At 57.3% G+C, this 112,861-nt stretch carries 112 protein-coding genes and 1 tRNA gene (2 of these 113 only partly in view); 55 read left to right on the top strand and 58 right to left on the bottom strand.

From position 1 onward, the window contains the following. The 3 genes from AC2FJW_RS07130 to rsmA form a co-directional block, all read left to right on the top strand. Positions 1-1,243, top strand: partial view of a peptidylprolyl isomerase gene (locus AC2FJW_RS07130; protein WP_496749626.1) — the 3' portion only. It extends 11 nt beyond the left edge of the window; 1,243 of the gene's 1,254 nt are visible here — the last part of the coding sequence; its start codon lies off the left edge, out of view; it ends in the stop codon at positions 1,241-1,243. Then, positions 1,240-2,202 (top strand): 4-hydroxythreonine-4-phosphate dehydrogenase PdxA, encoded by a 963-nt coding sequence (pdxA, locus tag AC2FJW_RS07125; protein ID WP_496749625.1) that lies wholly within the window; start codon positions 1,240-1,242, stop codon positions 2,200-2,202. The genes AC2FJW_RS07130 and pdxA overlap by 4 nt, the downstream gene beginning before the upstream one ends. A gap of 84 nt (positions 2,203-2,286) precedes the next feature. Further along, the gene (gene rsmA / locus AC2FJW_RS07120; RefSeq protein ID WP_496749624.1) at positions 2,287-3,129 is read left to right on the top strand and encodes a 16S rRNA (adenine(1518)-N(6)/adenine(1519)-N(6))-dimethyltransferase RsmA; all 843 of its coding nucleotides are present in this window, start codon (positions 2,287-2,289) and stop codon (positions 3,127-3,129) included. A 58-nt stretch (positions 3,130-3,187) separates the two neighbouring features. Here the strand turns inward: rsmA and AC2FJW_RS07115 are convergent, their stop codons facing one another. The 3 genes from AC2FJW_RS07115 to prfA all read right to left on the bottom strand — a co-directional run bounded on the left by AC2FJW_RS07115 (position 3,188) and on the right by prfA (position 5,898). Continuing rightward, positions 3,188-3,763: a DUF4167 domain-containing protein gene (locus AC2FJW_RS07115; RefSeq protein WP_496691122.1), complete on the bottom strand. Its 576-nt coding sequence runs from the start codon at positions 3,761-3,763 to the stop codon at positions 3,188-3,190. 237 nt (positions 3,764-4,000) lie between these two features. Next, positions 4,001-4,846 carry a peptide chain release factor N(5)-glutamine methyltransferase gene (gene prmC / locus AC2FJW_RS07110; protein ID WP_496695680.1) on the bottom strand — a complete coding sequence of 282 codons (846 nt, stop codon included), beginning with the start codon at positions 4,844-4,846 and terminating at the stop codon, positions 4,001-4,003. Beyond that, positions 4,843-5,898, bottom strand: a complete 1,056-nt coding sequence (gene prfA / locus AC2FJW_RS07105; RefSeq protein ID WP_496749623.1) for a peptide chain release factor 1 — start codon at positions 5,896-5,898, stop codon at positions 4,843-4,845. Before prfA ends, prmC begins: the two co-directional genes overlap by 4 nt. A 63-nt stretch (positions 5,899-5,961) precedes the next feature. Here prfA and AC2FJW_RS07100 point away from each other — a divergent pair, with 63 nt between their 5' ends. Beyond that, positions 5,962-6,249, top strand: coding sequence for a hypothetical protein (locus AC2FJW_RS07100; protein ID WP_496749622.1), 288 nt, complete (start codon positions 5,962-5,964; stop codon positions 6,247-6,249). Here the strand turns inward: AC2FJW_RS07100 and AC2FJW_RS07095 are convergent. The 4 genes from AC2FJW_RS07095 to AC2FJW_RS07080 all read right to left on the bottom strand — a co-directional run bounded on the left by AC2FJW_RS07095 (position 6,190) and on the right by AC2FJW_RS07080 (position 9,814). Beyond that, the gene (locus tag AC2FJW_RS07095) at positions 6,190-6,594 is read right to left on the bottom strand and encodes a DUF1499 domain-containing protein (protein ID WP_496749621.1); all 405 of its coding nucleotides are present in this window, start codon (positions 6,592-6,594) and stop codon (positions 6,190-6,192) included. The genes AC2FJW_RS07100 and AC2FJW_RS07095 overlap by 60 nt on opposite strands. A gap of 68 nt (positions 6,595-6,662) precedes the next feature. Then, positions 6,663-7,610: an agmatinase gene (gene speB, locus AC2FJW_RS07090; protein ID WP_281971979.1), complete on the bottom strand. Its 948-nt coding sequence runs from the start codon at positions 7,608-7,610 to the stop codon at positions 6,663-6,665. Positions 7,611-7,672: 62 nt separating this feature from the next. Beyond that, on the bottom strand, positions 7,673-8,638 hold the full coding sequence (speB, locus tag AC2FJW_RS07085) for an agmatinase (protein WP_142633391.1): 966 nt from the start codon (positions 8,636-8,638) through the stop codon (positions 7,673-7,675). Between the two features lie 12 nt (positions 8,639-8,650). After that, complete coding sequence (locus AC2FJW_RS07080; RefSeq protein ID WP_142633389.1) at positions 8,651-9,814, bottom strand: M20 aminoacylase family protein; 1,164 nt, start codon at positions 9,812-9,814, stop codon at positions 8,651-8,653. Between the two features lie 66 nt (positions 9,815-9,880). Between AC2FJW_RS07080 and mazG the strand changes: the two genes are divergently transcribed. The 3 genes from mazG (at position 9,881) to AC2FJW_RS07065 (ending at position 12,189) form a co-directional block, all read left to right on the top strand. Continuing rightward, on the top strand, positions 9,881-10,738 hold the full coding sequence (gene mazG / locus AC2FJW_RS07075) for a nucleoside triphosphate pyrophosphohydrolase (RefSeq protein WP_496749620.1): 858 nt from the start codon (positions 9,881-9,883) through the stop codon (positions 10,736-10,738). A 63-nt stretch (positions 10,739-10,801) separates the two neighbouring features. Next, positions 10,802-11,743, top strand: coding sequence for a nucleoside hydrolase (locus tag AC2FJW_RS07070; RefSeq protein WP_496749619.1), 942 nt, complete (start codon positions 10,802-10,804; stop codon positions 11,741-11,743). Next, complete coding sequence (locus tag AC2FJW_RS07065; protein ID WP_142633385.1) at positions 11,740-12,189, top strand: GNAT family N-acetyltransferase; 450 nt, start codon at positions 11,740-11,742, stop codon at positions 12,187-12,189. The genes AC2FJW_RS07070 and AC2FJW_RS07065 overlap by 4 nt, the downstream gene beginning before the upstream one ends. Positions 12,190-12,241: 52 nt before the next feature. On the opposite strand, the gene AC2FJW_RS07060 is transcribed toward AC2FJW_RS07065, so the two are convergent. The 6 genes from AC2FJW_RS07060 to AC2FJW_RS07035 form a co-directional block, all read right to left on the bottom strand. Beyond that, on the bottom strand, positions 12,242-12,409 hold the full coding sequence (locus AC2FJW_RS07060) for a hypothetical protein (protein WP_185956604.1): 168 nt from the start codon (positions 12,407-12,409) through the stop codon (positions 12,242-12,244). A gap of 273 nt (positions 12,410-12,682) precedes the next feature. Then, a complete protein-coding gene (gene eno, locus AC2FJW_RS07055; RefSeq protein WP_496749618.1) occupies positions 12,683-13,960 on the bottom strand; it encodes a phosphopyruvate hydratase in 1,278 nt (425 codons plus the stop codon). 124 nt (positions 13,961-14,084) lie between these two features. Further along, positions 14,085-14,966, bottom strand: a complete 882-nt coding sequence (locus AC2FJW_RS07050; RefSeq protein WP_496749616.1) for a DMT family transporter — start codon at positions 14,964-14,966, stop codon at positions 14,085-14,087. A gap of 136 nt (positions 14,967-15,102) precedes the next feature. Next, positions 15,103-15,516 carry a Fur family transcriptional regulator gene (locus AC2FJW_RS07045; protein WP_142633379.1) on the bottom strand — a complete coding sequence of 138 codons (414 nt, stop codon included), beginning with the start codon at positions 15,514-15,516 and terminating at the stop codon, positions 15,103-15,105. A gap of 73 nt (positions 15,517-15,589) precedes the next feature. Further along, a complete protein-coding gene (locus AC2FJW_RS07040; protein WP_142635102.1) occupies positions 15,590-16,294 on the bottom strand; it encodes an endonuclease/exonuclease/phosphatase family protein in 705 nt (234 codons plus the stop codon). Between the two features lie 127 nt (positions 16,295-16,421). Continuing rightward, the gene (locus AC2FJW_RS07035; RefSeq protein ID WP_496749695.1) at positions 16,422-17,840 is read right to left on the bottom strand and encodes a protein adenylyltransferase SelO; all 1,419 of its coding nucleotides are present in this window, start codon (positions 17,838-17,840) and stop codon (positions 16,422-16,424) included. Positions 17,841-17,925: 85 nt separating this feature from the next. On the opposite strand from AC2FJW_RS07035, the gene AC2FJW_RS07030 reads away from it, so the two are divergent. Both AC2FJW_RS07030 and AC2FJW_RS07025 read left to right on the top strand, forming a co-directional pair. Further along, a complete protein-coding gene (locus AC2FJW_RS07030) occupies positions 17,926-18,348 on the top strand; it encodes a cupin domain-containing protein (RefSeq protein WP_496749614.1) in 423 nt (140 codons plus the stop codon). Positions 18,349-18,351: 3 nt separating this feature from the next. Then, positions 18,352-19,242: a fatty acid desaturase gene (locus tag AC2FJW_RS07025; protein ID WP_496749612.1), complete on the top strand. Its 891-nt coding sequence runs from the start codon at positions 18,352-18,354 to the stop codon at positions 19,240-19,242. On the opposite strand, the gene AC2FJW_RS07020 is transcribed toward AC2FJW_RS07025, so the two are convergent. After that, positions 19,208-20,332 carry an anhydro-N-acetylmuramic acid kinase gene (locus AC2FJW_RS07020; RefSeq protein ID WP_496749611.1) on the bottom strand — a complete coding sequence of 375 codons (1,125 nt, stop codon included), beginning with the start codon at positions 20,330-20,332 and terminating at the stop codon, positions 19,208-19,210. The genes AC2FJW_RS07025 and AC2FJW_RS07020 overlap by 35 nt on opposite strands. A gap of 183 nt (positions 20,333-20,515) precedes the next feature. On the opposite strand from AC2FJW_RS07020, the gene tyrS reads away from it, so the two are divergent. Further along, positions 20,516-21,766, top strand: a complete 1,251-nt coding sequence (gene tyrS, locus AC2FJW_RS07015) for a tyrosine--tRNA ligase (protein WP_496749609.1) — start codon at positions 20,516-20,518, stop codon at positions 21,764-21,766. 77 nt (positions 21,767-21,843) lie between these two features. On the opposite strand, the gene AC2FJW_RS07010 is transcribed toward tyrS, so the two are convergent. Then, positions 21,844-22,656 carry a hypothetical protein gene (locus tag AC2FJW_RS07010; protein WP_496749607.1) on the bottom strand — a complete coding sequence of 271 codons (813 nt, stop codon included), beginning with the start codon at positions 22,654-22,656 and terminating at the stop codon, positions 21,844-21,846. 197 nt (positions 22,657-22,853) lie between these two features. Here AC2FJW_RS07010 and AC2FJW_RS07005 point away from each other — a divergent pair, with 197 nt between their 5' ends. Then, complete coding sequence (locus tag AC2FJW_RS07005) at positions 22,854-23,609, top strand: 3-hydroxyacyl-CoA dehydrogenase (RefSeq protein ID WP_271947465.1); 756 nt, start codon at positions 22,854-22,856, stop codon at positions 23,607-23,609. A gap of 81 nt (positions 23,610-23,690) precedes the next feature. On the opposite strand, the gene AC2FJW_RS07000 is transcribed toward AC2FJW_RS07005, so the two are convergent. The 3 genes from AC2FJW_RS07000 to AC2FJW_RS06990 form a co-directional block, all read right to left on the bottom strand. Then, on the bottom strand, positions 23,691-25,499 hold the full coding sequence (locus tag AC2FJW_RS07000) for an ABC-F family ATP-binding cassette domain-containing protein (protein WP_496749606.1): 1,809 nt from the start codon (positions 25,497-25,499) through the stop codon (positions 23,691-23,693). Between the two features lie 41 nt (positions 25,500-25,540). Further along, complete coding sequence (locus AC2FJW_RS06995; RefSeq protein WP_496749604.1) at positions 25,541-26,275, bottom strand: GNAT family N-acetyltransferase; 735 nt, start codon at positions 26,273-26,275, stop codon at positions 25,541-25,543. A 98-nt stretch (positions 26,276-26,373) separates the two neighbouring features. After that, the gene (locus AC2FJW_RS06990) at positions 26,374-26,850 is read right to left on the bottom strand and encodes an outer membrane protein assembly factor BamE (RefSeq protein ID WP_142633360.1); all 477 of its coding nucleotides are present in this window, start codon (positions 26,848-26,850) and stop codon (positions 26,374-26,376) included. An 85-nt stretch (positions 26,851-26,935) separates the two neighbouring features. Between AC2FJW_RS06990 and AC2FJW_RS06985 the strand changes: the two genes are divergently transcribed. The 8 genes from AC2FJW_RS06985 (at position 26,936) to AC2FJW_RS06950 (ending at position 32,285) form a co-directional block, all read left to right on the top strand. Further along, positions 26,936-27,472, top strand: coding sequence for a YceD family protein (locus AC2FJW_RS06985; protein ID WP_271947473.1), 537 nt, complete (start codon positions 26,936-26,938; stop codon positions 27,470-27,472). Between the two features lie 206 nt (positions 27,473-27,678). Beyond that, positions 27,679-27,885, top strand: a complete 207-nt coding sequence (rpmF, locus tag AC2FJW_RS06980) for a 50S ribosomal protein L32 (RefSeq protein ID WP_037316137.1) — start codon at positions 27,679-27,681, stop codon at positions 27,883-27,885. A 22-nt stretch (positions 27,886-27,907) separates the two neighbouring features. Continuing rightward, complete coding sequence (plsX, locus tag AC2FJW_RS06975) at positions 27,908-28,996, top strand: phosphate acyltransferase PlsX (RefSeq protein WP_142633356.1); 1,089 nt, start codon at positions 27,908-27,910, stop codon at positions 28,994-28,996. A 21-nt stretch (positions 28,997-29,017) separates the two neighbouring features. Continuing rightward, positions 29,018-29,989, top strand: coding sequence for a beta-ketoacyl-ACP synthase III (locus AC2FJW_RS06970; RefSeq protein WP_496695712.1), 972 nt, complete (start codon positions 29,018-29,020; stop codon positions 29,987-29,989). 96 nt (positions 29,990-30,085) lie between these two features. Continuing rightward, complete coding sequence (gene ihfA / locus AC2FJW_RS06965; protein ID WP_037316145.1) at positions 30,086-30,388, top strand: integration host factor subunit alpha; 303 nt, start codon at positions 30,086-30,088, stop codon at positions 30,386-30,388. An 18-nt stretch (positions 30,389-30,406) separates the two neighbouring features. Further along, positions 30,407-31,006, top strand: coding sequence for a MerR family transcriptional regulator (locus AC2FJW_RS06960; protein WP_496749603.1), 600 nt, complete (start codon positions 30,407-30,409; stop codon positions 31,004-31,006). 61 nt (positions 31,007-31,067) lie between these two features. Further along, positions 31,068-31,144, top strand: a tRNA-Pro gene (locus AC2FJW_RS06955). 61 nt (positions 31,145-31,205) lie between these two features. Further along, positions 31,206-32,285, top strand: coding sequence for a 2'-deoxycytidine 5'-triphosphate deaminase (locus AC2FJW_RS06950; protein ID WP_496749602.1), 1,080 nt, complete (start codon positions 31,206-31,208; stop codon positions 32,283-32,285). Here the strand turns inward: AC2FJW_RS06950 and AC2FJW_RS06945 are convergent, their stop codons facing one another. The 6 genes from AC2FJW_RS06945 to argS form a co-directional block, all read right to left on the bottom strand. Further along, positions 32,286-32,528, bottom strand: coding sequence for a hypothetical protein (locus AC2FJW_RS06945; RefSeq protein ID WP_496749600.1), 243 nt, complete (start codon positions 32,526-32,528; stop codon positions 32,286-32,288). A gap of 64 nt (positions 32,529-32,592) precedes the next feature. Further along, a complete protein-coding gene (gene scpB, locus AC2FJW_RS06940; RefSeq protein ID WP_496749598.1) occupies positions 32,593-33,240 on the bottom strand; it encodes an SMC-Scp complex subunit ScpB in 648 nt (215 codons plus the stop codon). Next, on the bottom strand, positions 33,233-34,027 hold the full coding sequence (locus tag AC2FJW_RS06935; RefSeq protein ID WP_142633343.1) for a segregation and condensation protein A: 795 nt from the start codon (positions 34,025-34,027) through the stop codon (positions 33,233-33,235). The genes scpB and AC2FJW_RS06935 overlap by 8 nt, the downstream gene beginning before the upstream one ends. After that, complete coding sequence (nagZ, locus tag AC2FJW_RS06930) at positions 34,017-35,024, bottom strand: beta-N-acetylhexosaminidase (protein WP_496749597.1); 1,008 nt, start codon at positions 35,022-35,024, stop codon at positions 34,017-34,019. The genes AC2FJW_RS06935 and nagZ overlap by 11 nt, the downstream gene beginning before the upstream one ends. After that, the gene (locus AC2FJW_RS06925) at positions 35,021-36,085 is read right to left on the bottom strand and encodes an SPOR domain-containing protein (protein WP_496749595.1); all 1,065 of its coding nucleotides are present in this window, start codon (positions 36,083-36,085) and stop codon (positions 35,021-35,023) included. Before AC2FJW_RS06925 ends, nagZ begins: the two co-directional genes overlap by 4 nt. Positions 36,086-36,172: 87 nt before the next feature. Continuing rightward, complete coding sequence (argS, locus tag AC2FJW_RS06920) at positions 36,173-37,918, bottom strand: arginine--tRNA ligase (protein WP_496700500.1); 1,746 nt, start codon at positions 37,916-37,918, stop codon at positions 36,173-36,175. Positions 37,919-38,049: 131 nt separating this feature from the next. On the opposite strand from argS, the gene AC2FJW_RS06915 reads away from it, so the two are divergent. Then, on the top strand, positions 38,050-38,601 hold the full coding sequence (locus AC2FJW_RS06915) for a putative pterin-binding protein (RefSeq protein WP_496749594.1): 552 nt from the start codon (positions 38,050-38,052) through the stop codon (positions 38,599-38,601). On the opposite strand, the gene AC2FJW_RS06910 is transcribed toward AC2FJW_RS06915, so the two are convergent. Continuing rightward, positions 38,583-39,755: a deoxyguanosinetriphosphate triphosphohydrolase gene (locus AC2FJW_RS06910; RefSeq protein ID WP_496749592.1), complete on the bottom strand. Its 1,173-nt coding sequence runs from the start codon at positions 39,753-39,755 to the stop codon at positions 38,583-38,585. The genes AC2FJW_RS06915 and AC2FJW_RS06910 overlap by 19 nt on opposite strands. 76 nt (positions 39,756-39,831) lie before the next feature. Here AC2FJW_RS06910 and AC2FJW_RS06905 point away from each other — a divergent pair, with 76 nt between their 5' ends. Both AC2FJW_RS06905 and xth read left to right on the top strand, forming a co-directional pair. Then, positions 39,832-40,155, top strand: a complete 324-nt coding sequence (locus AC2FJW_RS06905) for a HesB/IscA family protein (protein WP_142633331.1) — start codon at positions 39,832-39,834, stop codon at positions 40,153-40,155. A 282-nt stretch (positions 40,156-40,437) separates the two neighbouring features. Then, complete coding sequence (xth, locus tag AC2FJW_RS06900) at positions 40,438-41,217, top strand: exodeoxyribonuclease III (protein ID WP_496749591.1); 780 nt, start codon at positions 40,438-40,440, stop codon at positions 41,215-41,217. A 4-nt stretch (positions 41,218-41,221) separates the two neighbouring features. Here the strand turns inward: xth and AC2FJW_RS06895 are convergent, their stop codons facing one another. Continuing rightward, positions 41,222-42,373 (bottom strand): FAD-dependent monooxygenase, encoded by a 1,152-nt coding sequence (locus tag AC2FJW_RS06895; protein ID WP_496749590.1) that lies wholly within the window; start codon positions 42,371-42,373, stop codon positions 41,222-41,224. A 70-nt stretch (positions 42,374-42,443) separates the two neighbouring features. Next, on the bottom strand, positions 42,444-42,866 hold the full coding sequence (gene dksA, locus AC2FJW_RS06890; RefSeq protein WP_142633326.1) for an RNA polymerase-binding protein DksA: 423 nt from the start codon (positions 42,864-42,866) through the stop codon (positions 42,444-42,446). Positions 42,867-43,239: 373 nt separating this feature from the next. Here dksA and AC2FJW_RS06885 point away from each other — a divergent pair, with 373 nt between their 5' ends. From AC2FJW_RS06885 to AC2FJW_RS06865, 5 genes are all read left to right on the top strand, one after another. Continuing rightward, on the top strand, positions 43,240-44,085 hold the full coding sequence (locus tag AC2FJW_RS06885) for an AAA family ATPase (protein ID WP_142633324.1): 846 nt from the start codon (positions 43,240-43,242) through the stop codon (positions 44,083-44,085). A gap of 115 nt (positions 44,086-44,200) precedes the next feature. Beyond that, positions 44,201-44,650, top strand: coding sequence for a GNAT family N-acetyltransferase (locus AC2FJW_RS06880; protein ID WP_496691100.1), 450 nt, complete (start codon positions 44,201-44,203; stop codon positions 44,648-44,650). After that, positions 44,647-45,999, top strand: a complete 1,353-nt coding sequence (locus tag AC2FJW_RS06875) for a DUF2927 domain-containing protein (RefSeq protein WP_496749588.1) — start codon at positions 44,647-44,649, stop codon at positions 45,997-45,999. Before AC2FJW_RS06880 ends, AC2FJW_RS06875 begins: the two co-directional genes overlap by 4 nt. Before the next feature lie 16 nt (positions 46,000-46,015). Further along, positions 46,016-46,186: a hypothetical protein gene (locus tag AC2FJW_RS06870; RefSeq protein ID WP_185956603.1), complete on the top strand. Its 171-nt coding sequence runs from the start codon at positions 46,016-46,018 to the stop codon at positions 46,184-46,186. Between the two features lie 3 nt (positions 46,187-46,189). After that, positions 46,190-47,374, top strand: a complete 1,185-nt coding sequence (locus AC2FJW_RS06865; protein ID WP_496749587.1) for a vWA domain-containing protein — start codon at positions 46,190-46,192, stop codon at positions 47,372-47,374. 36 nt (positions 47,375-47,410) lie between these two features. Here AC2FJW_RS06865 and AC2FJW_RS06860 read toward each other — a convergent pair whose 3' ends face one another. Continuing rightward, a complete protein-coding gene (locus tag AC2FJW_RS06860) occupies positions 47,411-48,895 on the bottom strand; it encodes an inorganic phosphate transporter (RefSeq protein ID WP_496749585.1) in 1,485 nt (494 codons plus the stop codon). Positions 48,896-49,066: 171 nt separating this feature from the next. On the opposite strand from AC2FJW_RS06860, the gene AC2FJW_RS06855 reads away from it, so the two are divergent. Continuing rightward, positions 49,067-49,753, top strand: coding sequence for a M48 family metallopeptidase (locus AC2FJW_RS06855; RefSeq protein ID WP_142633315.1), 687 nt, complete (start codon positions 49,067-49,069; stop codon positions 49,751-49,753). Positions 49,754-49,824: 71 nt separating this feature from the next. Here the strand turns inward: AC2FJW_RS06855 and AC2FJW_RS06850 are convergent, their stop codons facing one another. The 4 genes from AC2FJW_RS06850 to AC2FJW_RS06835 are packed head-to-tail and all read right to left on the bottom strand — an operon-like array spanning position 49,825 to position 54,653. Continuing rightward, the gene (locus AC2FJW_RS06850; protein ID WP_496695740.1) at positions 49,825-50,367 is read right to left on the bottom strand and encodes an RSP_2648 family PIN domain-containing protein; all 543 of its coding nucleotides are present in this window, start codon (positions 50,365-50,367) and stop codon (positions 49,825-49,827) included. Then, the gene (locus AC2FJW_RS06845; RefSeq protein ID WP_496749584.1) at positions 50,364-51,566 is read right to left on the bottom strand and encodes an RSP_2647 family RNA methyltransferase; all 1,203 of its coding nucleotides are present in this window, start codon (positions 51,564-51,566) and stop codon (positions 50,364-50,366) included. Before AC2FJW_RS06845 ends, AC2FJW_RS06850 begins: the two co-directional genes overlap by 4 nt. Before the next feature lie 38 nt (positions 51,567-51,604). Beyond that, positions 51,605-51,877, bottom strand: coding sequence for a hypothetical protein (locus tag AC2FJW_RS06840; protein WP_496749582.1), 273 nt, complete (start codon positions 51,875-51,877; stop codon positions 51,605-51,607). After that, positions 51,864-54,653, bottom strand: coding sequence for a [protein-PII] uridylyltransferase family protein (locus AC2FJW_RS06835; protein ID WP_496749581.1), 2,790 nt, complete (start codon positions 54,651-54,653; stop codon positions 51,864-51,866). Before AC2FJW_RS06835 ends, AC2FJW_RS06840 begins: the two co-directional genes overlap by 14 nt. A 282-nt stretch (positions 54,654-54,935) precedes the next feature. Between AC2FJW_RS06835 and AC2FJW_RS06830 the strand changes: the two genes are divergently transcribed. The 4 genes from AC2FJW_RS06830 to AC2FJW_RS06815 all read left to right on the top strand — a co-directional run bounded on the left by AC2FJW_RS06830 (position 54,936) and on the right by AC2FJW_RS06815 (position 57,149). After that, complete coding sequence (locus AC2FJW_RS06830) at positions 54,936-55,358, top strand: DUF2852 domain-containing protein (RefSeq protein ID WP_496749580.1); 423 nt, start codon at positions 54,936-54,938, stop codon at positions 55,356-55,358. 63 nt (positions 55,359-55,421) lie between these two features. Continuing rightward, positions 55,422-55,853: an RDD family protein gene (locus AC2FJW_RS06825; RefSeq protein WP_142635100.1), complete on the top strand. Its 432-nt coding sequence runs from the start codon at positions 55,422-55,424 to the stop codon at positions 55,851-55,853. A 75-nt stretch (positions 55,854-55,928) separates the two neighbouring features. Beyond that, entirely contained in the window at positions 55,929-56,753 is an 825-nt protein-coding gene (locus AC2FJW_RS06820) for an arginyltransferase (RefSeq protein ID WP_496749578.1), read from the top strand. Positions 56,754-56,759: 6 nt separating this feature from the next. Next, positions 56,760-57,149: a VOC family protein gene (locus tag AC2FJW_RS06815; RefSeq protein WP_496749576.1), complete on the top strand. Its 390-nt coding sequence runs from the start codon at positions 56,760-56,762 to the stop codon at positions 57,147-57,149. A 135-nt stretch (positions 57,150-57,284) separates the two neighbouring features. Here AC2FJW_RS06815 and AC2FJW_RS06810 read toward each other — a convergent pair whose 3' ends face one another. The 3 genes from AC2FJW_RS06810 to AC2FJW_RS06800 all read right to left on the bottom strand — a co-directional run bounded on the left by AC2FJW_RS06810 (position 57,285) and on the right by AC2FJW_RS06800 (position 61,785). Then, positions 57,285-59,639, bottom strand: coding sequence for a TRAP transporter large permease (locus AC2FJW_RS06810; protein ID WP_271947524.1), 2,355 nt, complete (start codon positions 59,637-59,639; stop codon positions 57,285-57,287). Positions 59,640-59,656: 17 nt separating this feature from the next. Further along, complete coding sequence (locus tag AC2FJW_RS06805; RefSeq protein ID WP_496691092.1) at positions 59,657-60,583, bottom strand: TRAP transporter small permease subunit; 927 nt, start codon at positions 60,581-60,583, stop codon at positions 59,657-59,659. Between the two features lie 119 nt (positions 60,584-60,702). Next, positions 60,703-61,785 carry a TRAP transporter substrate-binding protein gene (locus AC2FJW_RS06800; protein WP_142633295.1) on the bottom strand — a complete coding sequence of 361 codons (1,083 nt, stop codon included), beginning with the start codon at positions 61,783-61,785 and terminating at the stop codon, positions 60,703-60,705. Between the two features lie 245 nt (positions 61,786-62,030). Here AC2FJW_RS06800 and AC2FJW_RS06795 point away from each other — a divergent pair, with 245 nt between their 5' ends. After that, positions 62,031-63,464, top strand: coding sequence for a cache domain-containing protein (locus AC2FJW_RS06795; protein ID WP_142633292.1), 1,434 nt, complete (start codon positions 62,031-62,033; stop codon positions 63,462-63,464). Then, positions 63,461-64,108: a response regulator transcription factor gene (locus AC2FJW_RS06790; RefSeq protein WP_142633290.1), complete on the top strand. Its 648-nt coding sequence runs from the start codon at positions 63,461-63,463 to the stop codon at positions 64,106-64,108. Before AC2FJW_RS06795 ends, AC2FJW_RS06790 begins: the two co-directional genes overlap by 4 nt. Before the next feature lie 76 nt (positions 64,109-64,184). Here AC2FJW_RS06790 and AC2FJW_RS06785 read toward each other — a convergent pair whose 3' ends face one another. Further along, positions 64,185-65,030: a HalD/BesD family halogenase gene (locus AC2FJW_RS06785; protein WP_496688365.1), complete on the bottom strand. Its 846-nt coding sequence runs from the start codon at positions 65,028-65,030 to the stop codon at positions 64,185-64,187. Between the two features lie 422 nt (positions 65,031-65,452). Between AC2FJW_RS06785 and AC2FJW_RS06780 the strand changes: the two genes are divergently transcribed. The 4 genes from AC2FJW_RS06780 (at position 65,453) to AC2FJW_RS06765 (ending at position 69,201) form a co-directional block, all read left to right on the top strand. Continuing rightward, positions 65,453-67,204: an acetolactate synthase 3 large subunit gene (locus AC2FJW_RS06780; protein ID WP_496749575.1), complete on the top strand. Its 1,752-nt coding sequence runs from the start codon at positions 65,453-65,455 to the stop codon at positions 67,202-67,204. A gap of 8 nt (positions 67,205-67,212) precedes the next feature. After that, positions 67,213-67,605: a hypothetical protein gene (locus AC2FJW_RS06775; RefSeq protein ID WP_496691088.1), complete on the top strand. Its 393-nt coding sequence runs from the start codon at positions 67,213-67,215 to the stop codon at positions 67,603-67,605. Positions 67,606-67,611: 6 nt separating this feature from the next. Next, positions 67,612-68,172, top strand: a complete 561-nt coding sequence (gene ilvN / locus AC2FJW_RS06770; RefSeq protein WP_142633282.1) for an acetolactate synthase small subunit — start codon at positions 67,612-67,614, stop codon at positions 68,170-68,172. Positions 68,173-68,358: 186 nt separating this feature from the next. Further along, the gene (locus AC2FJW_RS06765; RefSeq protein ID WP_496749574.1) at positions 68,359-69,201 is read left to right on the top strand and encodes a helix-turn-helix domain-containing protein; all 843 of its coding nucleotides are present in this window, start codon (positions 68,359-68,361) and stop codon (positions 69,199-69,201) included. Positions 69,202-69,217: 16 nt separating this feature from the next. Here AC2FJW_RS06765 and AC2FJW_RS06760 read toward each other — a convergent pair whose 3' ends face one another. From AC2FJW_RS06760 to prfB, 4 genes are all read right to left on the bottom strand, one after another. Then, entirely contained in the window at positions 69,218-69,997 is a 780-nt protein-coding gene (locus AC2FJW_RS06760; RefSeq protein ID WP_496695758.1) for a DUF2189 domain-containing protein, read from the bottom strand. A 29-nt stretch (positions 69,998-70,026) separates the two neighbouring features. Continuing rightward, on the bottom strand, positions 70,027-71,421 hold the full coding sequence (locus AC2FJW_RS06755) for an amidase (protein WP_496749573.1): 1,395 nt from the start codon (positions 71,419-71,421) through the stop codon (positions 70,027-70,029). A gap of 94 nt (positions 71,422-71,515) precedes the next feature. Next, positions 71,516-72,208: a M50 family metallopeptidase gene (locus AC2FJW_RS06750; RefSeq protein WP_496749572.1), complete on the bottom strand. Its 693-nt coding sequence runs from the start codon at positions 72,206-72,208 to the stop codon at positions 71,516-71,518. A 14-nt stretch (positions 72,209-72,222) separates the two neighbouring features. Beyond that, complete coding sequence (gene prfB / locus AC2FJW_RS06745) at positions 72,223-73,350, bottom strand: peptide chain release factor 2 (protein ID WP_142633271.1); 1,128 nt, start codon at positions 73,348-73,350, stop codon at positions 72,223-72,225. A gap of 77 nt (positions 73,351-73,427) precedes the next feature. On the opposite strand from prfB, the gene AC2FJW_RS06740 reads away from it, so the two are divergent. Continuing rightward, complete coding sequence (locus tag AC2FJW_RS06740; protein WP_496749571.1) at positions 73,428-74,261, top strand: aminoglycoside phosphotransferase family protein; 834 nt, start codon at positions 73,428-73,430, stop codon at positions 74,259-74,261. On the opposite strand, the gene AC2FJW_RS06735 is transcribed toward AC2FJW_RS06740, so the two are convergent. The 3 genes from AC2FJW_RS06735 to AC2FJW_RS06725 all read right to left on the bottom strand — a co-directional run bounded on the left by AC2FJW_RS06735 (position 74,255) and on the right by AC2FJW_RS06725 (position 79,290). Continuing rightward, entirely contained in the window at positions 74,255-76,744 is a 2,490-nt protein-coding gene (locus tag AC2FJW_RS06735) for a penicillin-binding protein 1A (RefSeq protein WP_496701263.1), read from the bottom strand. The two genes, AC2FJW_RS06740 and AC2FJW_RS06735, sit on opposite strands and share 7 nt — an antisense overlap. A gap of 95 nt (positions 76,745-76,839) precedes the next feature. Then, positions 76,840-78,060 carry an N-acetylmuramoyl-L-alanine amidase gene (locus AC2FJW_RS06730; protein WP_496749570.1) on the bottom strand — a complete coding sequence of 407 codons (1,221 nt, stop codon included), beginning with the start codon at positions 78,058-78,060 and terminating at the stop codon, positions 76,840-76,842. A 66-nt stretch (positions 78,061-78,126) separates the two neighbouring features. After that, positions 78,127-79,290: a pyridoxal phosphate-dependent aminotransferase gene (locus AC2FJW_RS06725; protein WP_496749569.1), complete on the bottom strand. Its 1,164-nt coding sequence runs from the start codon at positions 79,288-79,290 to the stop codon at positions 78,127-78,129. On the opposite strand from AC2FJW_RS06725, the gene AC2FJW_RS06720 reads away from it, so the two are divergent. Further along, positions 79,289-80,671 (top strand): M48 family metalloprotease, encoded by a 1,383-nt coding sequence (locus AC2FJW_RS06720; RefSeq protein WP_496749568.1) that lies wholly within the window; start codon positions 79,289-79,291, stop codon positions 80,669-80,671. The two genes, AC2FJW_RS06725 and AC2FJW_RS06720, sit on opposite strands and share 2 nt — an antisense overlap. Then, positions 80,668-81,426, top strand: a complete 759-nt coding sequence (locus tag AC2FJW_RS06715; RefSeq protein ID WP_142633258.1) for a DsbA family protein — start codon at positions 80,668-80,670, stop codon at positions 81,424-81,426. The genes AC2FJW_RS06720 and AC2FJW_RS06715 overlap by 4 nt, the downstream gene beginning before the upstream one ends. Positions 81,427-81,465: 39 nt before the next feature. On the opposite strand, the gene AC2FJW_RS06710 is transcribed toward AC2FJW_RS06715, so the two are convergent. From AC2FJW_RS06710 to hemA, 4 genes are all read right to left on the bottom strand, one after another. Continuing rightward, a complete protein-coding gene (locus AC2FJW_RS06710; protein WP_496749567.1) occupies positions 81,466-82,887 on the bottom strand; it encodes a pectate lyase family protein in 1,422 nt (473 codons plus the stop codon). A 305-nt stretch (positions 82,888-83,192) separates the two neighbouring features. Beyond that, positions 83,193-84,314 (bottom strand): flavodoxin-dependent (E)-4-hydroxy-3-methylbut-2-enyl-diphosphate synthase, encoded by a 1,122-nt coding sequence (gene ispG, locus AC2FJW_RS06705; protein WP_496749565.1) that lies wholly within the window; start codon positions 84,312-84,314, stop codon positions 83,193-83,195. Between the two features lie 70 nt (positions 84,315-84,384). Continuing rightward, a complete protein-coding gene (locus AC2FJW_RS06700) occupies positions 84,385-85,596 on the bottom strand; it encodes a helix-turn-helix domain-containing protein (RefSeq protein WP_142633252.1) in 1,212 nt (403 codons plus the stop codon). Positions 85,597-85,724: 128 nt separating this feature from the next. After that, positions 85,725-86,948 carry a 5-aminolevulinate synthase gene (gene hemA / locus AC2FJW_RS06695; RefSeq protein ID WP_496749564.1) on the bottom strand — a complete coding sequence of 408 codons (1,224 nt, stop codon included), beginning with the start codon at positions 86,946-86,948 and terminating at the stop codon, positions 85,725-85,727. 324 nt (positions 86,949-87,272) lie between these two features. On the opposite strand from hemA, the gene AC2FJW_RS06690 reads away from it, so the two are divergent. Further along, complete coding sequence (locus tag AC2FJW_RS06690) at positions 87,273-88,658, top strand: M20/M25/M40 family metallo-hydrolase (protein WP_496691075.1); 1,386 nt, start codon at positions 87,273-87,275, stop codon at positions 88,656-88,658. Between the two features lie 109 nt (positions 88,659-88,767). Here the strand turns inward: AC2FJW_RS06690 and lpdA are convergent, their stop codons facing one another. Continuing rightward, positions 88,768-90,162, bottom strand: a complete 1,395-nt coding sequence (gene lpdA / locus AC2FJW_RS06685; protein ID WP_271947557.1) for a dihydrolipoyl dehydrogenase — start codon at positions 90,160-90,162, stop codon at positions 88,768-88,770. 214 nt (positions 90,163-90,376) lie between these two features. Between lpdA and AC2FJW_RS06680 the strand changes: the two genes are divergently transcribed. After that, positions 90,377-90,811 (top strand): hypothetical protein, encoded by a 435-nt coding sequence (locus tag AC2FJW_RS06680; RefSeq protein ID WP_496708551.1) that lies wholly within the window; start codon positions 90,377-90,379, stop codon positions 90,809-90,811. On the opposite strand, the gene AC2FJW_RS06675 is transcribed toward AC2FJW_RS06680, so the two are convergent. The 4 genes from AC2FJW_RS06675 to AC2FJW_RS06660 form a co-directional block, all read right to left on the bottom strand. Further along, positions 90,808-91,386: a DUF924 family protein gene (locus AC2FJW_RS06675; RefSeq protein ID WP_142633241.1), complete on the bottom strand. Its 579-nt coding sequence runs from the start codon at positions 91,384-91,386 to the stop codon at positions 90,808-90,810. The two genes, AC2FJW_RS06680 and AC2FJW_RS06675, sit on opposite strands and share 4 nt — an antisense overlap. 108 nt (positions 91,387-91,494) lie before the next feature. After that, positions 91,495-92,769 (bottom strand): MFS transporter, encoded by a 1,275-nt coding sequence (locus AC2FJW_RS06670; protein WP_496749562.1) that lies wholly within the window; start codon positions 92,767-92,769, stop codon positions 91,495-91,497. Between the two features lie 111 nt (positions 92,770-92,880). After that, positions 92,881-93,927, bottom strand: coding sequence for a tRNA preQ1(34) S-adenosylmethionine ribosyltransferase-isomerase QueA (gene queA / locus AC2FJW_RS06665; RefSeq protein WP_496749560.1), 1,047 nt, complete (start codon positions 93,925-93,927; stop codon positions 92,881-92,883). Positions 93,928-93,971: 44 nt separating this feature from the next. Beyond that, positions 93,972-97,355 carry a YhdP family protein gene (locus AC2FJW_RS06660; protein WP_496749559.1) on the bottom strand — a complete coding sequence of 1,128 codons (3,384 nt, stop codon included), beginning with the start codon at positions 97,353-97,355 and terminating at the stop codon, positions 93,972-93,974. Between the two features lie 68 nt (positions 97,356-97,423). Between AC2FJW_RS06660 and AC2FJW_RS06655 the strand changes: the two genes are divergently transcribed. The 4 genes from AC2FJW_RS06655 (at position 97,424) to AC2FJW_RS06640 (ending at position 100,813) form a co-directional block, all read left to right on the top strand. Next, positions 97,424-97,885, top strand: a complete 462-nt coding sequence (locus AC2FJW_RS06655; RefSeq protein ID WP_496705946.1) for a peroxiredoxin — start codon at positions 97,424-97,426, stop codon at positions 97,883-97,885. A 29-nt stretch (positions 97,886-97,914) separates the two neighbouring features. Further along, positions 97,915-98,787 (top strand): ferritin-like domain-containing protein, encoded by an 873-nt coding sequence (locus AC2FJW_RS06650; protein ID WP_496749557.1) that lies wholly within the window; start codon positions 97,915-97,917, stop codon positions 98,785-98,787. Positions 98,788-98,997: 210 nt separating this feature from the next. Then, positions 98,998-100,323 carry a DUF5930 domain-containing protein gene (locus tag AC2FJW_RS06645; protein WP_496749555.1) on the top strand — a complete coding sequence of 442 codons (1,326 nt, stop codon included), beginning with the start codon at positions 98,998-99,000 and terminating at the stop codon, positions 100,321-100,323. Beyond that, entirely contained in the window at positions 100,313-100,813 is a 501-nt protein-coding gene (locus AC2FJW_RS06640; protein ID WP_271947570.1) for a bactofilin family protein, read from the top strand. The genes AC2FJW_RS06645 and AC2FJW_RS06640 overlap by 11 nt, the downstream gene beginning before the upstream one ends. Positions 100,814-100,890: 77 nt before the next feature. Here the strand turns inward: AC2FJW_RS06640 and AC2FJW_RS06635 are convergent, their stop codons facing one another. Next, the gene (locus tag AC2FJW_RS06635; RefSeq protein ID WP_496749554.1) at positions 100,891-101,664 is read right to left on the bottom strand and encodes a hypothetical protein; all 774 of its coding nucleotides are present in this window, start codon (positions 101,662-101,664) and stop codon (positions 100,891-100,893) included. A gap of 177 nt (positions 101,665-101,841) precedes the next feature. On the opposite strand from AC2FJW_RS06635, the gene aqpZ reads away from it, so the two are divergent. Then, positions 101,842-102,528, top strand: coding sequence for an aquaporin Z (gene aqpZ, locus AC2FJW_RS06630; protein WP_271947574.1), 687 nt, complete (start codon positions 101,842-101,844; stop codon positions 102,526-102,528). Positions 102,529-102,587: 59 nt separating this feature from the next. Here the strand turns inward: aqpZ and AC2FJW_RS06625 are convergent, their stop codons facing one another. Together AC2FJW_RS06625 and AC2FJW_RS06620 are read right to left on the bottom strand one after the other, a co-directional pair. Next, positions 102,588-103,136: a peptidylprolyl isomerase gene (locus AC2FJW_RS06625; protein ID WP_142633219.1), complete on the bottom strand. Its 549-nt coding sequence runs from the start codon at positions 103,134-103,136 to the stop codon at positions 102,588-102,590. Next, a complete protein-coding gene (locus AC2FJW_RS06620; RefSeq protein ID WP_271947577.1) occupies positions 103,129-103,635 on the bottom strand; it encodes a peptidylprolyl isomerase in 507 nt (168 codons plus the stop codon). Before AC2FJW_RS06620 ends, AC2FJW_RS06625 begins: the two co-directional genes overlap by 8 nt. 133 nt (positions 103,636-103,768) lie before the next feature. On the opposite strand from AC2FJW_RS06620, the gene AC2FJW_RS06615 reads away from it, so the two are divergent. The 5 genes from AC2FJW_RS06615 (at position 103,769) to AC2FJW_RS06595 (ending at position 109,256) form a co-directional block, all read left to right on the top strand. Then, positions 103,769-104,959: a phosphoglycerate kinase gene (locus tag AC2FJW_RS06615; protein WP_496695793.1), complete on the top strand. Its 1,191-nt coding sequence runs from the start codon at positions 103,769-103,771 to the stop codon at positions 104,957-104,959. Positions 104,960-105,085: 126 nt separating this feature from the next. After that, positions 105,086-105,385: an FtsB family cell division protein gene (locus tag AC2FJW_RS06610; protein ID WP_185956602.1), complete on the top strand. Its 300-nt coding sequence runs from the start codon at positions 105,086-105,088 to the stop codon at positions 105,383-105,385. 175 nt (positions 105,386-105,560) lie between these two features. Beyond that, positions 105,561-106,550, top strand: coding sequence for a pyruvate dehydrogenase (acetyl-transferring) E1 component subunit alpha (pdhA, locus tag AC2FJW_RS06605; protein WP_142633213.1), 990 nt, complete (start codon positions 105,561-105,563; stop codon positions 106,548-106,550). A 15-nt stretch (positions 106,551-106,565) separates the two neighbouring features. Next, on the top strand, positions 106,566-107,936 hold the full coding sequence (locus AC2FJW_RS06600) for a pyruvate dehydrogenase complex E1 component subunit beta (protein ID WP_496688402.1): 1,371 nt from the start codon (positions 106,566-106,568) through the stop codon (positions 107,934-107,936). Positions 107,937-107,951: 15 nt separating this feature from the next. Then, complete coding sequence (locus AC2FJW_RS06595; RefSeq protein ID WP_496695795.1) at positions 107,952-109,256, top strand: pyruvate dehydrogenase complex dihydrolipoamide acetyltransferase; 1,305 nt, start codon at positions 107,952-107,954, stop codon at positions 109,254-109,256. 61 nt (positions 109,257-109,317) lie between these two features. Here the strand turns inward: AC2FJW_RS06595 and cysE are convergent, their stop codons facing one another. After that, a complete protein-coding gene (gene cysE, locus AC2FJW_RS06590; protein WP_142633207.1) occupies positions 109,318-110,127 on the bottom strand; it encodes a serine O-acetyltransferase in 810 nt (269 codons plus the stop codon). 63 nt (positions 110,128-110,190) lie between these two features. On the opposite strand from cysE, the gene AC2FJW_RS06585 reads away from it, so the two are divergent. Continuing rightward, complete coding sequence (locus AC2FJW_RS06585; protein ID WP_496749552.1) at positions 110,191-110,370, top strand: hypothetical protein; 180 nt, start codon at positions 110,191-110,193, stop codon at positions 110,368-110,370. Between the two features lie 3 nt (positions 110,371-110,373). Further along, positions 110,374-110,550 carry a TraR/DksA family transcriptional regulator gene (locus tag AC2FJW_RS06580; protein WP_496749551.1) on the top strand — a complete coding sequence of 59 codons (177 nt, stop codon included), beginning with the start codon at positions 110,374-110,376 and terminating at the stop codon, positions 110,548-110,550. Here the strand turns inward: AC2FJW_RS06580 and AC2FJW_RS06575 are convergent. Then, positions 110,531-110,827, bottom strand: a complete 297-nt coding sequence (locus AC2FJW_RS06575; RefSeq protein WP_142633204.1) for a DUF7742 family protein — start codon at positions 110,825-110,827, stop codon at positions 110,531-110,533. The genes AC2FJW_RS06580 and AC2FJW_RS06575 overlap by 20 nt on opposite strands. A gap of 5 nt (positions 110,828-110,832) precedes the next feature. Beyond that, a protein-coding gene (locus AC2FJW_RS06570) for a baseplate multidomain protein megatron (RefSeq protein WP_496749550.1) crosses the window boundary here: on the bottom strand, positions 110,833-112,861 show its 3' portion. Its footprint extends 1,934 nt past the window's final position; the window shows 2,029 of its 3,963 coding nt (coding positions 1,935-3,963); the start codon falls outside the window, past its right edge; it ends in the stop codon at positions 110,833-110,835.

Genomic DNA, 112,861 nt, shown 5'->3' with positions numbered 1-112,861 from the left:
AACAGGTTTTTCACGTTTCTTTCGTTCCAGCCATATCGGGCTGGTTGCTCCGGCACTGGTTGCAGTTTCGATTGCCATAGCACCTGTAAAGGCAGTGGCGCAGAACCTGTTCTCGCCTGCCATAAAGGTTAATCAAGACATCGTGACCTGGTATGAGCTGGAACAGCGCCTGCAATTCCTCTCGATTCTGGGTGTTCCCGGCGCAACCGAGGAAGACGTGCGCAAAGCTCTGATAGACGACCGCCTGCGCAAACAGGCGATGCGCGACGCTGGAATCGTGGTCGCCCCCGAAGACGTTCAGGTTGGAATAGACCAATTTGCAGCCCGCGGTCAGCTTTCGAGCGACGAATTCCTGCAGCTTCTGGCGGATGCCGGTGTTGACCGTGAGACGGTTCGGGATTTCATCAAGGATCAGATTTCCTGGCGTGAATTCGTCAGCGCGCGTTTTCTGTCGCAGGCGAGACCATCGGAAGACGAGATCAATCGCGCACTTGGACAATCTGGAAGTGGTGGCCTGCAAGTCCTTCTTTCGGAAATCATTATTCCTGTGAACCAACAAAACCTGTCACAGGTTCAACTGCTGGCCGAAGAGATCGCCTTGATCGAGGGCTATGATTCCTTTTCAACCGCCGCAACACAGTACTCGGCGGCCGGAACTCGCACCAATGGGGGGCGCCTTGACTGGTTGAACTTGACCGATCTGCCCCCGGCGCTGCAGCCGGTCATCATCGGGCTCAAAAATGGTGACGTCACCCAGCCCATTCCGCTGCCCAATGCCGTGGCACTGTTTCAGATGCGCGGTTTGCGTGAGACCGCTGCGAGTACGCCCACCTATTCCGAGATCGACTATGCTGTCTATTACATGCCCGGTGGTCGTAGTGCGGAAACACTGGCCGCAGCCGAAAAGCTGAAAGAAGAAATAGACACTTGCGATGATCTGTACGGTATCGTGCAAAACAAGCCAGCAGAAGTCTTAGAGCGGAATGTCAGCAAACCGTCGGAAATCCCGCGCGATATCGCATTGGAACTGGCCAAACTGGACCTGAACGAAGTTTCAACCACGTTGACCCGTAACAACGGCCAAACACTGGCTTTTGTGATGTTGTGCACACGTACCCGCAACCTTGGCGAAGAGACAACGCGTGCAGATGTCGCCAATGCTCTGACCCAGCAAAGGCTGCAAACACTTGCAGAAAGCCTGTTGGGGCAAATGCGTGCCGACGCAACTATTGTTGAACAATGAAGCCAATCGCGCTCAGCTGCGGCGATCCGGCCGGAATTGGGCCCGAGATCGCCGCAAAAGCCTGGGCCAGCCTTAGAACCACCTGCCCTTTCTTCTATATTGGCGATGCCGCGCATTTGCCGCCCGAGACACCGTCGGTACAGATCAGCGACGCCTCTCAGGCGGTCGAGATCTGTGGCTCTGCCCTGCCCGTACTGCAACTGGACTTTCCAGCCCCCAACCGGTCTGGGCACCCTAATCCAGCCAACGCCAGATCAGTTGTCACTGCCATTGAAACCGGCGTGGCGCTGGTTCAGTCCGGTTCTGCATCGGCGCTATGTACCGCACCGATCCACAAGAAAGCACTTATCGACGGGGCAGGTTTCTCATTCCCCGGCCATACTGAATTTCTGGGCGCCTTGGCTGGGTCCCAACGTGTTGTGATGATGCTGGCGAGCGACCAACTGCGCGTTGTACCAGCAACCATCCACATCCCGCTCTCACGCGTTCCTTGCGAGCTTACGCCCGAGCTTTTGCGGGAAACCATCGAAATCACCGCCCAGGGACTACAATCACAGTTCGGTATTGCCACCCCGCGGATAGCCGTCGCGGGCCTCAACCCGCATGCCGGTGAAGGCGGCAAGATGGGACAAGAAGAACTGGACTGGATTGCGCCGCTGATTGCGGAGCTGTCCGGCAAAGAGTATACCGTCACCGGCCCGCACCCCGCGGATACATTGTTCCACGCCGCAGCGCGCGCACGCTATGACGCCGCCATCGCTATGTATCACGATCAGGCTCTGATTCCGATCAAGACGCTGGATTTCGATCGCGGTGTGAACGTTACCCTAGGCCTTCCATTTATCCGAACCTCACCCGATCACGGGACTGCACTGGACATTGCGGGGCAAGGCCTTGCAAACCCCACCAGCCTGATCGAAGCGCTGAAACTTGCCCAGCAGATGGCACAAAGCTCTTGATCCTTCAGCGGGCTGTAAATATCCCGGCCAGAGGTAAAAATTCTCTGGCGCTCTCCTATCAAACCGCGCCACGGTGATCGGATCATGAGCACTATCGACAACCTTCCCCCTCTGCGCGAGGTTATCGCCTCGCATCAACTCTCGGCTCGCAAGTCGCTAGGCCAGAACTTTTTGCTGGATCTGAACCTGACCGCCAAGATCGCGCGGCAGGCCGGAGATCTTGCGGAATGCGATGTTCTGGAAATCGGCCCCGGCCCCGGCGGGCTGACCCGTGGGCTACTTTCAGAAGGTGCGCGCAAGGTTGTCGCGGTTGAAAAAGACACACGCTGTATCGCTGCCCTAAACGACATCGCCGCCGCCTATCCTGGCAGGCTTGAGATCATCAACGGTGACGCGCTTGAGATTGATCCGCTTACGCATCTGACCCCTCCGATCCGTGTGGCTGCGAACCTGCCCTATAACGTCGGCACCGAATTGCTGGTCCGCTGGCTGACCCCGCCGCAATGGCCTCCGTTCTGGCAAAGCCTGACCCTGATGTTTCAGCGCGAAGTGGCGGAACGGATCGTCGCCCAACCCGGCGGCAAAGCCTATGGTCGCTTAGCCATCCTTGCCCAATGGCGGGCCCACGCGCGCATCGCCATGTCACTGCCACCCGGAGCGTTCACCCCGCCCCCCAAGGTCTCAAGCGCCGTGGTCCACCTGATCGCCCTGTCGCAACCGCGCTATCCGGCTGATCCTGCCACACTGTCCCGCGTGGTCGCCGCCGCTTTTAATCAGCGCCGCAAAATGCTGCGAGCCTCGCTAAAGGGCGTGGCCCCGGATATCGAAGACCGCCTGATCGCCGCCGGAATCAAACCCACCGAACGTGCGGAACAAGTGCCTTTAGAAGCGTTCTGCGCATTGGCCCGCGAAGTCAAAAGATCCTGAAACAAAAAACCCTGCGGCCTAACAGACCGCAGGGTTTTTCTTTTCTATACTGGCTGATTTACTCTGCCGCTTCAGGCGTATCACCGTTGCCGGAGGGCGCGTCCTCAGTCGCAGCAGGTGCGGCTTTGGGCTTGCGCGCCCGAGGCCGACGGGCCGGTTTTTCTTTTTTCTCGGCCTCTTCAGGGCTTTTGCTTTCAGGCGTTTCTACTAGCCCGGATTCCGGGGCAGCTGCGTCAGCGGCAAACCCCATCACATCAGGTTGAGGTGCCTCAGCGGGATCCGACTGGCGGACGGTTTCGCGTTCCTGACGCTCGGCACGCTCACGATCTCGTTCAGCCTGGCGTTCGCGATTCTGACGCTCTTGCTCCTCACGGCGTGCATCCATTTCACGCTGAGCTTCGCTAAGCAAACGCAGGTAATGTTCGGCGTGCTGCTGAAAGTTTTCGGCAGCTACACGGTCGTTAGACAACTGAGCATCGCGTGCAAGCTGATTATATTTATCAATAATCTGTTGCGGCGTGCCACGCACTTTGCCCTCTGGGCCCGAACTGTCGAAAACTCGGTTTACGACGTTGCCGCCAGAAGGACGATTGCGGTTATTCTTTGCCCGAGAGCGGGATTTGGAAGATCTCATCTACTTTAGTCAGCCTTGTCGTTCGCTGCCGATCAGTTCGCGTCTTGCACTGCTCAAGGGCTTAGCTATGACACGATGTCGGCTTTTTTGGGCTTGGCGTCAGGGGCCCGCTGTAACAGCGTCAACCTCTCTGACTACACCTGAGTAAACACGTCCAGAGCGTGCAGACAAGAGGTTTGTCCCAATTTTTGTACCTTTTTTATATCAATCGGCGCATTTCGGCCTCAGAATGTTCCGTCATGAAGGCATTCTGGCGAAAACGACGCGGTCGCGACCATCCAGATCGGGAATGATCCGTACGTCTGTCAATCCTGCTGCGTCAAACAAAGATGCGACGCTCTGCCCTTGCTCGGGTCCGATTTCGACAAGTAACCGACCATGGAGCAATAGAAAATCCGGGGCGGCGGCAGCAATCCTACGGTAGGCCCCCAAGCCGTCACCTTCGTCTGTCAATGCCATCCGCGGCTCATGGTCCCGCACTTCAGGTGCCAGGGTGTCCATTTCCGGAAGGGAAATATAGGGCGGGTTTGAAACAATCAGGTCAAATTTTGCTTCAATGTTTCCAAACCAATCGGATTGCTTAATTTCGATCCGGTTCTGAACATCGTGTTGCACGGCATTTGCACTGGCCTGTAGGCAGGCCGCCTCGCTCAGATCCACACCAATACCCGATGCACTGGTGCGTTCGGCCAGCAATGTGATCAGGATGCACCCCGATCCAACCCCCAGATCGAGGACATAGTCAAAGGGTTCGCTCAGCGCGGCCTCGATCAGAACCTCTGTTTCCGGGCGTGGATCCAGCACGTCCCGGCTAACTTTGAACCGACGGCCGTAAAACTCACGTTCCCCCAACAGATGAGAAACGGGCACACGAATGGCCCGAAGCGAGATCAGTTGCTCGTATCGCTCAGCAATATCCGGTAAAAGCTCTTCGGGTGTAATCAGTGTCACGCGACTTGCTTCGATCCGGGCGGCGTGGGCGAGTAGAACCCGCGCATCCCGCGCCGGATCAGCCACACCAGCCGCACGCAATCTTGCCGTAGCGGCCACCATGGCCTGAGCCGCTGTCTGGCCGCCGGTCATTGCGCCATCTCGGCCAGGAGACGCGCCTGATCATCCGCGGTCAATGCGTCGATTACCTCATCCAGATCGCCCTGCATCACCTGATCCAACTTGTACAGCGTCAGATTGATCCTGTGGTCCGTCATGCGGCCTTGCGGGAAATTATAGGTCCTGATCCGTTCCGACCGGTCGCCAGACCCGACCTGGTTCGCCCGATCTGCCGAGCGTTCGCTGTCAATCCGCTGACGCTCCTGATCATAGAGTCGGGTCTTCAGAACCTGCATCGCGATCTCGCGATTGCGGTGTTGGGATTTCTCGGAGCTGGTCACCACAAGCCCGGTGGGCAAGTGTGTAATCCGCACGGCCGAATCGGTGGTGTTCACGTGCTGCCCACCCGCACCCGAGCTGCGCATCGTGTCGATACGGATATCATTGGCGTCGATCTGAATATCGACATCCTCGGCCTCGGGCAGAACCGCCACGGTCGCCGCCGAGGTATGAATGCGCCCGCCACTTTCGGTCTCCGGCACCCGCTGCACCCGGTGAACGCCAGATTCGTATTTCAAACGGGCAAAGACGTTGTCGCCTTTGATATGGGCAACCACCTCTTTGATGCCGCCTAGATCAGACGCCTGCTCTTCGAGGATCTCGAATTTCCAGCCGCGCGCTTCGGAATACCGCTGATACATGCGCAGCAGGTCGCCTGCAAAAAGCGCGGCCTCATCACCGCCGGTTCCAGGGCGGATTTCCAACATGGCCGGGCGCGCATCGGCTGCATCCCTAGGCAACAAGGCCAGTTGCAGGGCGTGTTCGGCACCGGGAATTTGGGCCTGCAGGTCGGGGATTTCCTCTTCGGCCAGCTCCCTCATATCGGGATCGGCCAGCATCGCCTCGGCCTCGGCAAGGTCAGTGACCAGCTGGCGCCATGCCATGATCTGATCGACCACCGGCTTGAGGTCCGAATATTCCTTGGCCAGCACAGCAATATCGCCGCCCAAAGCACCATCTGCCATGGCTGCTTCGAGGTATTGGAATCGCTGAGTTATCTGTTCAAGGCGTTCTTCAGGGATCATCCGGGCGGTGTCTCTTAATCCGGGGCTATGGTCAAGGGCTGTCCGTATGCTAAGCTGCCCCGCATGAGACGGTTGGTTCTGGTTCTATCGCTTTTTGCGACGCCCGTGATGGCCGATGTCGTCGGTCCCGGCGGCAAGGTACAGGACTGCTATTGCACTGACAAATCCGGGTCACGCGTTGAATTGGGCGAGATGATCTGCCTGCAGGTCGACGGTCGCATTTTCACTGCACAATGTCAGATGTCACTGAACGTTCCGATGTGGCGCGAGGTACAGGAAGGATGCCTGTCCTCAGCGCTGCATCCGCGCGAGCCAGCCATCAACGCGGTTTCGGTTTACCCCAAAATCTGAGCGACCAAAGCGCAACCTGCCATAGATGCGCAGTGTATCGCCGTTCTGCTGGGCGGTTGTGTAATCTGGAAAACCTATCACTTTGGTACGGGTGATATAGGTGACCATCCCGTCATCAACTGACCCGGCCAGAACCTTTGTACGTGGTGAGGCCATTGCGATTTCGTTCAACTGCGCCAACCCGTCCGGCCCCGTTTCAAGTACTCGCACGACGCCACCACGGAGGTCCCTGTTCGCGTCGCCGACGGGGGTATTGTGCCAGATGGCGGGATCAGACGGCGCAAGCCGTATATACGCCCCCACAAGGACAATCAGACCCGCAATCAGCCACAGCGTCATTTTCATCTTTTCACTCTGTTAGATTGCGGAACCATATGCAGTTCCGCATAGCAAACAAGAGACTGCCGTGATCCCTACCGTGACGTCACGCCTGGCAATATGCACAGCAGTTCAAACAGCAGATTGGCAGCGGTCAGCGCCGTATTGCCAGAGGGATCATACGGCGGAGAAACCTCGACCAGATCACACCCAACCACATTTGTCCCGCCCAGGGCATGGATCAGTTGCAGCGCCTGCGGTGTGGTTAACCCGGCGATCTCGGGCGTGCCGGTTCCGGGGGCGAAAGACGGGTCCAGACTGTCAATGTCATAGGTGATATAGACCGGATGATCCCCGATCTCATTGCGTATCTGCGCGCCCATGACCGTCAGGTTCTGCTGCCAAAGCTCCCATGCGGGGTATTGGCGAAAGCCCCACCCTTTGGCCTCGGTAAAGTCCGATGCCGCATAGCCAGAGCCTCGGATGCCGATCTGAAAGGTTTTGTCCGGCACGATCAGCCCTTCTTCATAGGCGCGCCGGAAAACGGTGCCGTGGGTTTCCTTTTCGCCAAACATCTCATCATTTACATCCGCATGGGCATCCACATGGACCAGCGCCACAGGCCCGTGTTTCGCAGCTATAGCCCGCAGGATCGGCAAGGTGATCGAGTGATCGCCCCCCATCGCCACAGGTGTCACACCCTGCGCCAGAATCGCGTCATAGCTCTCCTTGATGATCCTCAGACTGTCGGACAGCGAAAAGGTGTTGATCGCCAGATCTCCGATATCCGCGATTTGCAAGCTGTCGAAGGGGGCCGCAAAGGTGGCCATATTGTAAGGCCGCAGCATCGCACTTTCGCTGCGGATCTGTTTCGGTCCGAACCGTGTCCCCGACCGCCAAGAGGTGCCGATATCCATCGGTATGCCTATTACGGCCACATCCAATCCGGCCAATGTATCCGCCTGCGGCAGGCGCATGAACGTGTTTGGGCCGGAAAAACGCGCCAGATCGTTACCGCTGATTGGTTGGTTGAATTGTGTCATGCCGTTATGTCTTCCGTCCTGCCTGCTGCTAACCTGATACCGGAAAGATGGCTAACCAAAGGTTAAGGCTTCAGCTTGTTCCATCCCAGCAGGCAAATGATTTGGGTCGCCACATGTGCGCCTGCAATCGCTGTCGCACCTGAGGTGTCATAGGGCGGCGAAACCTCGACCACGTCCCCGCCTTTGATGTTAATCCCAGCAATGTCGCGCAGGATGATCTGGGCCTGAATCGAACTCAGTCCACCCCAGACCGGCGTTCCCGTGCCAGGCGCAAAGGCCGGGTCCAGACCGTCGATATCGAAGCTCAGGTAAACCGGGTTGTCACCAAGAATGCCTTTGATCTTTTGCGCCACGGCGGCGGGACCGGACTCGTACACCTCCCGAGCGTCAATGATGTTGACCCCCAAAGTATCTTCGTTCGTCGTACGAATACCCACCTGAACGGAACGCTTAGGGTCCACTATCCCTGATTTGACCGCCTTGTAGAACATGGTGCCATGATCCACGCGGGACATGTCGTCGTCAGCCCATGTATCCGTATGCGCATCAAATTGCAGCAAGGACATCGGCCCGTATTTCTCGGCATAGGCCTTCAGGATCGGGAAGCTGATATAGTGGTCCCCACCAAGCGTCACCGAGGCCACGTCAGCGTTGAGAATTGTGCGAATGTGGTCCGTCAATGTGTCCGGAAAGGCAGGTATATTGGCGTAGTCATAAGCCATGTCCCCGTAATCCACGATTGCCAATTCGCTTAGCGCATCAAACGGCCAGCCATAAGGCTCATCCGGGGATTGCAACGTGCTGGCCTCGCGGATGGCGCGTGGCCCAAGACGCGTACCGGGGCGGTTCGTCACCGCCTGATCAAATGGCACGCCGGTTACGGCGATATCAATCCCGGTCAGATCCTTGGTATACAAGCGGCGCAAAAATGACATCGCCCCCCCGAAAGTATTCTCGTACGAGACGCCTTTCAGTTCAGGATTGGTAAACGCCTCGTCGACGAAATTCTTTGAATCTTCCAGTGCCATGTCTTTCTCCTGTCAGCCCAAAGGCTGGGCCTTTTCGACGATCCGCGCAAAGAAAGACGCCCCAACCGGCGCGATGTCGTCGTTGAAGTTGTATTTCGGATGATGCAGTCCGGCCCCCTCGCCTTGCCCCAGAAACAGGTAAGCGCCGGGGCGCGACTGCAGCATGTATGAAAAATCCTCGGCCCCCATCATCGCGTCGACATTGGTCATCACGCGATCTGCACCGGCAACATCACGCGCGATTTCTGCGGCAAAACCAGTCTTGTCGGCGTCATTGATTGTTGCAGGATAGTTGACCTCATAGTCCAGCCGCGCTTCGACACCATAGGATTGGGCTTGTCCTTGTACGATCTGTTCCATCCGCTCCATCACCATTTTCTGCACAGTCGGATCAAAAGTGCGCACAGTGCCGTTGATAAAGGCGGTATCGGGGATCACGTTGTTCACGGTGCCGGTATGGATTTGCGTGACCGAGATCACCAGACTGTCCAAAGCATAGTTGTTACGACTGACGATGGTCTGAATCGCCTGGGCGATACCGCAGGCCGCCATCACCGGATCCCGGGTTTCATGCGGCATGGCACCATGGCCACCAAGGCCCTGAATGTGAACTTCGAACGTATCAACAGCAGCCATGATCGGCCCGGGGGTTGTCTGAAAGGATCCTTCGGGAATTCCAGGCGCATTGTGCAATGCATAGATTTGGGAAATGTCGAACCGGTCCATAATCCCCTCTTCGACCATGACGCCCGCGCCACCACCCTCTTCTTCGGCCGGTTGAAAGATCAGCGCCACGCGTCCACGGAAATTTCGGGTTTCCGCCAGATAGCGCGCTGCGCCCAACAACATCGTGGTGTGCCCGTCATGACCGCAGGCATGCATGTTTCCGGGCTTGGTTGATTGGTACGCGACCCCTGTTTCCTCGGGGATAGGCAGAGCGTCCATATCAGCGCGCAGACCGATCGTCGGCCCCTCACCCTGGCCATTGATGATCGCAACGATCCCAGTGGTGGCGATCCCTTGGTGCACCTCATCCACATCGAACTCACGGAGTCGATCAGCGACAAAGGCCGCGGTTTCGTGGCATTCGAATGCAAGCTCGGGGATCGTATGCAGATGCTGGCGCCATGCGGCCATATCGGCAGAGAAATCGGCAATTCGGTTGACGACGGGCATCTGGGGTGGACTCCTGATCGTGACTGCGGAATGGATGCATCTGACACCGGAACGAAAGGGTTCGCAATGGCCGAAAATCCTCTGATCCATGACAGCGATGCTGGCATCGAACGCTTGTTAGAGATCATGCGCCGACTGCGCGACCCTCAAACCGGCTGCCCATGGGATATCGAGCAGGATTTCGGCACGGTCGCTCCTTATACGATCGAAGAGGCTTATGAGGTCGCTGATGCCATCGAACGTGAGGCTTATGATGAGCTGAAGGGCGAACTCGGGGATCTGCTGTTCCAGTCTGTCTTTCATGCACAAATGGCCGAAGAAGCCGGGCATTTCACCTTTCAGGACGTGGTGCGCACCATGTCGGACAAGATGGTCGCCCGGCACCCGCATGTCTTTGGCAACGAATCCCGCGACAAATCGGCAGAGCAGCAAACACTGGACTGGGAAGCCATCAAAGCAGCCGAACGTGCTGGTAAAGAACAACAAGGCGCGTTGGACGGTGTCGCCGCCAACCTGCCCGCGCTGCTGCGTGCTCTCAAATTGCAGAAACGTGCCGCCCGTGTTGGATTCGACTGGCCCGATGCCAGCCATGTGCTGGCCAAGATAACCGAAGAGGCTGCCGAGCTGGAAGAGGCACGCGACCGCATGGATGCGGATGCGTTAGAGGATGAGTTCGGCGATCTGCTATTCGTTATGGTCAATCTGGGCCGCCATCTTGGGGTCGAGCCCGAGACCGCCCTGCGTCGGACCAACGCCAAGTTCACCCGCCGGTTCGAGCAGGTCGAGTCGCGCCTGGCTGCACGGGGAAAAACCCCAACAGAAAGCACGCTGGAAGAGATGGACGCGCTTTGGGACGAGGTGAAGATCGAGGAACATCGGGCCAATGGCAAACTCCCGCCGGCAAAGGCCGAGGCCGGAACGTAAAACCGCTAGACAAGCTCTCGGACACTTGCGAGTGTCCCACCTTCACGACCTCCGGAGACGATCATGCCCGCTCGCAAAATTATTATAGACACCGATCCGGGACAGGACGATGCCGTCGCCATTCTGCTGGCGCTTGCCAGCCCCGACGAAATTGAGGTTTTGGGCATTACCGCAGTCGCTGGCAACGTACCCTTAGAGCTAACCGCCAAAAACGCGCGTATTGTCTGTGAACTGGCTGGCCATACCCAGACCCCCGTCTATGCCGGATGCGACCGCCCGTTAGAGCGCCCCCTGATCACAGCAGAGCATGTGCATGGCAAAACTGGCTTGGATGGGCCGATTCTGCCGGATCCGCAGATGCCGCTGTCAGAAGGGCATGCCGTCGATTTCATCATCGACACGTTGCGCGCGCATGAACCAGGCTCCGTTACGCTCTGTCCCCTTGGGCCATTGACCAACATCGCCACAGCGTTCCGCAAAGCGCCTGACATCGTGGACCGGGTTCAAGAGATCGTTTTGATGGGAGGGGCATATTTCGAAGTTGGAAACATCACCCCAACCGCCGAATTTAACATTTACGTCGATCCAGAAGCCGCTGATATTGTGTTCAAATCTGGACGTCCCATTGTGGTGATGTCGCTTGATGTCACGCATAAAGCTCTGGTGACCAAGACGCGCAACGATGCCTTCCGTAGAATTGGAAACAAGGCCGGTGTCGCGGTGGCCGAGATGACCGATTTCTTTGAAAGGTTCGACAAGAACAAATACGGCTCGGAAGGTGCTCCGCTACACGACCCTTGCGTGACAGCCTATCTTATCAAACCCGAACTGTTTACCGGGCGGCTGGTGAATGTCGAAGTCGAGACCCAATCAGAGCTGACCCTGGGCATGACCGTTGCCGATTGGTGGGGTGTTACCGACAGAAAACCCAACGCCCTGTTCATCGGAGAAATTGACGCTGGCGGGTTCTTTGATCTGCTCACGGATCGGCTGGCCCGACTATGAGCGCCGCACTTCGCCTTGCCCGCCCCGAGGATCTGGAACGTCTGGTTGGTCTGGTCGCCGCCTTTCACGCCGAAGAAGGCATTACCCAGGATGCCGATCAGACGCGCAATGCGCTTGCCCCTCTTCTCGAGGGAATACCTTTTGGGTGCATCTACCTGATTGGGCCCGGTCGCGCACCCTTGGGCTATGTCATCCTGACCTTTGGGTGGTCTGTTGAATTCGGCGGCATGGATGGATTCGTGGATGAGATCTATATTCGTCCTGCCGTGCGAGGGCGCGGAATTGCGTCTGAAGTCTTGCTGGATTTGCCCAAGGCGTTGGCGAGCGCGGGGCTCACAGCCTTGCATCTTGAAGTCGATCGTACAAACGAGACGGCACAGAAACTGTATCTACGCACAGGTTTCAAGCCTCGTGACCGCTATATGCTGATGAGCAAAACCCTTTGATCCATTTCTGTTTGGCTGAACAACAAGGCCACCCGCGAAAGATTGACAGACCCTACCGGGCCTCACCGCGACGGATGTAAACCGGTGCTTCAAGGTTTGCCACCGGATCGTCAGGGGACACTGCCGTACCGGTGATCGGATATGTTCCAGGCTCTGAGCAAGCAACCAGAAATACAGTGCTGAGTGCAGACGCTACCAGAAGAAGTTTCGAACCATTCATAGTGTTCCCCTTATCTGTTATTTCAATATGATACGAATGCGCACTACAGAACAAAAAGGAAAAAGTTCACACATAAGGATCGCCAGCGCAGGACCCCTATATAAGTCATTAATATATCTAGATAATACTATTCATAACCTCCCAAGTTTCTTCTGACCCAATCATGCTAAAGTGCCGGTTTGAGATTTAGACATGGGCAAAACCTACAATCCAACACAAAAAAGCCCGGCCCATTTCCACAGGCCAGGCAATCAAGATTCAGGCTTACAGGTTTCAGCGCTTGAGGATTGAGGCCCCTGCGTATTCGGCAATCTCACCCAGAGATTCTTCGATACGGATCAGTTGATTATACTTGGCTAACCGATCTGACCGCGCCAGTGATCCGGTTTTGATCTGACCGCAATTCGTGGCCACTGCCAGATCGGCAATCGTGGCATCTTCGGTCTCGCCCGAGCGGTGCGACATCACATTGGTATAGCGTGCGCGATGGGCCATATCGACGGCGCGCAGCGTCTCGGTCAGTGTTCCGATCTGGTTCACCTTGACCAGCATCGAGTTGGCACAACCGCGTTCAATCCCTTCCGCCAGTCGCGTGGGGTTGGTGACGAACAGATCGTCGCCCACCAGTTGCACCTTGTCGCCGATGGCGTCGGTCAGGGCCTTCCAGCCGTTCCAATCATCTTCAGACATACCATCTTCGATTGAGATGATCGGATAGTCGTTGACCAGCGCCGCCAGATAGTCGGCATTTTCTTCCGAGGTCAGGCTCTTGCCCTCACCCGACAGGACGTATTTGCCGTCTTTGTAATACTCGGTCGCGGCGCAATCCAAAGCTAGATGGATTTCCTCACCCGGCTTGTAGCCCGCCTTTTCGATGGATTTCAGAATGAAATCCAGTGCCTCGCGCGTGCTGGCGATGTTGGGGGCAAAGCCGCCCTCGTCGCCGACACCTGTGGCAAGACCTGCCGACGACAGCTCTTTCTTCAGAGTGTGGAACACCTCGGACCCCATGCGCACCGCGTCGCGGATATTCGCGGCCGAAGTCGGCATGATCATAAATTCCTGAATGTCGATCGGGTTGTCGGCATGTTCGCCACCGTTGATGATGTTCATCATCGGCACGGGCAGGATACGGGCCGAGGTGCCGCCGACATAGCGGAACAGCGGCTGCGTGGTGAAATCCGCTGCCGCCTTGGCCGTTGCCAGCGAAACGCCCAAGATGGCGTTTGCGCCGAGACGGCCTTTGTTTTCGGTGCCGTCCAGTTCGATCATAGTCTGGTCGATCGCCACCTGCTCGGTCGCGTCGAACCCAACCAGTTCTTCGGCGATCTCACCATTTACGGCGGCAACCGCTTCGAGCACGCCCTTGCCCATATAGCGCGATTTGTCGCCATCACGCTTTTCGACCGCCTCATAGGCGCCGGTCGAGGCACCCGACGGGACGGCGGCACGGCCCATGGTGCCGTCTTCCAGGATCACGTCCACTTCGACGGTCGGGTTGCCCCGGCTGTCCAGAATTTCGCGTGCATGGATGTCGATGATGGTGCTCATGAGGCCCGTCCCTGTGGCTGCAATCAGTTGCCAGCCTCATATCAGTATAGGGCAAAAAGTAAACCACTCATGTTATCGCTAACACAGGTCTGAGAGCCTGTTTGCGCAAACCTGCGACGATCCGTCAGGCCGCGACAGCCAGTGACCGCGCGAGACGCCGTTCGCGCAGGAAGGTATAGAGCCCCGACCCCAGGATCAGCGAGGCACCGGCAACCGTCATCATATCCGGGCGCTCCCCGAACATCAGCATTCCGGCCGCGATAGAAAACACCAGCCGGGTGTATCGGAACGGGGTCAGGGCCGAGGCATCGCCAATCCGCATTGCACTGACAATCCCGTAATACCCCAGAACACCAAATCCAATCGCGCCCAGGAACGGCCCGAATTGCGCCTGGTTCAGCGCAACGACCGGCTGGCCGGCCATTGAGATCAGCACAAGACCGGCAATGGTAACCGCTCCATAGGCCTGCATCGCAACTACTGCCGAGGCCACACGCACATCCAGCCTGCGTGTGATCAGATCGCGGGCGGCAATAGCCACAACGCTGGCCACGACGAAAAGGGTTTCTGGCTGGAACCCGTCCAACCCCGGTCGGATGATCAAGAGAACACCGATGAAACCAACGCCGATTGCGCTCCATCGCCGCCATCCAACCTGCTCGCCCAGGAACAACGCCGCCCCCATTGTAACGACCAAAGGCATTGCCTGAAACACCGCGGCAACCGTTGACAAATCGACCAGAGACAGCGCGGTCACAAACGCCACGGCTCCCAGCCCTTCGCAGAGCGCGCGGATCAGGGGCAAGGTCTGCCACGCGGCGACATCAAAGATGTGCTTGCGTGTGAACAGGGCCATCGCTGCGAAAACCAAACCACAGGCAAGGCCCAGAATGACCATGATCTGTCCTGTTGGCACTGTGACCGACAGGTGTTTGATGAACATATCTTCAAGTGCAAAGGCCGCCATTGCGCCGACGACCAGCAAAATGCCGTTCACGTTGTTCATAGTTTTGTCCGTAGAATATTGCGGCGCGTTCAGCCGGTCATATCCAAGCAAAAGCCGATGCCGGGCGGTCAGGCAAGCAATATCCGCCTGGGAATCATGAATTCCCGTGCGCAGGCCGTTCGTTTTTTGTGATGGATCAGTCGTGGTCCAGCGGAACGCCATACAGTTCCAGCCGGTGCCCTTTCAGCTTGTAGCCCAGCTTAGCTGCAATCTTTTCCTGTAGCGCTTCGATCTCAGGATCTACAAATTCGATGACTTCACCTGACTGCATGTCGATCAAGTGATCATGATGGTCCCGTTCGGCATCCTCGTACCGCGCGCGACCATCACCGAATTCCAGACGCTCCAAAATCCCGGCCTCTTCGAACAGTTTGACGGTCCGATAGACGGTGGCGATGGAAATACCAGAATCAACCTGCGAGGCGCGCGAATAGAGCTCTTCGACATCGGGATGATCATCGCTTTGTTGCAGCACCTGTGCAATCGTGCGGCGCTGTCCTGTCATACGCAGGCCTTTGGCTTCGCAACGGGCGATGATCGTGTCGGACATAGGAACCCTCGGCATATATTCGGTTCTCTGTATTAAACCGTATGCGTGATCGGCGCTACAGGGGATTTACCGGCTAAGCTACAAGGCGTAGATCGGCCCAGATTGGCAAGTGATCCGAGGCGATATGCGCGGGTCGCACCGAATGCACGCCATGCAAAACAGCCTCAAGCCCCGCGCCGAGCGCGATCCGATCCAGCGCGCCCAGCGGCTGTGCCGCTGGAAAGCTGGGGAATGGTGGAAGAAAGTGCATATCCGGGGCCAGGTGATCCAGAACCGGCTGTCGGGACCATTCATTGAAATCCCCCGCCCAGACAGTTGGCAAATCCTCAAGATTCGCATCGCACCGTCTGAGGTGGGTGATTTGCTGACGGCGTGAGGCGGGCAAGAGCCCCAGATGCATGCCCATCACCCGAAGCGGACCGATTGGTGTGTCAAACTCGACCCTGACAGCTCCACGCGGTTCCAGCCCCGGTAATTCGTGATGCCCGGTCTGCCGGACACGGATCGCATCACCCCGCCAGATCACTGCATTCCCATGCCACCCCAAGCTGCCAGCCCCACCCAAATCAACGATCTGCCATCCCGCTTCGTCCAGCATGAAATGCGGCAGGGCCGCAGGGCGCGGAGGCAATCGTTTGTCGGCCTCTTGCAAGACGACAATATCGGCCTGCAGGCTTTCGATGACCTGAAGAATCCTCTGGGGCTGTCGACGCAGATCCAGTCCGACACATTTCTGAATATTATAGCTGGCGATGCGCAGGATTGCGGTCTGAGACATGGGTTCCTGAAAGTCCGTTTGAGATCGCAGGATTGCGCTGCTCATCGTTGATTGCAAGCCGGCTTCACCAAAGCAAGCGCATGGCGAAACACCGACGTAGCTGACTGCGAAAACAGGTGTGAGGAACTCATGTACCGCAGAAGGTCGCCTGAACAACCTCATCCTGTGCCGGTGGCCGTGTCAGATCCAAAGCGCCGGGTTGATCCTCATAGGGCCGGGACAGCACATTGTTCAGCCGGTGGAATGGGTCAAAATCCCCCTGCACCGCCGCCTGGATCATCTGTTCGACCCGGTGGTTGCGCGGGATATAGGCCGGATTGGCCTTGTTAATCACCTCAGCAGGTTTTTTTTCACGAGACAGCCGCGACCGCCAACCGTCTGCCCATTGATCAAAGGCCTGCGGATCGGTGAATTGATCCCGCGCCTGATCGCCGCCCAGCGCCCGGAAGGTGTTTGTGAAATCCGCCTGGTTCTGCGCCATGCAATTCAGCAAGTCCGAGATCATCTTAAGATCGCCGTCTTCCTGCGTCACAAGACCGATCTTGGCCCGGAACTTTGTAAGCCATTGCTGCTGTATCAGGTCGGGCATCGCATGGACGATCTCGGTAGCCTCAGCAACGGCGGCCTCTTTATCCTCGAACTGCTGGATCAGCGCGGTCGCCAGCTGCGCTGCATTCCAAACGGCGATTTCGGGCTGGTTGGAATAGGCATAGCGACCCATGCGGTCGATCGAGCTGTAGACGGTATTGGGATGATAGTTATCCATGAAGGCGCAAGGGCCGTAATCAATGGTTTCGCCTGAGATCGAGCAGTTGTCAGTATTCATCACCCCATGGATGAATCCCACACTCATCCATGCGGCAATCAACTGCGATTGTGCGTCGACAACAGCGCGCAAAAGACCCATCGGGCCGTCGGCCTGCGGGTAATGTCGCTGGATGGCATAATCTGTCAGTCGACGCAGACTGTCCAACTGTCCACGCGCGGCGAAGATCTGAAAGCTACCTACGCGCAGGTGGCTTTGTGCGACACGGGTCAGGATCGCACCAGGCATTGGACCTTCTCGAAAAATGGCCTCGCCAGTCTCAACGGCGGCCAGCGCCCTTGTGGTCGGGATGCCCAGTGCGTGCATCGCCTCGGACACCACATACTCGCGCAGCACCGGACCCAGCCATGCACGTCCGTCACCCTGTCGGGAAAACGGCGTCGGGCCTGATCCCTTCAACTGGATATCCCGTCGAACGCCATCCGTCCCAACTGTCTCGCCCAGCAAAACCGCGCGCCCGTCCCCAAGCTGGGGGTTATAATTTCCGAACTGATGCCCTGAATAGAGCTGTGCAATCGGTTCTGCCCCCTCTGGCAGGGCGTTGCCGGAAAAGGCCTCGGCCATTTCATGCACCTCGCCGGGCGTGATTCTCAGAATCTGCGCAAGATCGGAGTTGAAAGCAATCAAGCGAGGCGCACGAACCGGCACCGGCGCTTGCCGCGCATAAAAGCTGTTTGGCAAACGGGCGTAACTGTTGTCGAAGGGGATCATCAGAGTCATGTTCCAAACATATTCCTGATCGGGACGAATACCATAGCGGATCGTCCAATCCCGTGCATAATCGCCCTGAAACGACCGAGGCCCCATGACCGCACAAGAGATCATTCAACATCTGAATCTGCAACGCCACCCCGAAGGCGGCTGGTTCCGAGAAACCTGGCGCGCCGATAACCAGGAGAGCCGCGCCACCGGGACCTGCATCTATTTCCTGCTGCCCGAGGGTGAGGCCAGCCATTGGCACCGCGTCGATGCGACCGAGATCTGGCTGTATCACGCGGGGGCGCCCTTGGTGCTGTCGCTCAGCGCAACCGAAACTGGCCCGGCGACCGACCACATGCTGACCCCGGACCTGTCGCAAGGCGCGCCACAACTGATCGTGCCCAAGGATCACTGGCAGGCCGCGCGCAGCACCGGGGCCTACACGCTGGTCTCTTGCACCGTGTCCCCGGGGTTTGAGTTTGACGGGTTCGAGCTCGCCGCTCCAGGGTTCGACATCCCCCGAGGCTGACCGATGGATCACCGCGCCCTCATCGCATCACTCCCGGCCGAGGCCAAAGACCGGCTGCAGATGCGGTCTGACGCGGCGGGTCTGAGGCACTTGGTGCTGTATCTATTGGTGTTGTTCACAACCAGCACAGGCATCGCCGTGCAAATCCCGCTCTGGCCGCTGCTGATCCTGCCGCAAGGCGTGCTGCTGGTGTTTCTGTTCACCCTCAGCCATGAATGCACCCACAAAACGCCGTTTAGGACCGGCTGGATGAATGACGCGGTTGGGCATCTTGTCTCAATCCCAATCGCCCTGCCCTTTACCTGGTTTCGATACTATCACCTTGCGCATCACAAATGGACCAGCCACCCGGACAAAGATCCAGAGCTGGGTGGCAAACCGCGCCCCGACAGCTGGCCCGGCCTGATGATCTATCTGAGTGGTTGGCCTTATTGGTCTGGGATGACGAGCGTTCTGATCAGTAACGCAATGGGCCGGATCGAGGCGCCCTATTTGCCGCATCGCCAACATAAGGCCATGCGGATTGAGGCCCGTGTCCTGCTGGCCATTTACGCGCTTGCAGGGGCAAGCCTGCTGGTGTCTCCTTTGGTGGTCAGCTTATGGCTGTTGCCGGTCTTGGTGGCACAGCCCGTTCTTCGGCTGTACCTGCTTGCGGAACACGGCCTCTGCCCGCCGGTGGCGAATATGCTTGAAAACTCGCGCACTACGTTCACCAACCGATTGGTCCGATTTCTGGCCTGGAACATGCCCTATCACGCAGAACACCACGCCTTTCCAAACGTGCCGTTTCACCAGCTGCCAACGCTGCATGACTGGACCAAAGCACATCTGAAATCGACTTCTGAGGGGTATTCAGAATTTACGTCAGACTACGTTCGCTCGATGGAACGCTGACCATCCCGCCCCCGACCAGTGCCTTGACCCCGGTGGTGCCGGGGCAAGAGGTCGGCAGCCCGCGCGCGACACGGACAGCAAGATAGGCAAAGGCCTGTGCTTCCAGCATATCTCCATCCAGACCAACCGCTTCGACCGGCTCCACCGGACAATCCAGCGAAACGCGCAGCATCTCCATCAGGACCGGGTTATGCCGTCCCCCTCCTGTCACCAACACACGCGACGGTGGTTCCGGGCAATGCTCGATCCCTTGCGCAACTCCGGCGGCGCACATGCCGGTAAGCGTGGCAACTGCATCAGCATCTGATAATTCCTGGACTAGGCGGATCATCTCGGCAAAGTCGTTCCGGTCCAGTGATTTTGGCGGCATCCTGTTAAAGAAGGGCTCTGCAAGAAACAACTCAAGTGCTCCGGCCTCGACCCTGCCGCCGCGCGCAATCGCGCCGTCGCGATCCATGGGCAAACCCAGACGTTCCTGCATCAGATCATCAACCGGTGCGTTGGCCGGACCGGTGTCAAAAGCCAAGAGCGCACCTGGTATTTCAGGGCCATCAAACCTGGGATCTACATAGGTCAGGTTCCCGACCCCGCCCAGGTTCAGAAAACAAAGCGGTTGGTTGGCCTCAATCCACTTGGCACAGGCAAAGTGGAAAAAGGGCGCAAGCGGAGCGCCCTCGCCCCCCATCGCCACATCATCGCTGCGGAAATCCCAAACGACGGGGACACCCAAGGCCTGCGTCAGGCCATCGCCGTCACCCACCTGCAACGTACCGCGCCCGCTTGGTTCATGTGCTAGGGTCTGACCGTGAAACCCTATCAGGTCAATCTTGTCGAAGTCGGCCAGTATTTCGGCATGGGCAAGCGTGACCAATTCCGCCGCGGCATCCACCTCGGGGCCGTGCCACTGCCCCAGTGCTGCGCGAAGCGTTTTCCGCTCTGCATCTGAATAGGCGCGGTATCCGGTGGGCCCAAAGCCAAGAATTCTGTAACCGTCCGTTTTGATCACCGCCGCGTCCACGCCATCCAGCGAGGTCCCCGACATTGCACCCAATGCAGTCAATACGCCTGATTTGCTAATTGCCCGACCCACGCCAGCCCTCTTTCGCCTGTTCGCGCCCGTTATGTCGTCGCGTTGCCCACAACCTGCACGTTAACGCAAACCCAAGGCAAGCCAGATCACATAAGCCGCGTGTTTTTCTTGGACAAGGTGCCTTTTCCTTGTCATCCCCACCGCCTATACACTGCCCCGCAACATTAACCCAAAGGGCACGATATGACCTACCACCCCAAATCGGATTTCATCGCCACGATGATCGAGCGCGGCTTTCTGGCTGACTGCACCGATTATCAGGGCCTTGACGAGGCGCTGATCAGCGGGTGTCAGTCGGCGTATATCGGGTTTGATGCAACGGCAAAGTCCCTACATGTGGGCAGCCTGATCCAGATCATGATGCTTCGCTGGTTCCAGAAAACAGGTCATAAGCCGATCACCCTGATGGGCGGCGGCACCACTAAGGTGGGCGATCCGTCCTTCCGGTCAGATGAGCGCCCCCTGCTGGGCCCGGACCAGATCAACGCCAATATCGCAGGCATCAGAAAGGTGTTTGCCGCCTATATCGACTATGATAGCGGCGCAGAAAACGCAGCACTGATGCTGAACAACGAAGAGTGGCTGGACGACCTAAATTACCTCGACTTCCTGCGCGACATCGGCCGGCATTTCTCGGTCAACCGGATGTTGGCCTTTGAATCGGTGAAATCCCGGCTGGACCGCGAGCAATCGCTATCCTTCCTCGAATTCAATTACATGATCCTGCAGGCCTATGACTTCCTTGAACTGAACCGTCGCTATGGCTGTGTCCTACAGCTTGGCGGTAGCGATCAGTGGGGCAATATCGTCAACGGTATCGACCTGACCCGTCGCGTGTTGGATAACGAGATCTATGGCCTGACCTCACCACTGCTGACCACCAGCGATGGCAAGAAGATGGGCAAATCGCAAGACGGTGCGGTCTGGCTGAATGCCGAGATGCGCTCACCCTATGAGTTCTGGCAGTTTTGGCGCAACACCACCGACGCGGATGTTGGGCGGTTCCTTAAGCTGTACACCGAACTGCCTGTGGATGAGTGTGACCGCCTTGGCGCATTGCAGGGGTCCGAGATCAACGAGGCCAAGATCCGCCTGGCAAACGAGGTCACCTCCTTGCTGCACGGGGCCGAGGCTGCGGCAAACGCCGAGGCCACCGCTCGCGAAGTGTTCGAAAAAGGTGGCGTCGGGGACGATCTGCCGACCCTAACGGTCGGCGAAGCAGACTTGCCGATATCCATCGTGCAACTGATCGTACAGTCTGGCCTGGCGAAATCTGGCAAAGAGGCCAAGCGCCTGATTGCAGAAAACGGCGCCAAACTGGACGACGCTTCATTAACAGACGCGGGACTGATGATCGACGCAGGCGCCTTGTCCTCGCCCATCAAACTGAGTGCGGGCAAGAAGAGGCACGCGCTAGTTCAGTTGGATAACTAAGACCTCTGAAAGAAAAACGGCCACCTAATTGGGTGGCCGTTTCTGTTTCGGTACGGACATATCTGCCAAGTGTGGGCTTATCCCTTGCCCCCTTTGCCGCCACCATTACCGTGGCCGCCACCATTACCGTGGCCGCCGCCATTCCCGTGGCCGCCGCCGCCGTTACCGTGGCCTCCGCCGTGGCCGTTGTTACCTCCACCGTTTCCGGTGCCGGGGCCAGAGCCGCCGTTATTGCCCCCGCCATTGCCGGGGTTTCCAGCGTTTCCATTGCCGTTGCCAGGGCCGTTACCGCCCTTACCGGGGCCGTTCCCGCCTTTACCTGGACCATTGCCCCCTTTGCCGGGGCCATTGCCATTTCCAGGTTTGCCGGGGCCATCGCCACCACCATTGCCGGGATCATCACCTGGGTTGTCGTCACCGGGATCATCCCCGCCACCGTTGCCGGGATCATCGCCAGGGTTGTCGCCACCCGGATCATCGCCGCCGCCGTTGCCGGGACCGTTACCGCCCGACCCGCCGGACCCAGTTCCACCGCCGCCAACCGGCGTGACCGGACGGCTTGGGTCTGAACTGCGGTCTTCGCCCGCATTTGCCGCGCTTACGATTGATGCTGTCGGAAAGTCGGTCAACAAGGCGGCCAACCCCGGGCATTGCGCGGATGTGTTTCGCAATGTGGTTTCGAAATCCGCACGTTTCTGCAAGCGCTCCAGAAAGCTGGGGGTTACCTGCGTGCACTCACACATGGTCGCATAATCGCCGCTGTTTGCAGCATCCCGCGCCGTTTTCCAGTTGCAGACCTCTGGTGCAGCGGCCGCACTTCCAGCCGCCATAATCCCCAGAAACGGAGCGGCTACCAAAGCGGAAAGCCCTGATTTGGTTCCAATTCGCATAGTTTGTCCTCCTCAAATGCGCCACCCAGACGCTCGATTGCGTTCAGTGTCGATTTGAGATTCCAACATTAAGAACGCCTGAAGCTGACCTGAGAAAGCCTTGAGGAAGGGCCGCCTGCCCGACGCCCCCCTATGGACACTGTCCCTTTGCTGATATTAAATGAACGTATGTTCATATCTTTTGGAAGGAAATCCAGATGCACCTGTCGACCACCGCAGCCATTGTCACCGGAGGCGCCTCGGGGCTGGGTGAGGCAACGGCCCGCTTTTTTGCAGAAAACAATGCACAGGTAACCATTCTGGACCGGGATGCAGACCGAGGCAGCCAGGTCGCAACAGAAATTGGCGGGCATTTCGCCCAGACGGATGTAACCGATGAAACATCCGTGGCCGCGGCCATCGCCCATGCCCGCAAGAAGATGGGAGCAATCAACGCGGCAGTGAATTGCGCCGGGATCGCGGTTGGCATGAAAACCGTAGGCAGGGATGGCCCGCACCCGCTTGATGCATTTCAGCGCACGATCGACATCAACCTTGTGGGTACATTCAACGTTTCACGCCTTGCAGCCGCGGAAATGGCAAAGAACGACCCAGAACCGGATGGCGCGCGCGGTGTCATCATCAATACAGCCTCAATCGCGGCCTTTGATGGGCAAAAGGGTCAGGCTGCCTATGCGGCTTCGAAAGGTGGTGTGGTAGGTATGACCCTGCCCATGGCACGGGATCTGGCCTCGTCCGGAATCCGCGTGATGACCATCGCACCCGGAATCTTTATGACTCCGATGCTGGCCGGTCTGCCCGAAGAGGTGCAGCAACAACTGGCCTCTGACGTTCCCAACCCTGTGCGCCTTGGCGACCCCCGCGAATACGGGCGACTGGCCGGGTTCATCGTCGAAATGGGTTATCTGAACGGCGAGGTCATCCGTATCGACGGCGCGCTGCGAATGCGCTGAGCGTGGCTGATCACCTACCGATGAAAACGGCTCACTCAAATGAACTGTGGTCGGATAGCCGGCCACAGCGCGAAAGCTGATCTAGGCGCCCTCGGCCTTTTCCTCGAGGATCAGCCACTCTTCCTCGGCTGCGGCCAGCTTTTCTTGCCGCTCGACCAAAGCCTCGGTCGCTTTCTGAAACTTAACAGGTTCACGGCTGAAAAGCTCAGGATCGGACATCAGCTCTTCAAGCTTTCCGATTTCCGCCTCAAGCCGCTCAATCTCGGCAGGCAATTTCTCAAGACGGTGTTTCTCTGAGAATGATAGCCCCAGTTTCGGTTGCGCCTCATGCTTTACCTTTGGCTTGTAAGATTTTGTTTTTACTTCTTTCTTATCAGACACCTCGCCGCGCTGAGCGAGGTAGTCCGACCACCCCCCGGCATAGACGGTTGCACGGCCGTTACCCTCCATCGCGATGGTCGTTGCGGCCACACGGTCCAAGAAATCCCGGTCGTGACTGACCAGCAAAACGGTGCCGTCATAATCGTCCAGCAGTTCCTGCAACAGATCCAGTGTTTCCACATCCAGATCGTTGGTCGGCTCGTCCAATACCAGCAGGTTCGACTGTTTGGCCATCAGCTTTGCCAGCAGCAAACGGGCTTTTTCCCCACCTGACAGTGACTTAACGGCTGCTCTGGCCTGCCCCTCGTCAAACAGAAACTCCTTGAGGTAGCCGACCACATGCTTGGGTTGGCCACCGACCATCACCTGATCCGCCTTGCCGGAAACACGCATCTCGGGGTCGCCGGTCAGGCTGTCCCAAAGGCTCATTTCAGGGTCGAGCTGCGCGCGGGTCTGGTCGAAAACCGCAATCTCAAGATTGGTGCCCAGCGTGACCGACCCCTCATCCGGGTTCTCTTGTCCCAACAACATTTTCAGTAATGTTGTCTTGCCGACGCCGTTTGGGCCAACAAAGGCCACGCGGTCGCCCCGCTGTACCAACAGGTCAAAGTCGCGCACGATCTGATGATCACCAAAAGACTTGGATAGGCCTTTGGCTTCAAACACTTTTCGCCCTGATTTTGGTCCAGCCTCAAGGGTCATCGCGGCCGAACCCTGACGTTTTATCTGTGCGGCTTTTTCAGATCGAAGGTCCTGCAAGGCGCGGACCCGACCCTGGTTGCGCTTGCGACGGGCGCTGATGCCTTCGACGGCCCATCGCGCCTCGGACTTGATCAGACGGTTCAGCTTATGGCGTTGCTGGTCCTCTTCCTCCCAGATCTTGTCGCGCCAAGCCTCGAATGCCGTAAACCCTTGCTCCTGCCGTCGGACCGCCCCACGATCGATCCATAGCGTCGCGCGGGTCAAAGCGCGCAGAAAGGCACGGTCGTGTGAGATCAGCACATAGGCCGTCCGTGTCGATCCTAGCTCACGCTCGAGCCAGGCGATGGCTTCGATATCAAGATGGTTGGTCGGCTCGTCCAGCAGCATCAAATCCGGGGCTTCGGCCATCAGCTTGGCCAGCGCGGCACGGCGGCGTTCACCGCCCGAGGCCGTCTCAACAGCGCGCGCCGGGTCGAATTTCAGCCCTTCGCCTGCGCGTTCGACTTTGTAAAGCTCACCCGGCTCTAACCCGCTGGAGGCATAGTCGCCGAGCGTAGAAAACCCTTCCATTCCGGGGTCTTGCTCCATGTAACCGACTGACTTACCCGGGGGAATTACAATCTCGCCCTTGTCCGCTTCCACCAAACCGGCCATCACCTTCATCAAGGTTGACTTGCCGGATCCGTTCCGCCCAACCAGAGCGACGCGGTCGCCTGGTTGAACCACCAGATCAAGGTCTGAAAAAACCGGATCGCCCCCGAAAGTCAGGGAAATGCCGGACATCTGCAATAAAGGAATTCTTGCCATGCCCGCCAGCTACCCCCGCAGCGTCGAGCCGTCAACGGCGATTACCCGGCAACGGCCCGCAGCAAACGTTTACGTGCGGGCGGAATCGCGCAGATTTCGAGGCCGGTAAAGACATGCAAAGTGTTCATGTGACGGTCAACGACTGCGTGGTCACTGACCCAGCCGCCCATCATCAGGTAAGTACGCAGCAAAGGGGGCATGCGCATCATGGCTTTTTTGGCATCCGGGCGCCGACGCAATCTCGCGGCGAACCGGAAAACATCTGGGGCCTTGACCCGTGGCAACCAGCTTTTCGGGGCCAGATGGCGATGTTTCAACATCGCAAAAGCATCAAGATATTCCGCCGTGTCTGTACCCGTAAACGATGAGCAGCCAAACAGCATCTCAACATTATTCTGATCGACAAATGCAGTCATCGCCCCCCAGGCAACACGCAGAATGTCTGGGTCGTTTCGACCAGGATGCACGCAAAAGCGCCCCATCTCGACCATACGCCCCTTAAACCCTTCAAGTGCCGAGAGGTCATAGAACTGGGCGGAATAGCTTTGGCCAATCTCGGCCCCGCGCTCCGTCATCAACATGCGAAAGCAGCACACGAGTTTACCGTTGGCACGCATATCCTCGACCAGAATATGCGCACAACGGCTGTCGAACTCATCCTGATCCACCTGATCAGTCCCGAAAGCCAGTGTTCGAAGACACTGTGCCGCCGCGACATCCTGCGGTGTTTGCGCCTGTCGCGCACGGTACCGGCCCTTGCCGAGCAATAGTGCCATGGTCGCATCCTCCTGGGTTGCTGACCTGTTTCGTCTTGCAGGGTCAATAACACAGGATTTGTGACCGCCCTGTGAAGTTGACAAGACGTGACTATGAATTAGTTGGTCGCGCCAGGAATGTTTGCCGGGTTGAAGTTGCCGATATTGCCAAGCAGCTGCCGCAAGAACCCACGGTTCTGAACTGAGGATTCGGTAATACGACGATCCAGCGTCACAACGTTTCCATCCTCAAGGCCAAAGCGTTCAATATTGCGCACAACACCCCGGTCATCGAAGCTGATCGCCACAAGCTCGCGCGAGACGATTTTTGGTCGTTTCGGACCATAATGACGAACGCGTGATGTCACATAATAAAAGCCGGAATCGCGAACAACGCCTGAAGTACTGGGCGCGCCAACGGATTCGAGTACGCTTTCACGTGTATCGACACCCACCTGAATTTCGGCCAGGTCCTCGGCTGTGGGGACATAACCGTGTTTCTTGAAGACCGGAGCACACGCACCAGCAGCGGTCAGACAGGCCGCAAATACGAGCGTTCTGGACGCTGGTTTCAACCTGCTCATAACTTTCAACATTCACACCCTCTTGCCTTGGGACCGTGCGGCCCCTATCCGATTACATCAAACCGCCACCCCGGTTCAACACACGAAAGGGCCACGTATGAGCAACCAGACATCTTTACGGGTCGCCGACCTGCCTCAGAACGCACCGACGCCCTTTGAAATTCGCCCTGACGCGCAGGAGTTGGATGTCTTAAAGAACGAGTTGAGCCTGCTTGGGCTGCGTAAGCTGAGTTTTGTCGGCGAGGTGCGTGCGCATGGAAAGCGTGATTGGGCGCTTTCAGGAAAACTGGGGGCAACCGTGATTCAACCCTGTGTCGTGACGCTGACACCGGTTACCACGCGGATCGACATTCCGGTGACCCGGATGTTTCTGTCAGATTGGACAAACCCTGACGAGGAAGAGTTCGAAATCCCGGAGGGTGACGAATCTGAACCGCTAGGGACCGAAATCGCTCTGACCGAGGTCATGTCCGAAGCGCTGGCGCTTGCCCTGCCCCAGTATCCCCGGAAAGAAGGTGCGGAATTGGAACAGGCGGGCTTTACCGAACCCGGCAAACAGGCAATAACGGATGAAGATGTCAAACCCTTTGCGGGCTTGGCCGGGCTGCGCGATGCACTGAAAAAAGACGAGTGACACGGGCCTGAAATCCTGTCATAGCAGGCGCTCAGAAAAATCGCTTGAACATGCTGAGAATCGCAGTATTTTCGCGCGCTCATCGGAATTTGGGTTGGACATCGCGGGGCCCGTCCCCTAAACGCGCGTCAAACCACGAGAAAAACGAAGAATGAAACCTGGCCCGCAGCGAATCTGCCGGCCCTTAGTAGACAAAGGTTGAGACCATGGCTGTCCAACAGAACAAAGTTTCCAAGTCGCGTCGCAACAACCGCCGCGCGCACGACGCTCTGGTTGCTGCAAACCCGAACGAATGCGCCAACTGTGGTGAGCTGAAGCGCCCGCACCACGTCTGCGCGTCCTGCGGCCACTATGATGACCGCGAAGTCGTCGCTCAGGCCGACGAAATCGACCTGGACGAAGACGCGGCCTAAGCCCTAAAAGCGCAGGCCAAGCATGACAGAACAGCCCACGCACGCCGGACGGATTACCATCTCGGTTGACGCAATGGGCGGAGATTCGGGGCCCGCTGCTGTTGTGGCGGGGATCGCCAAATCGGCGGATAAGAACCCCGATATCGCGTTCATCTTGCACGGGCCTGAGGCCATGTTGCGCAAACTTGTCGCAAAACGGCGTGTCCTGAACGGGCGCGTCGTTTTTCGTGATTGTCCCGATGTGGTCACGATGGAGGACAAGCCCAGCCAGGTCGTCCGACACGGCAAGCAAACCTCGATGTGGTCCACACTGGAGTCGGTACGTCAGGGTGAAGCCCATGGCGCGGTCTCTTGTGGCAATACCGGCGCATTGATGGCCCTGTCGATGATGCGTCTACGTAAGCTGCCGGGGGTAAACCGCCCGGCAATCGCTATTTTGTGGCCCTCGCGCAATCCACAGGGTTTCAATGTGATGCTGGACGTAGGCGCCGATGTGCGCGCGGACGCCAAGGACCTGCTGCAATATGCTTTGATGGGTGCCTCTTATGCCCGAAACGGCATGGCGTTGGAACGTCCCCGGATCGGCCTTTTGAATGTGGGCACCGAGGAACATAAAGGGCGCGCCGAGCTAAAAGAAGCGCATGGCATGATCTCGGATTTTGCGGATCAGGCCAGCTTTGACTTTGTGGGTTTTGTCGAAGGCAGCGACATCCCGGGAGACAAAGCCGATGTCATTATAACAGACGGGTTTACAGGCAACGTCGCCATCAAGACCGGAGAAGGCACAGCCAGCCTGATCGGAGATCTTCTGCGCGAGGCGTTCAAATATTCTCCGCTCTCACGACTGGCCTCGATCCTTGCAATCACATCTTTGCAGCGGTTGAAGAAACGAATTGATCCTCGGCGCGTGAATGGTGGGGTCTTCCTTGGCCTGAACGGAACCGTCGTCAAATCACACGGTGGTGCAGACTCGACCGGCGTGTCAGCCGCTGTAAAGCTGGCCTTTACCTTGGCCGAGTCCGGCTTCGCCGAAAAATTGGCAGCACGGGTTGCATCGACAGCCGAGCTTGCACAAGATGCCGCAGACACGCCGTCGAAGGCCGGTGAATAACAAAAAAGGCAGTACCCCAGCATGGCAGGCCGTTCAATTATAGTTGGTGTCGGGCACTATTTGCCAGAGCGCATCGTCCCGAATTCCGAGTTCGAAGAAACGCTCGATACGTCTGATGAGTGGATACGGACACGTTCCGGGATCGAACGCCGGCATTTTGCAGCGGAAGACGAAACCACTTCGATTATGGCCACAAAGGCTGCCATTGCCGCACTGGCCGATGCGGGTCTGGAGGCAGATGATATTGATGCGATTATTCTTGCAACATCGACCGCTGACCTGACGTTTCCCTCTGCCGCAACAATGGTTCAATCGCAGCTTGGCATGACCAAAGGCTTCGCCTTTGACGTACAGGCGGTTTGCGCCGGATTTGTCTATGCCATGACCAATGCCAATGCGCTGATCGTGTCAGGCCAGGCCAAACGCGTGCTGGTCATCGGCGCCGAGACGTTCTCTCGTATCATGGACTGGACCGACCGGTCGACCTGCGTGCTTTTCGGCGACGGCGCCGGGGCAATAATCCTTGAACAGCATGAGGGCGCAGGAACCTCGGACGATCGGGGCATTCTGGCAACCGACCTGAACTCGGACGGGCGCTATAAGGACCTGCTCTATGTGGATGGAGGCGTCTCGACCCAGTCCACAGGCTATCTGCGGATGAAAGGAAACCAGCTGTTTCGGCAGGCAGTTGAACGACTGACCTCTACCGCAGAAACCTGCCTAGAGAAGGCTGGGCTAAGTCATAAAGATGTGGATTGGATCGTACCGCATCAGGCAAACATTAGAATCATCCAGGGCACAGCCAAGAAATTGGGCGTTCCTATGGAACACGTTGTCGTTACCCTGCAGGACCACGGAAATACCTCGGCCGCATCGATTCCCCTGGCAATGTCTGTTGCGAAACAGCGTGGGCAGTTCAAACAGGGTGATCTGCTGGTCACAGAGGCAATCGGAGGTGGTTTGGCCTGGGGCTCAGTCCTCTTGCGGTGGTAACAAGCGCAATTCAGCTTACACACTCGCCCGCAATTCATTGATATTGACAGCGAATTTGCCCTGACCCTATGCTCTGATAGCAACAGGGGAATTGGCATGAGCGACAAAACACTGACCCGAATGGATCTGAGCGAGGCCGTATTTCGTGAAGTTGGCCTTTCACGCAATGAAAGCGCGCAACTGGTCGAGAGCGTTCTGAACCATATGTCCGACGCATTGGTGCGCGGTGAACAGGTAAAGATCTCGTCTTTTGGAACGTTCAGTGTTCGGGACAAGACAGCTCGTATCGGCCGCAATCCCAAGACAGGCGAAGAGGTTCCAATTCAGCCTCGCCGTGTTCTCACCTTCCGCCCGTCGCATCTGATGAAAGATCGCGTCGCCGCAGGGAACCGCAAATAAGATCAGGACGGCACGAATATGAGCAAGTCCCCAGACGCCTTTCGCACCATCAGTGAAGTTGCGGACTGGTTGGGTGTGCAGCCGCATGTTCTGCGATTCTGGGAAAGCCGCTTCAATCAGGTGAAACCGGTAAAACGGGCCGGCGGGCGCAGATATTATCGCCCCAACGACATGCGCCTGCTGGGCGGCATCAAGAAGCTTTTGCATGAGGATGGGATCACCATCAAAGGCGTACAGCGCATCTTGCGTGAACAGGGCGTGGCGCATGTTTCTTCAGTGTCCCAGGGCCTGGATGAAATGGCGAATCTTGAACCCGCACCCGATGCAAATGTCGTTGTGCCATTCACGGCCAAGCCAGCCCCCCCGCAAGAGCAGATACATCTGGATCTTGGCGACGCGCAAAAACCCGAACCGACCCCTGCCCCCGCTCCGCCAAAAGCTGAGCCTGCGGCCCAAGCCCAGCCGTCTTATCCCGACGCCTCACCCTTGTTGGGTGGGATCGCGACATTGGCCTGGACCCGAGACGCATTCGATGACCATTTGCTCAGCCAGATAGCGCCCATCGCGCAAGAGCTGCGCAGCGTGTTGAACCGAATAGAAAACCGATCGGCGGGATAAGAAAAAAGGCGATGATTTCCTCTTGCCCCCGCCGGGAAAGTCTTTATGAACACCTCAACGTCGGGCTATGGCGCAGCCTGGTAGCGCGTCCGTCTGGGGGACGGAAGGTCGCAGGTTCGAGTCCTGCTAGCCCGACCAAATCACACCGACGTTTATGGCACACAGGCCAGATCCCGCTCTGGCATCAGGGGGGATCGGAATGACCGGCGTATGCCCGAACCAGCAGATAGAGGCGATGATCGCGCGCGGTGAGATTACCGCAAGTCCAGAGGCCATCCCCGCCCAGATTCAACCCGCCAGCCTTGATTTGCGTTTAGGTACAGTTGCTTACCGGGTACGTGCCTCGTTTCTGGCAGGCGAAGGTCGCACCGTAGCCGAACGTTTGTCGGAATTTGAGATGCACCGCATCGATATCTCTGAAGGTGCTGTGCTGGAAAAGGGCTGTGTCTATCTAGTGCCGTTGATGGAATCGCTGGCCCTGCCCCAGGGGCTGAGCGCGGCCGCCAATGCAAAAAGCTCGACCGGGCGGCTGGATCTTCTGACGCGCACGATCACCGATGGCGGGACCGAGTTTGACCGGGTGCCTGCAGGCTATACCGGCCCTTTGTATGCCGAGATCTGCCCCCGCTCATTCTCGGTTCTGGTGCGTCCGGGAATGCGGCTGAACCAAATCAGGTTCCGGCAGGGACAGGCCGTGCTGAGCGATACCGATCTAAGCGCCCTGCACGCCGAATCCCCGCTGGTCGATGGCCCCGCTGTCATTCAAGACGGGCTCGGGTTCTCGGTGGACCTGCGGCTGCCCGACACCGATTTGGTGGGCTACCGCGCCAAACCTCATACCGGTGTCATTGATCTGGACCGGATTGGCGAATACGACCCGCAGGAATATTGGGAAGAGGTGCGTACCACCGATGGGCGCATCATCCTCGACCCCGGTGCGTTTTACATTCTGGTCAGCCGCGAGGCGGTGCATATCCCGCCGATGTATGCGGCTGAAATGGCCCCCTATCTGGCGATGGTCGGGGAATTCCGGGTGCACTATGCCGGTTTCTTCGATCCCGGTTTTGGCCATGCCGCCGCAGGTGGCGAAGGATCACGCGGAGTGTTGGAAGTCCGCTGTCACGAGGCCCCATTTGTGTTGGAGCACGGCCAAGTCGTCGGACGGCTGGTGTACGAGCGGATGTCAGAAATGCCCACGCAGCTTTATGGTGCGGGCATCGCCTCGAACTATCAGGGACAAGGATTGAAACTGTCCAAGCATTTCAAAACGGTAACCTGATCAGAACCGGATAAACCGGCGCATCTGATTGGCCACTCGCTGGGCTTGACGCATGTTCTGACGATGGCGGTTTCCGTCAGCCTGCAACTGATCAGAGGCACCTGAGCTCTCGTGCGGCGGCTGCTCTTGCCCCGACTTCTGGCCCACGCGGCTGGCCATGTCGAACCCCTTGTCCACCCCTTTGGTGACAAGCCGCCGCATGACCTGTCGCACAATCATGTCAATGATACGATTGGCATTCATTGCTCAACTCCGATTTCCAGGCTTCTAAATAGTCGATTTGTGCGGCAACAAAAGGGCCACGTGATCACTCGTCCTCGAACAGTTCGGTTTGATCTTCGTCTTCCTGCCCCTCTCCCAGTGGGATCGTTCCCGGAGGCGGTCTGTTCTCCAGCAAACCGGCAGCGCGCAATTCTTTCAACCCCGGCAAATCCCGGGCGTTCTCCAGCCCAAAGTGATCCAGAAACTGTGGAGTCACCACGAAAGTCACCGGACGGCCCGGCGTCATGCGACGACGACCCAGTCTGATCCACTCCATCTCCAACAGTTGGTCAATGGTCCCGCGCGAGACCGATACGCCGCGAATTTCTTCGATCTCGGCACGTGTACAGGGTTGGTGATATGCCACGATCGCCAGCGTTTCGATCGCGGCCCGGCTGAGCTTGCGGGTTTCAACCGTTTCTTTTTGCATCAGAAAACCCAAGTCTGGGGCAGTGCGAATGGCCCAGGATTCACCAACCTGAACCACACGAACACCACGCCCTTCATAGCGTTTCTTAAGCATATCCACCGCCTGTGACGCGTCGCTGCCATGGGGCATCCGCACTTCAAGATCGGCGATCGTCACCGGCTCGGCGCTGGCGAATAACACGGCCTCAACCATGCGTTCCTGCTCGGCCATAGGCGGAGCTTCGAACAGGGTGCCGGTACCTTCTTCCTGAGGCGCGTCAGTCACGGGATTGGGTCCTCTTGCGTAGCTGTATCGGAGCAAAAGTTTCGCTCTGCTGTATTTCCATATGTCCTTCTTTCACCAACTCAAGTGAGGCCGCAAAAGTAGCCGCCGTCGCGGACCGCCTGCGCACCGGGTCGGCATCCCAGCCCTCGGGCAGATAGGTCTCCATATCCGTCCAGGCCCCGGCAAAGCCGATCAGCGGGCGCATACGTTCCAGCGCCTGTTCCATCGTGAATACGGCGTCACGGTCCATGACAAAGGGGCGGAATTCATCACGGGTGCGAATGCGGGCATAGCCCTGCATCAGGTCCAGCAGAGTGGCGGAATAGGTCACGGTGCGGATGCGCGTGACATCCTCGCCCTGCCCGCGTTTGAAGAAATCGCGCCCCAGCTGATCGCGCCCCATCAAACGGGCGGCGGCATCACGCATGGCCTGAAGCCGCTCGAGCTGAAATGCCAGATGCGCGGCCAGTTCTTCGCCAGAGGGGCCTTCGTCATTCGGATCCGGAGGCAGCAGCAAGCGCGATTTCAGAAAGGCCAGCCATGCCGCCATCACCAGATAGTCGGCGGCCAGTTCGATCCGCAGCGCCCGTGCCTTTTCAACAAAGGACAAGTATTGCTGCGCCAGCGCCAGAACCGATATTTTGCGCAGATCAACCTTTTGCGTGCGGGACAGCATCAGCAGCACATCGAGCGGACCTTCAAACCCGTCGACGTCTACGATCAATGCCTCTGCCGCAAGGCGATCCGCGACCGAGACGGGGTCTTCGCTAAAAAGATTATCCGACATACACCTGCCCGCCCATTAGGCGAGAAAGTTCGGCTTCGGCGGCTTGGATGTCAAGTTCCTGCGGGGCTTTGCGCATCGCCAACGCCCGTTCAGCGCGTTTCTGTGCCTGTTCGGACATCTTTTCGGCGGTGCTCAGCACCTTAGCACGGGCATCAAAAGAGCCGTTGCAGTACAATACCACATCGCACCCGGCAGCTAGCGCCTGATTGGCAATCTCTTCTGGATTTCCGCTGAGGGCCTTCATCGAGATATCATCCGTCATAATCAGCCCGCCAAACCCGATCGTTTTGCGGATCAGGCTGATCATGGTCCGAGAAATCGTAGCAGGTTGAGGGTCAATCCGGTCATAGACCAGATGCGCCGTCATCCCCATTGGCAGATCGTTCAACTCCCGAAACGGGCCGAAATCTGCTTCGGTCAGCTCCTCTTGCGCAAGATCGACATGGGGCAGGTCATGATGGCTGTCCAGCGTGGATAAACCATGACCCGGCATGTGTTTGAGCACCGGCAATACACCGCCATCCAGATGCCCCTCGGCAACCGCACGACCGATCCGGGAAACCATTTTGGGATCAGACCCATAGCAGCGGTTTTTAAGGAACGGATGCGTCTCGTTCCGGGCCAGATCCACCATGGGGGCGCAGTTGCTGTCGATCCCAAGCTCGAACAGTTCATTCGCAATCAAGCGATAGCGCAGATACATAGCACGTTCGGCCAGCTCTCCGCTCTGGGCCACGTGATCCAACGGCGGCATCCATTCCCGTGCCAGCGGTGTGCGCAGTCGTTGCACGCGTCCACCCTCTTGATCAACAGTGATCGGGCAGTTTCGCCCCACAGCCTCGCGGAAATCGTCGCATAGGGCGCGCACCTGATCCGCAGACTCGATATTACGGGCAAACAGAATGAACCCGAATGGGTTCATCTCTCGGAACAGTTTTTTCTCGTCAGACGTCAGACGCAGACCTTCAGCGTCCGTAATGACTGCGCCGAAATTCACCGCGCGGCAACCGGAATGCAATCAGCGCCTTCGGCCTGCAAAGCGGCACAGAATTGGCGCGAGTCGCTCAGATCGTCAAACCCCAGAACCCGAAGACGATAGAAGGTTCGCCCACCGCTTGAGGTTTTCTGTATAACACGCTGTTTTCCATCCATATAATCCCCGAATCGTCCATTCATGCGATCCCATTCCGAGCGCGCGACGTCCGAATTTTCATAGGCGCCAAGCTGGGCCATACGGGTGCCCTTGGTCAGAGTTTCAGGATCCACATCCAAGCCGACCGCAGCTTTGACCGCCGCGTTGATCGCGTCTTCGGTAGTGCTGTTTGACGTAATCGCGCTGCGCACACCACCAGCTGGACGCAGGACCGGGCGCAGCGACCGGCGCACACCTGGCAAAGCTGCCAGTTCTGGGTCCGGTTGCGATGCAGCCAGATCGGCCGGATCAATAGCAGGCTCTTCCTCGGGGATGGTCAAAGAGGCCAACTGAAAACTTTGCTCGCCAACCTGATCGGAATTTTCCGCCTCTCCCGCCAGTTCAGCAACCAGTGTATCAACCGCGCCCTGGCGCATCTGTGTGGCCGTCCGGTCAGAGACGTTTTCCTGGATCACATGTACGGCAGGTATCGGTTGCAACGGTGCCACCGGAGTATCTTCATCTGTCAGGGAAACCGGGCGCGGTGCAAGGATCAGCCGATCAGCAGGCGGCGCTGCTGTGCCCACTGCCGCAACCGTGTTCACGGCCAAACCCTGATGATCCGCAGGGGTGCCACCCGGGCTATCCGGCTGAATACGCATTGGTCCATCTAAGGACCGAACAACCGGTACGCCACTGACATCGCGCATTACCAAATTGTAACCCCAAACACCGATGCCAGCGACCAGCGCCAAAGATGCAACAGCACCCAGAGCACTAACAATACGACCCAAACCCGCGGAATGGGGCGTTTCGTCATATCCGTGCAAGTCGTTAGGGAATTCATACCCATCCTGAGGATGAGCTTGATTCGTATAATGCATCTGCTCGGGGCGCATTTGCCCCGGGTAATCGTAACTTGCCATGTCCGCCTCACCGCCCGTTTAGCGCCGAAAATAAGGCGCGCGGGTCATTTCTTGCCTACCTCGTACCGGCGGTTCGGACGGTGTTGTTCACCGCATCTCCTGCGCCGGGGTAACGCCAAGAATACCCAAGCCTGCTGAAATCACAACAGAAACGGACCGGGCCAGTGCGATTTTTGACTGGCTTGTGGCAACATCGCCATCCTGAATAAACCGCAGCTGGGTTTCATCGTTGCCCTTGTTCCAAAGCGCGTGGAAATCCCCTGCAAGTTCATACAGATAGAAGGCAACGCGGTGGGGTTCATTGGTACGTGCGGCGATCTCAACCAGACGCGGCCATTCGGCCAGCTTCTTGGCAACAGTCAGCTCAGAGGCATGGTCGATCTTACCCAGATCGGCGCTTTTAAGCGCTGGGTCCTGCGCGTCGATCCCGGCCTCAGCTGCACGGCGCAGAACACTCATCACGCGGGCATGGGCATATTGGACGTAGAAAACGGGGTTCTCGCGGCTTTGTTCCAACACCTTGTCAAAGTCAAAATCCAGGGCAGCGTCATTCTTGCGGGTCAGCATCACGAAGCGGGTCACATCCGGGCCAACCTGATCGACCACATCACGCAATGTGACGAAGTTCCCTGCCCGCTTGGACATCTTGAACGGCTCGCCGTTCTTCCACAGTTTCACCAACTGGGTTAGCTTGATATCCAGCGGTACCTTGCCGTCGGACAGAGCGGATACTGCGGCCTTCATCCGTTTGACATAGCCACCGTGGTCAGCGCCGAACACATCGATCAACGCGTCAAACCCACGGGTCACTTTGTCATAGTGATAGGCGATATCCGGGGCAAAATAGGTCCAGCTCCCGTCCGATTTCTTGACCGGGCGATCCACGTCGTCGCCATGCTCGGTCGATTTGAACAGGGTCTGCTCACGTGGTTCCCAATCTTCGGGCTTTTTGCCCTTGGGCGGTTCCAGCACGCCCTCATAGATCAGGCCCTTGTCGGTCAGGGATTGCAACGCAGCTTCAATCCGACCCGTGCCATAGAGCGACTTTTCCGAGAAGAACACATCCATCTCAACGCCCAGCGCCTTCAGGTCGGCACGGATCAGGTCCATCATCGCTTCTGTCGAAAACTCGCGCAGATCCTCCAGCCAGTCGCTTTCCGGCTTGTCGATCAGGCTGTCACCGTATTTCTCTTTCAACGCCTCGCCAATCGGGATCAGATAGTCGCCAGGATACAGGCCCTCGGCGATCTCGGGGCTCAGCCCGTTGGCCTCGCGGTACCGTTCATAGGCCGAGCGCGCCAGCACATCGACCTGCGCACCGCCATCGTTGATATAGTATTCACGGGTCACGATATGGCCGGAATAGGCCAGCAAGCTTGCCAGCGCATCGCCAAACACCGCGCCCCGCGTATGACCCACATGCAAGGGGCCGGTCGGGTTGGCCGAGACGTATTCCACGTTCACCTTCTGCCCATGCCCCATGGTCGAGCGGCCATAATCCGTGCCCTGTTGCAGCACCGCAGCCAGAACACCCTGCCAGACTGATGGCGCCAACCGCAGGTTCAAGAACCCCGGCCCGGCAACCTCTGCACTTGTGATCCGATCATCTTCTGCCAGCTTTCCAGCCAGCGCATCGGCAATGTCGCGCGGCTTCATCTTGGCGGGCTTTGCCAGCACCATCGCCGCATTCGTTGCCATATCGCCATGCGCCGCATCACGTGGAGGCTCGACCGCCACGTTGTCAAAGCTCAACCCTTCGGGCAGCACGCCTTCGGACTGCATCTGTGCCAACGCGTCCAGCACGAGGCTGCGGATCTCGGAAAACAGGTTCATTTCGAATGTCCTTTTGCTTGCCCGGCGGTTTACCACGCAACACCGCAAGGTCAATGGAGGCATTCAATTTGCGCTTGGATAAAGACCCCTCCCCGCTAAGGTCTGTCAGATACACCTAAACGGAGAATCCCATGCGTTTTGCCCTGCCCCTTGGTCTGATCTTGTCGACCGCCCTTCCGGCTTTTGCTGAAATGCCTGCCCCGCAAGGCCATGTGCTGGTCACCCTTGGCGGCGCGGTTGGGGAAACCAACCTGCCAGCGCGCGGCGAGAATGACGGCGGCTTGCTGGGATATCTGGAGGTCACCCATGACGGGGCAGCTGGCTTTGACGCGACATTGCTGGATAGTTTGGATCAGGTCGAGATCACAATTCCCTACGGCCCCGAGGACAACCAGCGCGACATCACCTTTAGCGGCCCGCTTTTGTCTGATGTGATGGTCATGGCCGGTGCCGAAGGTAAAACGGCCAAACCAATGGCAATGGACGGGTACCAGGCAGAAATTCCCTGGCAAAGCATTTCGACCTATCAGCCCATCCTTGCGACCCACGCCGACGGCGCCCCCATGGGGATCGGAGGATATGGCCCAACGATGATCGTTTTCCCGCCAACCGACGAAGCTGAGGCAGCACAGGATCAGGCAGGTCAACAGGTATGGGCCTTGGCCTATATCGGAGTCGAATGATCTGCTGATATCGGGCGCCCTGTCAATCTTTCATGATCCTGTAGCGCAAACCTGTCGGTCATCCCGGCGATATAGTCCGATACGATCCGGGCTAAGGCAGTCTCATCCTCAGCCTCTTCAATGTCCGCGTGCCAGCGCGCGGGCATCTGCTTAGGATCGCCAAGGTAGATTGGAAACAAATCCTCGACCACTTTGCTGACCTCGGCGCGCACCGTCATCACCGACGGCGCCCTGTACATCCGCGAAAACAGGAAAGCGCGAATTTCCTTCAGTTGCGCCCAAAGGCCTGTTGAGAACTGAATGACCGGATAGCCAAGATGCCGGATCTCTTCGACGCTCTGGGCACCGGACCCTGCGATCAGAGCCCGAGACGTGTCGATCACGTCCGACACCATAACCCCAAACACCCGCCGCAACGCCTCATGCCGACGGCGATAGGGGTCGAGGCCCGGGTACTTGCGATCCACCTCCGCATAACAGTCGCCCACGATCGGCAGTCGCTGAATGTCCTCGTCGCTGAACAACTCCGCCCTCAGCCCGTCCAACAGGTCATGATTGTTATAGGCGATGTCGTCAGACAAGGCCGCCACCTGCGCCTCTGCGCTTGCGTGCGTGTGCAGTTCAAGATTAAACGCCGCATTGCACTCCGCCAGCGCCCAAGGCAGTTCCCCTTCCACCGGTCCGTTATGTTTTGCAATGCCTTCCAGGGTTTCCCACGTAAGGTTGCACCCATCGAACTCGGCATAATGACGCTCAAGCCGGGTCACGATCCGGATGGCCTGCGCGTTATGATCGAACCCACCATACGGCTGCATGATCTCATGCAAAGCATCCTCGCCAGTATGTCCGAACGGCGTGTGGCCAAGATCATGGGCCAGGGCAACCGCTTCAGTCAGTTCTGGATTCAAACCCAAGGCCCCGGCAATCGTCCGCGCCACCTGCGCGACCTCAATCGAATGGGTCAACCGGGTCCGATAGCTATCCCCTTCGTGCTCAACAAAAACTTGGGTCTTGTGCTTGAGCCGCCGAAAGGCGCTGGCATGAATGATCCGGTCCCGGTCGCGCTGAAAGCATGACCGGAAACTGCTTTCTTCCTCTGGCACCAACCGCCCTCTTGCGCGGTCGGGATCCGAGGCAAAACCTGCTCTGTCCAACGGTCTTGTCCTTGTCGCCTGTCCTTGGGCTTTCTATATGGTAGAGTGGTTAAGAAATAAACCTTTGGAGTTTGGCATGAATCTGCCCCCGACAGTTACAGAACGCGCCTTTGACCGCCTTGCCGAGATCGGCGCGGCCGATCAGGGTCAAGCCCTGCGTGTCGCTGTCGAAGGCGGCGGGTGTTCGGGATTTCAGTACGAAATAGCATTGGACAAACCCAAAGATGACGACCTGGTTCTTGAAGGTAAGGGGCAGAAGGTCATTGTCGACGCAATCTCACTGCCGTTTCTTGAAAATGCGGTGATTGATTTCACGCAAGAACTGATCGGCGCACGCTTTGTGATCGAAAACCCAAACGCCACCTCCTCCTGCGGCTGCGGCACTTCGTTTTCAATGTGATCACCCGTGGGGGTTTTACTCCCAGACCCCCAAGGTATTTCTAGCCAGATGAAGCAGGGATCCGCTCTCCGATTTCTAGACCGGAGAGCTTCACCTGGCGCGGTCATCGGCGCCTCCGCCTGTACCGCCACCTGATTTTCGGGGATTCTGGTTAATGATCCGTTTCTTCATCTGGCTAAAAATACCTCGGAGCGCGAGGCAGCGCCTCGCAAACCCGTTCTCCGCCTTGCCGTTGGGCACGTTCTGAGCGATAGGTTGCCAAGGACTGTCGGAGGGCCGCGCATGAAAATCGCCACATTCAACATCAACGGCATCAAGGCGCGGGCCGAAGCATTGCCGCGTTGGCTGGATGATGCACAACCCGATGTTGTGCTGCTGCAAGAGATCAAGTCTGTCGACGATAACTTCCCCAGAGAGATCTTTGAGGCGCGCGGGTACAACGTGGAAACGCACGGTCAGAAAAGCTTTAACGGCGTTGCCATTCTGTCGAAGCTACCGCTTGAGGATGTCTCACGTGGGTTGCCCGGTGATGATGAGGACGAACAGGCCCGCTGGATCGAGGCCACGGTCGTCGGCAAACAGGCGCTGCGTATCTGTGGGCTCTATCTGCCAAACGGCAACCCCACCCCAGGGCCAAAATACGACTACAAACTTGCCTGGATGGAGCGGCTCTATCATCGGGCCCGCGACCTGATGAACAGTGAAGAACCCGCTCTGATGGCAGGTGATTACAACATCATTCCCCAGGCCGAAGACGCAGCGCGTCCCGATGCCTGGCGCGAGGATGCATTGTTTCGCCCTGAAAGTCGGGCCGCATTTCGGAAAATTCTGAATCTCGGCTTCACCGAGGCCTTTCGCGCTGGCACGCAAGGTCCGGAACATTATTCATTCTGGGATTATCAAGCGGGTGCGTGGAACCGAAATGACGGGATTCGTATTGATCATTTCCTTCTGACCCCTCAGGCCGCTGACCTGTTGCGCGATTGCAAAATCGATTCCGAAATTCGGGGGCACGAAAAACCGTCAGATCATGTTCCGGTTTGGGTCGATCTCGATCTGTAATCGGCTAAGCCGTGGCATCGAACTCATAGATCCAATCATATTTTCGGCCCAACCGCGATCCAACTGCCATCAACGCCAGTTGCGCCCCGACACGCATAGGGCCACGTAGATGGAAGTTGCGCGCGTTGGCTCCAGCGGCAGCGACCACACGAGTTGCCCGCTGGCGACGGGTCGCTTCATAGGCGGCCAGTGCTTGCGAAACGCCGGATTGTTCTTCGAAAGACCGCCCCAGAGTCCAGGCATCTTCTAGTGCAAGGCAAGCACCTTGGGCCATGAAAGGCAGCGTCGGATGAGCTGCGTCGCCCAAAAGCGCCACACGCCCATTCTGCCAGCATTCAGCAACAGGGCGCAGGAACAATGCCCAGATATTCGGGTCCTGAACCTCTTGCAAAATCTCTTTGACCAAGCCGCCAAAACCTGCAAATCGCGCCTTCAGCTCTTCTGGATCACCGCGCAGACGCCAGCCTTCTTCCTGCCAGTCAGACCTCTCTTCGATTGCCACGATGTTCATCAAGGTCTGATCGCGCAAAGGATACGTTACTACATGCCGTCCCGGCCCCATGGTTAGCACAGCGCAAGGGTTCTTGTTGCGCCGGTCCCATGGAATCGTCGCGCGCCAGGCAACCTGATGTGTGAATTTCGGTGTTTCCCTGCCAGTCAGGTCAGCACGAATTGCACTTTGGCCGCCGTCCGCCGCGACTGCACAATCAACCCGAAATCTCGCCCCCGTATCGAGGATAATTTCGGCCTCGGACGGGTGCTTTCGCACCCGTTCCACACGCGCACCAAGGTGAAACTCTACCCCTTTTTGAACCGCCGCTTTGTAGAGAAGATCAAGCAGGTCAGCGCGATGGTAATAATAGGTAGGCCCGGCAGAGGGTGGCACGATTTTGCAGACCAGCCGCCCTGCCCGGTAATCACGAAGGACCGTTCCATGGGACAAAAGCCCAGCCTCGGGCGTGTCCGCAACAACCTTCAGCGCACGCAGCACAGCCATCCCGTTGGCGCTGATCTGAAGGCCCGCGCCAACCTCGGTCAATTCTGGTGCCTGCTCAAACACGGTCACCACGGCGCCGCGCTGTCGCAGGGTCAAAGCAGCCGCGAGGCCGCCAATGCCACCTCCGACTATGCCGAATTTCGATCCGCTGATGTTCATGTCACCGGCTTAACGCAAAAACGCCGGAGCAAAAGGCCCCGGCGTCTATGTTATCAGATTTTCCCAGCGATCAATCGTCGCGGTGGACCTTTTCGCGACGCTCATGCCGTTCCTGCGCCTCAAGCGTCATGGTCGCGATTGGGCGCGCATCCAAACGTTTCAGCGAAATCGGATCACCGGTCATCTCGCAATAGCCGTACTCGCCTTCATCAATCCGGCGCATGGCAGAATCGATCTTGGCAACCAGCTTGCGCTGACGATCGCGGGTGCGCAGTTCCAGCGCGCGATCGGTTTCTTCGCTTGCGCGGTCAGCGACATCCGGAATGTTACGGGTATTGTCCTGCAGCCCTTCGATCGTATCGCGGCTGCCAGCCATTAGTTCGTTTTTCCAATCCAGCAGCTTGCGACGAAAATACTCTAGCTGCCTGTCATTCATAAATGGTTCGTCTTCAGCTGGACGGTAATCTTCAGGCAGAAAAACTTCCTGCTTCATTTTTGCTCCCTCGGTGTGGCCTGCAACGCCGGTCACTCTCTCATTACCTGACATGCGGCAATCCCCTTCTGCGGAGCGTTTATCTGACAGCGCAGTAATTGTCACTATGCAAACGTCGCCCCGGCGCCGCGCCATTGCGCGTGATCTAAATACGTCCAACCAAACAACAAAACCTTGTTTTTCTGTGAAAATTAACTGACCATTTCAGGGCAACGCCAAAAAGACGGCACCGGATGTTAGCGCACGAATCAACCAAAAGCATTGTAGTTACTCGGCAATTTCCCTTCATGCGACGCAGCGACCTGGCTTGTCAAAATTTCTGCTGCGCGGTAACCCCAAGGGCGCATTTCGCGCGACACTTGATGAGGGGCCAATGACCGCACGTTTCCAAGGAACAGCCGAATACGTCGCCACAGACGATCTGACCATTGCGGTAAATGCCGCGGTGACGCTGGAACGTCCCTTGCTGGTCAAAGGTGAGCCGGGAACTGGCAAGACCGAGTTGGCCAAGCAGGTGGCCGGAGCGTTGGGGCTGCGGATGATAGAGTGGAACGTGAAATCCACCACCCGCGCGCAGCAGGGACTGTATGAATACGATGCCGTCAGTCGTCTGCGCGACAGCCAGTTGGGTGAAGAGCGCGTGCACGACGTGTCGAACTATATCCGCAAGGGTAAATTGTGGCAGGCCTTTGAAACCAATGAAAAGGTTGTGTTGTTGATCGACGAGATCGACAAGGCCGATATCGAGTTTCCGAACGATCTGCTGCAAGAGCTCGATAAGATGGAGTTCCACGTCTACGAGACCAGCGAAACGATCCGCGCCAAGAACCGTCCGATCGTCATCATCACATCGAACAATGAAAAGGAACTGCCCGACGCCTTCCTGCGCCGGTGTTTCTTTCACTATATCCGGTTCCCTGATGAGGCCACGATGCGCCGCATCGTCGAGGTCCATCATCCGGGCATCAAAGATGCACTTTTGACAACGGCTCTGACCCAGTTCTATGAGATTCGCGAAACTCAGGGCCTGAAGAAAAAGCCATCAACCTCAGAGGTGCTGGACTGGCTCAAGCTACTGCTGGCCGAGGACCTGACCGCCGAAGACCTCAAGCGCGATGGCGCCAATGCCCTGCCCAAACTGCACGGTGCGCTGCTTAAGAATGAACAGGACGTGCACCTGTTCGAACGCCTGGCATTCATGGCCCGCAACAAACGCTGAGCCGGTAAACCCTCGGTGATCGCCGCTTGCCTTAGCAAGTCTCGGATGCAAGCATTGGTCTCAGGTTGCCCGGCTTGTCCGGGCAATTTACCATCAGACCCAACGGGACTCAGCAATGCCAGAAACAGTAACAATTCGAGCCTTGCATCCGACTGATCGCGAGGACTGGGCGGATATGTGGCGGGATTATCTGGCGTTTTATGAAACCACGGTTCCGGATTCCGTCTATGACAGCACATTCTCGCGACTGCTGGGGGTTGATCCGAACGATTTTTCTTGTTTCGTCGCGCAGGCAGACGGAGGGCTTGTGGGTTTGACCCACTTTCTGTTCCACCGCCATGCCTGGAAGGAAGAAAGCGTGTGCTACTTGCAGGATCTATTCGCCCGCCCCGAGGCGCGCGGCATGGGGGTCGGTCGCGCTTTGATTCAGGCCGTTTACGACGAAGCGGACCGGCAAGGTGCACCGTCTGTCTATTGGCTGACGCAGGATTTCAACCATACCGCGCGAAAGCTCTATGACAGGATTGGCAAACAGACACCTTTCATCAAGTATCAGCGCCCATGATGCGATGGGTCGCAATCTTGATCAGCTTTGTCCTGACCGCATGTACCACGATTGAGCCTGCCGAAAGCCCATCCGTGATTGTGGACGTCGAACCACCCCTGCCCCCTGCCAAGTCCTTTACGCGTGCATACCCCTCGCCTCCGGCGCGGTCGAATGAGAACATGGCAGCGGATTTCATCTCTCTGCATTTCGCACTGGAAGGGGGTACGGAACTGCCTGTTTTTACGCGGTTCGAAACCCCGATCACGGTGCGGTTGACCGGGGCTGCGACGCCCTCGCTTCAAAAGGACCTGGGCCGCCTGCTGACCCGTCTGCGCACCGAGGCCGGGATAGACATCAAACAGATCAAGGACGGTCAGGCCAACATCACGATCGCGGCGGTCAGTCAAAAAGAGATTCAGGCCATCCTGCCTCAGGCAGCATGTTTCGTGGTGCCCAATGCCTCAAGCCTTGAGGAGTACCGCCGGGATCGGTTCAAACAGAAAAGCAGCTGGACCAAACTGAGCAGCCGTCAGCGACTGGGCATCTTCATTCCCGCCGATGCAAGTCCGCAGGAAAAACGTGACTGCCTGCACGAAGAGATCGCACAGGCGCTTGGCCCGCTGAATGACCTGTATCGCCTTCCGGACTCGGTATTCAACGATGACAATATCCACACGGTTCTGACCGGGTTCGACATGTTGATCCTGAAGGCCGCATATTCATCCCAACTGCACAGCGGTATGACACGTGAACAGGTCGAAACGGCCATACCCGAAATTCTCTCGCGTCTGAATCCGCGCGGTGATGCGGTGCCGGTACAGCCCATGTCGGAAACTCCACGAGCCTGGATTTCAGCAATTCAGAAATCCTTGCAATCCAATCGCAGCCAGCAATCGCGCATGAGGCAGGCCCGCAAGGCAGCCCGAATTGGCAAGGAACAAGGTTGGACCGATCACCGGCGCGCTTACCCTCATTACCTGATGGGCCGAATGGAACAGTTCGATGATCCGCATGAAGCCTTGCGCCAATATGATATTGCCCTGCAGTTTCTGCGCGCTACACCGGGCACCGAATTGCATCAATCCTACATCACGACCCAACTGGGCGCCTTTGCGCTTTCGCAGGGCAATGGGCCAGAGTTCCTACCCGAAATCGACGACGCTATCAACGTGATGACACGGGCCGAGAACGCCTCGCAGCTTGCAACGTTGTTGTTGCTGAAAGCCGAGGTCCTGAATGAAGTCGGCCGTTCCACAGAGGCACGTTCCGTCAGACTGGACAGTCTGAGATGGGCACGATACGGCTTTGGCTCGGATGTAGTGGCCCGGTCGCTTATGCAGGACGTCGCAGAAGGACAGGTCAATTAACGGGGGCGATTAACGCATGATAGTGGTTCTGGGACTGGCGGTGCTGGGTGCGCTCCTTGGGGCGCTGACCGCGCGCAAACGCAACGGCAGCGGCGCCGATATCGCGCAATATGCAGCCGGATATGGAATCGCCTTTGCGCTGGTCGGGCTCATTCTGTCCTTGGTTCTGGTTCGCTTTGTGGTGTAGCCCATGTTTGTTCCCTTTTTCGAAAACCTTCGCAAAGCCGGTATCCCCGTATCCCTGCGGGAATATCTGACCTTTCTGGAGGGTATGAAAAAGGGGCTGGCAACCTATGATGTCGAGGCGTTCTATTACCTCGCCCGCGTGTCGATGGTGAAGGACGAACGCAATATCGACAAGTTCGACCGCGCTTTTGCCGCCAGCTTTGAAGGGCTGGAACAGATCGGGTTCGAACAGGTCCTCGAAGCCGTCGACATCCCTGCCGAATGGCTGGCGAAGATGGCGGAAAAGCACCTCAGCGAAGAGGAAAAAGCCGAGATCGAGGCCCTTGGCGGGTTCGACAAGCTGATGGAGACGCTGAAAGAGCGGCTCAAGGATCAACAAGGCCGCCACCAAGGTGGCAACAAGTGGATCGGTACGGCCGGAACGTCGCCCTTCGGAGCCTACGGGTACAACCCGGAAGGTGTGCGGATCGGCCAGAAGGAAAGCCGTCATCAGCGCGCGGTCAAGGTTTGGGACAAGCGTGAATTCAAGAACCTAGACGACACGGTCGAGCTGGGCACGCGCAACATCAAGGTCGCGTTGAAGCGCCTGCGCCGCTGGGCCCGCGAGGGTGCGGCGGAAGAGCTTGATCTGGACGGCACCATCCGCGCCACAGCCGAGCATGGATATCTAGACGTCAAAACCCGGCCCGAACGGCACAATGCCGTCAAGGTGCTGTTGTTTCTGGACGTCGGAGGCTCAATGGACCCACATATCAAAGTGGTGGAAGAGCTGTTCTCGGCCGCAAGAACCGAATTCAAACATCTGGAATATTACTACTTCCACAACTGCCTGTACGAAGGTGTCTGGCGTGACAACATCCGCCGCTGGGACCAGCAGACGCAGACCCATGAGGTTCTGCGCACCTATGGTCCCGATTACAAATGCATCTTCGTCGGCGACGCCTCGATGAGCCCTTACGAGGTCGCCTATCCCGGCGGTGCCAATGAACATTGGAACCAGGAGGCTGGCCAGATCTGGCTGCAGCGGGCGCGCGACCAATGGGCATCGAACCTGTGGATCAACCCAGTGCCTGAGAAGTATTGGGAATATACCCACTCAATCGGAATGATCCGCGAGATTTTTCAGGATCGGATGGTGCCGATGACTCTGGCCGGGCTGGAAAAAGGAATGCGTGAGCTGACGCGATAACGCCAGCCCGCGGATCAGGTTCTGCCGAGGCCGGGATTACCCGGCGATGGCCTGAATGCCCAGAAACAGAACACCCGACAACACAGCCGCCGCGGGCACGGTAATAATCCAGGCTGCAATAATCGTCATAAAGTGCGAGCGGCGCACCAGCTTGCGCCGGCGGCGTTCTTCCGGTGCCAAAACCGTCCGCTCAGGCACTGTAATGCGGGCTTTACGCAGCCGTCTTTCAGCATCCCATTCCCGGAAGAAGCCGACGCCAAAGACGGCACCCACTGCAATATGGGTCGAGCTTACGGGAAGACCCAGCCAACTGGCCACGATAACGGTGATGGCTGCGGACAGCGCAACGCAATAGGCACGCATCGGGTTAAGTTTGGTTATTTGGCTGCCAACCATTCGGATCAGTTTTGGCCCAAACAGGAACAGGCCAAACGAAATGCCAAAGGCGCCGATGATCATGACCCAATAGGGAATACTAATCGCCTGGGTGAAATCACCCGAGGCAGAGGCTTGCACGATGGCCGCCAAAGGCCCAACGGCATTGGCCACATCATTGGCCCCATGGGCAAAGCTCAGCAATGCGGCGGATACGATCAGAGGGATGCCGAACAATACTTTGAGGGATTTATTGCGGTTCTCCAGACCTTCGGATTGATGCCGAATAACCGGAATCATCACGGCCCAGACCAGCCCACCACAGGCGGCCCCGATCAACAAAGCCGTGCCGAGGTCGATTTTGACGATCTTCTTGAGCCCCTTCAGCGCCAGATAGCTGGCAAAAGCCGCTGCCATGATACCAACCAGCATCGGCACCCATTTTCGGGCCGCTGCGATCTTGTCGTCCTGATAGATAATCCGCGACTTGATGAACCAGAGAAATCCTGCGGCGACCAGACCGCCAAGCATCGGCGAGATAACCCAGCTGGCCGCGATCTTGCTCATCGTCCCCCAGCTCACTGCGCCAAAACCGGCTGCGGCGATCCCCGCCCCCATGACGCCTCCGACAACCGAGTGGGTCGTGGACACAGGCGCTCCGACCCAGGTCGCCAGGTTGACCCAAAGCGCCGAAGACAACAAAGCCGCCATCATCGCCCAGATGAATACAGTCTGCGTTCCCATGCTTTCAGGAGCGATAATGCCCTTCGCGATCGTGGAAACAACGTCACCTCCAGCGATCAGCGCGCCGGCACTTTCGAATATGGCAGCAATCGCGATGGCGCCCCCCATGGTCAACGCATTGGCCCCGACCGCCGGTCCCATATTGTTGGCAACATCATTGGCCCCGATATTCAGCGCCATATATGCCCCAAACATTGCCGCAAGAACTACGATCAGCGTGTTGTTGCCTTGTCCGAACAGGAAGGCTGCCACAAGACCTGCGACAACGATAAAAGAAAGCGCGATGCCAGACCCGACAAATGGGCGACCCACCTGGGAGGTTGCCACTTCTAGCCGAGAAAAGCGTCTAAGGTCGCGGTCAAGCGTTTCCAGGTGACGGGCTTCGTGGTCATTGTTGGACATTGTGTGTTCTCCGACGAGTTCCCGTGCGGATAAGGCGGCAGGCGGCGTTTTTCAACAGCTAGAATCCTAATGAACCCAGTTTCCACTGCGTCATGGTAGCTTGGAGACCTTTCAGGCCCACGGAAACGCTGATGCCTTGCCCTTGTGTCTGCTTATCCCCATATCAGAACCATGCTCCGAATTACTCCGATTCTTCTGGCGGTTCTGTATGCCGTGGTGATGTACCGGATCTCGGTCTGGCGCACTCATCGCGAGCTTGACCTGAAATCGACCGAACTGGCCGATCCCGCCCTCAAGCGTATGACTGACCGGCTGGCGGCGGCGCTGGGGATCGAGAGGGTTCCGGTCTATATATATGAAATCGACCCGGTGAACGGGCTTGCGGCGCCGGATGGACGAATATTCATCACACGCGGGTTTTATCGCAAGTTCCTCAATGGCGAGGTTTCCGCCGAAGAGATGGCGAGCGTCATCGCACATGAACTGGGGCATGTGGCCTTGGGTCATGCACGGCGACGGATGATTGATTTTTCTGGACAGAATGCGTTGCGGACAGCCTTGATGCTGCTTCTGAGCCGGTTCATCCCATTCATCGGTGCGATGATTGCAAACGCGCTGACTGCGCTTTTGGCGTCGCGCCTGTCACGTGGGGATGAATATGAAGCAGATGAATATGCCGCCGCCCTGCTAACCAAAGCCGGAATCGGCATCGGCCCGCAAAAGTCTCTGTTTCACAAACTTGAGGATTTGACGCAGCAACGCGCGGGCGTTGTACCCGCCTGGTTGATGAGCCATCCCAAAACGGATGAGCGGATTGCGGCGCTGGAAGTGCTTGAGCAGCGTTGGGCGCGTGGCTGAGGCTCGGCGGCGAGAGGCCAGCCTCTCGCGCTCTCCGAGGTAATTTTAGCCAGATGAAGCAGGGATCCCACTTAGCTGGCGAGCGCTTTACCCAGACGCGGCAGGCGGGCTTTTTTCATCAATCCACGCAAAGTCCATGTATCGCCTGACAGGCGGTTTGCTTCGGCCAGTACCTGCTGTGCAAGCTGGTCCAGCCCTTGCGGGTCGTTATACCAGAAACCATACAGCAGACTGTCAGGGTCACGCCGCTCAAGCCCTTCTTCTGCAAGAATATTTCTGGGGAAATCCTTGGCGTTGACCGTGACGATGGTATCCGCTGACGCGGCTACTGCAGTGGCCAAAACGTGGATATCAGCGGCGTCCGGCAGCCAGAGTCGAGCCTGCAGACCGTCATTGGCTGGGCGTTCTGCCTTGGGCCATTTGACCTGCGTCAGGGCAATCTCGGCACGGGCCTGTGCCTCGCCTTCGGGGCCCAGCTTGCGTGCGGCGCGGGCCCATTCTTCGAGGATGCGCGCCGACCATATAGGGGTGAAATGGCCCAGCCGGGCGGTGCCCAACAGCATCTCTCGCATCACCGTGGGGTAGATGACGCAGGTATCGAGTACAGCCTTCATAACCGGTAGAACACGGCCTTGAGGTAACCGCTTTCAGCCAGCTGCGGCAGTTGCGGGTGATCGGGCCCGGCAAAGCCCGTATGGATCAGTTGGGCTGAGCGCCCGGCGCGCCCGATGCCACGGGATGAGGCGTCGCGGAAGCGGCCCAGATCAGCAGCGTGCGAGCAAGAGCATAAGCCCAGATATCCGCCCGGCTTGACCAGTGTAGCGGCCAATCGCGCAATGCGTTCATAGGCCCGCAGCCCTGCATCCAGCGCCTGCCTTGATGGTGCAAAGGCGGGAGGATCACAGATAACGACGTCAAATTTAGCGCCTTCGTCGTTCAACTGAGCCAACACATCAAAGGCATCGCCTTGGCGCGTGTCGAATTGATCGGCAAAGCCAGAAGCCTCGGCCCCTTTTGCGGCCAACTCCAATGCCGCGGCCGACCCATCGACCGACAGCGCCTGTCCGGCGCCACCCGCCAGCATCGCCAACCCGAACCCTCCGACATGGCTGAAGACATCCAGTACCTGTGCCTTGGGTTGAACCAGCTGCGCAGCAAAGGCGTGATTGGGGCGTTGGTCATAGAACAGGCCGGTTTTCTGACCGCCCGCCAAATCCGCCATATAGGTTGCACCGTTCATCAACACGGGCAAAGGCGCATCCGGGACAGTGCCGCGCAAGGTCAGGTTGACATCATCCAACCCTTCCAGACCGCGTGTCCGGCCCGAGGCGTTTTTCAGCACGGTCGTCACGCCGGTCACAGCGATCAGCGCGTCGGTCAACATATCCAGATGCGCCTCGGCCCAGGCAGCGTTGGGCTGGATCACACAGGCCTCACCGAACCGGTCGATGATGACACCCGGAAAGCCATCCGCCTCGGCATGGATCAGGCGGTAAAAGGGCGAGTCAAACAGGCGTTCGCGCATATCAAGCGCGCGGCGCAGACGGGTTTCGAACCAATCAGCCGTCAGCTCGGCGTCAGGATCGCGGTCCAGCACACGGCACATGATTTTCGATTCAGGATTGACCGCCACCAACGCGATCGGCGCGCGATTTTCATCCTCGAGCACGGCCAGCGCGCCAGCAGGGATTTTGCGCGTGCGACGGTCGGTGACAATGTCATTGGCATAGACCCACGGGAAGCCATGGCGCAGGCCGCGCGCATTGGCTTTGGGTTTCAGGCGGATACGGGGACGGACTGCAGTTTGGGTCATGGCGACCTCATAGTCGCGAACGCGCCGAGGGGAAAGCCCTAGCGGTTGCGAGACCGCCAACCACCGCGCCGTTTCGGCGCCTGAGCAGATTGCAACCCTTCGGTCAGCACCTGTGTCATTGGGTGATCGACCTCATCTTTGGCATAGATGGCGTGCAGGTCAGACAGGGCTTGCCTCTGATCACACCCCTCCGGAAGGCTTAACGCCCAGTCCAGAAAGATACTGCGACATTCGGGCAATGTGATGCCATCGATGCGATAGGCCTCGCGGATCAGGCCTTTGTGATCGTTCGGATCGTCATTGCGCGGCATCTTTATCCTCCTGAATCACGCGGCCGATAATATCGGCGGCGATATCGTAGCTTTCCTGCAACGCGGCCTGCAACTGTTCTACCTGCTCATACCCGGTGGCCCGACACAGGAAGGCGGAACCGCCCTCTCCGATTTTATCGGCCTCGATAACCTTACCTGACAACAGCCGAGCTGCGCATTGCACAGACCAGCATAGATCGTAGCAATCCTTCAACGTTTGCGCCTGAGCGACATCCAAAAGCGCGGCTGCGACTGCACCGTCCAACCCGGCATGTACATCGCGCTTTGCAACACCGGACAGTAAAGAGCCTGTTTCGGCCATCAGCTCTATGTCCATCATGCGCCCGGCCCCATTCTTGGCATCCCAAATACCGGCGGGGGTTTTCGCGGCTGCCAGACGCGCGCGCATTTCGGCAACTTCGCGCAAAACCTGCGCCTGATCGCGGGAGCGCGAAACAAGCTCTGTTCGAAAGCTCTCGATATCGCCGGCCAGTGAGGGCTCACCGGCGACGGGGTTTGCGCGCGTCAGGGCAAGGTGTTCCCACACCCAGGCCTCATTCTGCTGATAGTTCGTGAAGCTGGCCCAACTGGTTGCCACCGGCCCCTGATTGCCCGAGGGGCGCAGCCGCATGTCGACCTCATAAAGTCGCCCCTGCGACATCGGGGCCGACAGCGCCGTGATCAGTGCCTGCGTGAACCGGGCATAGTAGGTCCGCGTGGCAAGAGGCCGTGGGCCCTCGGACATGTCCTGATCCAGCGGGTCGTAGATCACGATCATATCCAGGTCAGATTGCGAGTTGATCCGCCCTGCCCCTAGGGATCCCATGCCCAGCACAGCGGCACCGCGACCAGGTGCGGGCCCGTGTTTGCTAGTGAACTGGTCCACAACACATGGCAGGATCGCAGCGATCACCGCGCTAGCCAGTTCAGCATATTGCCGGCCCGCCTGCGCGCCGTCGATCAACCCGCGCAGATGGTGAACGCCGATCCGGAAATGCCATTCCTTGCACCAGCGCCGCGCCAGATCCAGTTGGCTTTCGTAGTCTTGTTCCTGCGACAGCTCTTGTTCCAGTTCGTCCTGGAGCACGGCTTGGCCCGGCCAGTCGTCAAAGAAGCTGCCGCCAATCACCGCATCAAAGACCGAGGCGTTGTGCGACAAATGCGCGGCCAATGCATGCGACGTGCCTACTATATCGACAAGCAGGTCGATAAGCTGCGGGTTGGCCTCGAACAGAGAAAACAGCTGCACGCCCGCAGGCAACCCGCGAAGGAACCCGTCCAGTGCCAGCAGCGCCTCATCCGGTTGGGCGGTTTTGGCAAGACGCGTCAGCAGCTCGGGTTTCAGCCGTTCGAAAATCCGCGCCCCGCGCTGAGAACGCAGTGATGGGTAGGTCGTCCAGCGCGCCAATATGCTTTCGTCAAATTCAACTTCTGGCAAAGGTGCACGGGCTGTCGGGCCGGGGGCGAAAAAACCTTCGGTCAACTCATGAACCTCGGTCAGCCGCCGTTTCAGATCCGCAGTCAGATCGGCGCTATCAATCCCCATCAGGCATGCAATCCGCTCAATCCCGTCCGAGGATTGCGGAATCTTATGGGTCTGCGCATCATGGATCATCTGAATGCGGTGTTCGACTTCGCGATGCGCGCGGTAGTGATCGGTGAGCTTTTCAGCCACGTCCTCGGGCACCCACCCTTTGCCGGCCAAAGCCGCCAAACCCGGAACAGTACCACGCACGCGCAGGTCCGTATCGCGACCTCCGGCAATCAACTGTCGGGTCTGAGTGAAGAATTCGATCTCACGTATCCCGCCTTGCCCTAGTTTCATATCATGACCCGGAATGGTCAGCGCACCGCCTGTCCCTTTGTTTTCGCGGATACGCAAGCGCATGTCATGGGCATCCTGAATAGCCGCGAAGTCCAGATGCCTTCGCCAGATGAAGGGGCGGAGCGTATCCAGGAAACGCTGCCCCGCAGCGATATCGCCAGCGCAGGGACGCGCTTTGATATATGCGGCGCGCTCCCAAGTGCGGCCCAGACTTTCATAGTACCGTTCGGCAGCTTCCGCAGCCAGACAAACTGGCGTCACCGCAGGGTCAGGCCGCAGCCTTAGATCCGTGCGAAATACATATCCATCCGCTGTCTTGTCACTGAGTGTGGCGCAGAAATTCCGTGTCGCCCGGACCATCCCTTGCCGCGCTTCATAGAAATCGTCCGGATCATAGCGCGTTTCGTCAAACAAAACGATCAGGTCGATATCAGAGCTGTAGTTCAACTCATGCGCACCCATCTTGCCCATGGCCAATATGATCATCCCCGCGGCAGAGGCGACATCATCTTCGGTCATCCCAGGCAATTTACCTCGCCGGATCAAGGTTGCAATCTCGGCCTTGGCGGCAACATCCGCTACCATGGCCCCGAAATCGGTTAGTGCCCCTGTAACTTTTTCCAACGGCCACGCCCCTGCCAGATCCGCCAGGGCGGTCAACAGCGCCAAACGCCTCTTGGCCTGCCTCAGCCCCGGCCTGAGTTGATCCGCAGGCAAGGCCCTTGCGGTTTCCATAACGGATGCAAGCATCGCGTCCGGTTGCGCCAAAGCTTGCGGTAGCCAGTCGGCTTCCAGATCAATCAGGCCTTTGAGATAGGGGCTGGAGCCCGCAGCCCCTGCGATCAGTTCCCCCTGCTCAGGTGTAATGCCACCCACTGCATCGCGCGCTTCGTAACCAAGTGAAGGATCAAAGGCGCGCGGTACACGGTTGACGGCAAGAAGTCCTGTCATTTCATCTCCGATGACGTGGTTTCAGTATTTCTCTGGCCAAATATCTGACCCGACATTGCAACAATTTGGCGCTTAACTCAAAACAGCGCCGCAGCAGACAACCCAGCCAATGTTTGAAAGAAACCGTGGTGCGTTAGACTGAAATTGCGCTTGTTCAGATGTCAGGTCAACCATCCGAAATTCAGAAATGTAAATCATTTTCACATTAACCTCTTGTAACTGGGTTTGGTGCCCCCATCTATTCAATGTGAAAACAATTTACATCTAACCCGGAGAGCACCAATGACCGCATTGACCGAACACGCCGTCCCTGAAAACCCGGGATGGCTCAGCCGCGCAGAGGCCTGGCTTGACGATAAAGGCAAAGGGGCCTGGATCGCTGCCATGGTCCTTGGCTTTATCTTTTTCTGGCCCCTTGGCCTGGCCCTTCTGGCCTACATGATCTGGAGCAAACGTATGTTCAACAAATCCTGCAGCCGTCGCAAATCCTGGCACAGCCACATGAGCGCAATGAAACCCTCGGGCAACAGCGCATTCGACGCCTACAAGTCCGATACTCTGGCTCGGCTGGAGCGTGAGCAACAGGAATTCGAAGCGTTCCTGCATCGTCTGCGCGAAGCGAAAGACAAGGCCGAATTCGACCAGTTCATGGATGAACGCGTCCGCGAGAACCGCGAAAGCGATGAAACCGGCGATAACGCCTGATCGACCTTGCCCTGTTCCGACAATCGGGACAGGGTACTTGAAACATCTACCGGAATGACCCGTATGCACTCCTTGCCAGACCCGAACCGACAGCCCGAGTTTTACCAGTCCGTCACGACCAAACGGTTCCTGGCCTGGCTGTTCGATATCGCCTTTATTTCGCTGCTTTGTACCGTCGCCATCGTCCTGACCCTCGGGCTAGGCGTACTGATACTCGCCCTGATTTATGCGGTGGTCAGTTTTGTCTATCGCGTCGTCACAATCGCCAACGGCTCTGCCACTCTGGGTATGCGTTTCATGGGGGTCGAACTGCGCGACGCTTTTGGTGAACGAATGGACACAGGTAAAGCGGTCGCACACACAGCCGGTTATTTTGTCAGCATGGCATTTCCGGTGCTGCAAATCATTTCAGTCATCATGATGCTAACCGGCGCGCGCGGCCAGGGCCTGACCGACACCCTTCTCGGCACGGTTATGATTAACCGTCGCGCTTAAAAGACTGTCGCGTGAATCACTTGGCGGCTCCGGGAACGGTTGTTATCATCCCGTTTCAGGAACCATAGGACATTCATGCGACACACGCTGCCAATCGCGCCGCAATTCTACGTTACGGCCCCTCAGCCTTGCCCTTATCTTGAGGGCAAGATGGAGCGTAAGCTGTTCACAGCGCTGCAGGGCGAAGGCGCGAATCAACTGAATGACTCCCTTTCCCAGCAAGGGTTTCGACGGTCTCAGAACGTCCTATACCGCCCTTCCTGCACCGATTGCGCCGCGTGTTTGTCCGCGCGGATTGACGTTTCGGCCTTTCAACCCAGCAAAAGCCAGAAACGCGCGGTCAGGCGGAACTCACATCTGCGACGCCGGGCGAATTCCCCATGGGCTACCGACGAACAGTATGACCTGTTCCGCACCTATCTTGACACCCGACATGCGGATGGCGGCATGGCGGATATGGACGTCTTCGAATTTGCAGCCATGATCGAAGAGACCCCCATACGCAGCCGAGTGGTCGAATATTCCGACCCGGAATCCGGCAATCTGATCGCTGTCAGCCTTACCGATGTGCTCGAGGACGGGCTGAGCATGGTCTATTCATTCTATAGCCCGGAACAGCCTCAGAATTCATTGGGCACGTACATGATTTTGGATCACATCGACATCGCACGCGAGGCGGGTCTGCCCTATATTTATCTTGGCTACTGGGTGCCTGGCAGCCCGAAAATGGGATACAAATCCCGCTTTGCAGGGCTGGAAGTGTACAGTCAGGGCGAATGGAAACGGGTCAAGGATCCCTATGACATTGCACATGACGGCCACCACCCGCTGTCCACCGCCCCCATCGCCGAACAGGTTGCCAGCATCCAACTGCCTGATCGTCACCCGACCAAAGGCTGAAACCTGATGCAACAAAGCCTCCACGCCGTTACGCTTGTCGTGCCGGATTACGATGATGCCGTCGCCTTTTTCACGCATACACTCAGCTTTTCCCTGACGCAGGACATCGACTTGGGCGCTGGAAAAAGATGGGTCCGCGTAAGCCCACCCGGATCCACCGAGGGCTCACTTCTACTCGCCAGGGCCGCCGATGCAGATCAGAGAACCGCAATCGGCAACCAGACAGGTGGTCGGGTCGGCTTCTTTCTGGAAACAGACAATTTCGACCGCGACTATAAGGACATGCTGGCCAAAGGCGTCCATTTCGAAGAAGCCCCGCGCCATGAACCCTATGGGACCGTAGCAGTCTGGCAGGACCCGTTCGGGAACAGATGGGATCTGATCCAATTCACCTGATCCGCATCTTCATCTGGCCAAAAATACCTCGGGGTTGAATTGACCGCAGGCCAAGAAGGGGCTGGCCCCTTCTACCGACAAACAAAGCAAAGGGGGCCCGCTGGCCCCCTTTTCATTTGAACACCTGATCTTTGATCAATTCGGGATCAGATCCGGCACGATGGTCACAATCGCAGGGAAGAACCAAAGGATTCCGATACCGACCACCTGGATCAGCACAAACGGTACAATCCCACGATAGATGTGGCCGGTGGTCACTTCTTTCGGCGCGACCCCGCGCAGATAGAACAGCGCAAATCCAAAAGGTGGCGTCAGGAACGAGGTCTGCAGGTTCACCGCCACCATGATCGTCACCCATTTCGGATCAAAAGACCCGCCATAGATTACCGGGCCTACAATCGGGATCACGATGTAGATGATTTCCAGGAAATCCAGTACGAACCCAAGGAAGAACAGCACCAGCATCACGATCAGGAAGACCGTGAATTCATTGTCAAAGCTCTTGAGGAACTGCTGGATATAATGCTCACCGCCAAACGAGATCACCACAAGGTTCAGCAACTGAGACCCGATCAAAATGGTGAACACCATTGAGGTCACCTTGGCGGTTTCCCGCACCACCGGGGTCAGCACGCCGCTGGAATACAGAACCCAGCAGCCGAACAGCAAACCGAACAGGGCATACAGATAGGCCGCATAGGCTATGATGAAGGCAATCCAGGTTTCGGCCGAGGCGCTGCTCTGATTGATGCGCAGATCAAAATTGACCCCCATCAACAGGGCAATGACCACGGCGAAGGTGGCCCAGATGATGACCTTGCCGGACCGCTCCTGATCTTGCAGCTTGCGATAGGCCGCCAGCATGATCGCACCACCCGCGCCCAATGCCGCCGCCGGTGTTGGGTTGGTCACCCCACCCAGGATCGACCCCAGCACCGCGATGATCAGAACCAGCGGTGGAAAGACCACCCGGATCAGATCATTGGTGGCACAGCGCGCCGCAGCCTCTTTGCAGCCATAGATGGCCAAGGCAAAGGGCAACGCCAGCATTACAAAGGTCAACCCTGACGAGGTTGTTGGCGACACGAACAGAATATCGACAAGCAACATCAGGATCAGACCAATGGCCCCAAGGATCAGCGGCTGTGGCGACCGTGACGGCGCAATGCCCCGACCCATCACAATGGTCAGACCCAGCAACAGAACCATCACCGCAACACCCGTTCCAATCGGAGCGGCGTTGGCAATCTTCTCCTGCTGCGCGGTGGCAAGCTCTTCCTCGGTCAGACGAGTTGATTCTGCGGCACCACCTGCGTCATCAATGGCCGTTTGCTCGGCCACGGCCTGATCCCAAGCGGATTGACCATGCAGCTCGATCATCGAGGCTTTGCAGGTTTCGGAAACGTTGGTCCGCAGCGATGCGCCCTGCCCGATATCGGAGAAGGCCGAGACCGAGACGTTCTGGCTGCCGATAACCCCCAGATTGCCCAGTAGAACTGTACCCACGATCAGCGCGACAGGCGCACCCAGCAACCAGGTGAAACCTTCTGAACGGGTAATGGGCTCTCCGCTGCCGCCGGTCATGGGCACCGCAGGCGCCTTATGCGGGTTGAGCAGCGCATAGCCAAAGGCATAAAGCGCATATAGCAGCGCCAGCATGATCCCTGGCAGCAAGGCGGCCTGGAACAAAGTACCAACCGATACGACCGCAGGCTGACCTAGATAGGTCAGTGCGTCTGTACACCCGGCATCAACCGCGCGCGTTTCTTGCGCGGTGGAATACAAGTCACCGGCCAGAGTTCCCAGCAAAACAATCACGATCGAGGGCGGAATGATCTGCCCCAGCGTTCCCGAAGCCGCGATGACACCCGTCGCCAATTCAGGCGAATAGTTGTTGCGCAGCATGGTTGGCAGCGCCAGCAAGCCCATGGTTACAACGGTCGCGCCCACGATCCCGGTTGAGGCCGCAAGAAACGCCCCCACGACCACAATCGAAACGGCCAGACCACCCGGCAACGGTCCAAAGACGCGCGCCATTGTGGTCAGCAGATCATTGGCGATCTTCGACCGTTCAAGCGTGATGCCCATCAGCACGAACATCAAAACCGCCAGAAGGGTTTCAATGGACTGACCGGCCAGAACACGCTCGTTCATGCGGTTCACGATGAACGACACGTTGCGGTCCAGAGCGGTTTCCCAGCCCGAGACAAAAACAGGCTCGGCAATCCTTGGTAAGTCCGGGAAGCGGAACACTGATATGGTATCGGGTTTAACCCCCGTGCTGACCAGATCCTGATACGCCGCAGAGCCGGTGTCGATCGCCTGGTGAATCAGCAAACCTGCGCTGTCCAATGCGGCGATGATGCCGAATGAGATCACTCCTGCCCCGCCGATGGCGAAGGCCACCGGAAAACCGGATAGAATACCTCCGAAGAGGCAGAAAAATACGATAATGAGGCCTATCTCGACGCCATCAAGTCCGAATAGCATTGTCTGGTTCTCCGTCCCTAATGCGCGCCTTCGTAGGCTTCTTCACCCTCGCCAAGGCTGTCCTTGTCGAGGTATTTTCCAACACTTTCCGGGCCTTCCACATATTCCAGATACGAGCGGTACAGGAATGCAATCGCGTGCAGGAACACCATCGCTGCGAAGGCGATCAGTAGGATCTTGAACAGGAAATAGCCGTTGAATCCGTTGGGGCTGAACCCAATGGTTTCCACGTTCCAGCGCAGCGCGCGGGACTTGGCCACCAGCCGGTCCAAAGTATCACTGGCCGAGGGCTTCGGCACGATCAGATGCCGCCACATGAAGTACCAGCCATACATCCAGGTCAGCACCGCCATCGGCATCATGAACAGTACAGCACCACACATGTCGACCACACGTTTGGCGCGGTGGCTGATGCCGGCATAGATCAGGTCAACGCGGACATGGCCGCCCTGTACAAAGGTGTAGGTGCAGCACAGGCACACGACCATGGCGTTATACAGTTTCAGCTCTTCCGCGAACCAGCTGATATCCATCTGAAACGGGATACCCAGCCCAAAGGACATATCCGGGCGGGTAAAGACCCGCTGCATGAACACGATGATGATCTGCTGAACCACCATCAAGAGGCCTGCCCAGGCGAAGAAACGCCCCGTCGTGTTGGCAAAGCCTTCAAGCCCGCGCACCATCGCCCACATGAAGTTGCGGTAGTACAGACCAATGGCCGTCAACACCAGAAACAGCGTGAAAACCACAAAGAAGAACTCGACCGACCCGCCGTAATAGACAAAGCGCATGACTGCTTCTTTGTCCGACCAGTCCAGCCAGAGTTGCGGATGCGTGATGGCGTATCCGAAATTAATGAAGGCTTCGGCAATGCTCTGAATGAACCATATCAGTCCATTCCACAGGGCGCCGAAGAACGAGATACCGTTTTCGTCCTGCATGTTGTCCCCAGGTCGCGTCAGTTGCACATTTGAGAGTTACAGTTTGTCCGACCGTCAGATGCGCAACGGGAAAGGCTCCCCCGACATGCGGGGGAACCGATTTCAAAGATCGAAGTGACTTAGCCGCGAACGCGGTCGCGCTGCGAGGTGTAGACACCTGACGACAGATTGTTCCAGGCCGAAGACGCGGCCATGGATTCCATCGCGCTGTCGTGGATGCGCTTGAACAGCTCGTCGCCCATGTTTTCGTCCAGGACTTCCTGGCTTGCGGCACCAAACGCGTCCCAAACGCTGTCCGGGAACTCCATGACCTTGACGCCACCAGCCTGCAGACGCTGCAGCGCCGCGCCGTTGTTGGCCAGGAATTGCGCCAGGTTCCACTGGTGGCATTCACCTGCGGCGATCTCGATGATCTTCTGCTGCGAGGCAGACAGGCTGTCATAGACCTCGCGGTTGGTTGCCAGCGAAAGACCCGCACCCGGCTCATGGAAGCCCGCGGTGTAGTATGTCTTGGTGATTTCCTGGAAACCGGCTTTTTCGTCAGCCCACGGACCGATCCACTCGGTTCCGTCGATCGCGCCGGATGACAGCGCCTGATACACTTCGGAGCCCGGAATGTTCTGCACGGATGCGCCCAGTTTACCCAGAGCTTTACCGCCCAGCCCCGGCATGCGGAACTTCAGGCCGTTGAAATCTTCGGGGCTGTTGATCTCTTTCGAGTACCAGCCACCCGCCTGCGCACCGGTGTTACCAGCCAGGAAGGATTTCAGGCCAAAGATTTCGCCCAGCTCGTCATGCAGTTCCATACCACCGGCATGGTAGTACCAGTTCACCAGTTCCTGGGCGGTCATACCAAACGGAACAGCGGTAAAGAATGCATAGCCCGGATGCTGACCCACAAAATAATAGTCTGCCGCGTGGTACATGTCGGCCTGACCGGATGATACCGCGTCAAACACTTCGAACGCGCCAACCAGCTCACCGGCTGCTTTGATCTCAACGTTCAGGTTGCCGTCCGACATGGTGGTGATGCTGTCGGCGCAACGCTGCGCGCTGTCGAACACACCTGCAAGGCCACGGCCCCAGGATGTGACCATGGTCAGCGTGCGCTTGCCCTGTGCATAGGCCGGTGCCGCCAGCGTGGTCGCTGCAGCAGCCGAGCCGCCCAGTGCGGATGTTTTCAGAAATGAACGACGGTCCATATGAGTGATCCTCCCCTTCATAATCATGACCCGGATTGTCCGGGCCTGTCGTATTCAACAGCGGCAAGACTAGTCACAAGGAAGTGAAAGGGAATACCTACTACTGCGTAGAAACGCGGCTTTCTGCGCGAATTGCACAGGCAATAACGGTCCAATCATAGCAATACAGGGATTTTTGGTGCCGTTTTCCCGCCAGAGGCCCAATCTTTTTGCAATTCTGCTGTGGCTTGCGTATCGATTCGTCCATGCAAAGACTTCGACAACTGGTCTCGTTGACCTATGCTCAAAAGCTGTCGCTGGTGGCGGCGATCCCGCTGGTCGTGGCGGTGGCCGCGATTGCGGTGATGGTTGCCTATGAGGCGCGCGCCACTGCCGAGCGCGAAATTGAAGCACTGGAACGCTCTTTGATTCAGGCCAAGAAGGAAGAGCTGCGCAACTATGTGACTCAGGCGCGCAATGGGTTTGCCTATATCTACGGGCGCGCGGCTCCGGATGACACCGCCGCCAAAACTCAGGTCGCGCAAATCCTGTCGGCCATGATCTATGGGCAGGACGGGTTCTTTTTCGTCTATGACTATGACGGCACCAATCTGGTCAGCCCCCGTCAGACTGAGTTCATCAACCGAAATTGGGAGGGTCTGACCGACAGCGACGGCACACCGGTGGTGAATGAGTTCATCCGCCTCGCCAGGCAGGGTGCGGGTTGGCACAGCTTTATGTGGCAAAAGCCCTCGACCGGGGAAGAGGCGCAGATGATCGCCTATGTCGTCGGCCTTCAGGATTGGCGCTGGGTCGTGGGCACCGGGGTATTCATCGATGACATCGTTGCTGCAGTTGCCAGCGCACGGGCCGAGGTTGAAGCGCGCGTGCAGCGTACCTTCATGTATATCGGTGCCATTGTTCTGGCCGCTGTTCTGATTGTCTTTGCCTCAGGCATGTTGCTCAACATCCGCGAAAGACGTCTGGCCGATGCCAAACTTAAACAGCTGACCCAGCGGGTATTCGACGCGCAAGAGGAAGAGCGCGGCCGTGTGGCACGCGAGCTTCATGACGGGATCAGTCAGATCCTTGTGGGCGTGCGCTTTGCGTTGGACAACGCCCGCCGTCGCCTGTCGCGCGGCGATGATGTGGGCGCGCATGATCCACTGGACAAGGGGATCGAGCATCTGGGAACCGCCATCAGCGAGGTCCGCCGCATCAGTCGCGACTTGCGCCCCGGCGTGCTGGACGATTTGGGCCTCGGCCCCGCGCTTGAGGCTCTGACAGATGATTTCCGCGAGAGAACCGGGATCGAGACCGATTTCTCGACCGTTGTTTTCCGCAACCGGCTGGATCAGGATAGCAAGATCGCCCTCTACCGCATCGCCCAAGAGGCCCTGACCAATATCGAACGCCATTCCGGAGCCACCCATGTCACCATCGATCTGCGCGGGCACAAGAAAGGCGCAACCATGCGAATAACCGACAATGGCCGCGGTTTGCGCAACTCTCCGGGTCGGGGCAGTACCGGGATTGGGTTGCGCAATATGCAGGAACGGATCGAGCAACTTGACGGATCGCTGCGTATTCTGTCATCACGCGGCCACCGCAGCGGCACAGTGATCGAGGTCAGCCTGCCACTCAGCCACCTGTTGCCGCCACAGGAAGACGCAACTCCGAACCGAAAGGCCGGTACATGAGCGACCAGACGATCCGGGTCCTGATTGTCGACGATCATCCAATGGTGGCCGAGGGGATCCAGTCGATCCTCGAAAGCTATGACGACATCACCGTGGTCGGGACACTCAGCAGCGGAAAGAAAGCGGTTGATCAGGTTGCCGATCTGAAGCCTGACGTCATCCTGATGGACCTCAACATGCCCGGGCTAAGTGGCCTGAGCGCAACCGAGATCATCCTTGAACGCATACCGGACACCTGCATTCTGATCCTGTCCATGCATGACAGCCCCGAATATATTTCGACTGCTCTCAGCCACGGTGCAAAAGGGTACGTGCTCAAGGACGTCCCAACGGATGAAATCAAAAAGGCCATCGACGCCGTCATGCGGGGTGAACAATATTTGTGCACGGGCGCAAGCGGTTCCCTCAAACCCAAAGGCGACACAACGCGCGAGGCTTTGACCGGGCGCGAGCAGACGATCTTGCTGGAGCTGGCACAAGGGAAATCGAACAAGGAAGTCGCCCAAACGCTTGATATCTCGGTGCGAACGGTCGAAACCCATCGCAAGAACATCAAACGAAAATTGGGCATATCCTCAACTGCCGGCCTGACCCGCTATGCGCTGGAGCATGGCGTTCTACAGGGCACCAGCCCAGGGTTCTGACCGTAGCGCGGCACGCGCTGCTCGGCCTAGCCGCCGCAGGCAGGCGGGCAACGGGCGATAGCACTCTTAGTTACCGTCAATCCAGAAGGGCGTCGCGCCGGACACCTTCCTTGTCATGGTGATGCTGAAGAACACGCCCATATAACTGACGGGTCCGTTCCACCCCACCGCACATGCCTTCGGTTTCGACAAAAGAAAAGATCCCGACATATCGTCTGCGCTCTCCTTTCACGGGAGCGACCCGGTGCAAGGAATAGCGCCCTTTGAAAATCTGCAAATCCCCTGGGTTCAACACCAACTGGTGCACCGGTGTCCGATCACCGTCCAGAACCGCAGAAACGGCCGCGAAATTCTCATCATCGGCGCTTCGTAGGTTGGGGGCATATTCGAATTCACCGCCGAATTCTCCATTCTGAATGGCCAGCGTCACGGTGTAGTTGTTGGTGTCAAAATGCCAGGGAAACCCCTGCCCTTCTTCGACCACGTTGATGATGACATCAGCCAAAGGATCATCGTAGCGAAAGAACCGGTCTTCGGACTCGTTCAATGCCGTTCGAATGAAAGGTAAAAAACCAGCGAACTCATATATACGTCGCAGCGGTCCGGATTTGGAAAAACTGTCCGCCGGCACAAAGGCATTCGACCGATCATAGAATCGACGCACCGGATGGCTTGGCGCCAATGCCGGGTCGTCTTTGGTGAAATACGCATTCGTTCGGCTAAATGACCTATGTGCTCCAACGGCAGTCTTATCAGCTTCTTTCAGCAAACGCGCCACGCCATCCTCGTGTACGAAACCTGGAAGAACAGCACAGCCGTCCCGATCCAGCTCGCGCCTCAGATCACCTATCAGCTGCTCATATGCCCATGAACCGGGGCGGTCTATCGGGTATCGCCCGAGATCAACCAGATCCTGCAACATGTTCGGCCTCCCTCGCCACTGCAATTAAGTCCAGCGTGACTCAGCCTAAAATCACGATCATGCCCGTTTCGGACATCGGCATGACGCATTTCGACACTTCCGTGCCACTCGTAAAGCATTGCAAAGGGGTGAAAATCCCGAAAGTTCCGAACATGCGTCAAAATGCGCAATAAAATGTCGCAAAATACCACCCAGAAGTTAGAAAATTGGTGCAATTGCCTGTTGACGCCCCTTTCCACCGCCCATAATGTCCAACCCACGCAAAAAGGAGCCTCTGGCGATGAGAACGCTAGTCGTAATCGTAGGAACCACGCGCATGGGCCGGTAACGGTAAACCATAATCGAACCCATGCGCCTCCGAAAATCTCGGGGGCTTTTTTTATGCGAAACGCAAGACACATGTCGCGAACGGAGCAAAGCAGATGACACGTGAGATGACCGGCGCAAAGATGGTAGTTCAGGCCCTCAAGGATCAGGGCGTGGACACGGTATTCGGATACCCCGGTGGCGCCGTGCTACCGATCTATGACGAGATCTTTCTGCAAAACGACATTCGCCACATTCTGGTGCGTCACGAACAAGGAGCGGTTCACGCCGCCGAAGGCTATGCCCGCTCGACCGGCAAGCCCGGCGTTGCGCTTGTGACCTCGGGCCCCGGCGCTACCAATGCGGTGACCGGGCTGACAGATGCGCTTCTGGACTCGATCCCGATTGTTGTTCTGACCGGACAGGTTCCGACCTTCATGATCGGCTCGGACGCGTTCCAAGAGGCCGATACCGTTGGCATTACCCGCCCCTGCACCAAGCATAACTGGCTGGTCAAGGATACGGACTCGCTGTCCGACACGATGCACGAGGCATTCCATGTCGCCACCTCGGGTCGCCCCGGCCCGGTGCTTGTCGACATTCCCAAGGACGTTCAGTTCGCCTCGGGCGAATATAGCGCGCCGAAGCCTTCGACCTCGCATTATCAGCCGGTTCTGAAAGGCGATCTGGAAGAGATCACCGAGCTGGTTGCTGCGATTGAGACCGCGAAAAAGCCAGTGTTTTACACTGGCGGTGGAGTCATCAATTCGGGCCCGGCAGCCAGCCAGTTGCTGCGGGAACTGGTAGACGCAACAGATTTCCCGATCACTTCGACCTTGATGGGCCTGGGCGCCTATCCGGCGTCTGGCAGGAATTGGCTGGGCATGCTGGGCATGCACGGGTTGTATGAGGCCAATCTGGCGATGCATGATTGTGATCTGATGATCAATATTGGCGCTCGTTTTGATGACCGCATCACTGGACGGATCGACGCGTTCTCGCCCGATTCCAAAAAAGCGCATATCGACATCGACCCGTCTTCGATCAACAAGGTGATCCGCGTTGATATCCCGATTGTTGGCGATGTGGCCCACGTGCTTGAGGACATCCTCAAGGTCTGGAAATCGCGCGGTCGCAAGACCAACACCGCAGCTATTGCGAAATGGCAGGAACAGATCGGCGAATGGCGCAAGGTGAACTGCCTTGCCTATACCAACAGCGAAAAGACCATCAAACCGCAATACGCGCTGCAACGCCTTGAAGAACTGACCAAAAAACATGACCGTTACATCACGACCGAGGTTGGCCAACACCAGATGTGGGCCGCACAATACCTTGGCTTCGAAGATCCCAACCGCTGGATGACCTCAGGTGGTCTGGGCACGATGGGTTACGGATTCCCGGCCTCTATCGGTGTTCAGATGGCACATCCCGACGCGCTGGTGATCAACGTGGCCGGTGAGGCCTCGTGGCTGATGAACATGCAGGAAATGGGCACCGCTACGCAGTATCGTCTGCCGGTAAAGCAGTTCATCCTGAACAACGAACGCTTGGGCATGGTGCGCCAGTGGCAGGAACTGCTGCATGGCGAACGGTATTCGCATTCCTGGTCCGAAGCGCTGCCTGATTTCGTCAAGCTCGCCGAGGCGTTTGGCGCCAAGGGTATCTTGTGTTCTGACCCCGCCGATCTGGACGATGCGATCATGGAGATGATCAACTATGACGGCCCCGTGATCTTCGACTGTCTGGTCGAAAAGCACGAGAACTGCTTCCCCATGATCCCGTCGGGCAAGGCCCATAACGAGATGCTGCTGGGCGAGGCCGAGACGCAGGGCGTGATCGATAGCAAAGGTTCGGTTCTGGTATGACAGCGCAGATGATCAGTTTTGACGCAACGCGCTTCCAGCCTACCCCGGACGAGTTGAACGAAGAAGCTGATGATTTCATCAATCCGGATGTGTTTGGCAAGGAACTCAGCATCTTTCTGAGTAAAGAGCTTGCCGCATCCGGGTTTGAGGTTTCCTTCGCCTGTGCCGAGGACTGGGGATGGTATCACGAAATTGATCACGACGAGCCGTTTGCCCTGGTTTTCGGCTGCTCAAACTATGGTGATGGCCATTTGGTTCAGTTCTCACCAAAGACCGAGCATGTGAGAAAGATGTTCAAGAAATACCACGCAGCCCCCAAGGTGGATGCATTGCGTGGCGCAATTTGGAAAATTCTGGAGAATGCCGAAGGTGTATCGAACCTTCGCTACGAAGAGGACTAGCTCAGCATGTCTGCCCTACATATCAAAAAAGGCTCCACCCGCCATTCGGCCTATAACCTACGACCCACGTTTTCCGACGTACAGGAACGCCATACCATCGCAGTTCTGGTCGAGAATGAACCGGGGGTTCTAGCCCGCGTCATCGGCCTGTTCTCGGGCCGTGGTTATAACATCGAAAGCCTGACCGTCGCCGAGGTGGACCATACCGGCCACCTCAGCCGCATCACCATCGTCACCACCGGCACCCCGCAGGTGATCGAACAGATCAAGGCACAGCTGGGCCGGATCGTATCGGTGCGCGACGTGCATGATCTGACGGTCGAAGGCGCGTCGGTTGAGCGGGAATTGGCCATCATCAAGGTGGTCGGCGACGGCGACAAGCGGGTCGAGGCGCTGCGTCTGGCCGATATTTTTCGCGCCAATGTCGTGGACAGCACGTTGAATTCGTTCATTTTTGAGATCACTGGCGCACCTGACAAGATCGACGCCTTTGCCGATCTGATGCGCCCGCTGGGTCTGATCGAAATCGCCCGAACCGGCGTTGCAGCCCTGTTGCGCGGCGATTGACCAAAACTGCCCCGCCGGCGCATCCAGTTGGCGGCGGGGTATCGGCAATACCCAATTTGCAAGATCACAATACGCCAAACGTGAACATCAACGTCACATTTGCCTAAAAAGTTTAAGCTAAATCAGAATTAACCTATTGCGTCTGTGCATCATCGCGTTAGCCTTCAAGGGTAGCGCGGCGTTGGGATGCGTCCGCTGGGTCATCTGTACGATTTCAGACAGCGCCTGGTTTGTTGGCCAGTTGTGTCGCGGTTATTCGGAATACACACAAGTACCGGGACGAAAATGACGAACGACAGCCGCAGCCCCGACGACCTACGCAGGATGTTCGGCGCCAATCTGCGAACTCTTGCTGGACAATATAATTCAGTTTCCGAACTGTGCCGCCAGCTTGGAGTGAACCGAACTCAGTTCAATCGCTATCTTGGCGGCGAAAGCTTTCCCCGACCCGATGTCCTTGACCGAATATGCCGCTTTTTTGATGTTGATGCTCGGATTTTGCTCCATCCCTTGGATCAGATTGACCAACCGTCCAAGCACCCGGCTGCGGTCGCCCTGACCGAGTTTCTGGGGTCCACCCCAGCCACCCTGACTGAAATACTGTTTCCCGGCGGATTCTATTATGCGACCGAGACAGAGCTTGATGGAGCAAAACCCCTGAGACACAGGCTTTTTCACGCCCGGAGGTTACCGCAATGTACTTTGGTTAGAGGGTTTGAACCAATTTCCGAGACACCCGGAGCATCAGTCGCAGAGCGCGAAGTCCAGGGTATCGTGGCCTGTGCCGGGCGGCAGATTTATATGCTCATGTCCTGTCGTGCGTCTCAGAAAAGCAGGATCTATCTGGTGACACGTGGAATTGAAAATCAAACAAACTGTTGGCGCGGTGTCGCAATTTGCCTGTCAAAAACTACAGCTACCGCAACGACGACACGGCGGATATTGCTCAGACATCTAGGGGACGACACCTCGACAGTCCTGGCCGCCGCGCGCATTGCACGCCGACCAGAAGCCATGGCCCGCGCTTGACGACGATCCTGCCGTGTTAACCCGCACTTTCCCCGCCCTGAGAGATCAGCCAGTAAAGGTGCCAACTGGCGTGCCCCAATAGCGGCAGTACGATCAACAAGCCGAAAAACCAGGGAATCATTGCGGCAAACGTCAGAACCGCAATCAGCGCGCCCCACCCCAGCATCAATCTGCGGTTTGCGGCCACATAGCTATAGCTGGCAATCATTGCGGTCACAAAATCCAGCTCTCGGTCCAAAAGCATCGGAATTGAAAGCACCGTGATCATGTAGAGGATGGTCACAAAAATCGCGCCAACAGCTGTTCCAACCGCCAACATCGTCAACCCGTTTGATGTAAGGAACACCTCAAGGGACGAAGACACATTGGTCATGGTCGATAGCCCCATAAAAAGGGCAAAGATCATGTGGCCAAGAAAGAACCAGAACAGAAACATCACAACGATGATGGCGCAGATCGAAGGTAACTGACGGCGGCTTTGACCCAGGATTACGCCAAATATGGCCCGAGAATCCAAACCTTCACCCTCTTGAATGCGCCGCGATACCTCATACAGCCCCACCATGGCAAAGGGGCCCAGCATCGGGAAACCGATTGCGGCCAAAATCAGCCAATAGGTCGTTCCGGTCGTGAGAGTGACCCAAACCATCAGCCAGCCCATCAATACATAGAACCCGGAAAAGAGCAGCCCAAAGAGCGGAGCGCGGCGAAAATCGCTCCAGCCTCGCCTTAGGGCCTCGTGCAGCATTTCGACATCTACCCGCCCCATGTTCGGAACACCAAACTGTTTGTCCATGGCTTTTATCCTTCGTATCCGGTCGATTTTCACGCGGGTCGTTTTTGCGGCCAACTGGTGGCAGAATGATATGCGGATCCGATGGACAAAATACGAGAATCCGCTCCGCGCGGACCGAAGATCTGCATCCCCATCGGCAAGCCTTCGGATCCAAATCCAACAGGAACCGAGAGGCAAGGCAGTCCGATCAGGCTGACCGGCACCACGACCTGCATCCAACGGTGATAGGTATCCATCCGGGTGCCGTTGATTTCGGTGGGAAATGCAAGCTGCAAGTCGAATGGCCAGACCTGGGCCGACGGCAGGATAAGCGCATCATAGTCCTGGAAAACTTCGGTCGCACGTCGGAACCACTCGGTTCGCACAACACTGGCACGATGGACCTGCATCGCTGTCAGCGCCAGACCACGGTCCAGTTCCCATTGCGCAGTATCCTTCAGTGACGCGCGGTGTTCTGTCAGAGACGCAAGACCGGCGGCCACGCTCCACGAACGCAATGTAATCCAGCTATTCCACATCTGGTCTGCGTCAAAGGGCGGTGTGAGGGGTTCGACCTTGGCCCCGAGTTGAGTGAACACCTCGAGCGCGTCACAGCATACCTCGCGGATACCAGGTTCGAATGGAAAGGCTCCGCCCCAGTCATCCAACCACCCGATACGCATTCCGGTCAGATCAGCGGGTTGGACCGGAGACACGCTTTCCCCCGGATGACCCAAAGGTTGAGACGGATGAGTGCCGCTGATCACATCAAGCAATAGACCAATATCTTCGGGGCTCCGCGCCATCGGGCCCAATGTAGAAAGCTGGTGCAAGTACCCGTCACCGTCGGGTTCGTTTGGCACCCGCCCCCAACTGGGCCTGAAGCCATAGACGTTGTTCCATGCCGCAGGGTTGCGCAGGCTGCCCATCATGTCAGACCCATCGGCCAGCGCCACCATGCCAGACGCCAGCGCGACTGCTGCTCCACCGGATGAACCGCCGCAGGTACGCTCGGGGTCATATGGATTGCATGTCACGCCATATACTGGGTTGAACGTATGTGAGCCCAACCCGAACTCCGGGGTATTGGTTTTACCGATCAGGATTGCCCCGGCCTCTTTCATCCGCTGGGCTAACAGATCGTCTGTTTCCGGAATGAACCCATTCAGGATTGGTGATCCTTGGGACGAAACGACGCCCGCAACATTCACCAAGTCTTTGACAGCAATCGGCAGACCATGCAGCGGACCACGGTTTGGTCCGGCATCAACAGCACGGGCCTCGGCCATCAAATCATCAGGATCACGCATCGCCACGATTGCATTCAGGCGCTCGTTCACTGCGCCGATCCGCCCTAGCGTCAGTTGCATCAGCTCAGCCGCCGATAAACGCCCAGAGGACAATGCACTCAACAATTCGGCTGCTGTTATTTGGCCTAGATCCATCCCTGGGCTCCACCTTTTTGGTCAGCCTAGCCGGAGCGTATCCTCATTTAAACCCTCAGTTTGAATGCATCTTTTTACCAAAGACCACCCGAGGTCACTTGGATCGAGACCCAAAATGCAAATTGCTGTCGTGCCCAAGAAAGTGTTTTACGCACAAAAGGATGGAAAGGACGCTTAACACAAGCCAGATCCCGCCCCACATCATGGTCGTGCCGCCGAATTCTTGGGCCAGCATGTAGGCATCCGAGCGGACACCCGAGCGCCGGATCGTGTCATCAAAGATATCATAAGGCACATAGATCACGCTGGTCAGCCCGATCACGCGTAAAGCCAGATCACAGATCGGCCGACTTAGATAGAACGCCATGCCGATCATTACCGCCCCAACACCTCCACAAAACGCCATGGCAAAGGGATCGCGAACATAAAGCGCTGTTACCAACAGCATCACGCCGCCAAAACCACCCAGCACCGCCCGGTCCCAATGCGTGCGCAATGCAATCAGCAACAACCCCATCCCTAGCGCCAGCGACCCGAGATAACCGGCAGACAGGCTGAGGAACCTGTTCCCGCCGCGCGCTGTGACAAGACCACCCTGCTGCGGTGAGACCGAGAAGTTCTCGACCGAACCACCGGTTAGGACGACGGTTATCGCGTGCGACAGCTCGTGCAGGAAAACGATGAGTATCTTCAGAGGCACCACAATCGGCGTAGACCAGAACACAAACACCAAAGCGACAAGCGCAATCAGTTGCCAATGTCCTTTGATCAGCTTCATCATGGGCATCGAACGCGCTGCTATCAGCCTTCGCCCTGCGCTTCGGAGCGGCTTTTTCCGGCCACGTTCAAGGCCAGTGTGGCGGCCATGAACCCGTCAAGATCCCCATCCAAAACCCCCTTGGTATCCGAGGTTTCATGGTTGGTCCTCAGGTCCTTCACCATCTGGTAAGGCTGCAGAACATACGACCGGATCTGGTTGCCCCAGCCCGCATCGCCCTTTGCCTCGTGGGCTGCATTGATGTCAGCATTGCGGCGGTCCAGCTCTTGCTGGTACAGGCGGGATTTCAGCGCTTTCATCGCAATATCACGGTTCTGGTGCTGGGATTTCACGGATGATGTAACAACGATCCCGGTCGGGATATGCGTGATCCGCACGGCCGAGTCCGTGGTGTTCACGTGCTGGCCTCCTGCCCCCGAGGACCGGTAGGTGTCGATGCGAATCTCGGACGGGTTGACCTCGATCTCGATATTGTCGTCCACCACCGGGTAAACCCAGACCGAACTGAACGATGTATGCCGTTTGGCCGCCGAGTCATAAGGTGAAATTCGCACCAGCCGATGCACGCCGCTTTCCGATTTCAGCCAGCCATAGGCGTTGTGGCCAGAAATTTTGTACGCCGCGGATTTAATACCCGCCTCTTCGCCCGAGGTCTCGGATTGCAACTCGACCGTATAGCCCTTTTTCTCGGCCCAGCGGACATACATCCGCGCCAGCATCGAAGCCCAGTCGCAGCTTTCGGTGCCGCCTGCGCCCGAATTGATCTCGAGGAAGGTGTCGTTGCCGTCGGCCTCTCCGTCCAGCAGCGCCTCAAGCTCTTTCTTGGCGGCCTTGGCCTTCAGCTTTCTGATTGCCTCTTCGGCGTCGGTGACGACTTCTTCGTCCTCTTCCATCTCGCCCAGTTCGATCAATTCCATATTGTCGCTGAGGTCGGTTTTGATGGATTCATAGATTTCAATAGCATCGACCAGCATCTGCCGCTCGCGCATCAGTTTCTGCGCATTCTCGGGGTTGTCCCACAGGTTTGGATCCTCAACCCGGGCATTGAATTCCTCAAGGCGATGGGGTGCGGTTTCATAGTCCATGCGCTGCGCCAGCAGCTCTAGCGACTTTTCAATTTCCGCCACGGTATTCTGGGTTTCGGCGCGCATGGTTACGTCCCAACTTGCTCAATCAGGCCTGCGTGATAGCAAGAGCGTGGGGCCACCACAAGACAGCGGAGACCTGAATGCATATTGTTCCGGCTGATATCATGGATTGCTGGGGATTATGCCGTGCCACACTGATCGCCGAAGCCCAGCATGCGTTAGTCTGGAGAGTTCACGCGCGGGATTATGGGCCGGCTGCGCTAAAGCTATACCACCGCGCAGATCGCGGGAACGAAGCTGCTTCGACCAGGCGTTTGTCGCTCTGGCGGGATCGTGGCGCGGTTGCCATTTATGCCGAAGCGGGCAAAGCCGTATTGATGGAGTGGTTGGAGGGTCCGACACTGGGTGACATCGCGCGTGACGGAAACACTGAAAGCGCGCTGCAGGTTTTCTCGGAGATGGCCCACCGCCTTCACCAAAAGCCCACGGTTGCGTTCGACGAGCTGCGACCTTTGCACGAGGTATTCACTCCCCTGTTTGACTGCACGTTTGCCCGCGATTGCCCCGATGCGCTACAACGCGATGTGATCCGCGCAACGGAACTGGCATCAAACCTTCTGACGAGCCAACCGCAGGTGGTGCCGCTGCATGGTGACCTTCACACCGATAACGTAATTCAAACGCCTTCAGGGGCACGCGTAATTGATGCAAAGGGGTATCTGGCCGATCCTGCTTTTGAACTTGCAAACGCATTGCGGCACCCCAAAGGCATGCCCGATCTGGTTCGCAGCCGCGACCAGATCGAACGTTGCCTCCAGCTTTACTCCGGAGCGTTAGGTGTGTCGCGGAAACGTCTTGCCCAATGGGCCGCTGCAAAAGGTGCGCTATCCATCATGTGGCGCGGCCACGGGACAGTTTCAACAGCGCCCGAGGCAACGCTCTTGAACCGTTTGTTGCGCGCGGCGGATCAGTAAAGCCCGCCGCCCTGCAAATCGCCCTGGCTGGCATTTGGGCCAACGGTGATGGTGTCGCCGGTCGACGTGGTCACCTGACGACCCGAACTGTTGACCTCTTCAAACAGCGGCAGGTCGGAACCCATCGCAAAACCACCGTCATAGATGCGGTCGATAAAGCCGTCGGCGCCATCGCGGAAATACTCGGCCACGACAAAATCTCCGGACGCATCAGATGGCAAACGTGCACCGCTGAATCGGTCAATTTTGATAAAGTGACCACCCGGTGGCACCTCGAACGGACCTCCGCCGTATTTCTCGACAGCTGTCTCCATGAAGCTTTGGAACACGGGACCGCACAAAGTGCCGCCATAAGCGCCCCGGCCCATCGGGCGCGGACGGTCGTAGCCGATATAGCAGCCAGCAACGATGTTCGAAGTAAAGCCGATAAACCAGGCGTCTTTGGATTCATTGGTTGTCCCGGTCTTACCTGCGGTCGGCACCGGCAGATTGACAACACGGGATGCCGTCCCACGATCCACGACACCTTTCATCATCGACGTCAGCTGATAAGCGGTGATCGCATCCATGACCTGACTGCGGTTTGTCTCGATCGTGGGGGATTCATCAGGTTCCAGCCAGGCCGAATTACAATCCAGGCACTGGCGGTCATCGTGGCGATAGATTGTCTTGCCGAACCGATCCTGAATACGGTCAACCAGAGTGGGTTCAACCCGCTCGCCGCCATTTGCGAACATCGCATAGGCCGCAACCATCTTGTACAGCGTCGTCTCTTCGGACCCCAGCGAGTTGGCCAGGAAAGCACCCATCCGGTCATAAACGCCAAAGCGTTCCGCGTATCCGGCAACCACCGGCATCGTGACTTCTTGCGCCAGACGGATGGTCATCAGGTTCCGCGACTGTTCAATCCCGGTACGCAATGGCGTCGGCCCGTAGAATTTGTTGGTCGAATTCTTGGGTCGCCACAGGCCCTGCGGTGTGTTCACTTCGATCGGAGCGTCGACCACAATGGTCGCAGGGCTATACCCGCTGTCCAACGCAGCGGCATAGACGAAAGGCTTAAAGCTTGACCCGGGTTGACGCTGCGCCTGCGTGGCACGGTTGAACACAGAATCCTGATACGAGAATCCGCCCTGCATCGCCAAAACCCGGCCCGAGTTCACATCCATCGCAACAAAGCCGCCCTGAACCTCGGGGACCTGACGGGCCGACCATTGGCCTTCTTCCCCGGCCATTACCAGAATGACGTCACCACGTTTGAAGTTGTCGAAGAAGCTGCCCTGCATCCACTTGATGTCCGAACGCGGGATGATGCCGTCAGCCGGACCATTTTCAATGCCGACGGTCAGGGCCTGCTCACCGACATCCAGTACTACGGCGGGATACCACTGCGTTGGCAGAACCACATCACGGGGGATTTCCAAAATCGCCAAGGCCTCACGCCACTGCACCTCATCCGCCAGTATTTCTTCGGCGATCACTTCGTCGGTCCCGTGCCATTTTCCACGAGACCGGTCGTATTTCTGCAGCGCCTCGCGCAGGGCGTGCGCGGCTTTGACTTGCATTTCCTCATCCACAGAGGCGCGGACAGTAAAACCACCTGTGAAGAACTCGCCCTCGCCGAAATCTTCGCTCAGCTGGCGGCGGATTTCGTCGGTGAAGTAATCCCGCGGCGGCAAGGCGGTGCGGAAACTTTCGAAATCACCATTCTGAACAGACCGCAAAGGCATCTCGACCTCGGCCTCATAGGTCGCCGTGTCGATATAACCGTTTTGGTTCATCTCGCGCAGCACGTAATTGCGCCGGTTCACAAGGCGTTCTTTCTGCCGAACCGGGTGATAATCCGACGGCGCCTTGGGCATAGCCGCCAAAGTGGCGGCCTCATGCGGAGCCAATTCCTGAAGGGTCTTGTTGAAATAGGTTTGCGCTGCTGCGGTTACACCATACGAGTTCTGGCCCAGAAAAATCTCGTTCATGTACAGTTCTAGGATCTGTTCCTTATCCAGCGTATTCTCAAGCCGTGTGGCCAGGATGATCTCTTTGATCTTGCGCTCGGCCCGACGGTCCCCCGACAACAGGAAGTTCTTCATTACCTGCTGTGTGATCGTCGATGCACCCCGTACATTCTCGCCTTTGGATTTCACTGCCTCGACACCAGCGGCAATAATCCCGCGCGGATCATAGCCCTTATGGTTATAGAAATTCTTGTCTTCGGCCGAAATAAAGGCCTGCTTAACCAGTTCAGGGATTTCTTCTGACGGGGTGAACAGACGGCGTTCCTGCGCAAATTCGTCGATCAGCTGACCCTCGCCAGAATAAATCCGGCTGATCGTGGGCGGTTTGTACTGCGCCAGGGATTCGTGACTGGGCAGGTCGCGCCCATACATCCAGAACACCGCGCCGATAACCAGCGCAGCCATAAAAATACCCAGGGTCACGAGGCTGAATATCGCCCCGAAAATCGAAAGAATGAAACGGATCACGTTACTGCCTTTTGCTCGCGGTGCCGCCTATATAGTGTCGCACCTGTGCAGGGTCAAAACACCATGGCCAATAATAGCCGGTTTGCGCCACGGGGTCACTGTCCAATCAGGGATCGTTTTACCATATCGTCCTGGCGCCATTTCTCTAGCCCATCCCGAATACCGCGCGCCATTCCCATGCGCCATTCCTGATTTCGTATATTTTTCAAATCTCTAGGGCTGGAAAGGAAGCCAAGCTCAATCAGAACGGAAGGAATATCCGCTGCCTTCAGAACCGAAAAAGAGGCAGTGCGAATTGGCTTGTTGTTCATCGGACCGCCCTGTTGCGTCATTCCATTCGCCAGCATTTGTGCCAACGCATCTGTACGCGGCCTGGTTTCCTGACGCGCAAGGTCCAGCAGAACATCTGCAACCTGATCATCCGCACCGCTCAGATCGACTCCCGAAATCAAATCACTGCGGTCGTGCCGCTCGGCCAGTTTGTGGCTTGCCACATCCGAGGCATCTCGCGACAGCGTGTAAACGGCTGCGCCATGAGCCCGCCCTTCTGTCAGAATGTCGGCATGTAAAGAGATGAACACATCTGCACCTGCGCGGTGTGCCAATGCAATACGACGTTCAAGAGAAACGAACTGATCATCGGTCCGCGTCATCTCAATCTCGTATCCGCCAGTGCGCAATAGCATCTCGCGCAGCTCTCGGGCAAAGGTCAGCATCAGGGTTTTCTCATCATCACCGTCAACTTCGGCGCCGGGATCAATTCCTCCATGCCCGGGGTCCAGCATGACACGCAAAGTTCCGTTGCCCTGCCCCACCGGAGCGACCGATGTCTTTGCTGGTTCGGGCAAATCCCATCCGGATTGACGCGGCGTTCCGGCGCTGGCTGCGAAACTGTCGAAATCTGTCCCTTGCAGCCCAAGCGTCAAATGCGCGGCCCCAGTCGCAGAGTCCACTCGCATATCCGCTGTCTCAACCGCCAGAGGCGCGCCCAACTCTAGCACCATGCGGGACCAGCCCGGTACATAAGAGCCGAACTGCACACCGCTGATACGGCCAGTCTGTAGAAAGCGGTCACGCTCAAGACCGGTCCAGTCTACCTCCTGGAAATCCAGGATCATCCGATACGGGTCGCGCAGGGTAAAAACGCGATAAGGCACCCCCTGGCTAAGCCCAAGTTGGATGCTTACACCGGACCGCCCGTCATCAACAATCGAACTTTGGTCCGGCAAAACACGGGCGAGTGCGCTGAAATCCTGCGCAACTGCGGCATTGCCTAGCGCCCAGATCAGCGCGATGGCGTAGATAATTCTGCTCATGGCCTCAAGTTTTCCCGAGATCGTTTGAAGCGCAGCCTACCCGACCCGCACTTGGATGTGAACGCTTTAGGCTTGGGCAGAAATCAAGCCTCGATCAGCCATGAAACGCTGAAGCCGCCGAAGCCCCTCTTCGATATCCCCGGTCGAGCGTGCATAGGAAAAACGGATGGTGCCGTGCCCACGCAGAGGATCGAAATCCAGCCCCGGAGTGACCGCCACGCCGACCTTATCCAAAATCTCAGCCGCAAAGGCACGGCTGTCGTCGGTCAGGTCAGACACATCGGCGTAAACATAGAATGCCCCATCAGGTGGCGCGATATTGGTGAAACCGGCTTTGGGCAGACCGTCCAACATCAGCGCGCGGTTCCGCCGATAGACATCCAAATTTGCCTGCAATTCTTCATCACAATCCATCGCAGCCAGCGCCGCCACCTGGCTGGCGTGAGGCGCGCAGATAAACATGTTCTGCGCAATTCGCTCGACGACGCGCACCTGATCCTCAGGCACAACCATCCAGCCAACGCGCCAACCTGTCATAGAGAAATACTTGGAGAATGAGTTGATCACATAGCACTCATCTGTCAGCTCCAGCGCGGTGACGGCTTTGGCTTCGTATTCCAGACCATGATAAATCTCGTCACTGATGAAAGACGCGCCCTGGCTGTGTGCGGCGTCGATCAGCGCACCCATCGCGGCATGGTTCAGCATGGTTCCTGTCGGGTTGGCGGGCGAGGCCACCATCAGCCCTTGCAAATTTAGCCCGTCGAAATCGGCTGGCACCGGCTGCAGGCGGTGTTCCGGAGCGGTGGGCAGATCAACCGCGACCAGCCCCAGGGCCCGCAATATCTGCCGATATGACGGATAGCCGGGGGCCCCAATTCCCACGCGATCCCCGCTGTCGAACAGCGCGGTGAACGCCAGCAGAAATCCGCCTGACGAACCGGGGGTTATCACCACCCGTTCGGGATTGAGATCGACATTATACCACTCGCCATACATCTGCGCGATCCGGCGGCGCAGTGCTGGCAGACCCAATGCAACGGTATATCCCAGCGGGCCTTGCTCCATCGCCTTAGCCAATGCCTCGGTCGCCCCTTTGGGTGCGCCGGTTCCAGGCTGGCCGACCTCCATATGGATGATGTGGCGGCCAGCCTCTTCGGCTTTGCGGGCAGCCTCCATCACGTCCATCACGATGAACGGGTCGACCCCGGACCGGGTTGAGTTTCGCATGGCCATCTCCCATGTTGCAATCATGGCTTTTGAACGTGTATCCAGGCTGGCGTCAATCCCGGCCCTGTTGCTGTTTGCAGTGACCTGGCTCGTAGGCGCTGTTCAGGCCCAAAGCCTGATCCGTGATCCAGATATTGAACACGGTCTGCGAGAGCTGGCCTTTCCCGTTCTGCGCGCCGCCGGGCTAAATACCAACCGGGTCCAGATACTGGTGGTCAATGACAGCACGTTCAATGCCTTCGTTTTGGATTACAATGCGATCTATCTGAACTATGGGCTAATCCTTTCAGTCGAAAGCCCCGAGATGTTGCAGGCGGTTATCGCACATGAGGCGGCCCATATCGCCAACGGGCATTTATCGCGCCGTTACGAAAACCTGAATGCAGCACGGCAAAAAGCCGGGCTTGGGACGGCTTTGGCTCTGATTGCTGCAGCTGCTGGCGGCGGCGAGGCCGCATTCGGAATTGCAGCCGGTACTAATTCGGCAGCCCTGCGCAGCTTTCTTGGCCACACCCGCGCTGAAGAGTCCTCGGCGGATCGCAGCGCAGCAAGCTATCTACGTTGGGCCGGTATCTCGCCCAGTGGCATGGTGTCTCTGCACCGTAAATTCGCGGGGCAAGAGCTGTTAAACACGGTCAACCAGGATCCATACATGCGATCACACCCCACCAGCCGCGAGAGGTTGCGCGCCGCCGAGGCGTTTCTGGAAGAGTTCGGCGATAAAGCCAAACCCAGCCAGAATGCCGATTACTGGTTCGCAAGGACGAAAGGTAAGCTTTCGGCCTTCATCCGCTCGCCCACATGGACGATGCGGCGCGCCAAAGAAGAAACCGCCCAGGACATACGACTGATGCGCGAGGCAGCAGCCCACCATCAAAACCGTGATCTGACCAAAGCGCGCGCTGCGATTGATGGTGCATTGGCAATCCGGCCCAATGACCCCTATTACTATGACCTCAAAGGCCAGATCATGCTTGAAAACCGTCAAGTGGCTGATGCGGTAGCAGCATATGGCAAAGCCGTTGAATTGGCGCCGAATAACCCACTTATCCTGGCCGGATACGGGCGGTCCCTGTTGGTTCAAGGTAAGACAGTGGAAGCCTTGGCCATTCTTGAAAAAGCGCGGGCCAGAGATTTTCGTAACGCAAGATTGATGCAAGACCTGGGTGCAGCTTATGCCAAAACAGGCAATACTGGCATGGCATCGGCGGTTACAGCCGAAAGATATACCCTGCAGGGCCGCTTGGATGACGCCGGTATTCACGCGAAACGCGCGGTTGCGCAGTTGCCGGTCGGATCACCGGGTTGGCAACGGGCCCAAGATGTGTTGATTGCGTTTGAACAAGCAAACAAGAGTAATTCGAAAAGGAAACGGAAATGATCCTCAGACACGCTGCACCAGCCCTTCTGGGGCTTTCCCTGATCGCAGGATCGGCGCAGGCCCTGGACCTGAGCCAACTGACCGACGCCGAAAAACAACAATTCGGAGAGCAGGTACGCGAATACCTTCTGGAAAACCCCGAAGTCATCATCGAAGCGATCAATATTCTGGAACAACGCAACGCCGTTGAAGAAGCGCAGGCGGATAAAGAGCTTGTCGCCAGCAATGCTGATGAGCTTTTCAACGACGGGTACAGCTGGGTGGGCGGCAATCCGGACGGGGATATCACGTTGGTTGAGTTCATGGACTATCGCTGCGGATATTGCCGCCGTGCGGTTCCCGAAGTGGCCAGCCTGCTGGCCGAGGATGGCAATATTCGGCTTGTGATCAAAGAGTTTCCGATCCTCGGAGACGCGTCGATGATCTCATCCCGCTTTGCCGTTGCCGCCAAACATGTTGCCGGGGACGATGCCTATAAGCAGGTTCACGATGCCCTGCTCGAATTCACCGGGGAACCATCGCCGGTTACTTTGCGCCGTATCTCGGACGGGCTGGGTTTGGACAGTGACGCGATTCTGGCGGCAATGGACAGCGAACAGGTCACCGAGGAAATCCAAAAGACCCGTGAATTGGCGCAGCGGATGCAGATTTCGGGCACGCCTTCGTTTGTGCTGGGCAGCGAAATGCTGCGCGGGTACCTGAAAGCGGATCAGATGCAGCAAATTGCGAACGCCGTTCGCGCCGAGCAAGGCTGATTTGGCAGGCCGGTTCCGCAACAGGAGCCGGCCATTCCGTCAGGGCATCGGGTCGCCAGCAAGGTGGCTTAGATATTCCTCTAGATTAGACCAGCCATCGCCGTCCCGGTCCGCCCAGACATCAGAGGGATCATTCGGGTCCAGGCCAGTCCGCCCTGTTTCCCAAGTATCAGACATTCCGTCCCGGTCAGTATCAACTGCCGCGTGAACAATGGGCAAATCCGGCCAACCGCCCACCTCGCCCGGATCGTTTATCCGATGTCCATCACAGCCGCGGACGTTTTCGATCACCATCGCATCCAGACTGTCCAAAGCTTGGTCATCCCCGTGCCGGGCCCCCACGGTTCCAAGAACGGTTTCGTATGTCGTGCTCACCTCGGCAGGTTCAACCGACAGCGGCTGGTGAGGTTCAGCCACAAGGAATTCGACCGCCGCATCATCCGCAATCTTGCCCTTCACTGATCTGTCGCATAGCAGCTCAATACGGCTGTCCAGATGCAGGTTATCTTGTTCGAAAACCGAGATGCTGAACCCTTTGTCCGCGCCATAAGGGAACACCTCGAATGCGGCGGGGGGCGGCCTGTTCCGTGTACTGGGGCCCGGCAGGACCACGTTTCCCACATAGGCGATCCATGTGTCGCCGTAATGGTTCCAGAACTCACCGAATTGCGAGGTCGCGTCGTAGAACACGTTGTTAATAATGTCGACTTGCCCAGATGGTGACGACTGGATGTCTGGATTTCTGTCGCGGTTATGGGCAAACAGGTTTTGATACAGGGTGACCCGCCCACATTGCCTTGCCGTTCCATCATCGGAACACAGCAGAGCTCCTTTTGAATGCTTTCCCTTTGTATGGGTGGACTTATCCAGAGCCAGGGCTGAGATGCTGCGGGCAATCGTGATATCTTCGCTTGGCAGGTTTTCCGTTCCAACGCCCAGATTCTCATCCGTGGCAAATTGGATCGAGACACGGTCAACGTAGATATTCGAACTGCTCTCTATGGAAAGCCCGTCCACGTTCGACGAGGGCTTGTAACTGGGTCCGGGTCGAAATTTGAGGTTCCGCAGCAAAACGTCCTGCGCCTCAAAAATCATCAGGGGTGAATCCAGAACCTTGCCAAGTTTGATCTGCACCCCTTGTCCTGGCGCGGTCTGTCCGGCGATATAGGTGTTCGAAGCCACTTTCATCTGAGTGTCTACGGTGATCGTCCCCGAAATATCGAAAACGCAAACCCGTCCGGAGCCGTCATTTTCGACGCACTCACGCAGGCTGCCCGGGCCGATATCGTCCAGGGTTGTGATATGAAACACTTCGCCGCCACGCCAACCCGTAGCGTTCTGCCCATATCCCACCGCACCGGGAAATGCGGGCTGATCGGCCACTACGCTATCTGCCACCATGAAACCCGAACACCCGGCGATAACTACACCCAGGCCGAAGGCTTTCAAGTTAGGGCGCATTGCATAAGCCCCCTGTAAGAGTTCGGACCGCAAAGACCGAGGGCCGAAGAGGCAGGAGACAATCTAATCTTCAAACGATCACTTGCTGGCATACGACTAAGAAACCCTTGAAACAAAAACAACAAATCTAAGCGGGAATGAAAATCTCATTCCTAACAATAATGTGGACCAACAGCGTCGCGTTTACAATGAGGTGTCTGGGATTGGGGTCCACCAGATACACGCGGCCAATAACATGCAGGCCCTATGAATTGACCCTGCATGCCTGCCGAACTGGTCATTCAATGGCCAATCAAGCTGGAAAATTACTCAGCGGCTTCCTGCGCGGCGTCCAATTCAGCGGCCTTCTTCTCGACCTCTTCAACAATGTGGTCGACCATCTGATCGTTGGACATCTTGTGGCTGGCCTTGCCCGCCAGATACACCATACCCGATCCGGCACCGCCGCCGGTAAAGCCGACATCGGTCATCAGCGCTTCGCCCGGGCCGTTCACGACACAGCCGATGATCGATAGGCTCATTGGTGTTTTGATATGTTCAAGACGCTGTTCCAACGCCTCGACCGTTTTGATCACATCGAACCCCTGCCGCGCACAAGAGGGGCATGAGATGATATTAACCCCGCGATGGCGCAGGCCCAGAGATTTCAGGATCTCGAACCCTACCTTGACCTCTTCGACAGGATCCGCGGACAGGCTGACGCGGATCGTGTCGCCAATGCCCATCCACAATAGATTGCCCAGACCAATCGCCGATTTGATGGTGCCCGAAACCAGTCCTCCGGCCTCGGTTATACCCAGATGGATGGGGGCGTCCGTGGCCTCGGCGATGCCCTGATAGGCAGCTGCCGACAGGAAGACATCGCTGGCTTTCACGCTGATCTTGAATTCGTGGAAATCGTTGTCCTGAAGAATACGGATATGCTCTAGCCCGCTTTCAACCATCGCTTCGGGGCAAGGCTCACCGTACTTCTCAAGCAGGTGCTTTTCCAGGCTTCCCGCATTCACCCCGATCCGGATCGAGCAATTATGGTCACGCGCGGCCTGAACGACCTCTTTCACCCGACTTTCATTGCCAATGTTGCCAGGGTTGATCCGCAAGCATGCTGCGCCTGCCTCGGCGGCCTCGATCCCACGGCGATAGTGAAAGTGGATATCCGCCACGATAGGTACCGGACTTTCGCGCACGATCTCTTTCAGCGCCTTGGACGAGGCCTCATCCGGGACCGAAACGCGCACGATATCCGCACCCGCCTCTGCGGCGGCCTGCACCTGAGCCACAGTCGCCGCCACATCCGTCGTCAGCGTGTTGGTCATCGTCTGCACTGCAATCGGAGCGTCACCTCCGACGGGGACGTTTCCAACCATGATCTGACGAGATTTGCGGCGGTAGATATTGCGCCATGGGCGCACGTGATTAAGGGACATGTGGACGGGTCCAAGACTGTCTGAGTTGGTCTTTAAATAGTCAGCCTAACTGGCCACTGCAATGGCCAGATCATTCTGTCGGTGCGGCAGAGCTTTGCGCCTGAAGTTCCGCCACAAGTTGCTTGAGGGCGACGTTTTGCTCGGCCTCAAGATCAGCTACTGTATAGCGTTCGGAAACCGCATCCTTGGACAGAACGACACCTTTAGCGACAGTTCCTGGTGCTCCGACCGGGCCGAAATGGTCACCATTCATCGAGAAATAGACAGATCCAGCGGCACCTGCACGTAGGTTAGGCGGTTCTTCTGTCAGCGGTACCTCGAATGTACTGCCCTGTTCGACGGTTCCAAGCGTACCCTCGAAGATGATACTTCCATCCGCAGCGGTGACCCGCATCCACGCCGGATCAACGGCGACGATTTTCAGGGTCGTATCAATCTGTTCAACCACCTGCGGCAATGCCGGGCGAAGAACCGTATGGACTTCAGCAACCTCAACCTTGGGCGGCTCAGGCGGCTGGAAGGTGCCAACGGTACGCGGGTCCAGTGTAGAAATCGGTGCATCACGGGCAACGAGCACCGGCAAATCCAGGGCCTGTGGGCGATACAGCCTATCCAGAGCCTCAGCCGAGGGGGTGTCGATCAGCGCGACTTGATCTTCGGTGGTGCCACGCGCCGCCTCAAGCGGGTCCAAATCAGACAAGACAACCGGAGCCTGTTCAACCGGGCTTACCTGCACTTGCTGAATCCGGTTCAGGACGGACCATCCGCCATATCCAATACCGCCGATCACAGCCAACAGAACCAGAGACGACCCGATAGCACGCGGCTCTATCTGGCTGACCAACGATTCCCGTCCGGGAATATAGGGAGTGTTTGGCGAGATAAACGGATCGCGCCCCATCGGACCGCGAGCCGGCAAGCTGCCCGAGGTCTTTCGAACCACCGACGCCTCGGCCGACATGCCATGCGCGACCTCAAACCCGCTTTCCTTACAAAACGCAAAGAAAGTTTCGTCGGGGTTCATCCCCAGATAGCGGGCGTAAGAGCGCACATACCCAGCGATAAATCCGGGCGTATCGAAGGCGTCCGGGTCGGCATCTTCTATGGCTGCAATGTAGTTGGCTTTGATCCGCAGTTCGCGCTGCACATCCAGTAGGGATTTGCCCATTGTTGCGCGTTCACCACGCATCATGTCGCCCAGCCGCACCTCATAGTCGTCAAAGCCCTTGGGCCTGACGTCAGTGTCGCCTTCGGATCCGCGCTGTGATCTGCGCCCAATCATCCCTGCTGCCCCATTCTGCCTGTGCGTGTTTCACGCCGTGGTCGAATCATTAAAAGAATGATTCGCGCCGTAGTTTTGTTAGCGTAATTTTAGCACGCGGCATACGAATTGCACACTTTAGCGTTAGGTTAACCGGCAAGTTCGGCGCGATTTAGCGCACAATGTGACCAAAGTTCGTCCATCGCCTGGATCAAACGGTTCATTTCGTCAGGTCCATGAACCGGGGACGGTGTGAAACGCAGGCGTTCTGTTCCACGCGGAACAGTGGGGAAATTGATGGGCTGGACGTAGATTCCATAGTCATCCAGCAGCATATCGCTGAGTTTCTTCGTGTGCACGGGGTTGCCGACAATCACGGGCACAATGTGGCTGCCGTGATCAATCAGTGGCAGGCCCATCCCCTTGAGCCGAAGCTTGAGGATCTTTGCTTGCGTCTGATGCTGCTCTCGCAATTCGGACGCAGTTTTGAGGTAGGCAACCGAAGCTGCGGCACCCGCAGCAACGGCAGGTGGCAGGGACGTCGTAAAGATGAAGCCCGGAGCATAAGACCGCACAGCGTCGCACATTTTAGTGCTGGCCGCGATATAGCCCCCCATGACGCCATAGGCTTTGGCCAATGTGCCGTTGATGATGTCGATCCGATGGGCCAGACGATCACGCTCGGTCACGCCACCGCCGCGCGGTCCGTACATGCCAACGGCGTGGACCTCATCAATATAGGTCAGCGCACCAAATTCATCGGCCAGATCACATATCTCTTCAATCGGGCCAAAATCGCCGTCCATCGAATACACCGACTCAAAGGCGATCAGTTTGGGCGTTGCGGGATCATCCGCTTCAAGCAGTTCGCGCAGATGGGCGACGTCATTGTGGCGGAAGATGCGCTTGGACCCGCCGTTGCGGCGCACCCCTTCGATCATCGAAGCATGGTTCAATGCATCAGAATAAATGATCAGACCGGGAAACAGTTTCGGCAAAGTGCTGAGTGTCGAGTCATTTGCGATATAGGCGCTGGTGAACAGCAACGCAGCTTCTTTGCCGTGTAGATCGGCCAGCTCGGCCTCAAGCCGTTTGTGGTAAACCGTGGTGCCCGAAATGTTGCGGGTTCCACCTGATCCGGCGCCTGCGGCATCCACGGCCTCGTGCATTGCCTCCAGCACCACAGGGTGTTGCCCCATGCCAAGATAGTCGTTGCCGCACCAGACAGTGATATCTTGCTGCGATCCATCGAGGCGCGTGCGCACCGCATGCGGGAAATGACCATTGCGACGTTCGATATCAATGAAGGTCCGGTACCGTCCTTCGTCATGCAGCCTTGCGATCGCTGAATCGAGCTGAGCAGTATAATCCACCGGTTTCTCCTTAGTTGCCCGACCGATATTACGGCGACCGAACGTCTTCTTCTGCGCAGGATACGAATCTGCACCAGAGCATTTCCCTCTGCCTGCTTGATACCGCAAGCACAGTGAAAGCTCATTTGATTTGCATCAAATATCCGCTCTGACCCTGACCGACAAGTAAAGTTACGCCCCCTGGACGCGAGGAAACGACGCAGGCACAGCACATTATCTCATCCGGGTTTCCGATATTATACCAGATTCCTGTCCTTGCGGGCTAGACGGCAAAAGTGGCGCTGATAGGGTTCCGGAAAATCCAAATCAAGCAGGAGCCCTCTCATGTCGCTGGACGCTGTTCTGAACCGCATCGACGCCGATCTGCCAACCTCAATCGACCGCCTGATGGAACTGCTCCGCATTCCGTCAATTTCAACCGATCCGGCCTTTGACCAACAGGTCAACCAGGCAGCTGACTGGCTGGTATCTGACCTGAAAAGCATAGGAATTCAGGCTGAAAAACGTGAAACCACCGGACATCCCATGGTGGTGGGCCACATAGGTGAGGACAACAGCGCGCCCCATGTTCTGTTCTACGGCCATTATGACGTGCAACCCGTTGACCCGCTGAACCAGTGGAACCGGGATCCGTTCGATCCGGCCATTGAAGAAACCGAAAATGGGCCGGTGATCCGGGGTCGAGGCTCTTCGGACGATAAGGGACAGTTGATGACCTTCGTCGAAGCGTGCCGCGCATGGAAGGCCGTCCATGGCACCCTGCCCTGCCGCATCACCTTCTTCTTCGAAGGCGAAGAAGAATCCGGTTCGCCGTCGCTGGTCCCTTTCCTGCGTGAAAACGTGGCCGAGTTGAAAGCAGATCTGGCATTGGTATGCGACACTTCGATGGTGTCGCGTGGGGTACCATCAATCGCGTCTCAGCTGCGCGGGATGCTCAAGGACGAATTCACCATCATCGGTCCGCGGATCGACCTGCACTCGGGCCATTACGGCGGACCGGGGCTAAACCCGCTGCGAGAGCTGTCCAGGATCGTCGCCTCGTTCTATGACGACGAAACCGGTCGCGTCGCTGTCGAAGGCTTTTATGACGGGGTTCATGAGGTCCCGGCCGAACAGTTGCGCCAATGGGAAAACTGCGGGTTCGATGAGGCGGATTATCTGAACTCGGTGGGATATTCTCAGCCACATGGCGAAAAAGGATATTCTACATTGCAGCAACAATGGGCGCGCCCGACGCTTGAGGTAAACGGGCTTTGGGGCGGTTATAACGGCGCCGGTTCGAAGACGGTCATTCCCTCACAGGCGCATTGCAAGATCACCTGCCGTCTGGTGGGTGACATGAACCCTGACGCCTTGCGTGACCAGATTCGCAAGCATGTAGAAGACCGCCTGTCACCCGACGCGAAAGTACAGTGGGACAACGATCTTGAAGGCGCGCCCGCATCCGTCATGAATATCAACCGCCCCGAATTCGAAGCCGCCCGAGGCGCATTGTCCGATGAATGGGGGCGCGAAGCCGTCTTTACCGGAATGGGCGGGTCAATCCCTGTCGTTGGCTACTTCGACACGGAACTTGGCATGGATTCCATGCTTGTGGGCTTTGCCAATGATGATGACGCAATTCACTCACCGAATGAGAAATATGATGTCAAAAGCTTTCACAAAGGCATCCGGTCCTGGGCGCGCATTCTCGACGCTTTGACCCGATAAGCAAATCCGGGAATCAAAAGGCCAGATGAAGCTTGGTTCGCTGCTTCATCTGGCCAAAGATACTTTTGGTAATGTGCCGCAGATCGGCAGAGGTACCCCCTGCCCTGAGTTACATATGGATCACACGCCCGTAAGCGTCCAAAACGCTTTCATGCATCATCTCGGACAAAGTCGGATGCGGGAACACTGTGTTCATCAGATCCTCTTCGGTGGTTTCAAGCTGCCGCCCGACCACATACCCCTGAATTAACTCAGTGACTTCCGCGCCAATCATGTGGGCGCCCAACAGCTCTCCGGTTTTGGCGTCGAAGACTGTTTTGACCAGCCCTTCGGGCTCTCCAAGCGCGATTGCCTTGCCGTTGCCGATGAAGGGAAAACGGCCGACCTTGATGTCATAGCCAAGCTCTTTCGCCTTTGCCTCGGAATAGCCGACCGACGCAACCTGCGGATGGCAATAGGTGCAGCCCGCGATGCTTTCGGGTTTGACCGGATGGGCATGTTTACCGGCGATCAGATCGGCCACCATGACACCCTCATGGCTTGCTTTATGCGCCAGCCAAGGCGCTCCGGCAATGTCACCGATGGCGTATAGGCCATCGACACCGGTGCGACAGAATTCGTCAGTCACAACATGGGTCCGGTCGATTTTGACACCCAAAGCCTCAAGCCCCAGATTTTCAATATTGCCAACGATGCCAACCGCAGAAATCACGGTGTCAAAGTCGTGCTTTTCGACCTTTCCCTTCACCTCGATATGCGCGGTGACTTTACCCTTAGCGCGGTCCAATTGCTTGACCATCGCCTTTTCCATGATCTTCATGCCCTGTTTGATAAAGGCTTTCTTGGCGAAGGCGCTGATCTCGGCATCCTCGACGGGCAGAACGCGGTCCATGACTTCAACCACCGTCGTATCTGCACCGAGCGTGTTGTAGAAGCTAGCGAACTCGATCCCGATTGCACCCGACCCGATGACCAGCAATTTCTTTGGCATCCGCGGCGGCTGCAGGGCGTGTTTGTAAGTCCAAACCAGATCACCATCCGCTTCCAGCCCGGGAAGCTCGCGGGCGCGCGCGCCGGTTGCCAGAACGATATTCTTGGCTGTCAACTCTTCGCTGCCCTTGTCGGTCTTGACGGAGACCTTGCCCTTGGCCGGGATCGTCGCCTCGCCCATGACAACCGTCACTTTGTTCTTTTTCAGCAGGTGACCGATACCGCCCGAAAGTTGCCCGGCGACACCGCGCGATCGCTTGACCACAGCATCCAGATCATATCCAATCTTCTCGGCCTTCAGCCCAAAATCCTTTGCGCGCTCCATCAGGTGAAACACTTCTGAAGACCGCAGCAGCGCTTTGGTTGGGATGCAGCCCCAGTTAAGACATATGCCCCCGAGATGTTCGCGCTCGACCACGGCGGTTTTCAAACCAAGCTGTGCTGCGCGAATGGCTGCGACATACCCGCCAGGACCAGCGCCGATTACGATCAGATCAAAAGATTGTGCTGCCATGTTTCCCTCTCGGAGCAGGTCATTTCCAAATTAGTTTACCATTAAACTAATACCAGCCACCCTTCAACACTTAGTCCCCGCGACAAAAGCTACGCAGGGTAAACCCATACGGATTGCAGAGGTTCGAGCCTATACCGCACCCGTTCGAAACGCTAGAAGATAGCTAAGTATCCCAGTTGCTCCATTCTAAATCCATTTACGCGAAAGGCATAACATGGCTAAAACGCTGAAAGATCTGGTCCTCGCCCTAATCAACGCCACGCTTATCCTGGTGGCCTTGTGTTTGTTTTTGGGCTGGAAGCTGACCACAACAGCGCAGTCCCTGATGTCTGATTTTTCACAGAAGGTTCAGATCGTCGCCCCTTTGCGCGAAGAGGTTCAAGGGGTGCGCAGTGAATTGGCAGCACTTCGCACTGAACTCGCGACAATACAAGTCAATGGCGCGCTTGCCGACACCGCCACCGCCCAACGGGTCTCGCAAACGCTCGACCGTCTGAGCCAAATCGAAGATACGCTGCAGGCGGCGCAGTCTCGTATCGTTGCGGTTGCCGAAACGCCTGACGCCTTTATCAGCACCGCAATAGAAAAAACGGCCGACACTGTGGCCGACCGTATTATCACAATCAAAGGTTGTTCGGTCGAAGGCTAACCTGCGGCCTGAAGCTCTCGGACGGTGGATCCGTACCCGCCCATGTTTACATAGGCGGCCTCATGTTCGGTCATGGGGCGCGACAATGCTTCGTTACGATAGGGGAAACGGCCGAACTTTCGGATCACCTCCCTATGCGCCCTTGCATGCAGCAGGTTGGTTGACTTGGATTCGTCGATATTCTGGCACATCAGGCGTACACAACGCTCTTGGTCACACAGATTTTCCGAGTGCATCAGTGGAAGATAAAAGAACTGCCGCGCGGGTTCGTCAATCTTCAGATCCCAGCCCTTGTCGATGGCGCATTTCGCTGCCGACAAGGCCGCCTTATCAGTGGCGAACGCCTTACCACTGCCGCGGAACATATTTCTAGGAAACTGGTCCATCAGAATGATATAGGCCAGTGCCCCGCTGGGGTATGTCAGCCAGAGAGAGAACTTTCCCTCATTAGCAATTTCCCATGTGGAAAGAAATTTTTCGCGGATCTCTGCGTCTAGCGCTTCATCCTCAATATACCAACCATCTGGACCCACTTGGTCCAGCCAAAAACTCAATACTTCTTCAGGCCCTACCATTGCCTTGCTCCGTCGTTTTGCCCTCCCCAGGGACGTAACGTCATTTAAGGCTGATTTACAGATTTGTGACAGTAAAAATTTGCAACACTTGCGACATAATTTCGTGTCCTAGGCTACATCTTGCGTTTCCTGATCGGCTTCGGCGGCTTCGATAGCCACCTCTTGCGCCAATTCGAACGCCACCGGCGAGGCCGTTGGGTAAAGCGGAGACATCGTGCCCGTCTCGTCCACAGGAATCGCCGCACGCTGTGTCATGCGATACATCGCATAGACAGCAGTGGCTGCAAGCAGTGCAAAGATGATCAGGAAAAAGCCCGACGGTCCGAACACGTCATCGCCCATCAACCAACCGGTAATCAGCGGGCCAGCAATGGCGCCCAGTCCATTGATGAAGACCAGACCGCCAGAGGCCGCCGCCATGTCCTCATGCTCCAGAAAGTCATTCGTATGCGCAATCAGAAGCGAATACAGTGGGTTAGACATGCCTCCGATCACAAAGGCCGAGGCCAGAAGGAACGGAAACGAGGTCGCCCCGAACATCATCGCAGTGGCCGCCCCGCAAGCACCAATGATGCCCGCCAGCATGATCAGGAACCGGCGATCCATCCGGTCCGAGAACCAACCCAGCGGATATTGCAGCAGAATTGCTCCGATATAGAAGGCGGCCACGAAGGTCGAAATCTCAACCAGTGTCAGCCCAGCGCGCGCGCCATAGACCGCCGCCATACCAAATTGTGCCGAGAACACCCCACCCAGCAGGAACATGCCCACACAGCCCAACGGCGACTTCCCCATCAGTTCACGCAATGTCATAGGCTTGGTCGTGTCAAATGCCGGTGTCGGTGAAATCGACAGCAGAATCGGAGCAAAGGATACCGAAACCAGAATGGATGCGATCACAAAGGTTTCGTAACCAGCAGGATCGCCAACCAGCATAAGCCCCTGAGCGGTGATGATCCCAGTCATCTGTACGATCATATAAAGCGAAAGCGCCTGGCCCCGGTTCTCGTTATTGGCCGCGTTGTTCAGCCAGCTTTCGGCGGTGACATACACTCCCGAGAAACAAAACCCGATCACGACACGCCCCAAAGCCCACGCGACTGGCTCGGTCAACATCGGATACATGATCATCACGGCCGAAATAAAAGAAGCGAGCGCAGCAAAGACCCGCACATGTCCAACCCGCCGTATCATCTCCGGTGCAAGGCGAGAACCTCCGAGGAAACCTACGAAATAAGCTGACATCACAACAGACATCTGAAGGGTCGAAAACCCTTCGATCTCGCCTCGAACGCCCAGGATTGTGCCCTGTAGGCCATTGCCAATCATAAGCAGGCCCATGCCAAGAAGAAGTGACCACGCGCTGGTAATGACCTGAAGCATAGAGGCCTCCGAGATTGCTAACCTGAACTAGAGATTCGTTTTTATATCAAAAACGGCTTTGAGCCAGCTTGTCTACGACATCGAAACGCAACGATCCCGACAACACGCCGCTCAAGGGATCAAAAGCGACCCATCCCCATATGAAAAGAACCGATAGTTCTGCGCAATCGCGTGCTCATAAACCTCTTGCACCCGATCCTGCCCCATCAAAGCTGAAACCAACATCAGCAGCGTGGATTTCGGCAGATGGAAATTGGTGATCAGCGCATCCGTGACGTAAAACTGAAAGCCCGGATAGATGAAGATGTCGGTATCGCCCTCCCAGGGTACGATCTGCCCACTGCGGGCGGCGCTTTCGATCAATCGCAGCGCGGTTGTGCCCACCGGAATGACACGGCCACCTACGGCTTTGGTTTCACGAATTTCACTGACGGCTTCCGCACTGACCCTGCCCCATTCTGCATGCATCTTATGGGTCGTCACGTCCTCGACCTTGACTGGCAGAAACGTTCCGGCACCAACATGAAGCGTAACGTAGGAAACAGAAACACCGCGCGCGGTAAGCGCTTGCATCAGCGCTTCGTCAAAATGCAGCGACGCGGTGGGCGCGGCCACTGCCCCGGAGTTGCGCGCCCAGATCGTCTGGTAATCCGTCTTGTCCTGCGCATCGGCAGGGCGCTTGGCGGCAATATAGGGCGGCAGCGGCATGGCGCCGGCCTGTTCCAGCGCAGCATCGAAATCCTGCCCCGTAAGGTTAAACCGCAGAAAGGCCTGCCCGTCCGCCACCCTATCCAACTCAGCGCTCAGTTGATCCGAAAACCGGATCACCTCACCTGTCTTGACCTTCTTGAGAGGCTTGATCAACGCCGCCCAGGTGCCGTCTGCCTGCGGATCAAGCAACGTCGCTTCGATCGACGCAGACACCGGCCCTTGCGCACTGTCGCGATGACGCCGCCCGCTGAGGCGTGCCGGGATGACCCGCGTATCATTCAACACCAGCCGGTCACCGGGTCGCAGCCAATCTGGCAGGTCAAAGACATGCGCATCCGAGATTGCATCGCCCTCGGCCACAAGCAAACGCGCCGAAGACCGCGGGTTGGCAGGCCGGGTGGCAATCAAATTCTCGGGCAGGTGGAAATCGAAATCGCTGAGTTTCATGGGCGCGCCTTACAGGGTCGTATCAGATTCGGCTATATCCCTGTTCAGTTGTCTTTTGGCGGCGATCCAAAGGTGCGCTTAGGCTCATCCGGCTTGGCTTTCTGTGCATTTGGCCCATCCTGAACCTTCGGCGCGGGCTCCCTTAGAAGGTTGCGCAAGAACAATGGCGCAAGCCCTGACAGAGGGTTGACCGAGACAGAGGGTGATTTCAAAGGGCCGGTCAGAGTATAATTGAACGCGATCACACCTTCACCTTTTTTGGTGAAGACACTTCCAATCGCATTCACCAGATAGATTGGGGAAATCGCGCCACGCAAGTTCAGCATTTCGCTAACCGTGTCGATTGTCCCGTCGAAGGACAATCCCATCGAAGGACCGACGGCGCTGCCGCTGAGAACCTTGATTTCGGTCGGCGTAATCCGCATTCGGCTTTCGATGCTCGAGAAAAAGATGCCTTGCCCAGCCATTTCATCTACAAGCCCAACGAGGCTGATTGCGTTCAGCAAGGCAGCCATGGCCGGGGCGTCATGAATTCGGGTGTTCACGATCTTCATGATGACATCGAAGTTCCCGGCCCCGCCGACCGGTTCCAGTTGCAGGTCCAGTTTGCCTCCGCGCGCCTGGGTTATCATTTTGGCCGATCTCAGAACGTCGCCTGCATCACCAGAGGTCAGATTGACGGCACTGCGCCCTCCGCGCGGGGTCACCTGTCCGCGCACAGCAGCACCGCCGTTTACATTCGCCGTGAACGCACCGCTGACACCGCCAGTTGTCGCAAATTTTCCCTTGAACCCGGTCAGGGCGATCGTCTCTGTAATCTGGAGGCGATCCAATACTACATCCAGCTCGGGCCCCTGCCCGGAACCACCGCCACCACCTTCGGAGGATCCAAAGGTCGCGCCCCCCAGATTCATCACGCCCCCTAAAACCCTGATGTCGGGCAAGGCTGACCCCCGTGAAATCAGCTCCGCCGGAACCGCTAGCCAGTTCCCCAGCTCGAAGGAGCTGAACTCAACACGATCGAAAGCACCATTTTTGAAATTAATGGAGGCCAGGCTTCGCAACCCCGCCGCATCCAGCCGAAGTGTATCCACGCGCATCTGATCGCCCAGCGTTGCCTCGACATCCATCGCCCCCTTGGTACCAGCGCCTTTGCGCCACCCGAGCTCGGGGATAGACAGCACTACGCCTTCCAGATCCGATGTCGCCGTCAGTTTCGGGGGGCGGCCAGCACCGATGCCCAAGGTTATGTCGGCAACGCCTTTTCCGGTCAGCATACCCTTTGGTAACCCGGCACGCAGCTCGGTCACCAACCGGGGCGAAATCTCGATCTGCCCTTTCAGTTCACTGGGTTTCGGTTCTCGACCCCCAATAGGCTGGCGCCAGGTTGCCTGCAGGGGCACGTCGCCGAAATATCCGTCGCCGCCGACTTCGACAGCGGATTGGTCACCTGAAATAGTCAACTGAGGCGCGCTGACGACAAAACCTTTGACCAAGCGATCACTGTGCACATCACCAATCTTACCAGTAAAGTGAAACTGGGTTTCATCGAACTTCAGCCCCTTCTTCATCGGCAGAGATAAGGTGCCTGACAGTTCCACATCGCCAGAGGCCACATCCACGGGCAAATTTGCCTTTGTCATCAGCTGCAGAGGGGGACGATCCATCAAAGACAAGGCGGCCGTTGCCGAGCCCTTGGCCTTGACGCGCACAATCGCCGGCGAAAGCTTTTTGATCGACGTATCCGGAATAATGAAGGATGTACCTGACCCGTCTATCGGGCCGCCCTGATCGGCAATGACAACCGCTTTCTCGGCTGTCACCGTAAACCGTTGGTTGATCAGGCTGGCCTGCCCCTGAGCGTCCTGGACCGGAGGTAAAGTTTTGGCAAAGCGGACTTTGGCGTCGTCGAACCCGAAGTCCAAGTAAATGTCCGGCTTGGTGTCCGGCTTCAACCGCAATGCAAAATCGACATCCGAGAGCCGGCCTTCATATAAATTGTCGGACACCCATTTACGCGGCTTTTCGGCAAGTAATTGGGGCCAGTATCTCAGCAACTGGCCTGACTCCAACTCGTCCAGATGAGCCTCGAGGTACCCCGACCAACCTTCGGCTTCACCAATCAGATTTCCCCTAGCACGCAGCGTTAGGTTTTCGTCTTCAACCGTCATCTGTCCGAGGCGCAACTCGAACGGGGCCAGCTTCATCTTCAGATCAAGGTCGGCACGCGACAACTTGAGGGGTTCCGGAAACAGCCCAGCCGGGTTGATGTCGATGCTGCTGAGACGGAGTTGAGAGGTCAGGCTTTCCAGCAGTCCATTCTCGATACCTCTCAAAAAGGCCCTTCCCTCGGCCTGAACGGACCCCCAGGCGGAGACTACAGAAACCTCGTCGAAATCCAGCTCCTGCCGACTTGGGTCATAGCTGAAATAAGCCCTGGCGGATTCAAACGGGATCGGTTTTGTCTCTTGGTTGGCTTGCACCGCGCCTGCCGCAAGGTTCAGGGTCGCAAATAACGGCCCCAGCGCCGCGTTGCCATCAACGCTGCCGCGCACCGCGCCCGAGATCGGAGCGTCAAGGACCTGTAACCATGACAAGGCAAGGCTTTGACTTGCAATATCCTCGGCAGGCAGGTCGGTTATGGCAAAGCCAAAGCTTGCCTGAGGCGTTCCAAGTACGCTGGTATAATTTACCTCAATCGAACTGGCATAATCGCGCCCTGTCAGAACAGAGAACCCGGTGGACATGCGCATTTCGTCACCGGTACGGATGATCGAAATATGTCCGCCGTCGAAAACCCAGGCGCGCGACAGGCGCAAATCCTGATAGTCCAGCGTCAACGACTCAAGCTCGACCGACCGCAGCCCCGACAGCAGTGGTGACAAAAAGACATCGTCAGATTCCTCGATCAACTCGATCAATGTCCGCGCCCGCTGAACCGGTGCGCTGCCAGAACCGACTGTCAACGAAAGCGCCCCGTCCAATCCGCGGGTCAATGCGATTTGGGCATCGCGCAGGGTAATCGTGCGCGGGCGAATTTTCCCCCGTAGCAGCCACCGCATCGACAACCGGGTGCGCATATCTGCCACTTGCGCGATCTGTTGTCCCGCCGCGTCGCTTATGGTCACATCCGTCAGTCGCAAACGTGGCAACCAGTTTTCGTTGACAATAAAGCTGGCATCGCCAAAGCGGATCTTGATCCCCCCAAGGCTTTGATCCAGCCGTTTTTCGGCCTGGGCCCGCATCCAGTCGGGCGCGTGCAGCTGTTTGCCAATCAGAAAGAACCAGCCGCCAAAGGCCAGCAGGCAAAGCAACAGGAAGGTTCCGACGATCCCCCACACAGCGATGCGGCGGCGTGACCGACGGCGGCGGGGCTTCCCGTCCGGGCCTTCTTGTGTATCTTCTTGCCGCGCCAAATTCCGACCCACGCCCTATTACCTGCTTGCACCAAACCTTGATGTCAGGCAGCACTTAAAAACCTTTAGCGGAGTTTCCAATGCCCGACGTTACAGACATCGCCCCCGGTTTCACTTTGCCCCGCGACGGCGGTGGTGAGGTTACGCTGTCAGACCTGCAAGGCAGCGCCGTCGTTTTGTTTTTCTATCCCCGTGATGATACGCCGGGCTGCACCAAGGAATCCATCGGTTTCTCGGAACAACTTCAAGCCTTTGCTGATGCCGGCGCCCAAGTTTTCGGCATCTCGCGCGACACGGTGGCTAAGCATGACAAATTCGTCGCCAAACACGGTCTTACGACGCCACTTTTGTCCGACGAAGGCTCGACCGTTTGCGAGGATTACGGTGTGTGGGTCGAGAAGAACATGTACGGGCGCAAGTCGATGGGGATCGAGCGTTCAACCTTTCTGATTGACGCCGACGGTAAGATCGCTCGCATCTGGCGAAAGGTCAAAGTGCCCGGCCATGTGGAAGAGGTACTGGAAGCCGTGCGCGCGCTGTAACCCTCTTCACCGCGGTCGTCATCCGGATTATGACCCGAACAAATCTTGAAAGCGGAGATATCCCGGTGTCGAAAACACTGACCCAAATGGCGACCGAAGTTCTGACCACAGCAGACGGGCGCGAAAAGACCGCCCTGTCCAAGCGCCATGCCGCAGCTTGGTTTGCGGCGCGATCAGGGGACGCTCCTGAGATTGAAGTGGGCACCGCAACACCGCCGTTGAATCCCGCCCGACCGGACAAACCAGATTTGCTGTCCCCCCGGGATGTCCCAAGGCGCCGCCCCGGCTCCGAGGCTGGGCGCATCGCCCTGCTACACGCGGTCGCCCATATCGAACTGAACGCGGTTGATCTGCATTGGGATATCATCGCCCGATTTGGCCATGTCCCTATGCCTATCGGTTTCTACGACGACTGGGTCAAATGCGCCGAAGAGGAATCGCGCCACTTCGAAATGGTCTGTGATTGCCTGGAACAGATGGGCAGTCATTACGGCGCCCTGCCCGCCCATGCGGGTATGTGGCGCGCTGCCGAAGATACAGCAGAAGATTTGATGGGCCGTTTGGCCGTAGTGCCGATGGTGCTTGAGGCGCGGGGTCTGGATGTGACCCCCGGCATGATTGACATCTTCCGCAAGGCCAAGGCTGAACAGGCCATTGCAGCGCTCGAGGTGATCTACGCCGAAGAAGTCGGGCATGTTGCTTACGGGTCCAAGTGGTTCCATTTCCTTTGCGGACGCGAGAACGCTGACCCAAAGGGTATCTTTCACGATCTGGTCCGGCGCTATTTTCATGGCGTTCTTAAACCGCCCTTCAACGAAGAAAAGCGGGCCGAAGCCGGGTTACCGCCGGATTTCTATTGGCCGCTGACCGAAGGCCTGCCGCCGCCCGGCTCTGCCCGCTAGGACGGCATGCACGGTCATAGCGGTCTTTGAATCATCCTCCAGTTGATGTAATCGGCAATTTCTCGCCGAGAATTGGCGGGATTAACCCTGTTTGTTGTGTGAACTAGTTAACAAACTTGCCCAAATCGGACGTCCCCTCTATTCAGTTGCCCCAAGGGACGGAGACCACTCACAACCGATCCCGAATTTGGGGATCGAGAGGTAAGGCGCGTGCGAGCACGTCTGGCAATCAAACTACATTCGCTGCTTGAGCAGCACTTCCCGGAACGCCGGGTCTTTCTGAAATCTGACAATGACACACGGTTCATCCGGCTCAGCTCAGAGACACAGATCTTTGCAGTTGCTGGTGTTGCCCTGTTTGTTGGCTGGACTGCGGTCACTACGGCAATCCTGTTGATGGACAGCATCGGATCAGGCAACTTCCGAGAACAGGCCAAGCGCGATCAGGCGACATATCAGGAGCGGCTGAATATTCTGTCAGCAGAGCGTGACGTGCGCGCTCATGAGGCTCTGATGGCTCAGGACCGGTTCAACGCCGCGCTTGAACAGATCTCTGCGATGCAATCCGAGCTGCTGGCGTCCGAAAACAGCCGCCGTGAGTTGGAAACGGGGATCGAGGTAATCCAGTCCACCCTGCGCACCACCATGAAACAACGGGAATCTGCCCGTCAGGAGCTTGCGGCGCTGCAACAATCAGATTCCGATGATGGGCTCACGTTGGCAAACACTGCCAGCCCCGAACAGATGGAATTTATGACCGTTGCTCTGACCCGCACCGCGCAGGAGCGTGATCAGATCGCAGCCGACGCCCGGAACGCACTGGATCAGCGGGACGATCTCGAGCTTGAGATCCGGCTGATGCAGGAACGCAGCGACGAGATTTTCCGTCAGCTAGAAGAAGCAATGATCATCTCGGTTGAACCGCTCGACAAGATGTTCCGACAGGCAGGTATGCCAACTGACCGTATCATTGAAGAAGTACGGCGTGGCTATAGCGGCATGGGTGGCCCCCTCACCCCAATTTCCTTCAGCACGCGCGGTGAGGACCTGACCCCCGACGAGATCCGCGCGAACACTCTGTTGCAACAGATGGACCAGCTGAACCTCTATCGTATCGCAGCAGAAAAGGCCCCGTTTGCCAGCCCGGTGAAAGCGGCTGTCCGCTTTACCAGTGGCTTCGGCACGCGCCGTGACCCAAAAACGGGCGGTCGCCGCATGCATAACGGTTCCGATTTCGCCGGCGCACATGGAACTGATATCTTTGCGACCGCCGACGGCGTAGTCACCCATGCGGGCTGGCAATCGGGTTTCGGACGTCTGGTCAAAATCCGGCACGCCTTCGGAATTGAGACACTTTACGCTCATAACACCAAGTTACGGGTTAAGGTTGGCCAAAGGGTCTCGCGCGGGGATCATATTGCTGATATGGGTAACACCGGACGGTCGACCGGAACGCACCTGCACTATGAGGTCCGCGTAAACGGAAAACCTGTTAACCCAATGACTTACATCAAGGCTGCAAGAAATGTTTTCTAAGAGCAAAATCAACGAGCCCGGAACCAATGCCCCAGAGGCCGCCAAGCCTGCTGCTCCGGCCACTCCGGCAACCCCTGCACCGACGGAAACCAAGGCCAGCACCGCGCCCAAACCCAAGCCACCTGCATCGGTCCTGTCTTCGGATCTGCACATCACCGGCAACCTGAAAACCTCGGGTGACATTCAGGTCGAAGGTACGGTGGAAGGTGACATTCGTGCGCATCTGCTGACCATCGGTGAAACGGCGACCATCAAGGGCGAAGTCACTGCAGATGACGTTGTCATCAACGGCCGTATCGTTGGCCGCGTGCGTGGCCTGAAAGTGCGCCTGACCTCGACCGCACGGGTCGAAGGCGACATCATTCACAAGACAATCGCCATCGAAAGCGGCGCGCATTTCGAAGGCTCCGTTCAGCGTCAGGACGATCCTCTGAACCCTGGCCGCAGCGGAAAACCGGGCGCTAACCCGGCTGCTGACGTCAAACAGTAATCCTGACAGACTGACAGGAAACAAACGCCGCGGGACAGCCTGCGGCGTTTTCTTTTGCAATTCTGACCGAAGTGCTTTCACTGATCAGGTTGGTTCCAGGTCGCATTGGCCTCGATCACTTCTGCGACCATCAGCGCCTTTTCGGACAAATCTGGTGGCGTGCCATCATCAAAGGCAAGCTGCTGCATTCTTCGATACATGACTTCAGACGTGTAAAAATCAAATGCAGCCGTGCCGTCGGGGCTTTCCCAGAAGGCCGTGATCCAAACCGAGGGCGCATACCCGTAACACCAGTCCTGCCAGAACCGTTCTGCCAAAGTCGCCGTTTTAACTGCGGCTACTTGCGCCAAAAGGCTATCCATTGGCCAACCCCCGAGGCGAAACATGCAGAGCGTATCGTCCAGACATTCTTCTGAGCCCCCTTCGATCGCCTTCAGAAGAAAGCGTTTCTGAAAATTGTCCAGGACACGCCACTCCTCCGACGACCAGTTCCGGGCCTGTCCCGTCGGGTACCGGCTTAGGCTGACTTCGATCCCGACAGAGCTTACCTCTTCGCCACAGGCCAAGACCTCTAGCACACGCGGCAAAAGATAGGCCCAGGTATTCTTGGCAATCCCTCCCGGATCACTCGCTGCAAAATACCAGTCCTGAAGATAGTGCAACGGCAGTTCCTGAATGGGCGGGTGAAAGAAATCAGCCTCGATATCCGGTTCCATGCAGCACCCTTCGCAGACCTCGATACTGCTTGGCTTTGGACGTTTAAAAACGCGATAAGCATCCTGAATGAGCGGGAAGAACGGATCATCCGGCAATAACTTGGCCTTAACCGGCTTATTCGTCTTTGACGTCATCGTAGGCTGAACCCATATTTCCATGCCACACCCATAGGTCTATCTGCCCCCTTTTGACGTGGCAAGCGCGCCCAAATACTCCTTCATTCTCCGCCGAATTTCTATGTGTGATGAGTAGCTTCGATATTTCTGCGTTTTGGATTACACTACAGCCCATTGGTTTTCGGAGGACTTTTCATGTCAACAAAACTCATGGCTGAATTTTTCGGTACATTCTGGTTGGTGCTTGGCGGTTGCGGCAGCGCTGTTTTAGCGGCTGGCGTCGCGGATGTCGGTATCGGCTGGTTGGGCGTATCTTTCGCCTTTGGCCTAACAGTGCTGACTATGGCATTTGCCGTTGGCCACATTTCAGGCGGGCATTTCAATCCGGCAGTCAGTCTGGGTTTAATGATCGGCGGACGGTTCCCGGCTAAGGATCTGCTGCCCTATTGGATTGCTCAGGTCATCGGAGCGATTGCAGCAGCGGCTGTTCTGTATCTGATCGTCAGCGGCGCACCAGATTTCGCCGGGGTCGGAGGCTTTGCGTCCAATGGCTATGGCGAGGCTTCACCCATGGGCTATTCGATGATGTCCGCCTTGGTGATCGAGATCGTGCTGACGGCATTTTTCATCCTGATCATTCTGGGCGCGACCTCAAGCGGTGCTCCGGCAGGGTTCGCGCCGATTGCCATCGGTCTGGCGCTGACGCTGATCCACCTGATCTCGATCCCGGTGACCAACACATCTGTCAACCCGGCACGGTCAACCGGTGTTGCCCTGTTTGCCGATGGGCCGGCGCTGGCTCAGCTATGGTTGTTCTGGGTTGCCCCGCTGATTGGTGGCGCGATTGGTGCGCTGATCTGGAAGGCCATGTCTGACGACTGATCCAAGCGCACGCTTACAAAAAGACCCCGGCACCTGACCAGGCACCGGGGTCCTTTTATCTATTCGGTCACGGTGACCTTTTTCATCGCATCCGGCTGGCCGATTACGGCTCCGTTCGGGCCTTCGCCCCGCTTGATCGCATCAACAACGTCCATACCGTCAGTGACCTGACCGACAACCGTATACTGACCGTTCAGGAACGGCCCAGGTTCAAACATTATGAAGAATTGCGAGTTGGCACTGTCGGGATCCTGCGCCCGGGCCATGCCAATAACACCACGATCAAAGTTATAGTCCGAGAACTCAGCTGGCAGATCCGGCCGATCCGAACCACCAGTACCGGCACGACGCATATCGCCACCGACCCGACCGTGTTCAACGTCACCGGTCTGAGCCATGAAGCCGTCGATCACGCGGTGAAACACCACGCCATCATACTGACCAGCAGCGGCAAGGGCGCTAATTTGTTCAACATGCTTGGGGGCAATATCGTCAAACAGATCAACGGTTACGGTGCCATTGGCCCCCTCGCCCTCAATCTCGATCTCAAGGCCCGTGGCTAGTGCAGGACCAGCCAGCAGCACAAATGCGGCGGCCAGCTTATACATCGGCAGCCACCTTAACGCTGATCATACGATCCGGGCTTGCGGGAGGCTCGCCCCGAACGATGGCGTCCACATGCTCCATCCCGTCGATGACACGGCCATAGACCGTGTATTGGCCGTTCAGGAAATGGTTGTCGCTAAAGTTGATGAAAAACTGCGAATTGGCCGAGTCCGGATTCTGCGACCGAGCCGCGCCTAACGTGCCGCGATCATGCGGCAGTTTCGAAAACTCTGCCGGAACATTCGGCAGCGATGACCCGCCTGTGCCTGCACTGCGCAGGTTGAATCCGTCTTCCATATCGCCGTGCTGCACGTCACCGGTTTGCGCCATGAAACCGTCGATCACACGGTGAAATGCCACGTTGTCATATTCACCACTGCGCGCCAGTTCCTTCATCCGAGCGCTATGCTGCGGGGCCACATCTGGCAGCAGCTCGATGACGACATTGCCGCCCTTCAGCTCGATGATGATTGTGTTTTCGGGATCCTTGATCTCGGCCATGTGGCCCTCCTGTCGTTTATCTTGCGCAAATACCTATGCGCCACGCACGCGAAAGCCAAGTGACGCATTGACCTGAGGGCAAAATGCAGGAAAAGAACCGCCTAGATCGGTTGCCAAACACGAGGATCGCGCGATGGGCTGGAAAACACTGGACGATATGGACCTGAACGGTAAGCGCGTGCTGGTGCGCGTGGATATCAATGTGCCCGTGGTGGATGGGGTCGTGACCGACGCTACCCGGATTCAGCGCATCGTACCCACAGTACGCGATATTCTCGCTGCAGGTGGCAAGCCTATCCTTTTGGCCCATTTCGGACGCCCGGGCGGAGAGCGGCGCGAAAGCCTGTCGCTGAAACAACTTATCCCCACATTGGAAAGCGCCTTTGGTGCGCAGGTTCTGTTCGCAGCCGATTGCGTCGGAACCGAGGCCGAGCTTGTCGCAGACACCCTGCAAGCCGGGCAAGTATTGCTGTTGGAAAACACCCGTTTTCATGCTGCTGAAACCAAGAATGATCCTGATCTGGCCGCAGGCATGGCCAAACTGGGCGAGGTCTATTGCAACGACGCCTTTTCCGCTGCGCACCGCGCCCACAGCTCAACCGAAGCCATCGCTCGTCTGCTGCCTGCCTGCGCTGGTCGGCTGATGCAGGCCGAGCTGCAGGCACTTGAAAGCGCTCTTGGCGCGCCCGAGCGTCCGGTAACAGCAGTGGTCGGTGGGGCAAAAGTGTCAACCAAGCTGGAGCTGCTGGGCAACCTGATCGACAAGGTGGATCACCTGATCATCGGCGGTGGCATGGCCAACACCTTCCTAGTGGCACAAGGTATCAGTGTCGGCAAATCGCTGGCGGAAACCGCGATGAAAGACACTGCCGCAGAGATTCTTGCCAAGGCGGAAAACTCTGGTTGCCAGATCGTTCTGCCGTGTGACGTGGTTGTTGCAAAAACCTTCCAGGCCAATGCGCCGCATCAGGTTTTGCCCGCAGACCAATGCCCCGAAGACGGCATGATCCTGGATGCAGGCCCCGAGAGTGTCGCCGCTATCACTGAAGTCATCAGCCAAAGCCGAACCCTGATCTGGAACGGCCCTTTGGGCGCCTTTGAACTGGAACCGTTCGATGCCGCAACGAATGCGGCCGCACTGAAAGCTGCCGCGCTCAGCCGTTCGGGCCAGTTGGTCTCGGTCGCGGGCGGTGGTGATACCGTAGCCGCCCTGAACGCGTCCGGCGCGGCGCGGGATTTCACCTATATCTCGACAGCAGGCGGCGCATTCCTGGAATGGATGGAAGGTAAAACCTTGCCCGGTGTCGCCGCGCTGGAACAATAAATTCAGCTGCACGGGTAATTTTGCGAATCGGGGGATTCACAAGCCGAATCACCTGTGACATAGTGCAGTCAGATGCCAAGCATAATGGCACGACATTGAGGCAGACTTCATACGGCGGTAAACAGAGTGTCCCGTTCCCATCGGCCCGGTTTGGGCTCAGTTGCTTTTTTCTCGGTGGCTTTCATGCTGGGTGTGTATTTCACCTTTGCTGCCGTCCAGGGAGACTATGGCCTGTTTCGACGGGTCGAGATTGCAGCGGAACGGGATGCTCTGTCGCGCGACCTTGCAGCGTTGAGCACCGAAATCGCCGAAATGGAAAATCTGACCCGCAGGCTTTCAGACACCTATCTTGACCTCGATTTACTGGATCAGCAGGCGCGCTCGATCCTTGGTATGATCCGCTCGGATGAGATTGTCATCCGCTGAGCGGGACCAAATTTCTTCGTCGGAAATCCCTGCTGTGGTAACGCATACGTCCCTACCTGAACGGTTTTCCGCGTGTCAAACCACAGCGCAATATTTCCACTCGCCAGAAAGCCTCAAATGTTCTATTAGATAGTTTAACGCTAAACTATCTTGCCGAGAGGGGGAGATCGCCACAATGGCTGCGCGAAAAACCACAAAGAAACCAAACGTTTCTGCGGAAGAACTCAAGACCTATTACCGTGAAATGTTGCTGATCCGCCGATTCGAAGAAAAGGCTGGCCAGCTATACGGCATGGGTCTGATCGGTGGTTTCTGCCACCTGTATATCGGTCAAGAGGCAGTTGTTGTGGGACTGGAAGCAGCCGCCGAAGAAGGTGACAAGCGGATCACCTCTTATCGCGATCATGGGCATATGCTGGCCTGCGGCATGGATCCGGGCGGCGTAATGGCAGAACTGACCGGGCGCGAGGGCGGATTGTCCAAGGGCAAAGGCGGTTCGATGCATATGTTCTCGAAAGAGAAGCATTTCTATGGCGGTCACGGCATCGTCGGGGCGCAGGTTCCTCTGGGTGCCGGTCTGGCCTTTGCCGACAAGTATCAGGAAAACGGCCGCGTCACCTTCACCTATTTCGGGGACGGCGCCGCAAACCAGGGGCAGGTCTATGAGACCTTCAACATGGCCGCGATCTGGGAACTGCCGGTGATCTTTGTGATCGAGAACAACCAATACGCCATGGGGACGTCCCAGGCGCGCTCGACCTCAACCAAGGACATCTATCACCGGGGCGAGGCGTTCGGCATCCCTGGCGAGATCGTCAACGGAATGGATGTGCTAGCGGTCAAAGAGGCCAGCGAAAAGGCCGTCGCCCATTGCCGCGCAGGCAAAGGTCCGTACATTCTGGAAATCAAAACCTATCGCTATCGCGGACACTCGATGTCCGACCCGGCCAAGTACCGCACCCGCGAAGAGGTTCAGAAGGTGCGCGAACAAAGCGACCCGATCGAACATGTCCGCGAGCTGCTGCTTTCCGGCAAACACGCGACCGAGGATGACCTGAAGGCGATCGACAAAGAGATCAAAGAGATCGTCAATCAAGCCGCTGAATTCTCGAAAGAAAGCCCCGAGCCGTCGCTGGACGAGCTTTGGACAGATATCTACGCCTGAGAGGACGATTAAGACATGGCAACCGAAATTCTCATGCCCGCCCTTTCCCCCACGATGGAAGAGGGCACGCTGGCCAAATGGCTGGTCAAGGAAGGCGACACCGTATCAAGCGGCGATATCATGGCCGAAATCGAAACCGATAAGGCCACGATGGAGTTTGAAGCCGTTGATGAAGGGATCATGGGCAAGATCCTGATCGCTGAAGGCACAGAAGGGGTCAAAGTAAATACCCCTATCGCCATCCTCGTCGAAGAAGGCGAAGACGCCTCCGCCCTGCCCGCGGCTGCACCCGCAGCCGCAGCGACGACCGAAGCCGCCCCTGCTGCGGTTGAGGCCCCTGCTCCTGTCTCTGCCCCAGCCGCACCTAAGGTAGATCTGTCCCCAGATTGGCCAGCTGATGCCGAGATGAAATCCGAAACCGTGCGTGAAGCCCTGCGCGACGCCATGGCCGAAGAAATGCGCAATGACGGTGACGTCTACCTGATGGGTGAAGAAGTCGCCGAATATCAGGGCGCTTATAAAATCTCGCAAGGTTTGCTGGATGAGTTTGGCGCCAAGCGTGTAATCGACACCCCGATCACCGAACATGGATTTGCCGGGATCGCAGTTGGTTCGGCCTTTGGCGGGTTGAAACCGATTGTCGAGTTCATGACTTTCAACTTCGCCATGCAGGCGATTGACCAGATCATCAACTCGGCCGCGAAGACGCTCTATATGTCCGGCGGTCAGATGGGCTGTCCCATCGTGTTCCGGGGTCCGAACGGTGCCGCCGCACGCGTGGCAGCCCAGCACAGTCAGGACTATGCGGCCTGGTATATGCAGATCCCCGGCCTCAAAGTCGTCATGCCCTATTCAGCCGCCGACGCCAAAGGCTTGCTGAAATCCGCGATCCGTGACCCGAACCCGGTGATCTTCCTGGAAAACGAAATCCTCTATGGCCGCTCATTCGAAGTGCCGCAGGTGGATGACCTGAGCATTCCGTTGGGCAAGGCCCGCATCTGGCGCGAGGGCACAGACGTGACCATCGTCAGCTTTGGCATCGGCATGCAGTTCGCACTGGAAGCCGCCGATAAACTGGCCGAAGACGGCATCAGCGCCGAAGTGATCGACCTGCGTACCATCCGCCCGATGGACACTGGTGCAATCATCAATTCGGTGATGAAGACCAACCGGCTTGTGACCGTCGAAGAAGGCTGGCCGCAAGGCTCGGTCGGCAGCTACATTTCATCGGTGGTGATGCAGGAAGCGTTTGATTACCTCGACGCGCCTGTCATCAACTGCACCGGCAAGGATGTTCCGATGCCCTACGCAGCGAACCTCGAAAAACTGGCGCTGGTGACCACCGACGAGGTGATCGCAGCCGTCAAACAAGTGACCTACCGATAAGGGAGCAACAGACAGATGCCCACCGAAATTCTGATGCCCGCCCTTTCACCGACGATGGAGGAAGGCACGCTTTCCAAATGGCTGGTTAAAGAGGGCGACACCGTCTCCTCTGGAGATCTGCTGGCCGAGATCGAAACCGACAAGGCCACGATGGAGTTCGAGGCCGTGGACGAAGGCACCATTGGCAAGATCCTGATCGCTGAGGGAACCGAAGGGGTCAAGGTCAACACCGCCATCGCGGTTTTGCTGGAAGAAGGCGAAAGCGCTGATGATATCAGTGCAACGCCTGCAGCGGCTCCGGCGGCGGCGCCAGCCGCCACGGACAACGAGGCTTCCGCTCCAGCGGCGTCCGAAGCGCCCGCCCCCGCTCCGGCTGCTCCTTCCAAGGCAGATGGCGGTCGCATCTTCGCGTCCCCCTTGGCTCGTCGCATCGCTGCGCAAAAAGGTCTCGACCTAGCGCAAATCAGTGGATCCGGCCCACATGGGCGTATCGTCAAGGCGGATGTCGAAAGCGCAACCGCAGCCCCTGCTGTGGCGGCTGCCCCTGTACAGGCCGCATCAGCACCAGCCTCCACAGCCGCGCCAACCGGCCCCTCGACGGATATGGTCATGCGGATGTACGAATCCCGCGATTATGAAGAGGTTAAGCTGGACGGGATGCGCAAAACCATCGCCGCGCGCTTGACAGAGGCCAAACAAACCATCCCGCATTTCTATCTACGCCGGGATATCAAGCTGGATGCACTGCTGAAATTCCGCGGTCAGTTGAATAAGCAACTTGAGGCCCGTGGCGTCAAACTCAGCGTCAATGACTTCATCATCAAGGCCCTGGCCAATGCGCTGCAACAGGTGCCCGAATGCAACGCCGTCTGGGCGGGAGATCGGGTTCTGCAGCTGAAACCCTCGGACGTGGCCGTTGCCGTCGCGATCGAAGGTGGCCTGTTCACGCCGGTCCTGCAAGACGCCGACACCAAGTCGCTATCAGCGCTTTCAACCGAGATGAAGGACCTGGCTGCCCGTGCCCGCGAACGCAAGCTGGCCCCGCATGAGTATCAGGGCGGCACATTTGCGGTCTCGAACCTGGGCATGTTCGGCATCGACAATTTCGACGCTATCGTGAACCCACCGCATGCGGGCATTCTGGCCGTCGGCACTGGCGCAAAGAAACCTGTTGTTGGTGACGATGGCGAACTGACGGTTGCAACGGTCATGTCGGTTACGATGTCGGTCGATCACCGGGTCATCGACGGTGCCCTCGGTGCGCAGCTGCTGCAGGCGATCGTCGACAATCTGGAAAACCCGATGGTCATGCTGGCCTGATATCTGACTAAAAAATGGCCGCCCTCTTCTGGGCGGCCTTTTTCTTTAAGAACCTTCAGATCTAGTGATCTTTGCCCAGCATATGATCCATCGAGATCGAGGGCTGGTCACATCCTGCTTCACCGACAATCTTGGCCGGAATACCGGCAACGGTTTTGCAAGGTGGCACCTCTTGCAGCACCACCGAACCGGCGGCAATCCGGCTACAATGGCCCACTTTGATATTGCCCAAGACTTTGGCGCCGGCGCCGATCAAAACGCCATCACCAATCTTGGGGTGACGTTGCTCCTCTTCTTTTCCGGTCCCGCCCAGCGTGACCGAATGCAACATCGAAACATTGTCGCCAACGATGGCCGTTTCACCGATCACGATGGAATGAGCATGGTCGATCATGATCCCCTTACCGATTTTGGCAGCCGGGTGAATGTCGATGCCGAAGATTTCGGAGGACCGCATCTGGAAGAAATAGGCCAGATCATATCGCCCCTTGAGCCATAGCCAATGGGCGACGCGGTAGGCCTGCATCGCTTGATAACCCTTGAAATACAGAATCGGTTGCAGAAGACGGTGGCAGGCCGGGTCCCTCTCGTAGACCGCCATCAGGTCTGCGCGGGCGGCCTCAATCAAATGGGGATCGTCAGCATAAGCTTCGTCCACGATCTCGCGCAGAACCATCATCGACATTTCGTTCGAGCATAGTTTAGCGGAAACGCGATAGGACAATGCTCTGGTCAGGCTGCGATGATGCAGAATACAGGCGTGCACCAATCCACCCATCAGTGGTTCATTCTCGACCGCGGCCTGAGCCTCGGTCGTGATGCGATCCCAAACGGGATCTACAGGTGTGACATGACTGCGCTTTTCCAACATGGCTTTTGATCCTTTGCTGCGCCTAGAATGCCATTTAGTGGCTAAAACGCCAAACGCAAACCCGTGATCGGCAAAGCAACGAAAATGAATGAGGCTGACCTGAAGCAAATCAACGAGAAAATCCGTGCCAGGATGGACGAATTGGAGCGCCAGTCGCAGGCCGGGAAAGATGCGCAATCTGTTGTTGGACTGGATCAACAATCTATCGGTCGTCTGAGCCGGATGGATGCGCTACAGAACTAGGCCATGGCCAAGGCGCACCAAGTCAATCGGGACCTGGAATACCGACGCCTTTTTGCCGCGCTGAAGCGGATTGAAAGTCAAGAATACGGATTCTGCGAAGATTGCGGCGAGCCGATTCCAAATGGCCGACTTGAATTGGACCTCGCCGCAACCAGATGTGTCAGCTGTGCTTCTGGTTAATGCGGAACCGGATCAAATGACGCAGCACCGTCTCAAAACACCGGCAATACTGCAGATCATCGAATGAGGGTTCGGCGGCAAGGCGCCGGTTTCGCGCCGCAGCCATTAACGAACCGTTGCCGAACAACGGGTGTAGCCGCCCTGTTTTACTTACATGGCCATCAGCCGTTTCAGCTTCGGCAATCATACGTCGGCATAAACGGTCACGCTGATCGGGCGGCGCGTTCAACAAAACACGCGCCGCCGCGCTGACATCTCCGTGTAATACGGGCCGCACCGCGCCTATCCGACCTGCAGCCTGACAGGCAATCCGGGTCCGTAAGCCGCAGATATCTGCGAAATCGACACCTCATAAGACCCTGTAACAGTATCCGTGGCCTTCATGGATGACGTATAGTGCCAATCCGGCTGGGCAACGACCTCTTCGCGGATCAGGCTACCATTCTGCCGGACCTGAACAAGGTAGGCTTCGGTTTCTTCATTCAACGGCACATCCAGCCCGGACCAGTCATCGCCATCCAGACGTGTCCGCCGCACCCATGAGAACACGTCCCTCGAGCTGGATTGCTGCACGCGAAGATGAGAGGGGGCATAGGGCCGCAAACCATTGCCTTCAAAGGCCTCGACCAGATGCTCGTAAGAGGGATCTTCATACCCTCTGGTTGCAGGGCCAATGCGATAATGTTTGGTCAGGCCACGTTCCGACCGCAACAACCCTGTCTGGAAGACACGTTCGTCCAACAACACGAACATTGATCCTTCGGGCCAGAGATCGGGCATAATCGCATCTGTCCCCAGCTGACCGCGCAACCGCCCGGACACGGAGTAGGCACCTGTCGATTGCAAAGCCGCATCCGCGAATTGGAACACCTCCCAGTTGTCCGGCGTTCCGTCGCCAATCGCCGCAAGATTTGCCCCGCTTAACAAGGCAGACCGTGGACGAGATTCCAACAGGCCATCTACCAGATTGACCTGCAAGGCATCGCCCTCGTCCCAAAGTCCGGCACTGGCCCTTCGCATCGGGCTTTCGGTGAAACCTATGACGGTCTGCCCTGTAATCACCTGTTGCAGCACATAATCTTCGTCTCCGGGTGCGGCGTACACCGCAACGCTTCCTGGCCAGGGATCTGCTGCAACCGCAAGATATGGCGCATGCGGCACTTCGGAACCGGTGATCAGAGGCAGGTCCAAGAATACCGGCAGCACCGGCACCGGAGCGACAAATGGCTTCGTCGTAACTTCATCAGCGGGGGCATCTGGCGGTGTGTAAACGCCGGGCTCGATCCTGACAGCCTCGGCCAGTTGCATTTCGGCCTGTTCAAGCCTGTCAATGCGATAGCGCGCGTCCTGCCCACCACTGACCAGCCGCACAACATCCCCTGCCCCGACATTCAAAAGCGAAGGCGGTAATGCAAACCTAGCCGTTTCACGCGAGACACGCGCCTCACTCAGCCAGCGTTCCACCGTTTGACGCCCCTCGGCCCGCGTCATGGACAACGGCATCTCATTTACCGATACCGAATGGGTTTCATCATCAGGCAACACAGCCTCTTCCGAGGCTATTTCATGGTCAGCATCAGACTGAACAAAGCGCAGCCTGACACGGCCAGACATTTCCGCCTCAGCCTCGCGGCGATATTCCACGTGTCCGTCAATGTCCGAAGTGATGGCCAACTGCTCTTCATTCAGGGTCAGGGCACGTACGCCATCCCGCATCTGAAAGATCAGTTTTCCTTCGCGTTCAAGCGCATCGAAACCATACCGCAGCATGAGCGGTTGCAATGCCGAACGGGCATCCGAAACCTGTTCAACCGCATAGCCCTGAACGGAACCGTAAAGGCCCGAGACATCAATCTCGGTAACACCGGCAGCATGGCAAAGCTCGGTCACAACAGAGGCCAGCGTTCGTGAGCCGGAACGCCCATTAAGCCAATGGCCGCGGGCATAGTTGGCCCCATCGCTCCACTGGCTGCGCAGGTTTGGAAAGGTCGGATAGGGCCGCGCATCCCACGCCCAGACATAGGCATTGGACACGTCCACCATCGGGCCGCCATAGCTGGATGAAACTGGATTGATATCTGCGTCCGACCAATAGCCAAGAACCGCCCTGAGGTATTGCGTCTGCAGAAAGTCGTCCCGAAGCCCGTTTGAATATTTCGGCAACCCGGATTCTGAAGATTTAGGGTCTAGAAACTTGTTGGGCTGGTTGGTGCCTTTGTCTACTGCCGCACAACCGAGCTCAGTGAACCAGATGGGCTTGGACTCTGGCAACCAAAGAGTCGGGTTATCGCTACGCACACCATTGATTCGC

Source organism: Ruegeria sp. CDSA020, assembly GCF_059612345.1.
This window is presented reverse-complemented; position numbering and strand designations above follow the sequence as displayed.

What these genes read in the sequence shown, in the direction of transcription:
- pdxA (WP_496749625.1), top strand. Translation starts at nt 1,240, where the DNA reads ATGAAGCCAATCGCGCTCAGCTGCGGCGATCCGGCCGGAATTGGGCCC.
- rsmA (WP_496749624.1), top strand. Translation starts at nt 2,287, where the DNA reads ATGAGCACTATCGACAACCTTCCCCCTCTGCGCGAGGTTATCGCCTCG.
- AC2FJW_RS07115 (WP_496691122.1), bottom strand. Translation starts at nt 3,763, where the DNA reads ATGAGATCTTCCAAATCCCGCTCTCGGGCAAAGAATAACCGCAATCGT.
- prmC (WP_496695680.1), bottom strand. Translation starts at nt 4,846, where the DNA reads ATGACCGGCGGCCAGACAGCGGCTCAGGCCATGGTGGCCGCTACGGCA.
- prfA (WP_496749623.1), bottom strand. Translation starts at nt 5,898, where the DNA reads ATGATCCCTGAAGAACGCCTTGAACAGATAACTCAGCGATTCCAATAC.
- AC2FJW_RS07100 (WP_496749622.1), top strand. Translation starts at nt 5,962, where the DNA reads ATGAGACGGTTGGTTCTGGTTCTATCGCTTTTTGCGACGCCCGTGATG.
- AC2FJW_RS07095 (WP_496749621.1), bottom strand. Translation starts at nt 6,594, where the DNA reads ATGAAAATGACGCTGTGGCTGATTGCGGGTCTGATTGTCCTTGTGGGG.
- speB (WP_281971979.1), bottom strand. Translation starts at nt 7,610, where the DNA reads ATGACACAATTCAACCAACCAATCAGCGGTAACGATCTGGCGCGTTTT.
- speB (WP_142633391.1), bottom strand. Translation starts at nt 8,638, where the DNA reads ATGGCACTGGAAGATTCAAAGAATTTCGTCGACGAGGCGTTTACCAAT.
- AC2FJW_RS07080 (WP_142633389.1), bottom strand. Translation starts at nt 9,814, where the DNA reads ATGCCCGTCGTCAACCGAATTGCCGATTTCTCTGCCGATATGGCCGCA.
- mazG (WP_496749620.1), top strand. Translation starts at nt 9,881, where the DNA reads ATGGCCGAAAATCCTCTGATCCATGACAGCGATGCTGGCATCGAACGC.
- AC2FJW_RS07070 (WP_496749619.1), top strand. Translation starts at nt 10,802, where the DNA reads ATGCCCGCTCGCAAAATTATTATAGACACCGATCCGGGACAGGACGAT.
- AC2FJW_RS07065 (WP_142633385.1), top strand. Translation starts at nt 11,740, where the DNA reads ATGAGCGCCGCACTTCGCCTTGCCCGCCCCGAGGATCTGGAACGTCTG.
- AC2FJW_RS07060 (WP_185956604.1), bottom strand. Translation starts at nt 12,409, where the DNA reads ATGAATGGTTCGAAACTTCTTCTGGTAGCGTCTGCACTCAGCACTGTA.
- eno (WP_496749618.1), bottom strand. Translation starts at nt 13,960, where the DNA reads ATGAGCACCATCATCGACATCCATGCACGCGAAATTCTGGACAGCCGG.
- AC2FJW_RS07050 (WP_496749616.1), bottom strand. Translation starts at nt 14,966, where the DNA reads ATGAACAACGTGAACGGCATTTTGCTGGTCGTCGGCGCAATGGCGGCC.
- AC2FJW_RS07045 (WP_142633379.1), bottom strand. Translation starts at nt 15,516, where the DNA reads ATGTCCGACACGATCATCGCCCGTTGCGAAGCCAAAGGCCTGCGTATG.
- AC2FJW_RS07040 (WP_142635102.1), bottom strand. Translation starts at nt 16,294, where the DNA reads ATGTCTCAGACCGCAATCCTGCGCATCGCCAGCTATAATATTCAGAAA.
- AC2FJW_RS07035 (WP_496749695.1), bottom strand. Translation starts at nt 17,840, where the DNA reads ATGACTCTGATGATCCCCTTCGACAACAGTTACGCCCGTTTGCCAAAC.
- AC2FJW_RS07030 (WP_496749614.1), top strand. Translation starts at nt 17,926, where the DNA reads ATGACCGCACAAGAGATCATTCAACATCTGAATCTGCAACGCCACCCC.
- AC2FJW_RS07025 (WP_496749612.1), top strand. Translation starts at nt 18,352, where the DNA reads ATGGATCACCGCGCCCTCATCGCATCACTCCCGGCCGAGGCCAAAGAC.
- tyrS (WP_496749609.1), top strand. Translation starts at nt 20,516, where the DNA reads ATGACCTACCACCCCAAATCGGATTTCATCGCCACGATGATCGAGCGC.
- AC2FJW_RS07010 (WP_496749607.1), bottom strand. Translation starts at nt 22,656, where the DNA reads ATGCGAATTGGAACCAAATCAGGGCTTTCCGCTTTGGTAGCCGCTCCG.
- AC2FJW_RS07005 (WP_271947465.1), top strand. Translation starts at nt 22,854, where the DNA reads ATGCACCTGTCGACCACCGCAGCCATTGTCACCGGAGGCGCCTCGGGG.
- AC2FJW_RS07000 (WP_496749606.1), bottom strand. Translation starts at nt 25,499, where the DNA reads ATGGCAAGAATTCCTTTATTGCAGATGTCCGGCATTTCCCTGACTTTC.
- AC2FJW_RS06995 (WP_496749604.1), bottom strand. Translation starts at nt 26,275, where the DNA reads ATGGCACTATTGCTCGGCAAGGGCCGGTACCGTGCGCGACAGGCGCAA.
- AC2FJW_RS06990 (WP_142633360.1), bottom strand. Translation starts at nt 26,850, where the DNA reads ATGTTGAAAGTTATGAGCAGGTTGAAACCAGCGTCCAGAACGCTCGTA.
- AC2FJW_RS06985 (WP_271947473.1), top strand. Translation starts at nt 26,936, where the DNA reads ATGAGCAACCAGACATCTTTACGGGTCGCCGACCTGCCTCAGAACGCA.
- rpmF (WP_037316137.1), top strand. Translation starts at nt 27,679, where the DNA reads ATGGCTGTCCAACAGAACAAAGTTTCCAAGTCGCGTCGCAACAACCGC.
- plsX (WP_142633356.1), top strand. Translation starts at nt 27,908, where the DNA reads ATGACAGAACAGCCCACGCACGCCGGACGGATTACCATCTCGGTTGAC.
- AC2FJW_RS06970 (WP_496695712.1), top strand. Translation starts at nt 29,018, where the DNA reads ATGGCAGGCCGTTCAATTATAGTTGGTGTCGGGCACTATTTGCCAGAG.
- ihfA (WP_037316145.1), top strand. Translation starts at nt 30,086, where the DNA reads ATGAGCGACAAAACACTGACCCGAATGGATCTGAGCGAGGCCGTATTT.
- AC2FJW_RS06960 (WP_496749603.1), top strand. Translation starts at nt 30,407, where the DNA reads ATGAGCAAGTCCCCAGACGCCTTTCGCACCATCAGTGAAGTTGCGGAC.
- AC2FJW_RS06950 (WP_496749602.1), top strand. Translation starts at nt 31,206, where the DNA reads ATGACCGGCGTATGCCCGAACCAGCAGATAGAGGCGATGATCGCGCGC.
- AC2FJW_RS06945 (WP_496749600.1), bottom strand. Translation starts at nt 32,528, where the DNA reads ATGAATGCCAATCGTATCATTGACATGATTGTGCGACAGGTCATGCGG.
- AC2FJW_RS06935 (WP_142633343.1), bottom strand. Translation starts at nt 34,027, where the DNA reads ATGTCGGATAATCTTTTTAGCGAAGACCCCGTCTCGGTCGCGGATCGC.
- AC2FJW_RS06925 (WP_496749595.1), bottom strand. Translation starts at nt 36,085, where the DNA reads ATGGCAAGTTACGATTACCCGGGGCAAATGCGCCCCGAGCAGATGCAT.
- argS (WP_496700500.1), bottom strand. Translation starts at nt 37,918, where the DNA reads ATGAACCTGTTTTCCGAGATCCGCAGCCTCGTGCTGGACGCGTTGGCA.
- AC2FJW_RS06915 (WP_496749594.1), top strand. Translation starts at nt 38,050, where the DNA reads ATGCGTTTTGCCCTGCCCCTTGGTCTGATCTTGTCGACCGCCCTTCCG.
- AC2FJW_RS06905 (WP_142633331.1), top strand. Translation starts at nt 39,832, where the DNA reads ATGAATCTGCCCCCGACAGTTACAGAACGCGCCTTTGACCGCCTTGCC.
- xth (WP_496749591.1), top strand. Translation starts at nt 40,438, where the DNA reads ATGAAAATCGCCACATTCAACATCAACGGCATCAAGGCGCGGGCCGAA.
- AC2FJW_RS06895 (WP_496749590.1), bottom strand. Translation starts at nt 42,373, where the DNA reads ATGAACATCAGCGGATCGAAATTCGGCATAGTCGGAGGTGGCATTGGC.
- dksA (WP_142633326.1), bottom strand. Translation starts at nt 42,866, where the DNA reads ATGAAGCAGGAAGTTTTTCTGCCTGAAGATTACCGTCCAGCTGAAGAC.
- AC2FJW_RS06885 (WP_142633324.1), top strand. Translation starts at nt 43,240, where the DNA reads ATGACCGCACGTTTCCAAGGAACAGCCGAATACGTCGCCACAGACGAT.
- AC2FJW_RS06880 (WP_496691100.1), top strand. Translation starts at nt 44,201, where the DNA reads ATGCCAGAAACAGTAACAATTCGAGCCTTGCATCCGACTGATCGCGAG.
- AC2FJW_RS06875 (WP_496749588.1), top strand. Translation starts at nt 44,647, where the DNA reads ATGATGCGATGGGTCGCAATCTTGATCAGCTTTGTCCTGACCGCATGT.
- AC2FJW_RS06870 (WP_185956603.1), top strand. Translation starts at nt 46,016, where the DNA reads ATGATAGTGGTTCTGGGACTGGCGGTGCTGGGTGCGCTCCTTGGGGCG.
- AC2FJW_RS06865 (WP_496749587.1), top strand. Translation starts at nt 46,190, where the DNA reads ATGTTTGTTCCCTTTTTCGAAAACCTTCGCAAAGCCGGTATCCCCGTA.
- AC2FJW_RS06860 (WP_496749585.1), bottom strand. Translation starts at nt 48,895, where the DNA reads ATGTCCAACAATGACCACGAAGCCCGTCACCTGGAAACGCTTGACCGC.
- AC2FJW_RS06855 (WP_142633315.1), top strand. Translation starts at nt 49,067, where the DNA reads ATGCTCCGAATTACTCCGATTCTTCTGGCGGTTCTGTATGCCGTGGTG.
- AC2FJW_RS06850 (WP_496695740.1), bottom strand. Translation starts at nt 50,367, where the DNA reads ATGAAGGCTGTACTCGATACCTGCGTCATCTACCCCACGGTGATGCGA.
- AC2FJW_RS06845 (WP_496749584.1), bottom strand. Translation starts at nt 51,566, where the DNA reads ATGACCCAAACTGCAGTCCGTCCCCGTATCCGCCTGAAACCCAAAGCC.
- AC2FJW_RS06840 (WP_496749582.1), bottom strand. Translation starts at nt 51,877, where the DNA reads ATGCCGCGCAATGACGATCCGAACGATCACAAAGGCCTGATCCGCGAG.
- AC2FJW_RS06835 (WP_496749581.1), bottom strand. Translation starts at nt 54,653, where the DNA reads ATGACAGGACTTCTTGCCGTCAACCGTGTACCGCGCGCCTTTGATCCT.
- AC2FJW_RS06830 (WP_496749580.1), top strand. Translation starts at nt 54,936, where the DNA reads ATGACCGCATTGACCGAACACGCCGTCCCTGAAAACCCGGGATGGCTC.
- AC2FJW_RS06825 (WP_142635100.1), top strand. Translation starts at nt 55,422, where the DNA reads ATGCACTCCTTGCCAGACCCGAACCGACAGCCCGAGTTTTACCAGTCC.
- AC2FJW_RS06820 (WP_496749578.1), top strand. Translation starts at nt 55,929, where the DNA reads ATGCGACACACGCTGCCAATCGCGCCGCAATTCTACGTTACGGCCCCT.
- AC2FJW_RS06815 (WP_496749576.1), top strand. Translation starts at nt 56,760, where the DNA reads ATGCAACAAAGCCTCCACGCCGTTACGCTTGTCGTGCCGGATTACGAT.
- AC2FJW_RS06810 (WP_271947524.1), bottom strand. Translation starts at nt 59,639, where the DNA reads ATGCTATTCGGACTTGATGGCGTCGAGATAGGCCTCATTATCGTATTT.
- AC2FJW_RS06805 (WP_496691092.1), bottom strand. Translation starts at nt 60,583, where the DNA reads ATGCAGGACGAAAACGGTATCTCGTTCTTCGGCGCCCTGTGGAATGGA.
- AC2FJW_RS06800 (WP_142633295.1), bottom strand. Translation starts at nt 61,785, where the DNA reads ATGGACCGTCGTTCATTTCTGAAAACATCCGCACTGGGCGGCTCGGCT.
- AC2FJW_RS06795 (WP_142633292.1), top strand. Translation starts at nt 62,031, where the DNA reads ATGCAAAGACTTCGACAACTGGTCTCGTTGACCTATGCTCAAAAGCTG.
- AC2FJW_RS06790 (WP_142633290.1), top strand. Translation starts at nt 63,461, where the DNA reads ATGAGCGACCAGACGATCCGGGTCCTGATTGTCGACGATCATCCAATG.
- AC2FJW_RS06785 (WP_496688365.1), bottom strand. Translation starts at nt 65,030, where the DNA reads ATGTTGCAGGATCTGGTTGATCTCGGGCGATACCCGATAGACCGCCCC.
- AC2FJW_RS06780 (WP_496749575.1), top strand. Translation starts at nt 65,453, where the DNA reads ATGACACGTGAGATGACCGGCGCAAAGATGGTAGTTCAGGCCCTCAAG.
- AC2FJW_RS06775 (WP_496691088.1), top strand. Translation starts at nt 67,213, where the DNA reads ATGATCAGTTTTGACGCAACGCGCTTCCAGCCTACCCCGGACGAGTTG.
- ilvN (WP_142633282.1), top strand. Translation starts at nt 67,612, where the DNA reads ATGTCTGCCCTACATATCAAAAAAGGCTCCACCCGCCATTCGGCCTAT.
- AC2FJW_RS06765 (WP_496749574.1), top strand. Translation starts at nt 68,359, where the DNA reads ATGCGTCCGCTGGGTCATCTGTACGATTTCAGACAGCGCCTGGTTTGT.
- AC2FJW_RS06760 (WP_496695758.1), bottom strand. Translation starts at nt 69,997, where the DNA reads ATGGACAAACAGTTTGGTGTTCCGAACATGGGGCGGGTAGATGTCGAA.
- AC2FJW_RS06755 (WP_496749573.1), bottom strand. Translation starts at nt 71,421, where the DNA reads ATGGATCTAGGCCAAATAACAGCAGCCGAATTGTTGAGTGCATTGTCC.
- AC2FJW_RS06750 (WP_496749572.1), bottom strand. Translation starts at nt 72,208, where the DNA reads ATGCCCATGATGAAGCTGATCAAAGGACATTGGCAACTGATTGCGCTT.
- prfB (WP_142633271.1), bottom strand. Translation starts at nt 73,350, where the DNA reads ATGCGCGCCGAAACCCAGAATACCGTGGCGGAAATTGAAAAGTCGCTA.
- AC2FJW_RS06740 (WP_496749571.1), top strand. Translation starts at nt 73,428, where the DNA reads ATGCATATTGTTCCGGCTGATATCATGGATTGCTGGGGATTATGCCGT.
- AC2FJW_RS06730 (WP_496749570.1), bottom strand. Translation starts at nt 78,060, where the DNA reads ATGAGCAGAATTATCTACGCCATCGCGCTGATCTGGGCGCTAGGCAAT.
- AC2FJW_RS06720 (WP_496749568.1), top strand. Translation starts at nt 79,289, where the DNA reads ATGGCCATCTCCCATGTTGCAATCATGGCTTTTGAACGTGTATCCAGG.
- AC2FJW_RS06725 (WP_496749569.1), bottom strand. Translation starts at nt 79,290, where the DNA reads ATGCGAAACTCAACCCGGTCCGGGGTCGACCCGTTCATCGTGATGGAC.
- AC2FJW_RS06715 (WP_142633258.1), top strand. Translation starts at nt 80,668, where the DNA reads ATGATCCTCAGACACGCTGCACCAGCCCTTCTGGGGCTTTCCCTGATC.
- AC2FJW_RS06710 (WP_496749567.1), bottom strand. Translation starts at nt 82,887, where the DNA reads ATGCGCCCTAACTTGAAAGCCTTCGGCCTGGGTGTAGTTATCGCCGGG.
- ispG (WP_496749565.1), bottom strand. Translation starts at nt 84,314, where the DNA reads ATGTCCCTTAATCACGTGCGCCCATGGCGCAATATCTACCGCCGCAAA.
- AC2FJW_RS06700 (WP_142633252.1), bottom strand. Translation starts at nt 85,596, where the DNA reads ATGATTGGGCGCAGATCACAGCGCGGATCCGAAGGCGACACTGACGTC.
- AC2FJW_RS06690 (WP_496691075.1), top strand. Translation starts at nt 87,273, where the DNA reads ATGTCGCTGGACGCTGTTCTGAACCGCATCGACGCCGATCTGCCAACC.
- lpdA (WP_271947557.1), bottom strand. Translation starts at nt 90,162, where the DNA reads ATGGCAGCACAATCTTTTGATCTGATCGTAATCGGCGCTGGTCCTGGC.
- AC2FJW_RS06680 (WP_496708551.1), top strand. Translation starts at nt 90,377, where the DNA reads ATGGCTAAAACGCTGAAAGATCTGGTCCTCGCCCTAATCAACGCCACG.
- AC2FJW_RS06675 (WP_142633241.1), bottom strand. Translation starts at nt 91,386, where the DNA reads ATGGTAGGGCCTGAAGAAGTATTGAGTTTTTGGCTGGACCAAGTGGGT.
- AC2FJW_RS06670 (WP_496749562.1), bottom strand. Translation starts at nt 92,769, where the DNA reads ATGCTTCAGGTCATTACCAGCGCGTGGTCACTTCTTCTTGGCATGGGC.
- queA (WP_496749560.1), bottom strand. Translation starts at nt 93,927, where the DNA reads ATGAAACTCAGCGATTTCGATTTCCACCTGCCCGAGAATTTGATTGCC.
- AC2FJW_RS06655 (WP_496705946.1), top strand. Translation starts at nt 97,424, where the DNA reads ATGCCCGACGTTACAGACATCGCCCCCGGTTTCACTTTGCCCCGCGAC.
- AC2FJW_RS06650 (WP_496749557.1), top strand. Translation starts at nt 97,915, where the DNA reads ATGACCCGAACAAATCTTGAAAGCGGAGATATCCCGGTGTCGAAAACA.
- AC2FJW_RS06640 (WP_271947570.1), top strand. Translation starts at nt 100,313, where the DNA reads ATGTTTTCTAAGAGCAAAATCAACGAGCCCGGAACCAATGCCCCAGAG.
- AC2FJW_RS06635 (WP_496749554.1), bottom strand. Translation starts at nt 101,664, where the DNA reads ATGACGTCAAAGACGAATAAGCCGGTTAAGGCCAAGTTATTGCCGGAT.
- aqpZ (WP_271947574.1), top strand. Translation starts at nt 101,842, where the DNA reads ATGTCAACAAAACTCATGGCTGAATTTTTCGGTACATTCTGGTTGGTG.
- AC2FJW_RS06625 (WP_142633219.1), bottom strand. Translation starts at nt 103,136, where the DNA reads ATGTATAAGCTGGCCGCCGCATTTGTGCTGCTGGCTGGTCCTGCACTA.
- AC2FJW_RS06620 (WP_271947577.1), bottom strand. Translation starts at nt 103,635, where the DNA reads ATGGCCGAGATCAAGGATCCCGAAAACACAATCATCATCGAGCTGAAG.
- AC2FJW_RS06615 (WP_496695793.1), top strand. Translation starts at nt 103,769, where the DNA reads ATGGGCTGGAAAACACTGGACGATATGGACCTGAACGGTAAGCGCGTG.
- pdhA (WP_142633213.1), top strand. Translation starts at nt 105,561, where the DNA reads ATGGCTGCGCGAAAAACCACAAAGAAACCAAACGTTTCTGCGGAAGAA.
- AC2FJW_RS06600 (WP_496688402.1), top strand. Translation starts at nt 106,566, where the DNA reads ATGGCAACCGAAATTCTCATGCCCGCCCTTTCCCCCACGATGGAAGAG.
- AC2FJW_RS06595 (WP_496695795.1), top strand. Translation starts at nt 107,952, where the DNA reads ATGCCCACCGAAATTCTGATGCCCGCCCTTTCACCGACGATGGAGGAA.
- cysE (WP_142633207.1), bottom strand. Translation starts at nt 110,127, where the DNA reads ATGTTGGAAAAGCGCAGTCATGTCACACCTGTAGATCCCGTTTGGGAT.
- AC2FJW_RS06580 (WP_496749551.1), top strand. Translation starts at nt 110,374, where the DNA reads ATGGCCAAGGCGCACCAAGTCAATCGGGACCTGGAATACCGACGCCTT.